This window comes from Haemophilus influenzae (genome assembly GCF_019703545.1).
GTDB classification, from domain to species: Bacteria; Pseudomonadota; Gammaproteobacteria; order Enterobacterales; family Pasteurellaceae; genus Haemophilus; species Haemophilus influenzae_E.
Genome location: NZ_AP018771.1, coordinates 115,344 through 230,686 on the forward strand (window position 1 = coordinate 115,344; position 115,343 = coordinate 230,686).

The 115,343-nt window shown below is 37.5% G+C and carries 121 protein-coding genes, 1 other RNA gene, 4 pseudogenes and 1 riboswitch (2 of these 127 cut by a window edge); of the genes and pseudogenes, 45 read left to right on the forward strand and 81 right to left on the reverse strand.

Features of this window, described 5'->3' with window-relative positions; translation table 11 throughout:
- From purD to K6J66_RS00565, 4 genes are all read right to left on the reverse strand, one after another.
- Window positions 1–805, reverse strand: partial view of a phosphoribosylamine--glycine ligase gene (gene purD, locus K6J66_RS00550; RefSeq protein ID WP_038440141.1) — the 5' portion only. It extends 485 nt beyond the left edge of the window; the window shows 805 of its 1,290 coding nt (coding positions 1–805); it begins with the start codon at window positions 803–805; its stop codon lies beyond the left edge, outside the window.
- Between the two features lie 94 nt (window positions 806–899).
- Window positions 900–2,498 (reverse strand): bifunctional phosphoribosylaminoimidazolecarboxamide formyltransferase/IMP cyclohydrolase, encoded by a 1,599-nt coding sequence (gene purH, locus K6J66_RS00555; protein WP_038440142.1) that lies wholly within the window; start codon window positions 2,496–2,498, stop codon window positions 900–902.
- 187 nt (window positions 2,499–2,685) lie between these two features.
- A complete protein-coding gene (locus tag K6J66_RS00560) occupies window positions 2,686–3,090 on the reverse strand; it encodes a DoxX family protein (protein WP_005655793.1) in 405 nt (134 codons plus the stop codon).
- A gap of 112 nt (window positions 3,091–3,202) precedes the next feature.
- Window positions 3,203–4,942, reverse strand: a complete 1,740-nt coding sequence (locus K6J66_RS00565; RefSeq protein ID WP_038440143.1) for a protein-disulfide reductase DsbD — start codon at window positions 4,940–4,942, stop codon at window positions 3,203–3,205.
- A gap of 191 nt (window positions 4,943–5,133) precedes the next feature.
- Between K6J66_RS00565 and arcA the strand changes: the two genes are divergently transcribed.
- Together arcA and K6J66_RS00575 are read left to right on the forward strand one after the other, a co-directional pair.
- Entirely contained in the window at window positions 5,134–5,844 is a 711-nt protein-coding gene (gene arcA / locus K6J66_RS00570; RefSeq protein ID WP_005659073.1) for a two-component system response regulator ArcA, read from the forward strand.
- 176 nt (window positions 5,845–6,020) lie between these two features.
- A riboswitch (glycine riboswitch) is annotated at window positions 6,021–6,131 on the forward strand.
- 110 nt (window positions 6,132–6,241) lie between these two features.
- Complete coding sequence (locus tag K6J66_RS00575; protein WP_038440144.1) at window positions 6,242–7,612, forward strand: alanine/glycine:cation symporter family protein; 1,371 nt, start codon at window positions 6,242–6,244, stop codon at window positions 7,610–7,612.
- 58 nt (window positions 7,613–7,670) lie between these two features.
- Here K6J66_RS00575 and K6J66_RS00580 read toward each other — a convergent pair whose 3' ends face one another.
- Both K6J66_RS00580 and ispB read right to left on the reverse strand, forming a co-directional pair.
- A complete protein-coding gene (locus K6J66_RS00580; protein ID WP_005655786.1) occupies window positions 7,671–8,408 on the reverse strand; it encodes an epoxyqueuosine reductase QueH in 738 nt (245 codons plus the stop codon).
- Between the two features lie 49 nt (window positions 8,409–8,457).
- The gene (ispB, locus tag K6J66_RS00585) at window positions 8,458–9,447 is read right to left on the reverse strand and encodes an octaprenyl diphosphate synthase (RefSeq protein WP_038440145.1); all 990 of its coding nucleotides are present in this window, start codon (window positions 9,445–9,447) and stop codon (window positions 8,458–8,460) included.
- Between the two features lie 214 nt (window positions 9,448–9,661).
- Here ispB and rplU point away from each other — a divergent pair, with 214 nt between their 5' ends.
- From rplU to cgtA, 4 genes are all read left to right on the forward strand, one after another.
- Window positions 9,662–9,973, forward strand: a complete 312-nt coding sequence (rplU, locus tag K6J66_RS00590) for a 50S ribosomal protein L21 (protein WP_005655781.1) — start codon at window positions 9,662–9,664, stop codon at window positions 9,971–9,973.
- Window positions 9,974–9,993: 20 nt separating this feature from the next.
- A complete protein-coding gene (gene rpmA, locus K6J66_RS00595; RefSeq protein ID WP_005539872.1) occupies window positions 9,994–10,251 on the forward strand; it encodes a 50S ribosomal protein L27 in 258 nt (85 codons plus the stop codon).
- An 80-nt stretch (window positions 10,252–10,331) separates the two neighbouring features.
- Entirely contained in the window at window positions 10,332–11,252 is a 921-nt protein-coding gene (locus tag K6J66_RS00600; protein ID WP_005655779.1) for a DMT family transporter, read from the forward strand.
- 27 nt (window positions 11,253–11,279) lie between these two features.
- A complete protein-coding gene (cgtA, locus tag K6J66_RS00605; protein ID WP_038440146.1) occupies window positions 11,280–12,452 on the forward strand; it encodes an Obg family GTPase CgtA in 1,173 nt (390 codons plus the stop codon).
- 72 nt (window positions 12,453–12,524) lie between these two features.
- On the opposite strand, the gene ndk is transcribed toward cgtA, so the two are convergent.
- Both ndk and pepB read right to left on the reverse strand, forming a co-directional pair.
- A complete protein-coding gene (gene ndk, locus K6J66_RS00610; protein WP_038440148.1) occupies window positions 12,525–12,947 on the reverse strand; it encodes a nucleoside-diphosphate kinase in 423 nt (140 codons plus the stop codon).
- Between the two features lie 9 nt (window positions 12,948–12,956).
- The gene (pepB, locus tag K6J66_RS00615; protein ID WP_038440149.1) at window positions 12,957–14,261 is read right to left on the reverse strand and encodes an aminopeptidase PepB; all 1,305 of its coding nucleotides are present in this window, start codon (window positions 14,259–14,261) and stop codon (window positions 12,957–12,959) included.
- 148 nt (window positions 14,262–14,409) lie between these two features.
- Here pepB and K6J66_RS00620 point away from each other — a divergent pair, with 148 nt between their 5' ends.
- Window positions 14,410–15,636: an O-antigen ligase family protein gene (locus K6J66_RS00620; RefSeq protein WP_038440150.1), complete on the forward strand. Its 1,227-nt coding sequence runs from the start codon at window positions 14,410–14,412 to the stop codon at window positions 15,634–15,636.
- Window positions 15,637–15,671: 35 nt separating this feature from the next.
- Here K6J66_RS00620 and rfbB read toward each other — a convergent pair whose 3' ends face one another.
- From rfbB to glnA, 9 genes and pseudogenes are all read right to left on the reverse strand, one after another.
- Window positions 15,672–16,676: a dTDP-glucose 4,6-dehydratase gene (rfbB, locus tag K6J66_RS00625; protein WP_038440151.1), complete on the reverse strand. Its 1,005-nt coding sequence runs from the start codon at window positions 16,674–16,676 to the stop codon at window positions 15,672–15,674.
- Between the two features lie 71 nt (window positions 16,677–16,747).
- Entirely contained in the window at window positions 16,748–18,163 is a 1,416-nt protein-coding gene (gene wbaP, locus K6J66_RS00630; RefSeq protein WP_038440152.1) for an undecaprenyl-phosphate galactose phosphotransferase WbaP, read from the reverse strand.
- Window positions 18,156–19,070 carry a sialyltransferase SiaA gene (siaA, locus tag K6J66_RS00635; RefSeq protein WP_077643866.1) on the reverse strand — a complete coding sequence of 305 codons (915 nt, stop codon included), beginning with the start codon at window positions 19,068–19,070 and terminating at the stop codon, window positions 18,156–18,158. Before siaA ends, wbaP begins: the two co-directional genes overlap by 8 nt.
- A 105-nt stretch (window positions 19,071–19,175) precedes the next feature.
- A pseudogene (locus K6J66_RS00640) lies at window positions 19,176–20,021 on the reverse strand (EpsG family protein); the annotation flags it as partial.
- Window positions 20,022–20,184: 163 nt separating this feature from the next.
- On the reverse strand, window positions 20,185–21,069 hold the full coding sequence (locus K6J66_RS00645; RefSeq protein WP_005686079.1) for a glycosyltransferase family 2 protein: 885 nt from the start codon (window positions 21,067–21,069) through the stop codon (window positions 20,185–20,187).
- 4 nt (window positions 21,070–21,073) lie between these two features.
- Window positions 21,074–21,826 (reverse strand): glycosyltransferase family 2 protein, encoded by a 753-nt coding sequence (locus tag K6J66_RS00650; protein WP_005663701.1) that lies wholly within the window; start codon window positions 21,824–21,826, stop codon window positions 21,074–21,076.
- Window positions 21,807–22,349, reverse strand: a pseudogene (locus K6J66_RS00655) (MATE family efflux transporter); the annotation flags it as partial. The gene K6J66_RS00650 and the pseudogene K6J66_RS00655, both read right to left, overlap by 20 nt.
- A gap of 123 nt (window positions 22,350–22,472) precedes the next feature.
- Window positions 22,473–23,096 carry an LPS O-antigen chain length determinant protein WzzB gene (locus K6J66_RS00660; protein WP_015701903.1) on the reverse strand — a complete coding sequence of 208 codons (624 nt, stop codon included), beginning with the start codon at window positions 23,094–23,096 and terminating at the stop codon, window positions 22,473–22,475.
- 476 nt (window positions 23,097–23,572) lie between these two features.
- Window positions 23,573–24,985, reverse strand: a complete 1,413-nt coding sequence (gene glnA / locus K6J66_RS00665; protein WP_105894752.1) for a glutamate--ammonia ligase — start codon at window positions 24,983–24,985, stop codon at window positions 23,573–23,575.
- A 160-nt stretch (window positions 24,986–25,145) separates the two neighbouring features.
- On the opposite strand from glnA, the gene K6J66_RS00670 reads away from it, so the two are divergent.
- Together K6J66_RS00670 and typA are read left to right on the forward strand one after the other, a co-directional pair.
- A complete protein-coding gene (locus tag K6J66_RS00670) occupies window positions 25,146–26,075 on the forward strand; it encodes an alpha-2,3-sialyltransferase (protein WP_110442547.1) in 930 nt (309 codons plus the stop codon).
- Window positions 26,076–26,206: 131 nt separating this feature from the next.
- Window positions 26,207–28,057, forward strand: coding sequence for a translational GTPase TypA (gene typA / locus K6J66_RS00675; RefSeq protein ID WP_110442546.1), 1,851 nt, complete (start codon window positions 26,207–26,209; stop codon window positions 28,055–28,057).
- An 87-nt stretch (window positions 28,058–28,144) separates the two neighbouring features.
- Here the strand turns inward: typA and pdxH are convergent, their stop codons facing one another.
- Complete coding sequence (gene pdxH, locus K6J66_RS00680; RefSeq protein WP_110442545.1) at window positions 28,145–28,777, reverse strand: pyridoxamine 5'-phosphate oxidase; 633 nt, start codon at window positions 28,775–28,777, stop codon at window positions 28,145–28,147.
- 192 nt (window positions 28,778–28,969) lie between these two features.
- On the opposite strand from pdxH, the gene K6J66_RS00685 reads away from it, so the two are divergent.
- The 3 genes from K6J66_RS00685 (at window position 28,970) to rlmB (ending at window position 33,013) form a co-directional block, all read left to right on the forward strand.
- The gene (locus tag K6J66_RS00685; protein WP_005651371.1) at window positions 28,970–29,677 is read left to right on the forward strand and encodes a 7-cyano-7-deazaguanine/7-aminomethyl-7-deazaguanine transporter; all 708 of its coding nucleotides are present in this window, start codon (window positions 28,970–28,972) and stop codon (window positions 29,675–29,677) included.
- Window positions 29,678–29,868: 191 nt separating this feature from the next.
- Entirely contained in the window at window positions 29,869–32,217 is a 2,349-nt protein-coding gene (gene rnr, locus K6J66_RS00690; RefSeq protein ID WP_110442544.1) for a ribonuclease R, read from the forward strand.
- 55 nt (window positions 32,218–32,272) lie between these two features.
- The gene (gene rlmB / locus K6J66_RS00695; protein ID WP_110442543.1) at window positions 32,273–33,013 is read left to right on the forward strand and encodes a 23S rRNA (guanosine(2251)-2'-O)-methyltransferase RlmB; all 741 of its coding nucleotides are present in this window, start codon (window positions 32,273–32,275) and stop codon (window positions 33,011–33,013) included.
- Window positions 33,014–33,049: 36 nt separating this feature from the next.
- Here rlmB and clpB read toward each other — a convergent pair whose 3' ends face one another.
- The 4 genes from clpB to K6J66_RS00715 all read right to left on the reverse strand — a co-directional run bounded on the left by clpB (window position 33,050) and on the right by K6J66_RS00715 (window position 36,931).
- Window positions 33,050–35,620, reverse strand: coding sequence for an ATP-dependent chaperone ClpB (gene clpB / locus K6J66_RS00700; protein WP_110442542.1), 2,571 nt, complete (start codon window positions 35,618–35,620; stop codon window positions 33,050–33,052).
- Between the two features lie 127 nt (window positions 35,621–35,747).
- Complete coding sequence (locus K6J66_RS00705) at window positions 35,748–36,311, reverse strand: 5-formyltetrahydrofolate cyclo-ligase (RefSeq protein WP_110442549.1); 564 nt, start codon at window positions 36,309–36,311, stop codon at window positions 35,748–35,750.
- A 12-nt stretch (window positions 36,312–36,323) separates the two neighbouring features.
- A non-coding RNA gene (gene ssrS, locus K6J66_RS00710) (6S RNA) lies at window positions 36,324–36,521 on the reverse strand.
- A 107-nt stretch (window positions 36,522–36,628) separates the two neighbouring features.
- Window positions 36,629–36,931: a cell division protein ZapA gene (locus tag K6J66_RS00715; RefSeq protein WP_005651366.1), complete on the reverse strand. Its 303-nt coding sequence runs from the start codon at window positions 36,929–36,931 to the stop codon at window positions 36,629–36,631.
- A 148-nt stretch (window positions 36,932–37,079) separates the two neighbouring features.
- Here K6J66_RS00715 and polA point away from each other — a divergent pair, with 148 nt between their 5' ends.
- Complete coding sequence (gene polA / locus K6J66_RS00720; protein WP_038440165.1) at window positions 37,080–39,887, forward strand: DNA polymerase I; 2,808 nt, start codon at window positions 37,080–37,082, stop codon at window positions 39,885–39,887.
- A 14-nt stretch (window positions 39,888–39,901) separates the two neighbouring features.
- Window positions 39,902–40,093, forward strand: a pseudogene (locus K6J66_RS00725) (tRNA (uracil-5-)-methyltransferase); the annotation flags it as partial.
- 146 nt (window positions 40,094–40,239) lie between these two features.
- On the opposite strand, the gene K6J66_RS00730 reads toward K6J66_RS00725, so the two are convergent.
- The 10 genes from K6J66_RS00730 to K6J66_RS00780 form a co-directional block, all read right to left on the reverse strand.
- Window positions 40,240–41,001, reverse strand: a complete 762-nt coding sequence (locus tag K6J66_RS00730) for a HugZ family heme oxygenase (RefSeq protein WP_005648282.1) — start codon at window positions 40,999–41,001, stop codon at window positions 40,240–40,242.
- A gap of 175 nt (window positions 41,002–41,176) precedes the next feature.
- Window positions 41,177–42,820 carry an ABC transporter substrate-binding protein gene (locus K6J66_RS00735; protein ID WP_005655693.1) on the reverse strand — a complete coding sequence of 548 codons (1,644 nt, stop codon included), beginning with the start codon at window positions 42,818–42,820 and terminating at the stop codon, window positions 41,177–41,179.
- A 146-nt stretch (window positions 42,821–42,966) separates the two neighbouring features.
- Window positions 42,967–44,355, reverse strand: coding sequence for an MDR family MFS transporter (locus K6J66_RS00740; RefSeq protein WP_005655691.1), 1,389 nt, complete (start codon window positions 44,353–44,355; stop codon window positions 42,967–42,969).
- Window positions 44,352–44,867: a molybdopterin-guanine dinucleotide biosynthesis protein MobB gene (gene mobB / locus K6J66_RS00745; protein WP_005655689.1), complete on the reverse strand. Its 516-nt coding sequence runs from the start codon at window positions 44,865–44,867 to the stop codon at window positions 44,352–44,354. Before mobB ends, K6J66_RS00740 begins: the two co-directional genes overlap by 4 nt.
- Before the next feature lie 424 nt (window positions 44,868–45,291).
- Window positions 45,292–45,726, reverse strand: a complete 435-nt coding sequence (locus tag K6J66_RS00755) for a SoxR reducing system RseC family protein (protein ID WP_038440166.1) — start codon at window positions 45,724–45,726, stop codon at window positions 45,292–45,294.
- Window positions 45,720–46,493, reverse strand: a complete 774-nt coding sequence (locus tag K6J66_RS00760; protein ID WP_038440167.1) for a class I SAM-dependent methyltransferase — start codon at window positions 46,491–46,493, stop codon at window positions 45,720–45,722. Before K6J66_RS00760 ends, K6J66_RS00755 begins: the two co-directional genes overlap by 7 nt.
- Window positions 46,475–47,566, reverse strand: a complete 1,092-nt coding sequence (trmA, locus tag K6J66_RS00765; RefSeq protein WP_038440168.1) for a tRNA (uridine(54)-C5)-methyltransferase TrmA — start codon at window positions 47,564–47,566, stop codon at window positions 46,475–46,477. Before trmA ends, K6J66_RS00760 begins: the two co-directional genes overlap by 19 nt.
- A 143-nt stretch (window positions 47,567–47,709) precedes the next feature.
- Complete coding sequence (locus tag K6J66_RS00770) at window positions 47,710–48,045, reverse strand: MaoP family protein (protein ID WP_005655680.1); 336 nt, start codon at window positions 48,043–48,045, stop codon at window positions 47,710–47,712.
- A gap of 61 nt (window positions 48,046–48,106) precedes the next feature.
- Window positions 48,107–48,724, reverse strand: a complete 618-nt coding sequence (gene dsbA / locus K6J66_RS00775) for a thiol:disulfide interchange protein DsbA (RefSeq protein WP_005655678.1) — start codon at window positions 48,722–48,724, stop codon at window positions 48,107–48,109.
- Window positions 48,725–48,734: 10 nt separating this feature from the next.
- A complete protein-coding gene (locus K6J66_RS00780; RefSeq protein ID WP_005648308.1) occupies window positions 48,735–49,001 on the reverse strand; it encodes a YihD family protein in 267 nt (88 codons plus the stop codon).
- Between the two features lie 69 nt (window positions 49,002–49,070).
- Here K6J66_RS00780 and mobA point away from each other — a divergent pair, with 69 nt between their 5' ends.
- Window positions 49,071–49,649 carry a molybdenum cofactor guanylyltransferase MobA gene (gene mobA / locus K6J66_RS00785; RefSeq protein ID WP_014551048.1) on the forward strand — a complete coding sequence of 193 codons (579 nt, stop codon included), beginning with the start codon at window positions 49,071–49,073 and terminating at the stop codon, window positions 49,647–49,649.
- Between the two features lie 138 nt (window positions 49,650–49,787).
- On the opposite strand, the gene K6J66_RS00790 is transcribed toward mobA, so the two are convergent.
- The 3 genes from K6J66_RS00790 to K6J66_RS00800 all read right to left on the reverse strand — a co-directional run bounded on the left by K6J66_RS00790 (window position 49,788) and on the right by K6J66_RS00800 (window position 52,955).
- The gene (locus K6J66_RS00790) at window positions 49,788–50,780 is read right to left on the reverse strand and encodes an amidohydrolase family protein (protein ID WP_005631292.1); all 993 of its coding nucleotides are present in this window, start codon (window positions 50,778–50,780) and stop codon (window positions 49,788–49,790) included.
- A gap of 197 nt (window positions 50,781–50,977) precedes the next feature.
- Window positions 50,978–52,735: a DUF3413 domain-containing protein gene (locus tag K6J66_RS00795; RefSeq protein WP_038440169.1), complete on the reverse strand. Its 1,758-nt coding sequence runs from the start codon at window positions 52,733–52,735 to the stop codon at window positions 50,978–50,980.
- Between the two features lies 1 nt (window position 52,736).
- Window positions 52,737–52,955, reverse strand: a complete 219-nt coding sequence (locus K6J66_RS00800; RefSeq protein ID WP_005625990.1) for a YejL family protein — start codon at window positions 52,953–52,955, stop codon at window positions 52,737–52,739.
- 125 nt (window positions 52,956–53,080) lie between these two features.
- Here K6J66_RS00800 and yejK point away from each other — a divergent pair, with 125 nt between their 5' ends.
- From yejK to K6J66_RS00815, 3 genes are all read left to right on the forward strand, one after another.
- Window positions 53,081–54,097 (forward strand): nucleoid-associated protein YejK, encoded by a 1,017-nt coding sequence (gene yejK, locus K6J66_RS00805; RefSeq protein WP_103746013.1) that lies wholly within the window; start codon window positions 53,081–53,083, stop codon window positions 54,095–54,097.
- Window positions 54,098–54,162: 65 nt separating this feature from the next.
- Window positions 54,163–54,576, forward strand: coding sequence for an outer membrane protein assembly factor BamE (bamE, locus tag K6J66_RS00810; protein WP_048954684.1), 414 nt, complete (start codon window positions 54,163–54,165; stop codon window positions 54,574–54,576).
- 53 nt (window positions 54,577–54,629) lie between these two features.
- Window positions 54,630–55,313, forward strand: a complete 684-nt coding sequence (locus K6J66_RS00815) for a response regulator (protein WP_048954683.1) — start codon at window positions 54,630–54,632, stop codon at window positions 55,311–55,313.
- 265 nt (window positions 55,314–55,578) lie between these two features.
- On the opposite strand, the gene epmA is transcribed toward K6J66_RS00815, so the two are convergent.
- Complete coding sequence (epmA, locus tag K6J66_RS00820; RefSeq protein ID WP_005648321.1) at window positions 55,579–56,550, reverse strand: elongation factor P--(R)-beta-lysine ligase; 972 nt, start codon at window positions 56,548–56,550, stop codon at window positions 55,579–55,581.
- A 210-nt stretch (window positions 56,551–56,760) separates the two neighbouring features.
- Between epmA and frdA the strand changes: the two genes are divergently transcribed.
- Genes frdA through frdD form a run of 4 tightly spaced genes read left to right on the forward strand, consistent with a single transcriptional unit; the run spans window position 56,761 to window position 60,101 of the window.
- Window positions 56,761–58,560: a fumarate reductase (quinol) flavoprotein subunit gene (gene frdA / locus K6J66_RS00825; RefSeq protein ID WP_005663061.1), complete on the forward strand. Its 1,800-nt coding sequence runs from the start codon at window positions 56,761–56,763 to the stop codon at window positions 58,558–58,560.
- Window positions 58,553–59,323 carry a succinate dehydrogenase/fumarate reductase iron-sulfur subunit gene (locus K6J66_RS00830; protein ID WP_005639269.1) on the forward strand — a complete coding sequence of 257 codons (771 nt, stop codon included), beginning with the start codon at window positions 58,553–58,555 and terminating at the stop codon, window positions 59,321–59,323. Before frdA ends, K6J66_RS00830 begins: the two co-directional genes overlap by 8 nt.
- A gap of 10 nt (window positions 59,324–59,333) precedes the next feature.
- Window positions 59,334–59,744: a fumarate reductase subunit FrdC gene (gene frdC, locus K6J66_RS00835; RefSeq protein WP_021034726.1), complete on the forward strand. Its 411-nt coding sequence runs from the start codon at window positions 59,334–59,336 to the stop codon at window positions 59,742–59,744.
- Between the two features lie 12 nt (window positions 59,745–59,756).
- Window positions 59,757–60,101 (forward strand): fumarate reductase subunit FrdD, encoded by a 345-nt coding sequence (gene frdD, locus K6J66_RS00840; protein ID WP_005690445.1) that lies wholly within the window; start codon window positions 59,757–59,759, stop codon window positions 60,099–60,101.
- Between the two features lie 100 nt (window positions 60,102–60,201).
- Here frdD and mtgA read toward each other — a convergent pair whose 3' ends face one another.
- The 11 genes from mtgA to K6J66_RS00895 form a co-directional block, all read right to left on the reverse strand.
- The gene (gene mtgA / locus K6J66_RS00845; protein WP_038440175.1) at window positions 60,202–60,942 is read right to left on the reverse strand and encodes a monofunctional biosynthetic peptidoglycan transglycosylase; all 741 of its coding nucleotides are present in this window, start codon (window positions 60,940–60,942) and stop codon (window positions 60,202–60,204) included.
- Window positions 60,929–61,234 carry a trp operon repressor gene (gene trpR, locus K6J66_RS00850; protein WP_005629736.1) on the reverse strand — a complete coding sequence of 102 codons (306 nt, stop codon included), beginning with the start codon at window positions 61,232–61,234 and terminating at the stop codon, window positions 60,929–60,931. Before trpR ends, mtgA begins: the two co-directional genes overlap by 14 nt.
- A gap of 37 nt (window positions 61,235–61,271) precedes the next feature.
- Window positions 61,272–63,053, reverse strand: coding sequence for a transglycosylase SLT domain-containing protein (locus tag K6J66_RS00855; RefSeq protein ID WP_038440176.1), 1,782 nt, complete (start codon window positions 63,051–63,053; stop codon window positions 61,272–61,274).
- Window positions 63,054–63,068: 15 nt separating this feature from the next.
- Window positions 63,069–63,365, reverse strand: coding sequence for a YciI family protein (locus tag K6J66_RS00860; RefSeq protein WP_038440177.1), 297 nt, complete (start codon window positions 63,363–63,365; stop codon window positions 63,069–63,071).
- A 16-nt stretch (window positions 63,366–63,381) separates the two neighbouring features.
- Window positions 63,382–63,846, reverse strand: coding sequence for an acyl-CoA thioester hydrolase YciA (gene yciA / locus K6J66_RS00865; RefSeq protein WP_005655643.1), 465 nt, complete (start codon window positions 63,844–63,846; stop codon window positions 63,382–63,384).
- A complete protein-coding gene (locus tag K6J66_RS00870; protein WP_005690438.1) occupies window positions 63,846–64,403 on the reverse strand; it encodes a septation protein A in 558 nt (185 codons plus the stop codon). Before K6J66_RS00870 ends, yciA begins: the two co-directional genes overlap by 1 nt.
- A gap of 5 nt (window positions 64,404–64,408) precedes the next feature.
- Window positions 64,409–65,143 (reverse strand): hypothetical protein, encoded by a 735-nt coding sequence (locus K6J66_RS00875; protein ID WP_005652437.1) that lies wholly within the window; start codon window positions 65,141–65,143, stop codon window positions 64,409–64,411.
- A gap of 145 nt (window positions 65,144–65,288) precedes the next feature.
- The gene (gene mglC, locus K6J66_RS00880) at window positions 65,289–66,299 is read right to left on the reverse strand and encodes a galactose/methyl galactoside ABC transporter permease MglC (protein ID WP_005663072.1); all 1,011 of its coding nucleotides are present in this window, start codon (window positions 66,297–66,299) and stop codon (window positions 65,289–65,291) included.
- A gap of 16 nt (window positions 66,300–66,315) precedes the next feature.
- Window positions 66,316–67,836, reverse strand: coding sequence for a galactose/methyl galactoside ABC transporter ATP-binding protein MglA (mglA, locus tag K6J66_RS00885; protein WP_005652432.1), 1,521 nt, complete (start codon window positions 67,834–67,836; stop codon window positions 66,316–66,318).
- 65 nt (window positions 67,837–67,901) lie between these two features.
- Complete coding sequence (mglB, locus tag K6J66_RS00890) at window positions 67,902–68,897, reverse strand: galactose/glucose ABC transporter substrate-binding protein MglB (RefSeq protein ID WP_038440178.1); 996 nt, start codon at window positions 68,895–68,897, stop codon at window positions 67,902–67,904.
- Between the two features lie 144 nt (window positions 68,898–69,041).
- A complete protein-coding gene (locus tag K6J66_RS00895) occupies window positions 69,042–70,040 on the reverse strand; it encodes a substrate-binding domain-containing protein (RefSeq protein WP_038440179.1) in 999 nt (332 codons plus the stop codon).
- Between the two features lie 206 nt (window positions 70,041–70,246).
- Here K6J66_RS00895 and galT point away from each other — a divergent pair, with 206 nt between their 5' ends.
- From galT to ispC, 14 genes are all read left to right on the forward strand, one after another.
- A complete protein-coding gene (gene galT, locus K6J66_RS00900; protein ID WP_038440180.1) occupies window positions 70,247–71,296 on the forward strand; it encodes a galactose-1-phosphate uridylyltransferase in 1,050 nt (349 codons plus the stop codon).
- Window positions 71,297–71,372: 76 nt separating this feature from the next.
- Window positions 71,373–72,527: a galactokinase gene (gene galK / locus K6J66_RS00905; RefSeq protein WP_038440181.1), complete on the forward strand. Its 1,155-nt coding sequence runs from the start codon at window positions 71,373–71,375 to the stop codon at window positions 72,525–72,527.
- 9 nt (window positions 72,528–72,536) lie between these two features.
- The gene (gene galM, locus K6J66_RS00910) at window positions 72,537–73,559 is read left to right on the forward strand and encodes a galactose-1-epimerase (protein WP_038440182.1); all 1,023 of its coding nucleotides are present in this window, start codon (window positions 72,537–72,539) and stop codon (window positions 73,557–73,559) included.
- A gap of 170 nt (window positions 73,560–73,729) precedes the next feature.
- Complete coding sequence (locus tag K6J66_RS00915) at window positions 73,730–74,278, forward strand: YecA/YgfB family protein (protein ID WP_038440183.1); 549 nt, start codon at window positions 73,730–73,732, stop codon at window positions 74,276–74,278.
- Between the two features lie 11 nt (window positions 74,279–74,289).
- Complete coding sequence (gene pepP, locus K6J66_RS00920; protein WP_110442541.1) at window positions 74,290–75,582, forward strand: Xaa-Pro aminopeptidase; 1,293 nt, start codon at window positions 74,290–74,292, stop codon at window positions 75,580–75,582.
- A 101-nt stretch (window positions 75,583–75,683) separates the two neighbouring features.
- Window positions 75,684–76,109 carry a universal stress protein UspA gene (gene uspA / locus K6J66_RS00925; RefSeq protein WP_048949966.1) on the forward strand — a complete coding sequence of 142 codons (426 nt, stop codon included), beginning with the start codon at window positions 75,684–75,686 and terminating at the stop codon, window positions 76,107–76,109.
- Between the two features lie 186 nt (window positions 76,110–76,295).
- Window positions 76,296–78,920 carry an alanine--tRNA ligase gene (gene alaS / locus K6J66_RS00930; RefSeq protein ID WP_038440186.1) on the forward strand — a complete coding sequence of 875 codons (2,625 nt, stop codon included), beginning with the start codon at window positions 76,296–76,298 and terminating at the stop codon, window positions 78,918–78,920.
- Between the two features lie 77 nt (window positions 78,921–78,997).
- Window positions 78,998–79,189, forward strand: coding sequence for a carbon storage regulator CsrA (csrA, locus tag K6J66_RS00935; RefSeq protein ID WP_005632782.1), 192 nt, complete (start codon window positions 78,998–79,000; stop codon window positions 79,187–79,189).
- A 21-nt stretch (window positions 79,190–79,210) separates the two neighbouring features.
- Window positions 79,211–80,098: a UTP--glucose-1-phosphate uridylyltransferase GalU gene (gene galU, locus K6J66_RS00940; protein WP_005660128.1), complete on the forward strand. Its 888-nt coding sequence runs from the start codon at window positions 79,211–79,213 to the stop codon at window positions 80,096–80,098.
- Between the two features lie 134 nt (window positions 80,099–80,232).
- Entirely contained in the window at window positions 80,233–81,606 is a 1,374-nt protein-coding gene (argH, locus tag K6J66_RS00945; RefSeq protein WP_038440187.1) for an argininosuccinate lyase, read from the forward strand.
- Window positions 81,607–81,749: 143 nt separating this feature from the next.
- On the forward strand, window positions 81,750–82,631 hold the full coding sequence (gene hslO / locus K6J66_RS00950) for an Hsp33 family molecular chaperone HslO (protein ID WP_038440188.1): 882 nt from the start codon (window positions 81,750–81,752) through the stop codon (window positions 82,629–82,631).
- Window positions 82,632–82,803: 172 nt separating this feature from the next.
- Window positions 82,804–84,420: a phosphoenolpyruvate carboxykinase (ATP) gene (pckA, locus tag K6J66_RS00955; protein WP_038440189.1), complete on the forward strand. Its 1,617-nt coding sequence runs from the start codon at window positions 82,804–82,806 to the stop codon at window positions 84,418–84,420.
- A 151-nt stretch (window positions 84,421–84,571) separates the two neighbouring features.
- A complete protein-coding gene (gene frr, locus K6J66_RS00960) occupies window positions 84,572–85,129 on the forward strand; it encodes a ribosome recycling factor (protein WP_005652401.1) in 558 nt (185 codons plus the stop codon).
- A gap of 108 nt (window positions 85,130–85,237) precedes the next feature.
- Entirely contained in the window at window positions 85,238–86,431 is a 1,194-nt protein-coding gene (gene ispC / locus K6J66_RS00965) for a 1-deoxy-D-xylulose-5-phosphate reductoisomerase (protein ID WP_110442540.1), read from the forward strand.
- Window positions 86,432–86,462: 31 nt separating this feature from the next.
- On the opposite strand, the gene K6J66_RS00970 is transcribed toward ispC, so the two are convergent.
- Window positions 86,463–87,272, reverse strand: a complete 810-nt coding sequence (locus tag K6J66_RS00970) for a sulfite exporter TauE/SafE family protein (RefSeq protein WP_005690397.1) — start codon at window positions 87,270–87,272, stop codon at window positions 86,463–86,465.
- Window positions 87,273–87,405: 133 nt separating this feature from the next.
- Between K6J66_RS00970 and K6J66_RS00975 the strand changes: the two genes are divergently transcribed.
- Window positions 87,406–88,488 carry an anaerobic sulfatase maturase gene (locus K6J66_RS00975; RefSeq protein WP_110442539.1) on the forward strand — a complete coding sequence of 361 codons (1,083 nt, stop codon included), beginning with the start codon at window positions 87,406–87,408 and terminating at the stop codon, window positions 88,486–88,488.
- 118 nt (window positions 88,489–88,606) lie between these two features.
- Window positions 88,607–89,203, forward strand: coding sequence for a Crp/Fnr family transcriptional regulator (locus K6J66_RS00980; protein ID WP_038440192.1), 597 nt, complete (start codon window positions 88,607–88,609; stop codon window positions 89,201–89,203).
- A 126-nt stretch (window positions 89,204–89,329) separates the two neighbouring features.
- Here K6J66_RS00980 and rplQ read toward each other — a convergent pair whose 3' ends face one another.
- From rplQ to lsrR, 31 genes and pseudogenes are all read right to left on the reverse strand, one after another.
- Window positions 89,330–89,716, reverse strand: coding sequence for a 50S ribosomal protein L17 (gene rplQ / locus K6J66_RS00985; protein WP_005648400.1), 387 nt, complete (start codon window positions 89,714–89,716; stop codon window positions 89,330–89,332).
- Between the two features lie 40 nt (window positions 89,717–89,756).
- Entirely contained in the window at window positions 89,757–90,743 is a 987-nt protein-coding gene (locus K6J66_RS00990; RefSeq protein ID WP_005648402.1) for a DNA-directed RNA polymerase subunit alpha, read from the reverse strand.
- 31 nt (window positions 90,744–90,774) lie between these two features.
- On the reverse strand, window positions 90,775–91,395 hold the full coding sequence (gene rpsD / locus K6J66_RS00995; protein ID WP_005648404.1) for a 30S ribosomal protein S4: 621 nt from the start codon (window positions 91,393–91,395) through the stop codon (window positions 90,775–90,777).
- A gap of 27 nt (window positions 91,396–91,422) precedes the next feature.
- Window positions 91,423–91,812 (reverse strand): 30S ribosomal protein S11, encoded by a 390-nt coding sequence (gene rpsK, locus K6J66_RS01000; protein ID WP_005543603.1) that lies wholly within the window; start codon window positions 91,810–91,812, stop codon window positions 91,423–91,425.
- A gap of 15 nt (window positions 91,813–91,827) precedes the next feature.
- Window positions 91,828–92,184 (reverse strand): 30S ribosomal protein S13, encoded by a 357-nt coding sequence (gene rpsM / locus K6J66_RS01005; RefSeq protein WP_005648406.1) that lies wholly within the window; start codon window positions 92,182–92,184, stop codon window positions 91,828–91,830.
- Window positions 92,185–92,323: 139 nt separating this feature from the next.
- Window positions 92,324–92,437: a 50S ribosomal protein L36 gene (gene rpmJ, locus K6J66_RS01010; RefSeq protein ID WP_005625868.1), complete on the reverse strand. Its 114-nt coding sequence runs from the start codon at window positions 92,435–92,437 to the stop codon at window positions 92,324–92,326.
- A 28-nt stretch (window positions 92,438–92,465) separates the two neighbouring features.
- The gene (secY, locus tag K6J66_RS01015) at window positions 92,466–93,791 is read right to left on the reverse strand and encodes a preprotein translocase subunit SecY (RefSeq protein WP_005652382.1); all 1,326 of its coding nucleotides are present in this window, start codon (window positions 93,789–93,791) and stop codon (window positions 92,466–92,468) included.
- A 7-nt stretch (window positions 93,792–93,798) separates the two neighbouring features.
- Entirely contained in the window at window positions 93,799–94,233 is a 435-nt protein-coding gene (gene rplO / locus K6J66_RS01020; protein ID WP_038440193.1) for a 50S ribosomal protein L15, read from the reverse strand.
- Between the two features lie 3 nt (window positions 94,234–94,236).
- Window positions 94,237–94,416 carry a 50S ribosomal protein L30 gene (gene rpmD, locus K6J66_RS01025; RefSeq protein ID WP_005543631.1) on the reverse strand — a complete coding sequence of 60 codons (180 nt, stop codon included), beginning with the start codon at window positions 94,414–94,416 and terminating at the stop codon, window positions 94,237–94,239.
- Between the two features lie 6 nt (window positions 94,417–94,422).
- The gene (gene rpsE / locus K6J66_RS01030; protein ID WP_005625871.1) at window positions 94,423–94,923 is read right to left on the reverse strand and encodes a 30S ribosomal protein S5; all 501 of its coding nucleotides are present in this window, start codon (window positions 94,921–94,923) and stop codon (window positions 94,423–94,425) included.
- Window positions 94,924–94,937: 14 nt separating this feature from the next.
- Window positions 94,938–95,291: a 50S ribosomal protein L18 gene (rplR, locus tag K6J66_RS01035; protein WP_005625873.1), complete on the reverse strand. Its 354-nt coding sequence runs from the start codon at window positions 95,289–95,291 to the stop codon at window positions 94,938–94,940.
- Between the two features lie 13 nt (window positions 95,292–95,304).
- On the reverse strand, window positions 95,305–95,838 hold the full coding sequence (rplF, locus tag K6J66_RS01040; RefSeq protein ID WP_005648412.1) for a 50S ribosomal protein L6: 534 nt from the start codon (window positions 95,836–95,838) through the stop codon (window positions 95,305–95,307).
- Window positions 95,839–95,853: 15 nt separating this feature from the next.
- The gene (gene rpsH, locus K6J66_RS01045; protein WP_005625877.1) at window positions 95,854–96,246 is read right to left on the reverse strand and encodes a 30S ribosomal protein S8; all 393 of its coding nucleotides are present in this window, start codon (window positions 96,244–96,246) and stop codon (window positions 95,854–95,856) included.
- A 36-nt stretch (window positions 96,247–96,282) separates the two neighbouring features.
- Window positions 96,283–96,588, reverse strand: coding sequence for a 30S ribosomal protein S14 (rpsN, locus tag K6J66_RS01050; protein ID WP_005625879.1), 306 nt, complete (start codon window positions 96,586–96,588; stop codon window positions 96,283–96,285).
- Between the two features lie 11 nt (window positions 96,589–96,599).
- A complete protein-coding gene (gene rplE / locus K6J66_RS01055) occupies window positions 96,600–97,139 on the reverse strand; it encodes a 50S ribosomal protein L5 (protein ID WP_005625881.1) in 540 nt (179 codons plus the stop codon).
- A 17-nt stretch (window positions 97,140–97,156) separates the two neighbouring features.
- Window positions 97,157–97,468 carry a 50S ribosomal protein L24 gene (rplX, locus tag K6J66_RS01060; protein WP_005635734.1) on the reverse strand — a complete coding sequence of 104 codons (312 nt, stop codon included), beginning with the start codon at window positions 97,466–97,468 and terminating at the stop codon, window positions 97,157–97,159.
- A 10-nt stretch (window positions 97,469–97,478) separates the two neighbouring features.
- Window positions 97,479–97,850 (reverse strand): 50S ribosomal protein L14, encoded by a 372-nt coding sequence (gene rplN / locus K6J66_RS01065; protein ID WP_005548786.1) that lies wholly within the window; start codon window positions 97,848–97,850, stop codon window positions 97,479–97,481.
- A 280-nt stretch (window positions 97,851–98,130) separates the two neighbouring features.
- Window positions 98,131–98,755: pseudogene (locus K6J66_RS01070) on the reverse strand (hypothetical protein).
- Window positions 98,756–99,144: 389 nt separating this feature from the next.
- On the reverse strand, window positions 99,145–99,402 hold the full coding sequence (gene rpsQ / locus K6J66_RS01075) for a 30S ribosomal protein S17 (protein ID WP_005625886.1): 258 nt from the start codon (window positions 99,400–99,402) through the stop codon (window positions 99,145–99,147).
- Window positions 99,402–99,593: a 50S ribosomal protein L29 gene (gene rpmC, locus K6J66_RS01080; protein WP_005625888.1), complete on the reverse strand. Its 192-nt coding sequence runs from the start codon at window positions 99,591–99,593 to the stop codon at window positions 99,402–99,404. The genes rpsQ and rpmC overlap by 1 nt, the downstream gene beginning before the upstream one ends.
- Window positions 99,593–100,003: a 50S ribosomal protein L16 gene (gene rplP / locus K6J66_RS01085; protein WP_005648425.1), complete on the reverse strand. Its 411-nt coding sequence runs from the start codon at window positions 100,001–100,003 to the stop codon at window positions 99,593–99,595. The genes rpmC and rplP overlap by 1 nt, the downstream gene beginning before the upstream one ends.
- Before the next feature lie 13 nt (window positions 100,004–100,016).
- Window positions 100,017–100,724 carry a 30S ribosomal protein S3 gene (gene rpsC, locus K6J66_RS01090; RefSeq protein WP_005625894.1) on the reverse strand — a complete coding sequence of 236 codons (708 nt, stop codon included), beginning with the start codon at window positions 100,722–100,724 and terminating at the stop codon, window positions 100,017–100,019.
- Between the two features lie 17 nt (window positions 100,725–100,741).
- Window positions 100,742–101,074, reverse strand: a complete 333-nt coding sequence (gene rplV, locus K6J66_RS01095) for a 50S ribosomal protein L22 (RefSeq protein WP_005625897.1) — start codon at window positions 101,072–101,074, stop codon at window positions 100,742–100,744.
- An 11-nt stretch (window positions 101,075–101,085) separates the two neighbouring features.
- On the reverse strand, window positions 101,086–101,361 hold the full coding sequence (rpsS, locus tag K6J66_RS01100; RefSeq protein WP_005539416.1) for a 30S ribosomal protein S19: 276 nt from the start codon (window positions 101,359–101,361) through the stop codon (window positions 101,086–101,088).
- A gap of 25 nt (window positions 101,362–101,386) precedes the next feature.
- A complete protein-coding gene (gene rplB / locus K6J66_RS01105) occupies window positions 101,387–102,208 on the reverse strand; it encodes a 50S ribosomal protein L2 (RefSeq protein WP_005652371.1) in 822 nt (273 codons plus the stop codon).
- A 17-nt stretch (window positions 102,209–102,225) separates the two neighbouring features.
- Window positions 102,226–102,525: a 50S ribosomal protein L23 gene (rplW, locus tag K6J66_RS01110; protein ID WP_005632756.1), complete on the reverse strand. Its 300-nt coding sequence runs from the start codon at window positions 102,523–102,525 to the stop codon at window positions 102,226–102,228.
- On the reverse strand, window positions 102,522–103,124 hold the full coding sequence (gene rplD, locus K6J66_RS01115; protein WP_038440194.1) for a 50S ribosomal protein L4: 603 nt from the start codon (window positions 103,122–103,124) through the stop codon (window positions 102,522–102,524). Before rplD ends, rplW begins: the two co-directional genes overlap by 4 nt.
- A gap of 15 nt (window positions 103,125–103,139) precedes the next feature.
- Complete coding sequence (gene rplC / locus K6J66_RS01120; RefSeq protein ID WP_005632753.1) at window positions 103,140–103,766, reverse strand: 50S ribosomal protein L3; 627 nt, start codon at window positions 103,764–103,766, stop codon at window positions 103,140–103,142.
- Between the two features lie 16 nt (window positions 103,767–103,782).
- Window positions 103,783–104,094: a 30S ribosomal protein S10 gene (gene rpsJ / locus K6J66_RS01125; RefSeq protein ID WP_001181005.1), complete on the reverse strand. Its 312-nt coding sequence runs from the start codon at window positions 104,092–104,094 to the stop codon at window positions 103,783–103,785.
- Between the two features lie 273 nt (window positions 104,095–104,367).
- A complete protein-coding gene (lsrK, locus tag K6J66_RS01130; RefSeq protein WP_370684007.1) occupies window positions 104,368–105,918 on the reverse strand; it encodes an autoinducer-2 kinase in 1,551 nt (516 codons plus the stop codon).
- Between the two features lie 69 nt (window positions 105,919–105,987).
- Window positions 105,988–106,953 (reverse strand): transcriptional regulator LsrR, encoded by a 966-nt coding sequence (gene lsrR / locus K6J66_RS01135; RefSeq protein WP_005690379.1) that lies wholly within the window; start codon window positions 106,951–106,953, stop codon window positions 105,988–105,990.
- Between the two features lie 234 nt (window positions 106,954–107,187).
- Here lsrR and lsrA point away from each other — a divergent pair, with 234 nt between their 5' ends.
- The 7 genes from lsrA to K6J66_RS01170 all read left to right on the forward strand — a co-directional run bounded on the left by lsrA (window position 107,188) and on the right by K6J66_RS01170 (window position 113,749).
- Window positions 107,188–108,699, forward strand: a complete 1,512-nt coding sequence (lsrA, locus tag K6J66_RS01140) for an autoinducer 2 ABC transporter ATP-binding protein LsrA (protein ID WP_038440196.1) — start codon at window positions 107,188–107,190, stop codon at window positions 108,697–108,699.
- 10 nt (window positions 108,700–108,709) lie between these two features.
- Window positions 108,710–109,690 carry an autoinducer 2 ABC transporter permease LsrC gene (gene lsrC / locus K6J66_RS01145; protein WP_038440197.1) on the forward strand — a complete coding sequence of 327 codons (981 nt, stop codon included), beginning with the start codon at window positions 108,710–108,712 and terminating at the stop codon, window positions 109,688–109,690.
- A 43-nt stretch (window positions 109,691–109,733) separates the two neighbouring features.
- A complete protein-coding gene (gene lsrD / locus K6J66_RS01150; RefSeq protein ID WP_110442538.1) occupies window positions 109,734–110,738 on the forward strand; it encodes an autoinducer 2 ABC transporter permease LsrD in 1,005 nt (334 codons plus the stop codon).
- 35 nt (window positions 110,739–110,773) lie between these two features.
- Window positions 110,774–111,790, forward strand: coding sequence for an autoinducer 2 ABC transporter substrate-binding protein LsrB (gene lsrB / locus K6J66_RS01155; protein WP_038440199.1), 1,017 nt, complete (start codon window positions 110,774–110,776; stop codon window positions 111,788–111,790).
- Window positions 111,791–111,805: 15 nt separating this feature from the next.
- Window positions 111,806–112,690: a 3-hydroxy-5-phosphonooxypentane-2,4-dione thiolase gene (gene lsrF / locus K6J66_RS01160; RefSeq protein ID WP_038440200.1), complete on the forward strand. Its 885-nt coding sequence runs from the start codon at window positions 111,806–111,808 to the stop codon at window positions 112,688–112,690.
- A 64-nt stretch (window positions 112,691–112,754) separates the two neighbouring features.
- Complete coding sequence (gene lsrG, locus K6J66_RS01165; protein WP_005690367.1) at window positions 112,755–113,060, forward strand: (4S)-4-hydroxy-5-phosphonooxypentane-2,3-dione isomerase; 306 nt, start codon at window positions 112,755–112,757, stop codon at window positions 113,058–113,060.
- Complete coding sequence (locus K6J66_RS01170; protein ID WP_005690365.1) at window positions 113,057–113,749, forward strand: beta/alpha barrel domain-containing protein; 693 nt, start codon at window positions 113,057–113,059, stop codon at window positions 113,747–113,749. Before lsrG ends, K6J66_RS01170 begins: the two co-directional genes overlap by 4 nt.
- Window positions 113,750–113,826: 77 nt before the next feature.
- Here the strand turns inward: K6J66_RS01170 and ftsX are convergent, their stop codons facing one another.
- Together ftsX and ftsE are read right to left on the reverse strand one after the other, a co-directional pair.
- Window positions 113,827–114,759, reverse strand: coding sequence for a permease-like cell division protein FtsX (ftsX, locus tag K6J66_RS01175; RefSeq protein WP_038440201.1), 933 nt, complete (start codon window positions 114,757–114,759; stop codon window positions 113,827–113,829).
- Window positions 114,760–114,768: 9 nt separating this feature from the next.
- Window positions 114,769–115,343, reverse strand: partial view of a cell division ATP-binding protein FtsE gene (gene ftsE, locus K6J66_RS01180; RefSeq protein ID WP_032824366.1) — the 3' portion only. Its footprint extends 82 nt past the window's final position; 575 of the gene's 657 nt are visible here — the last part of the coding sequence; its start codon lies off the right edge, out of view; the stop codon is at window positions 114,769–114,771.

Consider the following 115,343-nt stretch of genomic DNA (forward strand, 5'->3'; position numbering starts at 1 on the left):
AACCCGTGTAAACATTGCCTTCCGCTGCCATGCCATTAACGGTTGGGTAAATCACTTCCTTCATAATGCGACTATGAATTTCGGGTGTTACTACTGGTGCAGGCGAATACGCGCCCATACCGCCTGTATTTAACCCCGTATCATTTTCGCCCACGCGTTTATGATCTTGGCTAGTCGCCATAGGTTCTACGTTTTTACCATCTACCATGACGATAAAACTTGCTTCTTCGCCATCTAGAAATTCTTCAATCACTACTCGGCTGCCCGCTTCGCCAAAGGCATTACCAGAAAGCATATCACGTACTGCATCTTCGGCTTCTTGCAATGTCATCGCAACGATTACGCCTTTACCCGCCGCCAAACCATCCGCTTTAACGACAATTGGTGCGCCTTTCTCACGTAAGTACGCCAATGCTGGTTCGACTTCGGTAAAGTTTTGATATTCCGCTGTTGGAATTTTATGACGAGCAAGGAAATCTTTAGTGAATGCCTTTGAACCTTCCAATTGCGCAGCCGCTTTAGTTGGCCCAAAAATCTTCAATCCAGCTTCACGAAATGCATCAACTACCCCAATCACTAAGGGGGCTTCAGGACCAACAATGGTTAATCCAATTTGTTTATCTTGAGCAAATTTCACTAATGCGGGAATATCTGTCGCAGAAATATTCACGTTTTCTACTTTGTGTTCCAATGCAGTACCAGTGTTACCCGATGCGACAAAAACTTTATCTGCTAATGGAGATTGTGCAGCTTTCCAAGCCAAGGCGTGTTCACGACCGCCGTTTCCGATGATGAGGATGTCCATGTTGTAGTCCTTGCGTATGCCTAATTTAAAAAAAGTGCGGCTATTTTTTACCTGCAATTCCCTCTCTTTTGTAAAGAGGGAATAGTTAGATAAATTAATGTCTAAAATGTCGCATCCCAGTCAATACCATCACCATATTATGTTCATCCGCCGCATCAATGACTTCTTGATCGCGCATTGATCCACCTGGATGGATCACACATTGAATCCCCACTTTCGCCGCTGCATCAATGCCATCACGGAATGGGAAGAAAGCATCAGATGCCATCACACAACCAGCCACTTTTAAACCTTCATCTTGTGCTTTAATACCTGCAATCTTCGCAGAATATACGCGGCTCATTTGACCTGCACCAATGCCAACAGTTTGATTATCTTTAGCGTAAACAATGGCATTAGATTTCACAAATTTTGCCACTTTCCAGCAGAACAATAAGTCTTTTAATTCTTGTTCAGTTGGCTGACGTTTACTCACCACTTTTAAATCATCCAAACCAACCATACCTAAATCAGCATCTTGTACTAATAAACCACCATTTACACGTTTGAAATCTAAACGTTCAGAACGTGAGGTCAATCCTCCACATTCAAGCAAACGGACATTTTTCTTGCGTTGCATTACTTCTTGCGCTTCAGCAGAAACTTTCGGTGCAATAATCACTTCGACGAATTGGCGTTCCACAATTTCATTTGCTGTTTTTTCATCTAATTCACGGTTAAAAGCAAGAATTCCGCCAAATGCAGACGTTGGATCGGTTTGGTAAGCGCGATTATAAGCGTCTAAAATATCTTTACCTAACGCCACACCACATGGATTGGCATGTTTAACGATTACGCAAGCTGGATCGTCAAATTCTTTCACGCATTCAAGTGCTGCATCAGTGTCGGCAATATTATTGTAAGACAAGGCTTTACCTTGCAGTTGATTAGCTGTAGCCACGCTCGCTTCTTTCACATTTAAATCAACATAAAATGCCGCATTTTGATGGGCGTTTTCGCCGTAACGCATAGTCTGTTTACGCACGAAGTTAAGGTTTAAAGTTCGTGGGAATTGACCGCACTTCGCATTCGCCTCTTCTTCCTCTGCAATATGATAAGGTTTTACTAGCTGACCGAAATAGTTGGCAATCATAGAATCATATTGAGCGGTATGTTCAAATGCTTTAATCGCAAGGTCAAAACGAGTTTCAAAAGTTAGGCTGTTTTGGTGTTTATCCATTTCTGTAAGAATGGCGTTAAAATCATTATTATTAACTACGATTGCTACATCTTTATGGTTTTTCGCCGCAGAACGCACCATTGTTGGCCCCCCAATATCGATATTTTCTACCGCATCAGTCAAGGTGCAACCTGGTTTAGCAACGGTAGCTGCAAAGGGATATAAATTCACAACAACCATATCAATGCCTTCAATACTATGTTGTTGCATAATGGCATCATCTGTACCACGACGACCAAGAATCCCGCCATGTACTTTGGGATGTAAGGTTTTCACTCGACCGTCCATCATTTCTGGGAAACCTGTGTAATCAGACACTTCCATTACAGGTAAACCATTTTGTGCTAAAAGTTTTGCCGTTCCACCTGTTGAAAGTAGTTTTACACCACGTTTAACTAAACCTTGAGCAAACTCTACAATACCCGTTTTATCAGACACACTCAGTAAAGCCTGACGAATTGGACGATCTGCCATTGTATTTTCCTTTCATTAAATAGTTAAAAATAAGCGATGAGAATTATAACGCAAACGTTTGCTTAAATATAGAAAAGATTAAATATAATTTCTTAAAGTGCGGTAAAAATACGATAAATTTCAGGCATAAAAAAGCCCACATAAATGTGGGCAAAAATAAGGATAAAATTATGAAACTACAACTAAACTACTTTTTAAAAAACTTATTATCTAAAGCACAAGCACCTGCGCCAGAAAATACAAAATATAGAAAGAGAAGTGAGTAAAGTAATGCAAGTTCGCCGCCATTTGCAATTGGGAAAAATAGATTTCCTTTTCCTGCTACGTGCATAAAGAAATAGGCATATGCCATTTCCCCTGACAAAATAAACGCAGCTTGGCGTGTAAATAAACCTAAGATTAATAAAATGGAACCAACAATTTCAATTACGCCTGCCACTAGTAGCATTGGATCGCCTACTGCACCATTTCCTCCAGTCATAGAAATTGGAAATTCCAAAAATTTTGCCGTGCCGTGTAAAATAAACATATAAGCGACAACGATACGTAAAAATGCCAAGAAATACGGGCGATATTTTTCAAGATTGTTCATTTTGCTTTCCTTTTGTTTAAAGATGAATTAAAACGGCGTCATATTAATCTTTAACGGATAGTCAAACAATAATTAAAATTGAAAAATACTTTTTACCAAAAGTAAAAAATAACTAAAGTAGCTTTTCAATCCAATTAGAAAAAGCATCAGCATCCATAAAGCCCGTTACTCTACTTCCTTTAATTTCATTATTTTGCTGATCAAAAAATAAAATCGTAGGCAATCCCATCACATTAAAGCGTTCCATTAATGCTTTATTTTCTGGGCTATTCTTTGTCATATTCACTTGTAACAATAAGATATTTTGAAATTGCTGTTGCACTTGTGGATCTGAAAACGTCAGCTTTTCAAATTCTTTACAAGCAACACACCAATCCGCGTATAAATCCAACATAGCAATTGAATGCGGATTTTCCGCTAAAGTGCGGTCAAGTTCTTCAGTATTTTTAATTTGCTTAAATTTAACTTGAGAAACAGGCATATTTTCTACCGCACTTTGTGTTGTAGTTTGAGTTTGCCAAATCCAATTTTGCAGGGGTTGTACAGTAACCATAGCCAACGCAAAACTAATAATTTTAATAGCATAGCCAAAACCGTTCTTAGACATCTGCAACGCAAACCAAATAAAAAATACTGTCGCTAACCCAGCCCATAAGCGAGGTTCCCATACTTCAGGCAAAATTCGAGAAAGTAAAAACACAGGTAACGCTAACATCACAAAGCCGAATGTTTGTTTCACTGTGTTCATCCACTCACCTGATTTTGGCAAAATTTTATTACCAAACAATGTGATTAACATTAGCGGCACGCCCATACCAAGAGCGAGCAAATAAAGGGTTGCAGCGCCTGTGAATAAATCGCCACTTTGCGCCACATAAAGTAAAGCACCAGAAAGTGGCGCAGATGTACAAGGCGATGCCACCAGCCCAGCAATCATTCCCATCGCAAAGGAACCGCCAAAAGCACCTGAGGTTTGTTTTTGGCTCCATGTATTCAATTTATTTTGTAAGCTATTTGGCAATTGAATAGTAAATAAGCCAAACATTGAAAGGGCAAGCACAACAAATAAAATAGAAAGCCCGATCATCACATAAGGATGTTGCAAGGCGATTTGAAACGGTAAACCGATGGCTGCCACTGCAAGACCTAACAAAGTGTAAGTCAGAGCCATGCCTTGAACGTAAAGAAAAGCTAAACTAAACGCTCGCATCATATTTGGACGTTGTTGCTGACCGATAACAATAGCAGAAAGCAACGGTAACATTGGCAATACGCAAGGCGTAAAAGCCAGTCCCAATCCTAATAAAAAGAAACCAAAAATTGTCCATTTACTATGGAATAAACCATCAGCTAAACGATCTTGTTCAGATAAAAGTGCGGTATTTTTTTCAACTGTTTTTTCGACAATTTGCTCTTGAGAAACCGCTAAATCCCCAATTCGTAATACTTTAGTTTCAGGCGGATAGCAAAAACCTTCGGTACATCCTTGATAAGTGATTTCAACCTTATCATCAGCATTATTAAATGTGCCCCTAAATATGCCATCAATTGAGTGAGTAAAAACTTTTACTTCGCCAAAATAAGGATCTTGATGTAACTCCGCCGCCTGTTGGGTATATAAAGAGAGAGGATTTGATTTACCGACTAACTCAGCACTAATTTTATCTTGATACAAATAATAGCCATCGGCAATATCCCAATGGGCTTGTAACTGGCTTTTATCTGTAGATAAAGTAGCAGAAAAAGCAAAAGCATCATCTACTTTTAAAAAGGTTTGTTTTTTATCGAATAAACCTGAATTAGCCGCAAAAGCGGTGAAAATCAGCGTAAAAAAAAGAAAGAGTTTTTTCATAGAATTGAGTATAAAAATATAGATTCTCGAAATTCTATCATAAAGAAAGTTGAATACCTAAAACTATGATTTAGATCACAAAAAGGAAAATCAAGTAAAAAATTACCGCACTTTTTTATTGTTACAATAATGTTGCACAGATAGAATGATAGCTTTGATAGCATACGCCAAAATAAGTATAAGGATGGAAAATGACTACTCCAAAAATTCTCGTTGTTGAAGATGAAATTGTCACTCGAAATACGCTTAAAGGGATTTTTGAAGCGGAAGGATATGATGTGTTTGAAGCAGAAAATGGTGTTGAAATGCATCATATATTGGCAAATCATAATATTAATTTGGTTGTGATGGATATTAATTTACCAGGTAAAAACGGCTTATTATTGGCAAGAGAACTCCGTGAAGAATTAAGCTTACCTCTTATTTTTTTAACTGGTCGAGATAATGAAGTGGATAAAATTTTAGGTCTGGAAATTGGTGCCGACGATTATTTAACCAAACCTTTTAACCCTAGAGAACTGACTATCCGCGCACGTAATCTATTGCATCGCACAATGTCGCATCAAGAAAAAGAAAATACATTTGGTCGAGAATTCTATCGTTTTAATGGTTGGAAATTAGACCTAAATAGCCACAGTTTAATTACACCAGAAGGACAAGAATTCAAACTTCCTCGCAGTGAATTTCGTGCAATGTTACATTTCTGTGAAAATCCAGGAAAATTGCAAACGCGCGAAGAATTGCTGAAAAAAATGACGGGACGAGAGTTAAAACCTCAGGATCGTACCGTAGATGTCACAATTCGACGTATCAGAAAACATTTTGAAGATCATCCAAATACTCCAAATATCATTATGACTATACATGGAGAAGGCTATCGTTTTTGCGGAGATATTGAATAAAGTGATTTTTCCACATAAAAATTCCTTTTTGAAATTCATTTCCTATTTTGTTAGAATCCGCACACTTTTCAGTATCTAATGGAAAGTGAGTTCGGATGAAGGTAGCTGGAGAGCGGGGAATTGACCCCACACCGACGATGTAAAATCTTTCAGGTGCGATGGCAGGGACTGTTACTGGACGAACCCTTGGAGAGATCCATTTTAGAAATGGACGCCGAAGGCGCAAAAGAGCGGTTAATTTTTCAATCGTTTTTCAAACGCTCAGGCAAAAGGACAGGGGCAAAAGGCAATCTATCGTAAGTGTGGAAATTATTTATTTTTTACCGCACTTTCTTTTCCATTGTATCTTTTCGTCTTCTTGTCGTGTTTATTTTTGATTTAAACGACGAGGAATCACATGACAATTGAGTCAATTCTTTCAGCTATTGATAGCTTTATTTGGGGCGCACCTCTACTTATATTATTATCTGGTACAGGACTCTATTTAACGTTACGCTTAGGCTTTATTCAAATTCGCTACTTACCACGCGCACTAGGTTATTTGTTCAAAAAAGATAAAGGTGGAAAAGGGGATGTTTCCTCTTTTGCCGCACTTTGTACCGCATTAGCAGCAACAATTGGAACGGGTAATATTGTGGGCGTTGCAACTGCGGTACAAGCAGGTGGGCCAGGGGCTATTTTTTGGATGTGGCTGGTTGCTTTGTTAGGAATGGCAACAAAATATGCCGAATGTTTACTCGCAGTTAAATATCGTGTTCGTGATAAGAATGGCTTTATGGCTGGCGGCCCGATGTATTACATTGAACGCGGACTAGGTATTAAATGGCTGGCAAAATTATTTGCATTATTTGGTGTAATGGTGGCCTTTTTCGGAATAGGTACATTCCCACAAGTGAATGCAATTACTCACGCAATGCAAGACACTTTTAACATTCCCATTTTAGTTACAGCAATTATTGTTGCACTTTTAGTCGGCTTAATCATTCTTGGCGGAGTTAAACGTATCGCAACCACATCATCAGTAATTGTGCCGTTTATGGCGATTTTATACGTCACGACTTCACTGGTTATTATCCTTTTGAATATAGAAAAAGTACCAGATGCGATTTTATTGATTATTGATAGTGCTTTTGATCCGCAAGCTGCATTAGGCGGTGTCGTAGGGCTTACTGTAATGAAAGCGATTCAATCAGGCGTCGCTAGAGGCATTTTCTCCAATGAATCAGGTTTAGGAAGTGCGCCAATTGCAGCCGCAGCGGCACAAACTCGTGAGCCTGTCCGTCAAGGTTTAATTTCTATGACAGGAACATTCTTGGATACCATTATTGTTTGTACGATGACGGGGATTGTATTGGTATTAACTGGAGCTTGGAATAACCCTGAATTAGCGGGTGCAACAGTAACAAACTACGCCTTTGCACAAGGTTTAGGCACATCAATTGGTGCAACGATTGTAACAGTTGGCTTATTATTTTTTGCATTCACGACTATTTTAGGTTGGTGTTACTACGGGGAACGTTGTTTCGTTTATCTTGTGGGTATTCGTGCGATAAAAATATATCGCTTAACCTATATTATATTGGTTGGTTTAGGGGCATTCTTACACTTAAATTTAATATGGATTATCGCCGATATTGTAAATGGTTTGATGGCTTTCCCAAATCTTATCGCGCTTATTGGATTGCGAAAAGTGATCGTTGAAGAAACAAAAGATTATTTTCAACGTTTAAAAATTAATCATTATGATCAAGATGAAGTGATAAAATAGTTAAATAAAAGGTGCTGTTCAGCAAATTCTGTGAAACAGCACCTTTATTTTTCTATTTTTAATCAGCACTATAATATAATTTTCCGATTTCAATTTTTTGACGACCCGTATCTTCTCGCCATTTATTACTATCACGTAAAGAATACACACAACCGCAATATTCTTGTTGATAGAATCGCTCACGCTTACTAATCTCAATCATACGCTGTGAACCACCTTCCTTGCGCCAGTTATAATCCCAATAAACAACATCATCATATTTTTCCGCCGCACGATGCCCACAGCCATTGATTTGATTCATATCTTTCCAGCGAGAAATTCCCAAGCAACTAGTAAATACAGGGAAACCGTGTTTATGTGCATATTCAGCCGTTTTTTCAAAACGCATATCAAAACACATAGTACAACGAATGCCTCTTTCAGGCTCCCACTCCATTCCTTTGGCACGATCAAACCAATTTTGACGATCGTAATCAGCATCAATAAATGGAATACCAAATTTTTTTGCAAAACGGATATTTTCTTCTTTACGAATCAAATATTCTTTGAGTGGATGAATGTTTGGATTATAAAAATAAATTGTAAATTCAATGCCTGATGCAAGAATTGCTTCCATCACTTCGCCAGAGCAAGGCGCACAACAAGAATGCAAAAGGAGCTTATTGTGTCCATCTGGCAACTCAAGTTTTTCACGAATAAAAGGTGCGTTAGGATCCTTACGGATTTTTTGTTTTCGCGGTTTAGCTTGAAAATTGACCGCACTTATTTCTAGTTTAGGTTGAAGTTCTGTATTCATAAAGTTTAATTAAAATTAATGGGTTCAAGTATATAAGCTAAATTATGGACTAATAATTTCTATCCACAGACAAATATGCCAATGAAATCAAGGCTTGTTTGTATTCACTTTCTAGCAAAATTTCGATTGCATCCACTGCTTTTTGAGCCTCTTCTTTTGCACGATTCATCGCATAATCTAAAGACTTATGCTCAGCCATAATAGCTAATACTTCATCAATAGCTTCACGTTTACCGCCTTGCTCAATCGCTTCGCGAATTAAAGCTGCCTGTTGAGCATTACCATGACGCATAGCATGTAGCAGAGGAAGGGTTGGTTTTCCTTCAGCTAAATCATCGCCTACATTTTTACCTAGAGCTTGCGCATTTGCACTATAATCCAATACATCATCCACGAGCTGGAATGCAGTGCCAAGATAACGCCCATAATCTTGTAAAGCCTTTTCTTGAGCTTCAGTCCCACCTGCCACAATTGCCGCAGCCTGACCAGCCACTTCAAACAAACGAGCAGTTTTGCTATAAATTACACGCATATAATTAGTTTCGCTCGTTTCAGGATCATTAACATTCATTAGCTGCTGAACTTCGCCTTCCGCTAAAACGTTAGTCGCATCCGCCATAATACTTAAAATTTTCAATGATTCTAATTGTGCAACTAATTGAAATGCACGCGTATAAATAAAATCGCCTACCAACACACTCGCCGCATTGCCAAATTCAGCATTCGCCGTAGCACGCCCACGACGCATATCAGATTCATCTACTACATCATCGTGTAATAAAGAAGCGGTATGAATAAATTCAACAAAAGTAGCACAAGTAATTGAATTAGATCCTTCGAACCCTAAAGATCGAGCTGCAAGCACTGCGATCAACGGGCGTATCCGCTTACCGCCACCTTGAACAATATAAAAACCTAACTGTCCTATTAGCGGTACATCTGAATTAAGCTGAGCAAGAATATTTTGATTAACTTTTTGCATATCGGGATCTGCAAGTTTTTGGATCTCGTCTATGCTCATAAGATCTTGTTTCTTCATTTTTTCATCAATTATTAGTCAAAAGTGCGGTGCATTTTACCCGAATTTTCAGACTTTCTGAAATCAATCCGCAAATGAAGGGAATTTTTTTATTTTATTGTAAATAAATTCTTGCCATAGGTAGGATTTTTCCGTAGAATTTGCCACCTATTTTATATGAATTTTTAAGTGTGGACTGTTAAAAAGCAGGGAAACACAATTAAGCGGAGTATTTATGTACGCAGTTTTCCAAAGTGGCGGTAAACAACACCGTGTGAGCGAAGGTCAAGTTGTTCGTTTAGAAAAACTTGAACTTGCAACTGGCGAAACAGTTGAGTTCGATTCTGTGTTGATGGTCGTTAATGGTGAAGATGTTAAAATTGGTGCACCAGTAGTTGCTGGCGCAAAAGTAGTGGCTGAAGTTGTTGCACAAGGTCGTGGCGAGAAAGTTAAAATCGTTAAATTCCGTCGTCGTAAACACAGCCGTAAACAACAAGGTCATCGTCAGTGGTTCACAGAAGTGAAAATCACTGGGATTCAAGCATAATTTCAGAGGAGATCAAGTAGATGGCAACTAAAAAAGCTGGTGGTTCAACTCGTAACGGTCGCGATTCTGAAGCTAAACGCCTTGGTGTTAAACGTTTCGGTGGCGAGTCTGTATTAGCAGGTAGTATTATTGTTCGCCAACGTGGTACTAAATTCCACGCAGGTAATAACGTAGGAATGGGAAGAGATCACACCTTATTCGCAACCGCAGATGGTAAAGTGAAATTTGAAGTAAAAGGCGAGAAAAGCCGTAAATACGTAAGTATTGTTACTGAATAATTTAAAATCTATTCCATTGAAACGCCCTACAATTTTGTGGGGCGTTTTGTCTTTCTTAATTTCACATAAGTGAGAACGCAATGAAACAACAACCTTTACTAGGCTTTACCTTTGCACTTATTGCTGCAATGGCTTGGGGGTCATTGCCTATTGCTTTGAAACAAGTTTTGTCTGTAATGAATGCGCAAACTATCGTATGGTATCGTTTCATTATTGCTGCAGTTTCATTATTGGCTTTACTTGCTTATAAAAAACAATTACCTGAATTAATGAAAGTTCGCCAATATGCGTGGATTATGCTTATTGGAGTAATTGGTCTTACCGGCAATTTTCTATTATTTAGTAGCTCGCTGAATTACATTGAACCGTCAGTTGCACAAATTTTTATTCATTTATCCTCTTTTGGAATGCTCATCTGCGGTGTACTGATCTTCAAAGAAAAATTAGGGTTACACCAAAAGCTCGGGCTTTTCTTATTGTTAATTGGTCTAAGTTTATTCTTTAATGATCGTTTTGCTGTATTTTCTGGACTAAATAAGTATTCAACAGGTGTCATTTTAAGTATAGGGGGCGCTCTTATTTGGGTCGCTTATGGAATGGCGCAAAAATTAATGTTACGTAAATTTAATTCACAACAAATCTTGCTAATGATGTATTTAGGTTGTGCCATAGTCTTTATGCCGATGGCTGAATTCTCGCAAGTGCAAGAACTCACACCTTTAGCTCTGATTTGTTTTATTTACTGCTGTTTAAATACCTTAATTGGATACGGCTCTTATGCGGAAGCTCTTAATCGTTGGGATGTATCAAAAGTCAGCGTTGTTATCACTCTTGTACCTCTTTTCACAATCCTATTTTCCCATATTGCCCATTATTTTAGCCCAGTAGATTTTGCAGCCCCAGAATTGAATAATATTAGCTATATTGGCGCATTTGTTGTAGTATGCGGGGCAATTTTATCCGCAATTGGACATAAATTATTACCGCATAGAACTCATTAAAGTGCGGTTTATTTTGGAGAAGTTTTAATGAAATTTATTGATGAATCCCTTATTAGAATTGAGGCTGGGGATGGTGGCAACGGTTGCGTAAGTTTCCGTCGAGAAAAATTTATTCCGAAAGGTGGCCCTGATGGTGGCGACGGTGGCGATGGTGGCGATGTCTATTTACAAGCCGATGAAAACCTCAATACCTTAATTGACTACCGTTTTAATAAACGCTTTGCGGCAGAGCGTGGAGAGAATGGACGGAGTTCAGATTGTACAGGACGTTGCGGTAAAGATATTATTTTACCTGTTCCCGTAGGAACTCGTGCTATTGATAACGACACCAAGGAAACCTTGGGAGATTTAACCCAACACGGTCAAAAAATGTTGGTAGCCAAAGGTGGTTATCACGGTTTAGGGAATACCCGTTTCAAATCATCGGTAAACCGTGCACCGCGTCAAAAAACAATGGGAACACCAGGCGAAAAACGCGATTTATTATTGGAATTAATGCTACTTGCTGATGTAGGAATGCTCGGTTTACCTAATGCGGGCAAATCCACTTTTATTCGTGCCGTTTCAGCAGCCAAACCAAAAGTTGCAGATTATCCATTTACTACCTTAGTACCAAGTCTCGGTGTTGTGAAAGTAGATGACTCACACAGTTTCGTAGTGGCAGATATTCCTGGATTAATTGAGGGCGCAGCAGATGGTGCTGGGCTAGGAATTCGCTTTTTAAAACATTTAGAACGTTGTAGAGTGCTTATTCATTTAGTCGATATTGCGCCAATTGATGGCTCTAATCCAGCAGATAATGTGGCTATTATTGAATCTGAACTTTTCCAATACAGTGAAAAATTATCAGAAAAACCACGCTGGTTAGTATTCAATAAAATTGACACGATAAGCGACGAAGAAGCTGAAGAGCGAGCCAGAGAAATTGCTGAACAATTAGGTTGGGAAGAAGACTATTACCTGATTTCAGCGGCAACAGGGAAAAATGTTCCACCACTTTGTCGTGATATTATGGACTTTATCATAGCGAATCCACGCGAAGCTGAAACACAACAAGTTACACCTGAAGAAGTAAAATTCAAATGGGAAGATTATCATCAGGAACAACTAGCTGAGCATCAATTTGATGATGACGAAGATTGGGATGATGATTGGACCGAAGAAGATGATGAAGGAATTGAGTTCATCTATAAACCTTAAGAAAGTCTAATTTTATAAGCATTAAAAATTTAAAAGCACTTAAACTATTGTTTAGGTGCTTTTTACTATCAATCAATGCTCAAAAATTTCAGAATCAGTAAAGAAATAAGCAATTTCACGATTTGCACTTTCCACACTATCTGAACCATGAACCGAATTCTCACGCTGATTTAATGCAAACTCTTTACGAATTGTCCCTTCTGCTGCAGTTTCTGGATTCGTTGTACCAATCAAAGTGCGGTAATCTTTCACTGCATTTTCTTTTTCAAGAACAGAAACCACTATTGGTGAAGACATCATATATTCAACTAAAGGCGCAAAAAATTCTTTGCCTTGGTGTTCTGCATAAAAGCCTTCAGCCTGCTCACGAGTTAAGCGTACCATTTTAGAAGCGATGATTTCAAAACCATTTTGCTCAAAACAAGTTAAGATCGCCCCAATTAGATTACGCTTTACCGCATCAGGTTTAATAATCGAAAAAGTTCTTTCTGTCATCACATCTCCTTACTTCAATGATCTTGATAACATTAAATTTGCTAAAGTTTGCACACCAATTCCTGTTGCCCCAACAGCCCATAAATCACTACCAGATTTACGATAAGTCGCGGAGCAATCAATATGCAACCAATTTTGTTTATAATTTTTTACAAAATACGATAAAAATGCCGTTGCTGTGCTTGCCCCAGCTCCAACTGGAACCGAACCAATATTAGCAATATCGGCAAAAGATGAATTAATTTGTGAACGATGAAAATCTTCAAATGGTAAACGCCAGAAAGGTTCATTTTCTGCTTGTGCGGATTGGAAAAGATTTTTCACAAGTTCATCATCCATAGATAATACAGAATGATAGTCGTTTCCTACAGCCACTTTTGCTGCGCCAGTTAAAGTCGCGCAATCAATAATAAAATCTGGATTTTGACTATCCGCTTCAATTAATCCATCAGCTAACACCAAACGACCTTCCGCATCAGTATTCAGCACTTCTGCGCTCACGCCATTTTTATAAGTAATAATATCGCCTAGCTTAAAGGCATTATTGCTTACCAAATTCTCTGCACAACATAAATACAATTTAACACGTTGATTTAATCCACGAGCGATAGCGAAACCTAAAGCCCCTGTTAATAATGCTGCCCCGCCCATATCAGTTCGCATTGTACTCATTCCGTCACTTGGTTTAATGCTGTAGCCGCCACTGTCAAAGGTAATCCCCTTGCCAACTAAACAAGCTAACACGGGCGCATTCGGATCTTGTGTTGGATTAAAATCAAGTTGCAACATAGCGGGCAAGTTAGCAGAGCCTTTCCCTACTGTCCAAATTCCGTAATAACCTTGTTGCTCAAGTTCCTCGCCAGAAATAATCTTAAAACTTACCGCACTTTTTTCATTATAAATGTCCGCTTGGTTTAAGATAAATTCAGCCGCACGCTCCGCTAATTTAACTGGCGTTAAACTTTGTGCTGGTTCATTAATAATTCCACGCACAAAATCGCCACATTCAATACGCGCTAACAATTCATCTTGCGGTTCATCATCTAAATGTGGAAACTCAATCGCGTAATCTTGTTTTGCGGTATAAAAACCTTGATAAAACGCCCAGCAAAATTCTAAATCCCATCCTTCACCGACTAATTCCACATCTTTAATCCCCTGCCCACGCAATTTACGAGCAACTTGTTGAACTAAAGTGCGGTCAGTTTTTTCATTATTTTTTAAATGAATCGTAGCTTTATTAGAGTCAAAGCTCAAAATAGCATTTTTTCCCCAAGCGTCATTCGCTAAGCTATTTGAAAGTGTAATTTGCATATTATTCCCCCATATATAAACAAAATAAATTTAGAAACTATACCAGTTTTATGCCTAATTTCACATCATTCCATCATGAATAACAAGCATTTTACAAATATTTAAGGTAGAATCTACTAAATTTAAGTTTACACATGCTTTTATTCGTATGATTCAAGAAAAACATCTAACGTTTATAATTAACCTCTTAGTTTCTCTATTTTTCTTAACCGTTTTAATCATTCCAAAGGGTTATAACTATGCGCCAATAATATTAAGCGCAATTGGATTGATTTATTTCATACCATTAAAGAAAAAACTATCTTTTAGCTCTGAAGATAAAAAACTGATTTTTTCTTTTTTATTTTATTTTTTCACATTCTTATTATCTATCATTATCAATAAAGATGGAATTAGAGAAATAGATAATCCAAGCCGACTTCTTTTATTCATTCCTCTACTACTTTTATTCAAAAATTTTCCAATAAAAAGGAAAACAATTTTATACGCAATTCCTTCTAGTGCATTAATTACAGGATGTGTTGCGTTATTTCAGAAATTTGCATTAGGATATGAAAAACCGTTTCCTGAAACAATGCATATACAAATGGGCAACATTGCGATCTCTTTAGCCACATTCAGCATTGTTATCACTCTTCACTTCTTCATCAAAAAACAATATAAATCTACATTATTTGGGTTTGTAGCCATTATACTTGCTATCATGACTAGTGCATTATCTGGGGCTAGAGGTGGATGGATTGGCTTACCCGTTGTAGTTGGTATAATTTTATTTCTATACAAAGAATTCATTAATAAGAAACTTATTATAACTTTAATCGCCATTATTACCATTGGATTAACCGCACTAATTACCAGTCCTAAATTCGGAATTGAAAAACGATATAACTCAGCAAAATCAGATATTGTTAGCTATTTAGAAAAAAACAATAGAAATACCTCATTAGGTGCCAGATTTGACATGTGGGAAAATGCCTTAATTGCTATAAAGGAAGCGCCTATCTTTGGCCATGGGAGTGATGGATACGATGAGTTTAGACATAAACAAGTAAAATCTAAACAAATGGCTAAAACCACTTTAAATTTTGGAAGTTTACATAATCAATATTTAGAATCTTGGGTGAAACGTGGTTTAGTTGGATTTATAGCATTAATCCTGATTATTCTAACTCCAATATTTTTCTTTATTAAAAATTTAAACACCCATAATTTAGAAACAAAATGTATTTGTATTTTAGGAATTATACATATTGTTTCCCATATATTTTATTTCACAAGCCAGTCATTCTTGGCTCATAACTCAGGCAATATTTTTTACTTCTTCAACTATCTTATATTTTATTGTCTAATAAAAAGAGAAAAAATCACAAGATAGATAAACATTCTTATCTTTTACCCTATTTAAGAAGATTAACTGTTAAACAAATACCATTGTACTGTCTGGCTAAGTCCTCGTTCAAAGGTTATTTTCGGTTGCCAACCTAATTCTGCATGAATTTTGGAACAATCCAATGAATATCGCACATCGTGACCAGGTCGGTCTTTTACAAAAATAATTAAATCATCGTAATACTTAATATTATTAGGCTTATTTGGTGCAAGTTCTTCGAGTAATTGACAAATTGTTTTAACCACTTCAAGGTTTGTTTTTTCACAATTTCCACCGATATTATAGTTTTCCCCGATTCGACCTTTTGTTAAAACTAAATATAAGGCTTGAACATGCTCTTCCACAAATAACCAATCGCGAATCTGCTGCCCATCACCATAAATTGGCAAAGGCTTCCCCATCAGTGCATTTGAAATCACTAAAGGGATGAGTTTTTCCGGATGTTGGTAAGCTCCATAGTTATTGGAACTGTTTGTAATAATCACCGGCAAGCCATAAGTGCGATGCCAAGCATAAACTAAATGATCACTCGCTGCTTTTGATGCTGAATAAGGGCTGCTTGGATGATAAGGAGAATATTCGGTAAAAGCAGGTCCTGAAAGAGATAAATCACCATAAACTTCATCAGTAGAAATATGGTGGAATCGAAAGGTCGTTTTTTTAGCTTCGTCTAAGGTATGCCAATAATTCTTAGCAACCTCTAACAACGTATAAGTACCAACAATATTGGTTTGAATAAAATCAGCTGCTCCAGAAATAGAACGATCGACATGACTTTCTGCCGCCAAATGCATCACTGCATCAGGCTGATATTTCTCGAAAACGCTTTCTATCGCCTTAAGATCACAGATATCAATTTGCTCAAAAGCATAGCGAGGATTATTTTCAACCTCTTTCAAAGCTGATTGATTTGCCGCATAGGTCAGTTTATCAATATTGATAACGGAATCTTGAGTCTGATAAATGATATATCGAATAAGAGCGGAACCGATGAAGCCGGAACCGCCGGTGATTAAAATATTCATCTTGTTGAGTTAATAAATTTAAAGTAATACAAATAGAAGAAATCTCGCTTAAGAAATAATTAAATAAAACATTAATAAGCTCCATCTCGTTTTAAAACTACATTTACAGTTTTGAACAAAATAGCAATATCATTCCAAAGTGACCAATTTTTTACATACCAAGAATCAAAATAAACGCGAGTATTATAATCGACATTATTACGTCCGCTGACTTGCCAAAGCCCTGTCATACCGGGTTTTGCCATTAAGTAATAATCTACGTTTTCTTCATAACGCTCTAGCTCATCAATTACAATTGGGCGAGGCCCAACTAAACTCATTTCACCTTTTAAAACATTAAATAATTGAGGTAATTCATCTAAACTTGTTTTGCGAATAAAAGCACCGATTTTAGTAATTCGAGGATCATTCTTTAATTTAAAATCTTTTTCCCATTCTGCTCTTGCTTGAGGATCTGTTCTTAGCAATTCATCAAGCACCTCTTTGGAATTTACAATCAAGGATCTAAACTTTAAGCAGTTAAATGTCTTCCCATTACGACCAATTCGAGGATGTCCATAAATAGCATTACCACCATCTTTTTTTACTGCAAAATACAGATAAAGCAACACAGGGGAAAATATAATAATAATAGCTAAGGAACCAACAATATCCATGGTTCGTTTCAAAATACGAGAAGATAGTTTAGCCAAATTATTATTCATTCGTAATAACATCATTTCGTGGCTAAACATAAAAGACATGTCCGTACTATATAAAGGTAAGCCTCTCAATGTAGGAATAACAGAAACAGAACGATATCCATTTGTGGAAAAATAACGTAACCAATTATTTCTATCTACCTCTTCATCATCTTCCAATGCAATAATAAATTGATCTGTTTTTTTAGTTACTGATGTCCAAGAGGACATATTATTTAACATAGGAATATTTAATTCCTTTACATTATTACTAATATTAGAAACTGAAATAAAATACGTAACATGAAACCCTAAATAAGGTTCATCTCTTAATGCATTATAAACATCAAAAGCATTATCCCCAGAACCAATCACAATTGTATCTCTAAGAAACCAACCTGATTTTATAAGAAATTTCTTTACTAAAACCCTCGCCAATGGAAAAAGTAGAAAGGTAATCCCCCATATAAGCACCCATAAATAGCGAGAGAAATACAATTTAGAAAATGCAACAATTGCAAGTTCAAAAACCGCAAAGATAAGAAGTGTTCTAAAAATCTCTTTTAACTCAAACCAAAAAGGTTTTCTATAAGTATAATGTCTTAGCCTAATAGCAAACCATCCAACACAAAGAAAACCTAAAAGCGTATGAATGTAATATCTATCATCTATTTCGTAAATAGGTAAATATTGATCATATCCATGATGATAATAGGATATTATTAGTAAAGATAATGAAAAAGAAGCATTAAATGTAATAAAATCTAATAAAGCTAAAATAAATTTAGACAAAAATAACTTATTCATATTCTATTCTTCCAAATTTTGATAATAATTTATGGTGTATTTTTGTACCATAAAAAATAATATTTTCTTTTGGGTATACATATACAGCCGTTGAGAAAATTGTTACCACTTTTTCAAATCTTATGCCTAATACATCTAAAATCTCAGATGGGTAATTTTCACTAAAAACCTCAATATTAGGGAAATAATTTCGATAGTTTGTAGTTTCTCTTGGATGTGTTTTAATTACAAGTTTCTCTTGATCATAATTTCCTATGATAGTTTTATAAAGAGCGATTTTCTCTTCCTCAGTTAAAACATTATCTTCTGAAAGTGGCTGTGTAAATAAAACGATACTTTTATGCTTTAAATTTTCTAATTTATTTTTATCTACACTTAGTAAAAATAAAATCTCATCTTGCTCTTCTTTTGTTTTATTTTTCCAAAGTTGATGAATATTAATTACTTCAACTTTTTCTTTAATACAATCAGGAATATTATCATTCCTTGTTAAATAAATTTTCTTAACATTTTTATGCATTCCAAATTTAGGTAGTGAAAACAATCTATTTTTTAAACTTCTTTTATAATTTTTAGTTTGATAGTTCTCAGTGCCATCTTCAATTAAATAAAAAAGACATTTACTTAAAAAAAATGAAGAGCCTAAAATATGGTCAGCACCATAAACAACAGTTTTTTTAAATTCTATTCTATTTTTATAACAAAAATATATTAATTTAATTTCAGAAATAATTTTTTTAAATAGTAAATCAAAGATAGAATAAGCACTATGAAACTCAAATGCAGATTTAATTTTAGATTCAACTTTATTAGAAAATATAAAAACATCCCCTAATCTCCTTTTATCTATAAGAAGAAATAAAAATAACATCCTCATACTACTGATAATTATTACTCTTTTATTCATTCTCCCTCCTGAAATATGTTAACTGTCTTATAGTTTAATTCATATGGAAAATAATTTAGCTTATTAGTTAACAGATGAATATCATGAATATTCTTAACAAAAATACTAAGTTAGAAAAAACATATATAAAATAATAAGTAATCTATTTCTCTTAAATTTTAAGTTACAAATTAGAACAGAGAAAAATATTGCATAAGATACCAATAAAATTCCTGAAACCCTATTTGCTAACACTCCCACATTAGAGAATATAAAGAAAAGACTAACATATAAGAGCAGTAAGTTAGAATAAGTATAGGGGATTCTTTTATAAAATAGGAATAGTATAAATAACATTATTGCTCGTTGCATGTAAGGTATAGCAGACATTTTTAAATTTGCATCATGCTTATTAAAATAATAGTGAAACACCCATCTAAAAACAGCCACATTAGAGAAATTCTCATTACACCACTTAATAACTATACCTATTAAGTCAAAAGAAGATATAAATAATACAATTACAACCATGTAAAATAGAACAGATACTTTAAATTCTTTTCTTATAAAAAAATAAAGCGGAATAAGTATAATGGCTATCTTATGAAATAGCGAGGCTAAAATAACCAACAAAGTATACCTAAATAATTTATCCTCATGGATCAGTGTGATAGCATAATATATTATGCACATTGCCACACCTTGTCTGTGCACACTAAAAATATATTCTAAAAATATAAAAGAATAGAAAATAAGCAACTGTATATTTCTATATAAACCAGTATTGTTTATTGCCTTATATAGAAAAAGGAACATTGCAAAGACATAAAAAACAAGAAAAACAAGGTGTTCATCAGTAAAGTATTTAATTACTGATTCAAAAAACAAATAACCATACTCAATATCATGAACATTATCCTTAAAATAAGAAATTGATATCTTATTTATTGGTAACACTTGTTTAAATAATTCTTCATATTGAAAATACTCTTCACCTACGCCATATCTAAAAACAGTAAAAAAAAATAGATAATTAAAATATTAAAAATAAAGAGTTAGCTAGATAATTTATTATATTTTAACCCCATCAACGAAGAAAGAGAAATAAATAAAAACAATACCAAGCAAATAATCATTAATAATATAACCTACCATCAACAAATTTAATATATCTAATTGTTTTATCTGATACTACCTTTCTTTTTAAACTAAAAATTTCTGATAATACTTTTACAATATCTAGAATTTCTCCGTTCATTTTTACAAGATAAAAAATAGACCAAACAAAATTAGAAGTTAATCGATATCTCATTGGCATATATCTATTTAAAACAATAAGTTGATTTCTATATCTAAAGAAGTTTTCCTTTTTTCTCATCATTCTTCCATTTGGTGAAACCTTATGATAAATCACAATATCACTTGCATAAAGTATCTGATAGCCTGCTTCTAAAATCCTAAATGACAAATCTCTTTCTTCACCACCATATAGACCAAGATCCTTAGGGTAAAACCCCGCTTTTTGATAGACTTCTTTCCTTATTGCATGCCCAGCACCAATAAAATAATAAGTCAGTAAATTCTGTGAAAAATCTAACTTTTTATTACCATGTGGGATCTCGTGTGATAATGCTTTACGAGTAAAATAGTTTTTAATATTAAAGGCTAACGCTCCTACTTTAGCATTATTTGCCATATAATCAGTCACTTTCTGAATTAAAAGAATAATATCTTCAATTTCAATATCGTCATCAAGTGTAATTAAAATATCTCCTTGAGCTTTTTCAATTAAAAAATTACGTCCTTCAGCAACACCTAGATTCTCACCGGTATGAAAATAGCTAAATAAAATGCTACTATTATTTTCTACAATAGAAGATAGAGCTGTTTCCAACTCTCTTGCTGGATTATTATCAAGGAAAAGTAATTCAATTTTTTTACCATGATATTTATTGACACATGCAAACGTTTCCAATACTTCTTGACAACGCCCGAAGCTAATAATAAGTAATGAAATCATATTTTTATTTCTTGTATTTAATAAATCCATTATAGGCATAGAGGATAAAATAATAAATTGATTTTACTACACCTAGTTTCTCTCTTTTAAAATAGATATTAAATGTCCAGATTGCACTTTTAAATTTATTTGATGAAACGCTGACTTTACCGATTCTTACAAATGAACTTGCCTGATGGCTATATAGTATAGATTGTTTAACTTCTTTTAAACAATCTAAAAAGAAGGCATAATCTTCGTGTTTAATATTAGGAAACCTAAGTAATTTAATAGATTCTCTTTTAACAAGTACGGTCATTATTTTAAATTGGTTACCTTGTAATAAGGTTAAATAATCAATTTTTTTACTAGTCGTAACTAATTTTATCTGATTTCCTTCCAAATCACAGAAAGCATAGTTGCCATGCGTCATTACAAGATGATTTTGCAACATAAAATTAAGTTGTTTTTCTAATTTATCATTTGCAATAAAATCATCACTATCTAAGAATGTAATATAGTCACCTTGTGCTTTTTCTAACCCTATATTTCTTGCCGCTGCAGGCCCTTGATTAGTTGGGGTAAAGAAAAGTTTAACTCGCTTATCTTTATCAATGATGTTATTTATTATTTCAATACTTTTATCTGTTGAACCATCATCAATTAAAATTAATTCAATGTTTTGATAAGATTGATTTAAGCAAGATAAAATACCTTGATTAAGGTAAAATTCTGCATTATAAACAGGCATTATTATACTAATGAGTGGCATATTCATTTTCTTCTACTCTTTTTGTTATTTTATATAATACAGGTAAAATCCCCAATGCCCCCAATACACTAGCATAAGGAATATAAACCACATCCGTAAAAATTAATCCCCCCAATGCTCCCAAGTAAATCATTGTTGATAATACAGAGCAAAACGAAATTTCTTTAGTTTTTCCGTGATAAAACAAATAATTTACTAAGAACAAATAAGGGATGGTTAAACTCGTAGAGAGTAAGAATACTATAATGTAGTATTTTACCCCGATAAAATGTTTGCCTAAGAAGAACAATAGCCATTGTTCCGGAACAATTAAGGTAACAAGTGATGGAATAGGCACGATCAATAATGAAAGTAACGACCATCTATGTAAATCTTTTAACTTAACACTACCTTGTTTTAATTTCTCAAACAGATAGGGAACAAGCGCTTTATTTATCGCTAAAATAAAAACTGATAAGATAAATGCAATTTGCGCTCCCATTGCATATAAACCTAATTCCGCTTCGCTAAAGCGATGAAAAATATGGATTATCCATTGCAGGCAAACATTTTCGGAAAGCATCATAAATTTTGCTAGTACACCAGCTATAACAGGGAGTTAATATTTTAAAGATAATAACCGCTCCCGTACTGATAAAAATAGCCTTTTTCTTCATGACTGCTTTTTATTAGTTTGTATAACCGAACCTAATAAAATAAAGAAAGTGGGTAACAGAATACCGATAATAAACCCGATAGCAAGAATCAACGCCCTCTTAGGATTATCTTTAACCACAGGATAATCAGGAGAGCTTAAATAATAATACGTTTTTACATCCTCAACTAATTCCAATTGTGAAGCTAATTTATTTAATTTAAATAACTGTCTATCTGTAATATAATAATTAGCTGGGTAAACAACAGGTGTGTTTTTAGCAATATCTAGTTGCGCCTGTAAATATTTTTCAGCGAGTATAAATAAATATGTACCATCTGCTAATTTAGAATCAGAGATATTATTTCCTCTTGAAAAATCTTTAATACCCGCTTTTTTAGCAATATCTAACGCATTTGTTAAGTTTTCAACTTGAACCTTTTTTGCTTCTGTTAGATTCTCTTCAATTTGTTCTTTACTAAATCTCAGCTCATCTAAACGGAGGTTAAATCCCTGTTTAAACTCTTGGTTTGTTTGGTTAAGACTATATTGATTTACAAAATTTACATACTCTGTCAATACAGATTGTGCATATTTTGGAGTTTCTGCTGAAAAGGTAATTTTTAAAGCTATTTTATCCAACTCAGTTAAATCTTTTTTCTTCGAATCAATTTCGTGAACAACTAAATACTTAGAGACTACATTTTCAATATAAATATGTCTTTATTCTTCTGTCATCTCCTTAGTATAATTTTCACCCATACAGATTGTTTTAAGAACTGGCGTTTTAAATCTCTAGAAAGAAGGAAGTGCCTAAATTGACCATACAATGAACCTGATAACGCTACAGAAGAAAATTCACTGTCGCCAATAATGTGGCATATTCCACACGTGTAGGCAGTAAGTTACCGAAATCGGTTGAACGAGGCACAACCCAATATCAGTTGAAGTCCACTGCTCTTTTGCCGTACAGGCCTATACGCCAGCTATTGCTATGAATACGCAGAAAAGCTCCATTAAATCAATCTAGTCATTCTTTTGAGAAGAAATCTTAGTCATATTTACTCCTTTAAAAAAATACGGCGAAATTTCACCGCATTGTTCTTGTTTATATATCATTACGCATAATACATTTCAAATTCAACTGGATGTGGTGCCATATTTAAACGTTCTACTTCTTTACGTTTGATACTGATAAACGCATCAATAAAATCTTTAGCAAATACGCCACCTTGAGTTAAAAATTCATAGTCTTTTTCTAATGAATTCAATGCTTCTTCTAAAGAGCTTGCAACCGCTGGAATATCTTTTAATTCTTCTGGTGGAAGATCGTAAAGATTTTTATCCATCGCATCGCCTGGGTGGATTTTGTTTACCACGCCATCAAGACCTGCCATTAATAATGCAGCAAATGCTAAATATGGGTTTGCCAATGGATCTGGGAAACGTGCTTCTATGCGAATCGCTTTTGGATTGGTTACAGCAGGGATACGAATTGAGGCAGAACGATTACTTGCAGAATAAGCCAACAATACAGGTGCTTCATAACCCGGCACTAAACGTTTATATGAATTAGTGCTTGAATTAGTGAACGCATTTAAGGCTTTAGCGTGCTTAATGATACCGCCGATGTAGTAAAGCGCGGTTTCTGAAAGGCCAGCATATTTATCGCCTTGGAAAATGTTTTTTCCGTCTTTGTTTAACGACATATTACAGTGCATGCCTGAACCATTATCTCCAGTAATTGGTTTTGGCATAAAACACGCTGTTTTACCGTGCTCTAACGCCACATTTTGCACAACATATTTATAGATTTGGGTTTCATCCGCTTTTAAAGTCAGTGTATTGAACTTAGTCGCAATTTCATTCTGCCCTGCAGTCGCCACTTCATGATGATGGGCTTCGATGACTAATCCCATTTCTTCTAAAATCAAGCACATTTCAGAACGAATATCGTGCGCACTATCAATTGGTGCAACGGCACAATATCCGCCTTTTTTCAATGGGCGATAAGCATTATTGCCTTCTTCATATTTTTTATTCGTGTTCCAAGCAGCTTCTATATCATCAATAGAAAAAGACGCTTTGTTCATTGATACATTAAAACGTACATCATCAAATAAGAAGAATTCAGGCTCTGGGCCGAAAAAAGCTTGATCCGCGATACCTGTTGAACGCATATAATTTTCTGCACGAATTGCAATAGAGCGCGGATCGCGATCATAGCTTTGCATTGTCGTTGGTTCATAAACACTACAACGAATAGAAAGCGTTGGAATTTGCGCGAATGGATCGACAACTGCGGTTTCAGCCATTGGCATAAGCAACATATCGGCTTTATTAATTGTCTTCCATCCTTCTACAGAGGAACCATCAAACATCTTGCCGTCTTCAAACATATCTTCATCAACAAGGCTAACTGGGATAGAAACACCATGTTCTTTACCTTTAATGTCAGTAAATCGAAGCAATACAAACCTAATATCATTCTCTTCGATCAATTTAAACACGGAAGCAATGGCATCTGACATAGTAGATCCTCTTTCTATATAAAAAATTAAGTAAGCATTATAGTCTAATCAAATCTGACTTTCATTAGATTTGTTGTGGCGTTATAGTAAAAAGCACGGAAAGCCTGTATAATAGCTGCTATTAAAAATAAGTTATATTTTATTCAATGAACGGTACAATATGCCTAATCAATCAATCAATCAATCAATCAATCAATCAATCAATCAATCAAAGTCTGTCATTATTGCAGGTAATGGAACAAGTTTAAAATCAATTGACTATAGTTTATTACCTAAAGATTATGATGTTTTCCGTTGCAATCAATTTTATTTTGAAGATCATTATTTTCTTGGTAAGAAAATAAAAAAAGTATTTTTTAATTATTCTGTAATATTTGAACAATACTATACGTTTCTGCAATTAATTAAAAATAATGAATATGAATATGCTGATATTATTTTGTCATCTTTTCTGAATTTAGGGCATTCAGAATTAAAGAAAATCCAGAGTTTACTACCACAAATTGATCTTGGTCATAACTATTTAAAAAAACTACGAGCTTTTGATACTCATTTACAGTATCACGAGTTATATGAGGATAAGAGGATTACATCAGGCGTTTATATGTGTGCAGTGGCAACTGCAATGGGGTATAAAGATCTTTATTTGACAGGCATTGATTTTTATCAAGAAAAAGGGAATCCTTACGCATTTCATCATCAAAAAGAAAATATTATTAAATTATTACCTTCTTTTTCAAAAAATAAAAGTCAAAGTGATATCCATTCTATGGAATATGATTTAAATGCACTTTATTTCTTACAAAAACATTATGGTGTAAATATTTACTGTATTTCGCCAGAAAGTCCTCTATGTAATTATTTTCCTTTATCACCACTGAATAACCCATTTACTTTTATTCCCGAAGAAAAGAAAAATTACACACAAGATATTTTAATTCCGCCAAAGTCAGTGTATAAAAAAATTGGTAAATATTCCAAACCAAGAATTTACCAAAATCTGGTTTTTCGGTTGATCTGGGATATATTACGTTTACCTAATGATATAAAAAAAGCTTTGAAAGCAAAGAAAATGAGACTACGCAAATAAACCTGAGGTATAATGCCTCGTTTTCTTCAACATAAGACAACAACCTATATTAGGATTAGGTGCAGTAAATTGCACCTTTTTTATAAAATCATATACCGTGCAAAATTGCACCTTACTCGAAGCATTAGATAATGAAAAACGAAATTGATATTAAAAAACTCCGTAACATCGCAATTATTGCGCACGTAGACCATGGTAAAACCACTCTTGTAGATAAACTTCTGCAACAATCTGGTACTTTTGAATCTGCACGTGGTGATGTAGATGAACGCGTTATGGACTCAAATGATCTTGAAAAAGAACGTGGCATTACAATTCTTGCAAAAAATACCGCGATTAACTGGAATGACTACCGTATTAACATCGTGGATACTCCAGGACACGCCGACTTCGGTGGCGAAGTTGAACGCGTACTTTCTATGGTGGATTCTGTTCTATTAGTTGTTGATGCGTTTGATGGCCCAATGCCACAAACGCGTTTCGTGACTCAAAAAGCATTTGCTCACGGATTAAAACCAATCGTCGTCATTAATAAAGTTGATCGCCCTGGTGCGCGCCCTGACTGGGTTGTAGATCAAGTATTCGACTTATTTGTCAATCTTGGTGCAAGCGATGAACAATTAGACTTCCCAATTATCTATGCATCAGCATTAAATGGTGTTGCAGGTCTTGAACACGAAGATTTAGCGGAAGATATGACGCCATTATTTGAAGCCATTGTGAAATATGTAGAACCGCCCAAAGTAGAACTTGATGCGCCATTCCAAATGCAAATTTCACAATTAGACTACAACAACTATGTAGGCGTTATCGGCATTGGTCGTATTAAGCGTGGTTCAATTAAACCAAACCAACCAGTTACTATCATCAATAGTGAAGGAAAAACTCGTCAAGGTCGTATCGGTCAAGTACTTGGTCATCTTGGTTTACAACGTTATGAAGAAGACGTTGCTTATGCAGGCGATATTGTTGCGATCACGGGTTTAGGAGAATTAAACATTTCAGATACGATTTGTGATATTAACGCAGTTGAAGCACTGCCATCATTAACTGTTGATGAACCAACCGTAACCATGTTCTTCTGTGTAAATACCTCTCCATTTGCAGGGCAAGAAGGTAAATACGTAACATCGCGTCAAATTCTTGAACGTTTAAATAAAGAATTGGTTCACAACGTGGCATTACGTGTAGAAGAAACCCCAAACCCAGATGAATTCCGTGTTTCTGGTCGTGGTGAATTACACCTTTCTGTATTAATTGAAAATATGCGTCGTGAAGGTTATGAACTTGCCGTTTCTCGTCCAAAAGTAATTTATCGTGATATTGACGGTAAAAAACAAGAACCATACGAACAAGTAACTATCGATGTGGAAGAACAGCATCAAGGTTCTGTAATGGAAGCATTGGGTATCCGTAAAGGCGAAGTTCGTGATATGTTGCCAGATGGCAAAGGTCGTGTTCGTTTAGAATACATTATTCCTAGCCGTGGATTAATTGGCTTCCGTGGTGACTTTATGACGATGACTTCTGGCACAGGCTTACTTTACTCAAGTTTTAGCCACTATGATGAAATTAAAGGTGGGGAAATTGGTCAGCGCAAAAATGGTGTGTTGATTTCTAATGCAACAGGTAAAGCACTTGGCTATGCATTATTTGGCTTACAAGAACGTGGTAAGTTAATGATTGATGCAAACGTAGAAGTTTATGAAGGGCAAATTATCGGTATTCATAGTCGCTCAAATGACTTAACCGTAAACTGCTTACAAGGTAAAAAACTAACTAATATGCGAGCGTCAGGTAAAGACGATGCGATTGTGCTAACTACACCTGTAAAATTCAGTCTTGAACAAGCGATTGAATTTATCGATGATGATGAACTAGTGGAAGTAACACCTGAGTCGATTCGTATCCGTAAAAAACTTTTAACGGAAAACGATCGTAAACGTGCAAATCGTACAACAACAAGTACTAGCACGCATTAATAAATAAAGCTAAACGCTAAAATTTAGAAAAAATTCACCGCACTTTCGGGATACAACTAAAGTGCGGTTATTTTCATTCTCAATTTACTAAGGAGAAAGTCTTTCTCTAATCCAATTATCACTTTCTTTACGATAACGAATGCGATCATGTAAACGGCTTGGGCGACCCTGCCAAAATTCCACGGTTTCTGGCACCACTAAATAGCCGCCCCAATAATCTGGTCGAGGCACGTTTAATGGATGTTTAGTGGCAACCAATGCGGCTTTTACTAGCAAAGATTTATAATTAGAAATCACCGCACTTTGCTCACTTGCCCAAGCCCCTATACGACTGGTGTAAGGTCGGGTAGCAAAATATTTATCGGATTGTTCTGCTGGAACTTTAACCGCCTTACCTTCAATCCGCACTTGGCGTTCCAATTCAGGCCAAAAGAAAGTCAGCGCGACATAAGGATTGCGCTCAATACAGCCGCCTTTTCGGCTAAGATAATTGGTAAAAAAGACAAATCCTTGCTCATTGACTTCTTTTAACAAAACCATTCGGCTATTTGGACGACCTTGTTCATCAACAGTCGCAATATTCATTGCGGTTGGCTCATTGACTTGAGCATGAATAGCCTCTTTCTGCCACTGTTCAAATTGCGAAATTGGATTTTCATGGCAATCATGTTGTGAAAGCACGCGTTTAGTATATTCATCACGAATATTGTGTAACTCCATTTTCTCTCCTTTCAAATTTGATGAAAAACGCAAATAGAATAAAGGCTGTAAAATCATTCGTCAATTTTCATAAAATATAAAACTCAAATGCCATCGACTCTTGCAATTATTAGAAATATGCGTATCATCTAACCCCCTATATTCAACCTCGGGTTCCCTAACCCCGATTTATTTAAACTAAAAAGGTACAACATGAAATTAACCTCTCCGATCTTTAATGATCAACAAAAACGTCGTGCAATCATCTGGCTCAGCTTTTTCCACATATTCATCATTGCAGCGAGCAATTACTTTGTACAAATCCCTTTTGAAATCACGCTAAAATTAACCGCACTTGGTGCAGCAAATGATTTTTCTTTCCACAGCACTTGGGGAACGCTCACATTCCCATTTATCTTTTTAGCTACCGATTTAACCGTACGAATTTTCGGTGCGGAAGATGCGAGAAAAATCATCTTCGTGGTGATGTTTCCTGCACTTATTGTAAGTTACGTCATATCTGTTTTATTCTCTGAAAGCAAATTCCAAGGTTTCGAATCATTAACGCATTTTGATCTGTTTGTATTCCGTATTGCTATTGCGAGCTTTGCCGCTTACGTGGTAGGACAATTACTTGATGTGATCGTATTTAACCGCTTACGCCAGTTAAAAACATGGTGGGTGGCGCCAACTAGCTCAATGACATTCGGTTCAATGGCGGATACGTTTGTTTTCTTCAGTATCGCCTTCTACCAAAGTGCAGATCCGTTCATGGCTGAACACTGGGCACAACTCGGCTTTGTAGATTATCTATTTAAATTATTTATAGGAATTATCTTGTTCGTCCCAGCCTATGGCGTAGTATTAAATGTTATTTTACGAAAATTACAAATGCTCGTAACAGAACGCGTTCCTACATAAAATTTTTACCGCACTTTTCATACTTTAAAAATATCTATAAAAAGTCATCACTGTTATAGTGCTGGGGAAAGATCGTTAAGTTCTTCAATTTTAAAATATCCTTAAAATATACAGTGATAATTTTATCCCCGTCTTGCATTATCCCCCTTACAGTGTCAAACTCTCCGCACTTTTTAAAACTGTAAAAAATAATGACAAAAAAACGTAAAAACTTAATCAACCAAGATCCTCATTACAAACGAGAATTGGAAAAATACGGCAATCCAATCCCGAGCCGTGAATTTATTTTAAGCGTTATTCGAGACAATAATGCACCGATGAATCGGGATGAAATTTTGACCGCACTTTCCATTCGAAATGAAGATCAAATAGAGGCGATGCGTCGCCGATTACGCGCGATGGAAAATGATGGGCAATTAGTATTCACTAAACGTAAACGCTATGCCTTACCAGAAAAATTAGATTTATTTAAAGGTACGGTAATTGGTCATCGCGAAGGTTTCGGTTTTTTACAGGTCGATGGCAAAAAAGATGATTTATTCATTCCAAACCATCAAATGCAAAGAGTCATGCATGGAGATTTTGTCTTAGCGCAACCTGCTGGATTAGAGCGTCGTGGTCGCCGTGAAGTGCGAATTGTGCGCGTATTAGAAACTCGTAAAAAACAAATTGTGGGTCGCTTTTTCTTAGAAAACGGTTTCAGCTATGTGGTGCCTGATGACAGCAGAATTGGCAGAGATATTCTCGTGCCAAATGAACATCGTAATGACGCACGAATGGGGCAAGTTGTGGTTGTCGAATTGCAGGAACGTTCTGCCAGTTTTAACCAGCCAATTGGCGTGATCACTGAAATTCTAGGCGATAATATGGCGAAAGGTATGGAAGTGGAAATCGCCTTGCGTAACCACGATATTCCCCATAAGTTTCCAAGTGCGGTGGAAAAATACGTAAAAAAATTCACTGAAGAAGTCCCAGAAGAAGCAAAAAAAGGTCGTGTGGATTTACGCAATTTACCGCTTGTGACCATTGATGGCGAAGATGCGCGGGATTTTGACGATGCCGTTTATTGTGAAAAACACGGCAAAGGCTGGAAACTTTGGGTCGCGATTGCGGATGTCAGTTATTACGTACGTTTACGTTCCGCTTTGGATGTAGAAGCACATAATCGTGGTAACTCGGTCTATTTTCCAAACCGAGTTGTACCCATGCTACCTGAAATTTTATCAAACGGCTTATGCTCCCTTAACCCTCAAGTGGATCGTTTATGTATGGTGTGTGAGATGCAAATTTCAGCTAAAGGTAAGCTCACAGATTATCGCTTTTATGAAGCGGTGATGAATTCTCACGCCCGCCTCACTTATACCAAAGTAGCCAAAATGCTTGAAGGCGATGAAGAATTACGCACTCGTTATCAAGGACTTATTCCACATTTAGAAGAATTGCATCATCTCTATAAAGCATTACTCAATGCCCGAAAACAACGTGGTGCCATCGATTTTGAAACCATTGAAACTAAGTTTATTTTCAATGCAATGGGGCGAATTGAACGCATTGAACCCGTTGTTCGTAACGATGCCCACAAAATCATTGAGGAATGTATGATTCTTGCGAATATCGCAGCAGCCAATTTTATGGAAAAACATAAAGAGCCTGCGTTATATCGTATTCATTCCATCCCGAGCGAAGAAAAATTAACATCGTTCCGCACTTTCTTAAGTGAGTTTGGTTTAACTTTAGAAGGTGGCTTAAAACCAACTACAAAAGACTATGCTGCGCTCTTAGAAAAAGTTAAAGAAAGGCCAGATCATGAACTTATTCAAACAATGTTGCTCCGTTCTTTAAGCCAAGCTGTCTATCATGCTGATAATATTGGGCATTTTGGATTGGCTTTGGAAGAATATGCTCACTTTACTTCGCCAATTCGCCGTTATCCAGACTTAACACTTCATCGAGGTATCAAATATTTGCTTGCTAAAGAACAAGGCACAAAACGTAAAACAACGGATACTGGCGGTTATCATTACTCTTTTGATGAAATGGATTTACTTGGCAATCATTGTTCAATGACGGAACGCCGTGCTGACGACGCCACTCGTGAAGTGGCAGATTGGCTGAAATGCGAATATATGCAAGATCATGTTGGTGGTGAATTTAGCGGTGTTATTTCATCTGTGACTGGATTTGGTTTATTTGTACGCTTAGATGACTTATTCATCGATGGTTTAGTCCATATTTCCACCTTAGAAAACGATTATTACCAATTCGATGCAGCAAAACAGCGTTTAATTGGCGAAAATAGCGGAATGCAATATCGCTTAGGCGATAAAGTTCGCATCAAAGTTGAAGCGGTACATTTAGAAAATAAAATGGTCGATTTCTCGCTGATGGGCAGTGAACGTAAACCTCGTCGAGCTGGAAAAACCGCGAAAGAAAAAGCCAAGAAAGTCTTTAAAGAACTACCGTCTAAAGCCTCCAAAAAACGAAAAAGTGCGGTAAAAAAGAAAGAAGTTTCTAAGAAAACATCTAGAAAACGCAAATAATTCACTCCCTATTGTAAGAATGAATTAAAAATTCAAATAAGAAAAAGAGAAATTTATGTCAGAACAAATCTACGGCATTCATGCTGTTAATAGTATTTTAACCCATTCGCCAGAACGTTTAATTGAAGTCTTCGTACTTAAAGGACGTGAAGATAAACGCCTACAGCCACTCTTAAATGAGCTTTATTCCCTAGGAATTGGTGTGCAATTAGTTAATCGACAAACACTTGATAAAAAAGCCGATGGAGAAGTTCATCAAGGTGTCATTGCTCGAGTACAGGTAGCAAAAGAACTTAATGAAAATGATCTTGATGAAATTCTTGCGAATAAACAAAATCCGCTTTTATTAGTTTTGGATGGTGTGACTGATCCGCACAACTTAGGGGCTTGTTTGCGAACAGCTGATGCAGCGGGCGCAGTGGCAGTGATCGTACCAAAAGATAAATCTGCACAATTAACATCTATCGCGCGTAAAGTTGCTTGCGGTGCAGCAGAAACTGTGCCGTTAATTCGTGTAACCAATCTTTCTCGCACACTACGCGATTTACAGCAAAACCATAATATTTGGGTGGTTGGCACTGCTGGCGAAGCAACTGAAACCATTTATCAAAGCAAACTGACAGGGCCACTAGCACTTGTTATGGGAGCTGAAGGCGAAGGAATGCGTCGTTTAACACGTGAACATTGCGATCAACTGATTAGCATTCCAATGGCTGGTTCAGTTTCATCATTAAATGTATCTGTCGCAACAGGGGTATGTTTATTTGAAATTGTACGTCAGCGTTTAGGTTCATAAAAAAGTGCGGTAAATTTTACCGCACTTTTGTAATGCTTATTGTCTCGCTTGAACTTCTGAATTGACATAATCAATAGTAACAACCTTACTCGGTAACAACGCACCAGATAGAATTTGTTGCGCCAAGCTATTTTCAATTTCTTGTTGAATGGCGCGTTTCAATGGACGTGCGCCATAAATTGGGTCATAGCCAACTTCGCCAATAAAATCTAATAAAGCATCGGTAAATACCAATTCGTAGCCACGAGTTTCCATACGTTTTGCTAAACGTTCTAATTGGATGCTTGCAATCGCACGGATATTCTCTTTACCAAGTGGATGGAATACCACGGTTTCGTCAATACGGTTGATAAATTCTGGGCGGAAATGTTGCCCCACTACAGACATCACTAAGGCTTTCATTTCGCTATAGCTTTCGTCTTTGTTACCTTGGATTAAATCAGAACCTAAGTTAGAGGTCATAATCACAACCGTGTTACGAAAATCTACGGTTCTGCCTTGTCCATCAGTCAAACGGCCATCATCTAACACTTGCAACAAAATATTGAACACATCCGTATGGGCTTTTTCAACTTCATCTAACAAGATCACTGAATACGGACGACGACGAACAGCTTCAGTTAAATAACCGCCTTCTTCATAGCCGACATAGCCTGGAGGCGCTCCGACTAAACGAGATACGCTGTGTTTTTCCATAAACTCTGACATATCGATACGCACCATTGCATCTTCACTATCAAAGAGGAATTTAGCTAGAGTTTTACAAAGCTCTGTTTTACCTACACCTGTTGGCCCTAGGAACAAGAAAGAACCAATTGGGCGATTAGGATCGGAAAGACCAGCACGGCTACGACGAATCGCATTTGCGACAGCATCCACCGCTTCTTCTTGACCTATCACACGTTTATGTAGTTCATCTTCCATACGCAAGAGTTTTTCTTTCTCGCCTTCCATCATTTTGGATACAGGAATACCCGTAGCTTTAGAAAGCACTTCAGCGATTTCTTCATCTGTGACGCGATAGCGTAAAAGCATCATTTCTTTTCCTTCGCTGGTTTCAGCTTGCTCGAGTTGCTTTTCAAGAGCAGGAATGCGACCATATTGCAACTCAGACATTTTCGCTAAATCCCCCGCACGACGAGCTTGTTCCAGTTCAGTTTTTGCAGTATCTAATTCTTGTTTAATATGTTGAGAGCCAGAAAGCGTTGCTTTTTCGGATTTCCATACTTCTTCAAGTTCGGCGTATTCACGTTCTTTTTCAACCAATTCTTTCTCTAACATTTCTAAACGTTTGCGACTTGCTTCGTCTTCTTCTTTTTGTAATGCCTGTTGTTCCAATTTTAGTTGGATAATACGACGTTCAAGACGATCAAGCGGTTCAGGTTTAGAATCTATTTCCATACGAATACTAGATGCGGCTTCATCGATCAAGTCGATGGCTTTATCTGGCAATTGACGATCAGAAATATAGCGATGTGAAAGCATTGCTGCTGCGACGATTGCAGGGTCAGTAATATCCACGTGATGATGAATTTCATAACGTTCTTTCAAACCACGTAAAATTGCAATGGTATCTTCTACACTTGGTTCGTCCACAAAAACTTTTTGGAAACGGCGTTCAAGGGCGGCATCTTTTTCAATATATTGACGATATTCATCTAGAGTGGTTGCACCCACGCAATGTAATTCACCGCGCGCTAAACTTGGTTTTAATAAGTTACCCGCATCCATCGCACCATCGGTTTTACCCGCGCCGACCATAGTATGAATTTCATCAATAAAGAGGATCACGCGACCTTCTTCTTTAGAAAGTTCATTAAGCACCGCTTTTAAACGTTCTTCAAATTCTCCGCGATATTTTGCACCAGCAATCAATGCGCCCATATCTAATGAAAGCACACGTTTATTTTTCAAACCTTCTGGCACTTCGCCATTTACAATGCGTTGTGCCAAGCCTTCGACAATCGCCGTTTTCCCTACACCTGGTTCACCAATTAACACAGGGTTGTTTTTGGTACGACGTTGTAATACTTGAATAGCTCGACGAATTTCTTCATCACGCCCAATTACAGGATCAAGTTTGCCACTTTCTGCACGAGCGGTTAAATCAATCGTATATTTTTCAAGAGCTTGTCTGCTTTCTTCTGCATTTTGATCGTTCACGTTTTGTCCCCCTCTAATGTGCTGAATAGCTTGCGAAATTTGTTCTTTTTTCGCACCGCACTTTTTCAAAATATCGCTGATCGTTCCTCGTTCTTCTAAAGCTGCAAGCAAAAACAATTCGCTCGAAATAAATTTATCTTGGTTTTGCTGTGCGAATTTATCGCATAAATTAAGTAGATTAATAAGCTGGCGTGAAAGTTGTACATCTCCACCATTGCCAATCACTTGCGGCAATTTATTTAGTTCTGTCTTTAATTCATTACGCAATAAAGCCACATTTACGCCACTTGCTGTCAAAATTGGCGCAATAGAGCCACCCTGTTGATTTAAAAGTGCGGTCAATAAATGCACAGGTTCAATAAATTGATTGTCTTTTCCGATAGCAAGTGATTGTGCTTCGCTTAACGCTTCTTGGAATTTTGTCGTAAATTTTTCAATGTTCATACACTTTCCTCAATTTGGTTTTGGCTTTCGCCGTTTGCCCAAATTAAGTAAGATCGCTTAAACGGATTTCAAGAGAAAAAATGAAATATTTTGATTTTATCTATCAATAAAAATTTGATGATAGGTTTCAACCTACCAAAATATCGAATAATGGCACATCCCAATGCTCAGTGGGAAGATTTTCTACTTGCTGACATTGGTGCGCTAAACCAACTGGAATAAAAGACTTATTTTGCCAATTCTGCAACGTGCGATCATAAAATCCACCGCCCATACCAAGGCGATTTCCTTTTTTATCAAAAGCCACCAATGGCGTAAATAAAATATCCAGTTCATTTAATGGCAAAACATTTTGAACATTCAGCTTTGGCTCCCAAATGCCAAACTGATTTTGTTTCATTGGTGTATCAGGTAAATAGCGTAAAAACAATAAATGATGTTTAGTAAAAGGATGTAAAACAGGCAAATACACATTTTTATTTTGCATCCACAGGGATTGGATTAAGGCTTTTGTCGAAATTTCACCATCAAAAGAAAAATATAATGCAATATTTTTGGCTTGTCGTTGCTCGATAAGATTTAACGCCTGTTGAGTAACCGATTGTTCAGCTTGGTGCTGTTGAAGTGCGGTTAAATTTGCACGTATTTTTCGGATTTCAGTGCGGATTTGCTGGCGTTTTTGAGTATTCATAGAAATGAAAAGGAAGACCCCAGAGTGCCGCTGTGGGCAGTAGTCCTTGAACCCAACGGTTCAAGGAAATCAGTTGATACCGTTTTCAGGTTTCTTAGCCCAATGAACGAGTCAAAGGTTAAGCCTACACACCAACGATAGGAAACCAATTTATAAGATTTAAAGTATCGGCTCAGGGACATAGCCTACTGACGAACACTCCAGGTAATTCTTATGGGTTTATACTAGCCCAAATTCTCAGTATTGACTAGCATTTATTTGTCAAATTTAACGAGTTGCTTATAAAACGACAAAATGACTCTAATTTGATCATTAATTTAATGCGGTTCTTTTGTAACACGAATATTTTCTAATGAGTGATCTAATTGTTGGATACCCGTTCTCAATACCTCTTCAATTTTAGCCGTTTTATTTTTTTCTTGGCTTAATTCAAAACTCAAATTGAGTGCCACAATAGAAAGCACACGATCAAGCTGAATAAGGCCTGTCTTTTCTTTCATTTCGGAAACCAATATATCTAAATTACGCGCAGCTTGGCGCAGTAATTCTTCTTGTTCAATGGGTACATTTAAACGCAAAACCTGACCCAAAACTAAAATTTCGACCAATTTTAACGACATTTGATTTCCTTAAATTAAATATTTGAATGGCTGATATTATGCCATAGCAAAAAATATTCGTCATAAATTTTACATTAAACCCGCCATTCGCTCATCACCATAAATTACGCTATAATGCGGGTATTTTTCAGTTTAAAACGAGATTTTTATGGCCCAAATTGCAACAAATCCGCTTGTGCTAGTGGATGGTTCTTCTTATTTATATCGTGCATTTCATGCCTTTCCACCTTTAACCAATGCCGCAGGTGAGCCAACAGGTGCGATGTACGGCGTGTTAAATATGTTAAAAAGCCTCATCTCACAAGTACAGCCCTCTCATATAGCCGTTGTTTTTGATGCAAAAGGGAAAACATTTCGCAATGAAATGTTTGAACACTATAAATCTCACCGTCCACCAATGCCTGATGATTTACGCAAACAAATTCAGCCTTTGCACGATATGATTCGTGCATTGGGCATTCCGCTTTTAGTGGTGGAAGGGATTGAGGCAGATGATGTAATCGGCACACTCGCACTACAAGCATCTCGTTTGGGTAAAAAAGTGCTCATTAGTACTGGCGATAAAGATATGGCACAGTTAGTTGATAACAATATTATGCTCATCAACACCATGAATAATAGCCTATTGGATCGTGAGGGTGTGATTGAAAAATACGGTATTCCACCTGAACTCATTATTGATTATCTCGCACTTATGGGCGATAGTGCAGATAACATTCCTGGCGTTGCTGGCGTGGGCGAAAAAACCGCACTTGGTTTACTACAAGGCATAGGAAGCATGGCTGAAATTTATGCCAATCTTGAAAAAGTAGCGGAACTGCCAATTCGTGGTGCGAAAAAACTAGGTGAAAAATTATTGGCTGAAAAATCCAATGCCGCTCTTTCTTATACATTAGCAACCATCAAAACGGATGTTGAACTTAACGTGACAACAGATGAATTGTTGCTTGGAGAAAGCCAAAAGGATCAACTCATTGAATATTTTGCTCGCTACGAATTTAAACGCTGGCTTAATGAAGTGATGAATGGCTCAGATTCTATTACTCAAACCACTGAACAGCCAGTGAAAATCAACCAGTATCAGGCGACCTCACCAGCTCAAAGTTCTGTGGGAAATAGTGCGGTGGAAAATACGCCTAAAATTCAAATCGATCGTACTAAATATGAAACCTTGCTCACTCAAGCGGATTTAACCCGCTGGATTGAAAAACTCAATACAGCAAAACTCATTGCGGTCGATACTGAAACAGACAGTCTTGATTATATGTCTGCGAATTTAGTGGGTATCTCTTTTGCTCTTGAAAATGGCGAAGCCACTTATTTACCATTGCAATTGGATTATTTGGATGCGCCAAAAACACTCGAAAAATCGACCGCACTTGCCGCTATCAAACCAATCTTAGAAAATCCTAATATTCACAAAATTGGACAAAACATTAAATTTGATGAAAGTATTTTTGCCCGTCATGGCATTGAATTACAAGGTGTTGAATTTGATACGATGTTGCTTTCCTATACGCTAAATAGTACGGGTCGTCATAATATGGACGATTTAGCTAAACGTTATTTAGGGCATGAGACTATCGCATTTGAAAGCCTTGCAGGAAAAGGGAAAAGTCAGCTTACGTTTAATCAAATTCCCTTAGAACAAGCCACTGAATACGCAGCAGAAGATGCTGATGTGACCATGAAATTACAACAAGCACTGTGGTTGAAACTGCAAGAAGAACCAACGCTTGTTGAATTGTATAAAACAATGGAATTACCATTGCTTCATGTGCTTTCTCGTATGGAACGTACGGGCGTTTTGATTGATAGTGATGCCCTCTTTATACAATCTAACGAAATTGCTACAAGATTAACCGCACTTGAAAAACAAGCTTACGCATTAGCGGGTCAGCCATTCAATTTAGCATCCACCAAACAATTACAAGAAATTTTGTTCGATAAACTTGGGCTACCTGTTTTACAAAAAACGCCAAAAGGTGCGCCATCAACAAATGAAGAAGTATTGGAAGAATTATCCTATAGCCACGAATTACCCAAAATTTTGGTTGAACATCGTGGGTTGAGCAAACTTAAATCCACTTACACGGATAAACTACCTCAAATGGTCAATTCACAAACAGGCCGAGTGCATACCTCTTATCATCAAGCGGTCACGGCGACAGGGCGTTTATCATCTAGCGATCCAAACCTACAAAATATTCCAATTCGGAATGAAGAAGGTCGTCGTATTCGACAAGCATTTATCGCACGTGAAGGTTATTCTATTGTCGCCGCTGACTATTCTCAAATTGAGTTACGCATTATGGCGCATCTTTCTGGCGATCAAGGCTTAATTAACGCCTTCTCGCAAGGCAAGGATATTCATCGCTCCACCGCAGCTGAAATCTTCGGTGTATCATTAGATGAAGTCACCAGCGAGCAACGTCGCAATGCTAAAGCAATTAATTTCGGCTTAATTTATGGAATGTCCGCCTTTGGACTTTCACGCCAACTTGGCATTTCCCGTCCAGATGCACAAAAATACATGGATTTATATTTCCAACGCTATCCTAGCGTACAACAATTTATGACCGATATTCGTGCAAAAGCGAAAGCACAAGGCTATGTGGAAACACTATTTGGTCGCCGTTTATATTTACCTGATATTAATTCTAGCAATGCAATGCGTCGTAAAGGAGCAGAACGCGTAGCGATCAATGCACCGATGCAAGGCACAGCTGCGGATATTATTAAACGAGCGATGATTAAAATTGATGAAGTAATCCGTCACGATCCAGATATTGAAATGATTATGCAAGTACACGATGAATTAGTGTTTGAAGTGCGGTCAGAAAAAGTCGCGTTTTTCCGTGAGCAAATTAAACAACATATGGAAGCCGCTGCTGAATTAGTTGTTCCGTTGATTGTGGAAGTGGGTGTCGGTAAAAATTGGGATGAAGCGCATTAATTGGATAGGTAATAATGAATTTAGAAAGACTTAACGAAATTGAAAAACCATTACTCCACATTGTTAAGCATGATGTTGTGCCAGCCCTAGGCTGTACCGAACCCATTTCTCTTGCGCTCGCATCTGCTACAGCTGCGAAATATTTAGGCAAAACACCTGAACGTATTGAAGCCAAAGTATCTCCTAATCTGATGAAAGACAGGTTATCGAAATTATGGTGAGTAAACCTTGTCCTTAATGAAAATAAAGTGCGGTAAAAAATAAAGAAATTTCAATTTCATTGGAATTTATCGTAAACAAAAGGGTGAGTATAAATTTACACTCAACCCTTTATCTTCATTAAGAGACAATATTATTTATCACTTTCTTTTTCATGTGGATTGCCTTTGACACCAATATGAGAAATTTCCCCATTAGCATCAATCAAATAAGCTTGGCCAAAACCTCTTACAAAACGGCCTGTTCCAAATGTAAGTTCAACTAAATCAAAATCAGTAAATTCACGAATTGTTTTAATTCCGCCTACATCATTCATAGTTTCGGCTAATTTATCTAAGACTTTTTCAACAATTGGATCTTCACGAGGAATAAAACGTGCACTTGCTTTATAACGTAAGCGAGTACGCACAATAATTGACTTCGCTTTGTTTTCATCTTCTAAAAACATCACTTCTACTTGATTTGGATTGCGTTTTAAATTCTCATAATGCTCTGCAATGGCACTGATATAAATATAATATTTTCCATCAAAGAAAATAATTGGTGCATAAGACGCCATCGGTAAGCCATCTTTATCTAAAGTAGAAAGCACACAGCTTTTAAACTCTTGACGAAATTCATCAATTTTAGCCTTGATACGATCGTAATTTGCAACTGGTTTATTTTCTACACAAAGATTGATGATTACTTGTTTAATTGAACCTGCGTCAGCTTGTTGTGGAAATTCCACACGTAATGTTTTGCCACCATTATATTTAAAATCTAAACCAGCAAAATCTACATTAACTAACGTCACATCTGTAATTTCCTTTTCGCCACCAAATTTTTTACAAAGGGCAGCCATATCATCTTGATGATGATCATTCATATGAGTAATAATTCGATTGAAATCCATTTTTGTTCCTTATATTAACAATTAATTTTTATTATTCTACGGAATCATATCCGATAGAAATAATGCTGAGCATTATACTCAAGTTAAAGTTATTTAACATATTTTTTACAGAATAATCCTTGATAAATAAAAAGCCCTTATAAATAAGGGCTTAAAATAAGTAAATCAATATGAATTATTTACCATCAACACTCACACCATAAAAAGCGTCATAGCCAAATGGGCTTTGTACATAACCTTTTACACGAGGACTAAGTGGCGCAAAACCAACAGAGTGGGCAACTGGAATCCAAGGTGCTTGATTATGGACAATAACTTGAGCTTGTTTATAAAGTTTCGCACGTTCTTCCTTATTGGTTAATCCAATAGCCTCATTGAGTAAAGCATCAAATTCTGAATTATTGAAACGTGCCATATTAGAATTACCTATATTTGAGCTACCTAATAATGGGGATAAGAAATTATCAGGATCGCCATTGTCGCCAGACCAACCAAAGATACCCGCAGTTAATTCTCCCTCTTTTGCTCGTTTTCTATAATCAGCCCATTCATAAGTCACTGGGTTAGTTTTTACACCAATTTTCGCCCAATCCGCCATAATTAATTCAGCCATACGTTTTGGATTTGGATTAGAAGCACGAATAATAGGTTGAATCCAGAAATCAGTTTCAAAACCATTTGGATAACCCGCTTCTGCTAAAAGTTGTTTTGCTTTTTCTGGATCGTACGGATAATCTTGAATTTCATCATTATAACTCCAAATTGTTGGAGGAAGTGGGTTTTTAGCTGATGTTCCTGCGCCTTGATAAACCGCTTCAATAATCGCTTTTTTATCCACTGCGTAATTCAACGCTTGGCGCACTTTGACATTATCAAACGGTGCTTTTTCGGTATTGAATGCGATATACGCTACGTTCAAACCTTTTTGTTCCAAAAGTTGTACTTTTGGATCGGTTTTCATTTTGGCTAAATCCGCTACATTTGGGAATAAAATTAAATCGCAAGTACCCGCCTGTAATTTTGCATAACGTGTTGTTGCATCAGGCACAATGCTAATGACTAAACGATCTAAAGGTGTTCTACCTTTCCAATAATTTTCATGCGCAACATATTGTATGGCTTGATCTGTTTTATAATCCACAAAAACAAAAGGGCCTGTCCCCACTGGGCGACTATCAAGCGTTTCTGGTTTACCCGCTTTCAGCATTGAATCAGCATATTCTGCAGAATAAATAGAAATAAAATCCATACCAAGACTAGCCAAGAAAGTCGCATCTGTCTTGTTTAAGGTAATACGAATTGTGTTATCGTCTACTTTCTCCACTGATTTCAACAATTCAGGGAATTTCATTGCTTTAAAATATGGATAAGTCCCCTTAGATACATTGTGATATGGATGATTTGGATCTAACTGACGTTGGAATGAAAATACAACATCATCTGCATTAAAATCACGTGTCGGGGTAAATTCTTTTGTTGTGTGGAATTTAACCCCTTTTCTCAAATGAAAAGTATAACTTAAGCCATCATCGCTAATTTCCCAGCTTTCAGCTAAAGCTGGTTCAATATCCGTTGAGCCTTTTTTAAATTCAACTAAGCGGTTATACACTTGTTGTGAGCTTGCATTATAAGAAGTACCTTCAATTATTAACGCAGGGCTAAATCCCAATGGAGCTTTCGCTGTGCAATAAACGAAAGTATTATTTGACGAGGATTTTGCTTCAGTTTGAGCGGTAGATTTATTTGCCGAGCTAGATTGATCACAAGCTGCCAAAACAAGAGTTGCAGCGGCGAGAGTTAATGTTGCTTTTAGTTTCATAAGCATACCTCAATGTTAGGCAGGGAATGCCCCACCATTTATGGTTAAACGATGGAGCTATCTCCACCAACAAGAAATATCAATAAGATATAAGCAAATTTCCCTTTTTTTAAATAAAAAAATTCTATGGATTATAACAAATTAATCTAAGGCATTTTTCGTAAATGATCGCCATCATTTTTGTGTAATTTCATAAGCGACCAAACTAAGGCGATTGCAAAAAGTGATGAGGTTAAAAAAGTATAGCTAAAAGCCTGTTGTAAACCATCACTTGCGCTAAAAAAATGTCTATAGAGATTTAGAATTATCGATGAAATAGCAATACCAAATCCAATCCCAACTTGCTGTACAATACTTAATACGGTAGAGCCTGTGCCAGACTGTTGTTTTGAAAGATCGCCTACAGCCAGCGTATTAATTGAAGTAAAAATGATCGACATACAAGCCCCATACCACATAAGATTACAAATAATCCAAGTTAGAGAACTTTGTTTATCTAACCAAGCCATTGAAATCACAGAACCTGCCATCAAAAGTGCGGATGAAATTAGCGTTGTTTTATAGCCCCAACGATTTAAAATTCGTCCAATTAATATTTTCAACATCACAGAAATTAACGCAATCGGTGCTAATAGCCAGCCAGACATTTCGGCACTGTAACCGAAAGATAATTGAAACATCAAAGGTAATAAAAAGGGAACGCCAGATGCAGATAATCGGATAAAAATATTGGCAATAATACCTAATCTGAATGTACGAGTTCGGAAAAGGGATAAAGGTAAAATGGCATTTTCATTGTTTTTAGCATAGCCACAATAAGTTACGAGTAACAGAATACCAACAACTAATATGCTATAAGTTACACTTGAATTATGCTGACTTTCTCCGAGTAAATCCAAACCAAGCGTAATACCAACTAACCCCAATGCAAAAAGTAAAAAACCTGTCCAATCTAATTTTTCTGCCTTGCCCTTGATATTGTTCATCACGCTGCCCGATGCCAAAATTCCTAGCACACCAATTGGAATATTAATTAAAAAAATCCAGTGCCAACTGGCGTGAACGACTAACCATCCACCTAAAATAGGCCCTAGAATTGGCCCAATCAAACCTGCAGTTGCCATTAAATTCCAAGCATTCACTAATTGTTGTTTGGGGACAGCTTGAATAATAGCTAAACGCGCAACAGGCATCATAAAGGCACCACCCATTCCCTGAATTACTCTGGCTAAAATTAAACTTTCTAAATTAGGCGCAGCAGCACAAGCGATAGATCCTAAAATAAACGTGAAAACTGCAGCGCGAAAAACGGTTAATGTCCCAAATTTTGCAGCCGCCCAAGCGGTAAGAGGAATAAATAATGCAACGGCTAAAGAATAAGCAATAATCGCCATTTGCATTTCAAAGGCGGGTTTATGTAAATCGGAAGATATCGCGGGTAAAGCTGTATTTAGAATGGTCGCATCGAGGCTTTGCATAAAAAGTGCCATTGCTGCTACCCAAGCTAAACCGCGATAGGCATTGGATTCAGTCATCGTGCTCCGTGAAAATGGTGCAACCAATTTTCAATAAAATCGGCAATTTGCGGAATGCGGTTAATATCCAACAAAGTGCGATCAATTTCAAGGGGATAATTTGTCGCAACCGCCACTACATATTCGTCAATTTCGGGTAAAGGTTTTGTCATTTCTTGACGATGGAGCAAAATCTTTGGAATTGGCTCTTGTTTAAAGCCTTCCACCAACACTAAATCTGTTAAAGTGCGGTCAAATTGTTGCGCTAAATAATCCAATGAAACAGGCTTTGACGTTTCCGTCATAATCGCCCAGCGTTCATCATTCGCTAAAATGACTTGAGAAGAACCCGCCTCTTTCATACGCCAGCTATCTTTTCCTTCTTTATCAACTTGCATATTGTGATGGCTATGTTTAATCACTGAAACGCGAATGTGACGAGCGATCAGTTCTGGGAGAAGTTTTTCTAATAATGTTGTTTTACCACTACCGCTATAACCGGTAATTCCAAGTAAAGGAATCTGATTGTTCATAAAAATAACCTTAAAAATCACCGCACTTTAGATACGGAAAACCCCGAAAGATCGGGGTTAATAAATTAAGAATGTTTTGCTGCATAATTGGCAAAAATAAGTCCACCGATAGCAAGAAGAGCAACAATGCCAAGCCCTATAGTAAGCCACATATTATTTTCCTTCCACTAATTGACGAAATTTACGCCCCATCACAAGGCAAACATAAGCAATAATGAGCAAAAAAACTAATATTTCATCCTTTTAGGAAAAGCGGTTGCTCGCCATAAAGTATAACAGGCATTGCTAGAATAGCAACTTTTGCCACATCATCACTAAGTTTTGACCAAGCCTCTAAAGAGCTTTTTTTCAATGGGTAATTTAAATAACTAGCTTTATAGTTTGCGATCTAAATCGCAGAAATAATAAAAAGCGAATAAAAAACTTAAGATAATATGCGCAATAAAACAGGCTGAAACTCTGTTTGCTGCCCTAATTTTCTGCTATAAGATTTGACAAAAATGAAAGAAAGTGCGGTTAATCCGAAGATTAAAATTGCACGCAGGATTTCATTATCGCTTATGTAATCGGACAACATAGTCACAATCAATAAGGTCAAAAGCGGTACAACATACATCAATAATGCCGACAACAACATCGACTTTTCTTCTAATCCAATTTCAACAATTTGACCTTCGCATAATGGCATTAATGCTTCCACATTAAAAATATGCTCGCCACGTTTACCGTTTAATTCGGAAAGGCTTGATGTTCCACAACTGTTTTTAGCTGCGCATTGGCCACAGGCACTTTGGGATTGGCATTTCACTTTGGCAATGCCATTTTCATAGCTAATAACAACGGCACTTTCTCTTAGCATTGGGATGCTCCCATATAAATATCAAAGCGATGATTTTTCGTTTCACGGCTAAAGTGCGGTTGTTTTTCACCAAGAAATTCCGCATAGTCAGGACGCTTCACGACCACACGTTTTTTAGCTAATTGTAGTGCAGGTAAAAGCAATTCATCAGCATCTAAATCAGCCCCGACTAAATGCTGGAATACGTGCATTTCCTTTTTTACTAGTGCAGATTTTTGTTTATGCGGATACATTGGATCGAGATAAACCACATCGGCATAATCGCTATTAGGATCAAGTTCATTAATATGCTGAACATTCAGCAAGCACAAATTTTGTTGCAACATCTCGCCGATTTCCTCATCTTGATAAGCACGATTTAAACCATCTTTCAGAAGTAAAAAAACAACAGGATGACGTTCAACTAAACGAACTTGGCAGCCAATCGTGGCTAACACAAAGGCATCACGCCCTAGACCAGCTGTGGCATCAATAACCGTTGGCAATGCCGAACCTTTAATTCCTACCGCTTTCGCTATGGCTTCACCACGACCACCACCAAATTTACGACGATGAGCCATTGTACCACCAACAAAATCAACATAAACCGCTCCGAGTTTAGGTTCGTCTAGTTTACGAAGTTCTAAACGTTCATCGGTTTGAACAAGCGCAAGTGGGCTCTTTTCATTATGAATAATCTTGTGTTCAGCACAAAGTGCGGTCAATTCTGCTAATGTTTTTTCTGTCGATTCAGAAATCAGCTGAATTCCTACTTGCGAATGAGCCATACGCCGCTTTCCATGTGGTCAGTGTAAGGGAATTGATCAAATAACGCCGCTTTTTCAATGCGGTGAGTTTTTGAAAGTTCAACAAGATTATCACACAGCGTATGTGGATTACAGGAAATATACAAAATGCAATCGTAATTTTGTACAAGTTTCACTGTATCAGGATCAAGCCCTGCGCGAGGTGGATCGACAAAAATGGTATTACATTCGTAAGATTTTAAATCAATCCCTTTCAAACGATTAAAGGCTCTAACCCCATTCATTGCCTGCGTAAATTCCTCTGCCGACATACGGATAATTTGTAAATTATCCACTTTATTTTCAGCAATATTAAATTGCGCGGCGGCTACGGAAGGTTTGGCGATTTCGGTTGCCAATACCTTACGGAAATTTTGTGCAAGTGCGATAGAAAAATTACCGTTTCCGCAGTAAAGTTCTAATAAATCGCCTTCGCTATTTTGGGTACAATCAATTGCCCATTCAAGCATTTTGCAGTTTACCGTTGCGTTTGGCTGGGTAAAACTATTCTCGACTTGGCGATAAACATAATTTCTGCCATTCACAGGTAAAACTTCATCCACATAATCTTGCTCAACACAGATTTTTTGTTTACTTGCACGCCCGATTATTTGAACATTAAAACCTTGCTTTTCGAGTAAATCTTTTAGATTTTTAGCCGCACTTTCCCATTCTTCAGTGAGTGTTTTATGATAAAGCAAGCTCACAATAATCTTATTACTCAAGGTGCTAAGGTAATCAATTTGGAATAATTTTTTGTGTAGCACTTCTTGTTGTTTTAACAAAGGTAATAAGGTTTGCATCATACGATTAATTAGCATGCTGGCGATTGGAAATTCATCCACGCGATAACGCTGCAACGTCGCTTGATCAAACATAATATGGTAAAAATCATCTTGCTCGTGCCAAATACGAAACTCCGCACGCATGCGATAATGACTTGTTGGAGAGTCAAAAACTTGAATATCGGGTGCATTGAAAGGGCGCAAAAGTGCGGTTAATTTTTCAAGTTTTTTTTGTAGCAGTTCGTTGTATTGAGAAATCGGTAATTGCATAGAAATTAGTATTCGTAGGGCGTATGAAGACGAATCGTTCATACAAAGATAGGAGAATAAAGTTATCAGCCGTGAATTACGCGTGATTTCACAAGCTATTCAAAAACAAAAGGCAGACTTCCGCCTGCCTTATTTAACGTATCTTATTCGCCGGAATAATCTTCACCGCCAGAGGCTGCTTCACTCACATCACCAGATAAGGTGTAAACACGTTTTTTAGTGTTAATACGAGTACGATATTTATTCCAAGTTTTTTCAAAGAAAGTCTCTGCTGCGCGCTCACCACGGCAAAAAGCGACAAAATCTTTTTCTTCTTTAGTCGCTGGCTCACGTTCCCCTAAGTCTAATGCTTTGAACGCTTGACCATATTGCTCAAGCACCTGTGATTCTTTGATTGTGTAATCACCGTGACGGGAAAAACCACGTGGGTAGTTTTTATCGTCAAAGAAACGACGCATTACGCTAAAACTTGCAGCCATAATATTCTCTCTTCTTTCATTAATATTTACAAAATAGGGCAGGCATTAAACCAATTTTTCGTTATTTTTGCAATAAACCTTTTACGGTTTGCACATAATCTTTCACGAAATCATCGTAATTTAACCCTTCAGGGTTTACACGGAATTTTCCATTTACATAAAAATCAGGTACGCCACGCACTTTAAATTGTTCTGCGGCATTTACTTGTTTATTGACTAAACCATTTACTGCAAAACTATTAATGCCACCATCAAATTGCTCCGCGGTTACGCCATTCGATAAGAAGATAGCTCGAATATCATCCATTGATTTCAAGGCATCCTTTTGAGCCGCTTCAAATAATGGTGATTTTACTTTACTTTCTGCACCTAATGCCATTGCTAACGCCCAAGCACGTGTTAAGTTTTCAGATTGATGACCTAAGAAATTCACATGATATTGTTTAAATTTCACATCTTTTGGTAAAGCATCTACGACTTGTTGTGGAATTTTGTATTCCATTTCAAAGGCGTAACAATGCGGGCAATAGAATGAGAAAAACTCAATCACTTCTTTTTGCTGTGAAGCCTGTTGACTCACTTGAACATATTGTTTGCCTTCTTGTAAATCTGCGGCAAAACTATTTACAGACATAAGCGTGCTGACACCTAAACCTAACGCAAGTAATACTTTTTTCATTTCTTTCCTCTTATTTAATGATACCGCGAGCACGGAGCAATGCGGTTTTAAAATCTTCTTCGTAATCTTTTTTGAGACCCGGAATTGGCTCATATTTATCTGTACCATCCATTTTTAACTGATAAATAATCACTTCATCAGTTAATTCATTTAATGGTTTTTGGAAACCTGATTCATTGGCAATTTTTTGCAAAATTTCCATTAAACTCAAATCCGAGTCTTTAGACCAATAAAACTGTAAAAGTTCCAAAACTTCATTTAAACGCTTACATTTCATTGCTATTTCCTTTTTAATCGTAAAAAATAGGCAAAGCAAATGATACTTGAAATAATGATAGATTAAAATATGACAATTACAATAAGCGCGGTAATTTTGGCAGGTGGCAAGGCTCGTAGAATGGGTGGGCAAGATAAAGGATTACAGATTTTAGGTAAACAATCTTTAATTGAACATGTTATTAATCGCTTACAACCACAAATTCATCAGATTTCAATTAACGCTAACCGAAATCAAACAGAATATGCAAAATTTGGCTTTCCTGTTTTCTCCGATGAACTGCCCGATTTTCAAGGACCATTAAGTGGCATGCTAACAGCTCTAGAAAAGACAAAAAGTGACTTTATCCTTTTTACACCTTGTGATACGCCTTTTTTTCCTATGAATCTTTTAGATAAACTCAAAAGTGCGGTTAAAAATGACCGCACTTTAATTGCGTATGCTTGCGATGAAGAACGTGAACATCCCGTTTTTTGTTTAATGTCCGTTCAGCTAAAGGAAAAATTGCGACACTATTTAGCATCGGGTGAACGACGCCTTTTACAATTTATGAAAGAAAATGGCGGGATTTCAGTAAAATTCACGCAAGAAGAAGGCAACTTCGAGAATTTTAATACGCTGGATGATTTAAAGAAAACAGTCATCTAACCGAACACTAACAAAAGTGCGGTTTATTTTTATTATTTACGAGCACCAAATATCGCAATCAATTCTTTCACTTTTACGCGTTTTTCTGGGTTTTAAAATAGTTATGGTAACTAGCTGGCTTAAACCCACCATACGCAACTAAATTGGCTCTAGTCCTAACACTTTACGACCGTTAATACTTGCGATATTGACCATTTCATCTAAGTGAGGGAAACGGCAACCCGCAGCTAATAGGCTTAATTCTTGCCATAAATCGCCTTCACATAGAGGAACCATGTAATCACAAATATTATCTGTGCCTAGGGCAACAGTGATACCTTCGGGGATCATTTCATCTGCTGGCGTGAGCGCATTGTGGAATGGCATAAGATCTTCTTTGCGATTACTGTCAATCCATGCCATCGGACAGGCTATCATCATCATTTTGGCTTTACGCATTTTTTCGTAAAGTTTGTAACGATATTCTTTTGAATGTGAGCCAATGGAAATACCATGGATACCTACAACTCGCCCCTCCATTCCGTGTTCAATGGTTTTGTCGCAAAGTTGCTCGGTTTCTTTTTCACTTGGATTGTTGAATTGGTCTACATGTACATGACACATAATTCCAAGAGATTTAGCCTTATCTAACAAGATATCCATCGCTTCTAGGCCACGTCCATAATCCAATTCATCACGATATGGTAAGCCGCCAATCATATCTACCATTTCTGCACCAATATCAAACCATTTACGCGCAGTGGGTTCGATTACCCCTTTTAAAGTTTGATTGGCAAATTTCAAAATAATGTCATGTTTATACACTTCGCGGGCTTTGTGTGCGGCAATAATTGCACGATCTTCACAAATTGGGTCTATATCGACAAAAGTACCAAATGCGGTTACACCTTGGGATATCATTAATTCAATAGATTGGCAAAAACGTGCGTAATAATCATCAACACTGGAAGTGCGTTTTACTTCATCCACTAAATCCCATTTTTGTTGCAAATTACTACTATGATAAATCCCAATTTTCTCTGGCGTCATCGTAAAAGCGCGGTCAGCATGAGCATGGGCATTTACCCACCCGCCTTTTTTGATAATTTCATCGCGAATATAGGTTTTAAAACTACGAACATGGCTTTTCATACAAACTCCGTAAAAAAGAAAGGATAAAAAGACGAGAATGTATATTAATTGAAAGGTACTGTAAGTACGGCGAGAAGCATTATGATAATGTTATGAAAAACTCACGGATTTTCATTAATAACATTTTTCAGTCTTAAACTGAGGCATGAGTATAAAGACTTAAGGACAAAAAATCCATTCTTTTGTGCACTTATAGATTATTTTTCAAAGAAGAAATTTTGTAATTGGAAGGCTTCTAAGAAGATTCCAAGTGGCGGTCTGTCTGAAGATTGCTCAATATAATCTTTATCGAATTTTTTGTAATTCCCTTTGCGATCAATGTGATATTGTGTTCCATCAGGTTGAATCACCACATTCCAGCGGAAATTCGAGGCAAGTACCCAGTCATCTCCTTTAAGATCAAAGAGATTGCGTCCCTGACTATAATCCATCAACGGGTTTTCTACACGGAATACTGTCTGCATTAATGCAGAGAAAATATCCGCATGATTACTTAATCCATTTTGTTTACCTACTGGTAAATCTTTCCAATATACAAGCAATGGCACTTGAATTTCATCACGCCCAAAGTAGTTTTCTCGCTCTTTTTGATTCATTTCATTAAAGGTTAAACCATACTCTGACGTGATGATGACTAATGTATTTTCAAGCGGTGTACTTTCTAACGCTTTTGCTAAAAGAGAATCAATGTCTTGCAAAGTGCGGTCATAATCTGATGGATTTTTAGCATCCAAGGCTAAATCCAAATAAGCAAACCAAGGTGAGTCAGTTTTTTGTGCTTTAATAAAATCATTGAGATTTTTTACCGCACTTTCATTATTTGGTTTGTTGGTTTTATTCGATGAAAGTTTTATTTCACGAAATAATGCTTGGCGGAAGATGCTATCTTTGAAATTCGTAGCAGAAAATAAACCCAATTGATAATTTTCAGCACGTAATTTTTCGATTAAAACAGATTGGGTATGATTGCTTAAAATGCTATCGGTGTAATTTGCATTTAGCCCGTAAAATAACCCAATCAAGCCTGCGTTATTACTATTGCCTGTGCTGTAATGATTAGTGAATTCCGTTGAGCTTGTTGCAAATTTAGCAAGTTTTGGCATCTTTTCATTAGAAATCGCATCATGGCGTAAACCCGAAACCGTTACGAGCAGAATATTAGGTTTGTGCGTAATTGGTGCGTAAGTGAGTTCTTTTTTCGGATAATCAATTTTTAAGGCATCTAAACGACCTTCTTGTGCCAATTTTTGCGTATATTCTTCCCCATCCAAGAAACCGTGTTTTTCTAAAAAAGAACGAGCTGTCATTGGATAAGATAAAGGGAAATTAGAGCGTTGCATAGTGATCGGACGATACAAATAAGCATCTGCCCAAGCATAAATTAAATGTGTCGCAATGAACGTTGTGGTTAAGAATATACCAGTGCCTTTTAGCCATTTTTGGCGTTCAAGACTACGTAATTTTTCCCAACTCCAGCGAGAAAATAACATTTGTGCCAGTAAAATTATTGGCATTGGTGCAAAGAAAATTTGCCAATCGCGCGACATTTCACCATTTTCTGGATTGACCAGCAAATTCCATACAACAGAGGATAAATGCAGATTAAAACGATTGAAAACAGCGGTATCAAATAATAATAAGGTTGTACAGATCGTGGAAAAAATCACCGTTAATCCGCGAAAAGTGCGGTGATTTTTAACAATGAAACTCAGTGGAAAGACAACGAGTAAGTACAACGCAAAAACGTTGAAACTGAAATGCCCGAGCAAACTCACAAAGAAATAAAGTTTTCCTGCGAGAGTATCTGGCCAGTCAATGATAAAGGCATAACGTGCGCCAATAAGAATAGCAACAATAATATTAAAAAAGGCAAACCAATGGCCCCACGAAATTTTTCGTGAAACGTCATCGCGGTATTGTTTGCCGCTGAAGGTGCCTTTTTTAATCCATTTCATATTAACGTGTTTTTACCGCATTAATTAAGGAATTCGAAAATGCTTGAGCTAATGCCTCACGTTGAGTTTGTGGCACGCTGGTGGTTAATAAATTACTCGCCATGTTACCCAGTGCGATTAAGGAGAGATCTACAGGGGCTTTATGTTTTTCTAATACTGCGATCATATCGTTTACAATCGCACTTAATTGAGCATCAGAATATTTAGAATGTTGAGCCATAATGTTAAAAATAAAAAAAATTTGGCTTATGATACCCGATTATTTGGTAGAACCTAAATAATTTCTTTTTTCTTGCTGAAAAAGTGCGGTTATAATTTGCGGCAAATTTTTCAAAGGTGACAAAAATGAGTATTACCGTTAATCAAATTGTTTTGCATCAGTTAGTCAAAAATGTGGATGGCGACAGTATAAAAATAGAAAGCGTATTACGCGACGAGTTGCTGTCCATTACACCAGAAATAGAACAAATGATGTTGCAATTGCATCAAGGCTATCAAAATAAAGCTAAGGCTTTTGGCGTGTTTCAGGAAAAGTCTATATTTGCACAACATTTAAATCGTTTATTAGAGCAAGAAATTGAGTTTTTGGGTTTTAGTCAATATTCAACAAAATTGCTTGCAGATGAGCTAGGTAAATATAACTTTGCGGAAAGTGGCACCTTGATTTTATGTCAATATAATTTCTTAGCGACAGATTACTTGTTTATTGCATTGCTTGATAGCCGTCATAGTATGTTAGTCGATGAGCATTTAGATATTCGCCGTACAGAATATTTGGATATTACTCAGTTTGATATTGCGGCACGGATAAATTTGACGGATTTGCAAGTAAACGCGAACTCTAATCGTTATTTAACCTTTATAAAAGGCCGTGTTGGTCGCAAAATTAGTGATTTTTTTATGGATTTTTTAGGTGCCGAAGAAGGATTAAATCCACAAGTTCAAAATCAATGTTTATTGCAAGCTGTGAGTGATTACTGCGATCAAGGCGAACTCAACAAAGAGCAAACTCAAGCGGTAAAAAAACAAGTGTTTGAATATTGTAAAGGTCAGCTTTCAAATGGTAACAATATTGAATTAAGGGAACTTTCTGATTCATTACCCACTCTAAACGAACAGCCTTTTGTCGTCTTTACGGAAGAACAGAATTATGGTTTGGAAGAGAGTATTCCACCAATACGTTCAACATTGAAATCGCTAACAAAATTCTCTGGGTCAGGAAAGGGCGTTACCCTAAGTTTTGATGCGGAATTATTGAATACACGTATTCAATGGGATCCTATGACAGATACCCTAACCATCAAAGGTTTACCGCCAAATTTAAAAGATCAATTACAAAAGGCTTTAAAATCAGAGAATTAATTTGGAAATACACCCAATTTTGGATATTATCTGACAGAACTTTTGCACAAATTAAGGTAAAGAAAATGCAAGTTAAAACACTTTTAGGCGCAACCTTTTTAGCATTAAGCCTCGCTTCTTGTTCCACCGTTGAAAAAGTTGTATATCGAATTGATGTACCGCAAGGCAACTATTTAGAGGCGACTACCGTTGCGCAAGTTAAAGAAGGAATGACCGCCCAACAAGTACAATATTTGTTGGGAACGCCAATATTAATCGACCCTTATAATAACTACACTTGGTACTACGTATTCTTACAACAACGTGCCTATGAAACGCCAGTTCAGCATACTTTCACAGTAAAATTTGATCAACGTGGGATTGTGACAGAAACCCATCTTGATAAACCTTTACCACAGGTTTCACAACAAGGCGAAAATAACACCATTATTGAAACAGGTGAGAAACCAAAATCAAGCTGGTGGAAATTCTGGAAATAATCTTTTTATTTTCACCGCACTACAATAAGAATAATTGGTAAAAGGAATCTCCAATGTCAAAACTCTTACTCGTTGATGATGATATTGAATTAACTGAACTACTTTCTACACTTTTAGAACTTGAGGGTTTTGACGTTGAAACTGCAAATAATGGATTAGAAGCATTACAAAAACTCAATGAAAGCTATAAGCTGGTTTTACTTGATGTAATGATGCCAAAGTTAAATGGTATCGAAACATTAAAAGAAATTCGTAAAGTCTCTAACGTGCCAGTGATGATGCTAACAGCAAGAGGCGAAGACATTGATCGCGTATTAGGCTTAGAATTGGGAGCGGATGATTGTTTACCCAAGCCTTTTAACGATCGTGAGCTTATTGCAAGAATTAAGGCGATTTTGCGTCGTAGTGCATCTCCTTCAAATAATATATCAAATGTAGAAATCCTTTCTTTTGACGGAATTACTCTCCACTTTTCTCACGGAATTGCAACCTATAATGAAGAAAATCTAAATTTAACGGATTATGAATTTAAGATTCTTTGTTTATTGCTTAAATCTAAGGGAAATGTGGTAAGTCGAGAAGAATTAAGTTTAGAAGTAATGGAAAAACCACTCACTCCATTTGACCGTGCTCTTGATATGCACATCTCTAATTTAAGACGCAAATTACCAGAACGAAAAAACAAGCCCTCTTGGTTTAAAACTTTACGCGGAAAAGGATACACTTTAGTTACCTAATTTTTATGAAATTAGGTTATTTTTTCAATTTAAATCAACTCACTATCCAAACATTTCTTATGTTTTGGTTTTCTTTTTTTCATAATGATGAGCCTTGTGATCACTGTACCTAATTTCGATCTCAGAATTTATTCCCCCATTAAAAGAAGCGAATATTGTTAATTATCAAAAAGAAATATTAGGCGGGCTATCAATGAATATAAAATTGCCATTATGGATCACCCATTAAATAAAAATGATGACAATTTTTACCGCACTTTTACCTTTAAGCATTGTCCACAGCAAAAGAAATAACGTCATTAATTTTTTCACAATCTAAAGCGATCATCATTAAACGATCTATTCCTAATGCGACACCTGAAGCATCTGGCATACCCGCTTCTAAGGCAGCAAGAAAGCGTTCATCAATTTCTCGAGTAGGCAATTCACATTTTTGTCTTTGTTGATTATCTAATTCAAAGCGATGACGTTGTTCTTGCGCATCGGCAAGTTCGTGAAAACCATTGGCTAATTCTAAACCTTTATAATAGAACTCAAAGCGTTCTGCTACCCGCTGATCTTCTGGGCTTACTTGTGCTAGAGCTGCTTGTGTTGAAGGGAAATGATACACGGCAATAGGTCGTTCTTTTCCAATTTGAGGCTCAACGACTTCACTAAATAAAAACTGTAATAACGTATCGCGATCTTCATTATCTTCAGCCATAAAATTATGTTTACGTGCTGCTTCAATTAATTCTGAACGTTCTGCTGACAAGGGATCTAAGCCTACATATTCTTGGAAAACAAATTGGTAACTTAAACTTTCTGCAGGTGGACAATCTAAAATTTGTTGGAGCAAATCATCTACTTCATTAATTAAACGATGCATATGAAAGTGCGGTCGATACCATTCCAACATAGTGAATTCTGGATTATGGCGATTTCCAGCTTCTTCATTGCGAAACACTTTACTGATTTGGAATATCGGCCCACTGCCTGCAGCAAGCAAGCGTTTCATATGATATTCAGGGCTTGTAGAAAGCCAAAGTGTTTTGGATTGTTCACCGAAAGGCGCAAGAAATTCCGTGCTAAAGGTGGAAAGATGTAAATCAGTGACGCCAAATTCACTTAGAACAGGGGTCTCTACTTCAAGCAAACCGCGTTCTGTAAAAAATTGACGAATTTCAGCAATAATTTTTGCCCGTTTAAGAAGATTTTTTATATCGGCAGAAGGTTGCCAATGATTAAGTGCGGTCATTTTTAATCCTGTTTTAAAAATTTTGCACATTGTAAACGAGAGCTACTCTCAACTCAATCTTAGCTTTTTTGAGGTAGATCACAAAATACGATCTTTTCCATCTTTAGACATAAAAAACGTTATTAATTTGTAACAAAAAATGGCACAATGCCCACACAATATTACCCTTTTAGGGGATTTATTTTTACTTTCTATTGATTGGAGGATATCGTGCAAACAGTTAATGTCGATATTGCGATTGTTGGTGCTGGTGGCGGTGGTTTACGTGCAGCGATTGCCGCAGCAGAAGCAAATCCTAACTTAAAAATTGCATTAGTTTCTAAAGTATACCCGATGCGTAGCCATACTGTAGCAGCAGAAGGTGGTGCAGCGGCAGTTATCAAAGAAGAAGATTCTTACGATAAACACTTCCAAGATACCGTTGCTGGTGGGGACTGGCTTTGTGAGCAAGATGTAGTGGAATATTTCGTGCAACATTCACCAGTGGAAATGACCCAGTTAGAACGTTGGGGATGCCCTTGGAGCCGTAAAGCTGATGGCGATGTAAACGTACGTCGTTTCGGTGGAATGAAAATTGAGCGCACTTGGTTCGCTGCAGATAAAACAGGTTTCCACTTATTACACACGCTTTTCCAAACTTCTATTCAATATCCACAAATCCAACGTTTTGATGAACACTTCGTATTAGATATTCTTGTTGATGATGGCCATGCTCGTGGTATGGTTGCAATGAATATGATGGAAGGATCACTTGTTCAAATTAATGCCAATGCGGTTGTTATTGCAACTGGTGGTGGTTGTCGTGCATTTAAATTTAATACCAATGGCGGCATTGTAACAGGTGACGGCTTATCTATGGCATATCGTCACGGTGTACCACTTCGTGATATGGAGTTTGTTCAATATCATCCAACAGGCTTACCTAATACGGGTATTTTAATGACCGAAGGTTGTCGTGGCGAAGGCGGTATCTTAGTGAATAAAGATGGCTATCGCTATCTTCAAGATTACGGTCTAGGTCCTGAAACACCAATTGGCAAACCGCAAAATAAATATATGGAACTTGGCCCTCGTGATAAAGTTTCTCAAGCATTCTGGCAAGAATGGAAAAAAGGTAATACCTTAAAAACCGCGAAAGGCGTAGATGTGGTGCATTTAGATTTACGTCATCTTGGTGAAAAATATTTACATGAGCGTCTACCATTCATTTGTGAATTAGCAAGTGCTTATGAAGGTGTAAATCCAGTAAATGAACCAATTCCAGTTCGTCCAGTTGTTCACTATACAATGGGCGGCATTGAAGTTGATTTTAACAGCGAAACACGTATCAAAGGTTTATTTGCTGTAGGAGAATGCGCATCTTCAGGTTTACACGGCGCAAACCGTTTAGGATCTAACTCTTTAGCTGAACTTGTTGTGTTAGGTCGCGTTGCTGGGGAATACGCAGCACAACGTGCAGTTGAGGCTCAATCGGTAAATCAAAGTGCAGTTGATGCTCAAGCAAAAGATGTTGTTGCTCGCCTAGAAGCTCTTCACAAACAAGAAGGTAATGAATCTTGGTCTGAAATCCGTGATGAAATGGGTACCGTGATGGAAGAAGGTTGTGGTATTTACCGTGACCAAGCAAGTATGCAAAAAGCAGTAGATAAAATTGCAGAGTTAAAAGAACGTTACAAACGTATTCGCGTATCAGATAATTCAAGCGTGTTCAATACAGATGTACTTTACACCGTTGAGTTGGGTTACATTCTAGATGTTGCGCAATCTATTGCAAATTCAGCGATTGAACGTAAAGAATCTCGTGGTGCTCACCAACGCTTAGATTACACAGAACGTGACGATGTCAATTATTTAAAACACACACTTGCTTTCTACAATGAGAATGGTGCGCCGCGCATTGAATACAGTCCGGTGAAAATTACTAAATCTCAACCTGCAAAACGTGTTTACGGTGCGGAAGCAGAAGCTCAAGAAGCAGCTGCGAAAGCTAAGGAGCAAGCAAATGGCTAATTCACCAGTAATGAATGTTGAAGTATTACGCTACAATCCTGAAATCGATCAAGAGCCACATTTAAGCACCTATCAAGTACCTTATGATAATCAAACTTCATTGCTTGATGCGTTAGGCTATATTAAGGATAAACTTGAACCCTCTCTTTCTTATCGTTGGTCTTGCCGTATGGCGATCTGCGGTTCTTGCGGGATGATGGTAAATAACAAACCAAAATTGGCTTGTAAAACTTTCTTACGTGATTACAGCGGCCATATGCGTATCGAGCCATTAGCAAACTTCCCTATTGAACGCGATTTAGTGGTTGATTTAAGCCACTTTATCGAAAGTTTAGAGGCAATTAAGCCTTATATTATTGGTAACGAAGCACCAGCATTAGATGGTAAACCACATCCATCGAAAGAATTGCAAGTAAGCCGTACTAAACAAACGCCAGCACAGCTTGAGAAATATCGTCAATTCTCAATGTGTATCAACTGTGGTTTATGCTATGCCGCTTGCCCTCAATTTGGTTTAAATCCTGAATTCTTAGGCCCTGCAGCTATTACTATGGCTCATCGTTATAATCTTGATAACCGTGACCATGGTAAAGCAAAACGTATGTCATTATTAAATGGTAAAAATGGGGTTTGGAGTTGTACTTTCGTTGGTTATTGCTCAGAAGTTTGTCCAAAACATGTGGATCCTGCTTCTGCAATTAACCAAGGAAAAGTGGAAAGTGCCAAAGATTATGTTATCTCTATGCTAAAACCAAAAGGCTAAGGGGAAGAATATGTCAGTAACAGTAAGTAAACGTAAAAAATATGTTCGTCCAATGACAGCGACTTGGTGGCAAAAATTAGACTTCTATAAAGCTTATATGCTACGTGAAGCGACTTCAATCTTTGCTGTATGGTTTTGTATTGTATTGCTTTATGGTGTTCTTTGCCTCGCAAGCAATCCAATACCAGGCTTAGGCATTTTGAGCTTTATTGAGTTTTTAAGAAACCCAATTGTGGTTTTCTTAAATATTATTACGCTTATCGCAACGCTTTATCATACGGTGACATATTTCTTAATGACACCAAAAGTGATGAATATCATTGTGAAAAATGAACGCCTACCACATACTGTGGTAAGAAATGCACTTTGGGCGGTAACAGCATTAGTTAGCGTGATTGCTTTAGTTTTAGTTTATATCTAAGGGAGAGAAAAAATGGTTGATCAAAATCCAAAACGCTCCGGCGAACCGCCAGTATGGTTAATGTTCGGTGCAGGCGGCACAGTGAGTGCAATTTTCCTTCCTGTCGTTATTCTAATCATCGGTTTGTTATTACCATTTGGTTTAGTCGATGCGCATAATTTAATTACTTTTGCTTATTCTTGGATTGGTAAATTAGTTATTTTAGTGCTTACTATTTTTCCAATGTGGTGTGGTTTACACCGTATTCATCACGGTATGCACGATCTTAAAGTGCATGTGCCAGCAGGTGGATTTATCTTTTATGGTTTAGCCACAATTTATACTGTTTGGGTGTTATTTGCGGTAATAAACCTGTAATAAAAATGATATAAATAAAAAAACGAGTCTTAGACTCGTTTTTTTATTTTATGTTAAATATTTTTTAGTTTGTTTTACTTTATAAATTTGATTGAATTTTTTATAAATGGCTCAAGTATTCAGTACCTAAATTTCCCATTTGTCTCAAAATCCAAGTTTGTTTTTTACGAACTAATAAGCTTGGCTTATTTACTTTATAAATGATTGGATTAGGCAACACAGCAGCTAAAAGTGCGGCTTCATTTTGAGATAAATTTTTAGCTGATTTTCTAAAGTAATAGCGACTTGCCGCCTCCACACCAAAAATGCCGTTCCCAAATTCTGCAATATTTAAATACACTTCTAAAATACGTTTTTTTGACCAAGTCAGCTCAAGCAACATAGTTGCTGGAACTTCTAAACCTTTTCTTAGCCAATTTTGTCCATGCCAAAGCATTAAGTTTTTAGCGGTTTGCTGGGAAATGGTTGATGCTCCTCTAATTCCTTTTTTAGATTTTTCGTTATACCGAATTGCTCCTTGGATAGCCTCAAAATCAAAGCCTAAATGTTCAGGAAAACGCTGATCTTCTGATGAAATCACAGCTAATTGAATGTTTGGAGAGATATTTTCTAGGCTAACCCAGTCATATTGAATTTGATATCGAAAATCGCCTTGTAAAAGATTAGCGATTTTTTGTTGTACCATATAAGCGGAAAATGGAATAGGTACAAAGCGAAAAATCAGCAACAAAGCAAAAACGGCGAAAAAAAAACAAAAGACAACTCGCTGCCAGTTTTTTTTCCACCATTTAGGACTAAATAAGTGAGAAAGTGCGGTAAAAATTCGCTTAGTTTTTTTCAATGAGATCAAGATGTTGTTTCATCCATTGCATAAAATCAGGATCCATCGTTTTAATCATATTGGAACCTCGAGTGATTGTTGCAGCACTTGTATTAAGATTTTGTTGAATTTCACGCTGAGGCATATTTTTATCAATCAGCTGAGAGACAATCTGCAAGCGCAATCCTACAGCATCTCGTTCGTCTGCTGTTAATAATAAGGTTAGAAACTCCTGTGCTTTGTTTTCTTCAAAGGCGATTTTTAGCATTTGAAGAAATGCATTCCATTGTTCTAAATTACGGCTGATATACATAATTATGCTCCCATTTCACACTATTAAACTAGTGCATTTAGTATAGCCGATTCAATTCTTCTTGGCTAAAGATTTGTGGGTTTTCTTTATTTTGCAAAATTTGATAGTAAAAATCATAAGCGACTACATTTTGCACATAACCACGAGTTTCATAAAAAGGAATAGATGCAACAAATTCATCTAATGCTAATTTTCCATTAGCTCGGCTTAACCATTTTTCTACTCGATTTGCCCCTGCATTATAAGCGGCTGCAATCAATATTCGATTATTAGGATATTTTCCACTGAGTTCATTCAGATGTGCGGTACCTAGCAAAATATTATTCAATGGTTTGAATAAATCTTGTTCGCCTTGATAAGGTAGTTGATTATTCTCTGCAGTCAATTTTGCCGTGCTTGGCAAAAGCTGCATTAAGCCTCGAGCATTTGCTGAAGATTGTGCCATTGGATTCCAAGCACTTTCTTGACGAGCGATTGCCATAGCAAAAGTTTTGCTGATATTCAAATTCTGTAATGCAGCATTGAAGTATTCAGAATAAGCATTTGGCAGACGAAGAGACAGGTAATCCCACGCTTTTGCCACAATAGAAGCATCAACAACTAATTCAAACCATTGCTGATTTTTGGCATATTCAGAAAGTTTTAGCTGAGTTGTGAAATCAACATTATCAAGTAAAATTCGCCAGCGTTGTTTTGCTAAACCATTTCGTCCAAGTTCTCTTAATTCTGTAATCATTGCAAAAACTTGCTTAAAAGGAAGTTGTTCAGCTTGAGTAAAACTTGGTGCAATAGGGACATTCAGTTGATATGCTTGTTTTAATTGTGTAGCCGCTAACATTGGATAAAAGCCACGCTCTTTTGAAAGTGCGGTCAGTTTTTTGGTATTTTTTGATATATCTTGTTTAGCTTCCCAATAACGCCATTCTTGCTTACTTTTTGATTCGGCAGAAAGCAAATTTAGCCAAGAGGTTAATTCAGTTTTTTGCCAAATAGCCATTCGTAAACGGCGTTCGGTTAAATTATCAGTCTGTAATTGTCGGATTTGTTCATCACGCCATTTTTGAAAATCAGCGTTTTCATTATCAAAAAAACGATTTAAAAAGGCTATCTTCCACTGTTTGATTTCATCTTCTGAGAGTTGCCAAGTATTTGCCCATTTTTGATAGGATTCAAAACTTAGGTTATTCATTTGTTCAGGTAGCGTTTTAAGATAACGTGGGAAAGCATCAATTAATACGGTTTTATCTAAAGTGTTAGGATCACTTTTTCTTACAATTTCAGCAAGTTGTTTAGGATTTTCTACTTGATTTTGCTCTTTTTGAACCCTGTTATTTTCTTTAGCATTATCTGAAGTTGCTGATGTTTGTTGTTCGTTTAACGTGGATAGTTTTTGTAATAAGGCTTGAAATGCTAGCGTCACAAAAGGGTAATTTTGTTGCACTAACGCATTGAGTTCATTTATTGCTTGTTGTTTTCCTTGAATATCATCATTCTGCAAAAAGGCGATTTTTGTCTCCCAAAATCGAGCAAGCAGATCATATTGCAAAGGGTAGCCTTGCAATGAGTCTATTAAGGTTTTTGTGATATTTTGAGTCGCTTCAGAAAATTGCTGTTTTTTTACCGCACTTTTTAGCAAACCTTCAACTTGCAAAAAGACTTCACGTTGTTTTAGACGTTTTAAATAATCTTGATGCTGCGCCAGCTCCCAGTTTTGTTTCTCTTGCTCAAGATTGATTGATGCTGTTGCCGTATTAGGCGAATCGGCAAAAGCAGAAAGTGCGGTAAAAATACAGAGAGAAATTAAGGCGACTTTTTTCATATTACGTTATTTAAATTAAAAGACTTTTTTAAACGGCTTTACAATAACATCCGCATATACGCCAGCTTCTACATAAGGATCTTCTGCTGCCCAGTCTTTTGCCGCTTGTAGATTTTCAAATTGAGCAATAACGGTTGAACCTGTAAAACCAGCTTCACTCGGATTTTCATCATCAATTGCAGGATTTGGGCCTGCTGTCAGTAAGCGATTTTCCGCTTGAAGTTGTTTTAAACGAGCCAAGTGTTGCTCGCGTACGGCAAGACGCTTTTCTAACGTATTGGGAATATCTTGGGCAAAAATAACATAGTACATAATGATTTCCTTTCATTTACAAGGGTTGTTCTGAAATTAAGGCTAATGCTTTTTCTAACTCTTGGTTATTTTCACGGGGAATCGTGCGAGAGCGACCATTATTATCAACTGCAACAAAAGTAAATACCGCATCGGTGACACAATAACGTTCGCCAATTGGCTCACTCGCCACTTTTTTTACCCATACTTCTACTTTAATTTTAATGGAAGAACGCCCAACTTTGAGACATTGACCGTAGCAACAAACAACATCGCCCACAGAGATTGGTTTGATAAAATTCATACTTTCAACGGCAACAGTAACCACGCGTCCGTGTGCGATTTCTTTCGCTAAAATCGCGCCGCCCATATCCATTTGAGACATAATCCAGCCACCAAAAATATCTCCGTTAGCATTGGTGTCAGAAGGCATCGCCAAAGTTCGTAGTAAAAGAACTCCTTTTGATTGGCGACCATTTTTATCAGTAAAATTGGCAGACATTATTTCTCTCCGTCTTTTGAATTTGAGCCATCTTTAGGCAAATAACGATAAATATAAACTCCCGAAATAATGGTTGCAATCACTGTCATACCAATAATTCCGAAAGATTTGAAATCAACCCAAGCCTCTTCCGACATATTATGGCTGATATAAATATTTACCAACATACAAATAATAAAGAATATTGCCCAACCAAAATTCAATGTATTCCAAGCCTTTTCGGGCAATTGTAGCTCTTTACCAAGTAACTTTTTGATTAATGGGGTTTTAAATTGAAATTGTGCGACGAGCAAAACAATAGCAAATAAGCCATTGATAATTGTCACTTTCCATTGCAAATAGCGGATTTCATTAAAGTAAGCGGTTAAAAGTCCAAAAAAAACGACCGCACTTGCCATAATTTTTTGTTGTTTTTCAACTATTCCGTATTTCCATTTTAAAATCACGATCTGCAAAATTGTTGCAACCACTAATACGATGGCTGCTTCACGTACACCACCGAGTTTGTAAGTGATAAAAAATAAAATTAAAGGGATAAAGTCAAGGAGTTGTTTCATATTGATTAATCCTTCATAAATAAGCTGTAGAAACGATAAGTCACTACTAGCATGAAAATATTAAGTAATGCGGTGAAAATGCCTATTACCATATCAAATATAGCATTATTGGAAAATGCGCTTAATTGGAAAATAAGAATTGGCACGAAAAAATAAACCAGTAGGGTGTAAATAAACAATACGCCTTTTCGAGTATTTCCTCGCATCCAAATTTTTCGGATAGTTTGCGAAAGTGCCTCTTGAGTAGAAAGATAATGTACTACCGTTAAATTTAAACGGACAAAGAACCAAACGCCAACAAGCATCGCGATAAGTGACATAATAGAGGGCGATTTTTTTGTGAGTAATGCAGCAAAGGCTTCACCAAGACCAAGTAACATTGGTGCAACCATTAATAGATCTAACACAATTACGCCTGCAAAACGGCGCAAGGTAAGTGAGAAGGTTTCACCTAAAGTGCGATAATTTTGTAGGCTAATTTTATGGATTGAGGTTAATCCCCAAGCTGCAATAAAGCTCGTTAAAATTTGAGTGATTGCAACTGAAAATATAAAACTTGTGATATCTGTATTGGCGAGATTTAATACATCATTTTTATTTTCATCATTAACTGAAAAACTTAAAAGTGCACTCGCGCTTTGCACAATAAATAAAATTGCGACAAATTGCAGCATAATTTTTTTCTGATTACGGAAGAAATTCCAACTGTCTTGCAATACTTGTGTAAAGTTAATTAGCATTTTTTTCTCTCTATGAAAATGGTGGCGCAATTATACAGGGTTTGCCGATTATTGCATAAATATCCTTAATTCAGAATTGAATAGATAAAACAAAAGTGGACAAATTTGCCCACTTTTCATTCATTTTATTAAGATTGCGTCAGCTTTATTTTTTCTTCGCATATTTTAACGAGTCAATGGCTACCGCTAGAATGATAATGCTACCTTTAATGATGTATTGCCAGTAAGGGTTTACACCGATGTAAGTTAAACCGTAGTTGATAACAGTAAAGATAATAACCCCAGTGATAACACCAATTACTGTACCTACCCCACCAGCAAAAGATACGCCACCCACTACGCAAGCGGCGATAGCATCTAATTCATACATAAAACCTAAGTTGTTAGTTGCAGAACCGATACGACCCGCTTCAAGCATACCACCAAAGGCATAGAACATACCTGCAATCATATAGATTGCAACTAAGTTACGAGCAACATTCACGCCTGAAACTTTAGCTGCTTCTGGGTTACCCCCAATAGCAAATACGTTTTTACCGAAACGAGTTTTGTTCCACATAATCCATACTAATAATGCTGCAATAGCTGCATAAATCGTGATGTAAGAGAGTTTAAAGCTGCCGACTCGGAAGAATCCTTGAGCAAATGTTGAGAAATTTTCACTAAAACCTGCGATTGGAGAACCACCTACAGCATCATAGTATAGTGAGTTGAAACCATATATGATGATCATTGTACCCATGGTTGCGATGAATGGAGTTACATTTAAGTAAGCGATAACTAAACCATTCACTAAACCAATTACTGCACCGATAGCACAAACTGCGAGAATAACCACTGGAATTGGTATTTGTCCCATTTCAGGGAACACGCGGTTAATATTTTCCATTGATTGCAACATTGTTGCAGAGATAACTGCAGACAAACCAACTTGACGACCTGCAGATAAGTCAGTCCCTTGTGTAATCAATAAACCCGCAACCCCTAAAGCAATAATTAAACGTACAGAAGATTGGGTTAAGATGTTACTGAAATTGACTAAATTTAAAAATGTCGGATCTTGTGCAATGATGATGCCGAGCAAAATCAATAACACAAAATAAATCGCATTTTGTTTTAAGAGATCAAAGGATTTGTTTTTTTCTAAGGCACTCATAATTCATTCCTTATGTTTATAAATATTTTGCCGCGAGTTGCAAAATTTCTTCTTGCGATGTTTTTGCGCTTTCAACGATACCTGCTAATTTACCGTTACTCATTACTAAAATGCGATCAGTCACACCCAGTAATTCTGGCATTTCTGATGAAATCATAATAATGCCTTTATCTTTTTTAGCGAGTTCTTGAATAAGTTGGTAAATTTCAAATTTTGCCCCAATATCGATACCACGAGTCGGCTCATCTAGCATCAAAATTTCAGGTTGAGTTAAAAGCCAACGACCAATAATGACTTTTTGTTGGTTACCACCAGAAAGAGAACCAATTGTAGTTCTGTGTGATGGTGTTTTAACATTCATTGAATCAATTACCCACTGGGTATCACTTTTCATCTTCTTCGTGCTAAGTAATTTCCACGGAGTGAGATAAGATTTCATATTTGAAATCAATGAATTAAACTCAATGCTTAAATTAGAATAAATCCCCGTTGAACGACGCTCTTCAGTAACCAATGCAAAGCCATTATTAATCGCTTCAAGTGCGGTATGATTTTTCACAGTTTTTCCGTGTAACTTAATCGTTCCTTCGATTAATTCACGTACGCCAAAAATAGCTTCAACGATATCGGTACGTTTAGCCCCCACAAGCCCTGCAATACCGAGAATTTCACCTTTGCGTAATTCAAAAGATACGTCTTGAATGGATGGTTGATTTTTAGCGGTAAGATTTTCCACCTGCAAAATAACTTCTTTTGGCACGTTGGTTTTTTCAGGGAAACGCTGTGTTAATTCACGCCCTACCATCATTCCAACAATTTGTTCCATTGTGGATTCTTTCACGTTTACCGTGTTGATCCATTTACCGTCGCGTAAAATAGTAATTTCATCACAGATTTTGAAGATTTCATCCATTTTGTGAGAAATATAAATAATGCCGCAACCGCGTTGTTTTAATTTGTCGATAATTTTAAACAGATGCTCAACTTCTTTTTCAGAAAGCGAGGATGTTGGTTCATCCATGATTACGATTTTAGCGTTATACGAGAACGCCTTCGCAATTTCGATCATCTGCATTTGAGAAACTGAAAGTTTGGCGACTTTTTCTTTCGGATCTACATCAATATCCAATTCATCAAAAATCGCTTTAGTATCACGGTACATTTTGGCGTGATCAACAAAAGGACCTTTAAGTGGATAGCGTCCAAGCCATAAATTATCCATTACGCTAGTTTGGCGCACGAGATTGAGTTCTTGGTGCACCATTGAAATACCATTTTCAAGGGCTTCTTTAGATGTTTTGAAATTGACGGGTTCGCCTAAGAAAAGAATTTCGCCTTCATCTTTGGCATAAATACCGAATAAACATTTTAGTAATGTAGATTTGCCCGCGCCATTCTCACCCATTAAGGCATGAACAGAATGTGATCGAACCGTTAAGTTTGCGTTATCTAAAGCTTTTACGCCTGGAAAGGACTTGCAGACATTGGTCATTGTGAGCAGCACTTGGCTGTCTTGACATTGAGTTTGAGCTGTCATATCCAACCTCTTTAAAAAGGGGAAGATCCACTTCCCCTTAGATTACAACAAAAATTGATGGAAAATTATTTTAAGAAGTCACCTAAGTTATCTTTATCCACACCAACATAAGGAATGCGTACAACACGGTCTTTTAATTCCCATTTTGTGCCTTCAGTTGCAGATTTACCTTGTGCTAAATTGTTAGATAATTGAACAACTGCTTTACCTTGGTTTACACTATCGTTTAATACTGTACCCGCAAGTTCGCCTTTACCAATCAATTGTAATGCTTCTGGTAACGCATCCACACCAAAGATAGGTAATTTTTTACCGTGTGCTTTTGTTGCTTCTAACGCACCTAATGCCATACCATCGTTGTTAGAAATAATGACTTCAATGTCGTTCGCTTTAGAGCTAGATAACCAAGCATCTACTTTATCTTTCGCCATTGCAGCATCCCACATACCAGTATCAATAAATAATTGTTCAGTTTGGATACCTTTCGCATTAAGTTCTTCTACAACATATTTTGTACGCACTTCCGCATCTGGATGACCAGGTTCGCCTTTTAATAATACAAATTGGATTTTGCCATCTTTATTTAAGTCAAGAGCTGGATTCGCTTTCCATTGTTTTGCAATTAAATCCCCTTGAATTAAACCTGATTCTTTTGGATCAGTACCTACATAGTAAGCCTGTTCATAAGAACCGATAGCTTTTGCACCAGGGTCTTTGTTAAAGAATACGACAGGAATATTATCTGATTTTGCCTTGCCAATAATAGTTGGAGCTGCCGCTGGGTCCACCAAGTTAATCGCGAGAGCTTTCACGCCTTTAGAGAGTAAGATATCAACTTGGTCATTTTGAATAGATTGTGCATTTTGAGAGTCATTCATTAAGAGTTTAATGCCACCGACTGCTTTAGCTTCTTTATCGATTTCTTTGCGCATTAAAGACATAAAGTTATCATCATATTTATAAATCGTTACCCCAATACGATTATCTGCAGCAAAACTTGCAGATGCTGAACCTAATGCAATAGCGAAAGCGACGGTACTTAACACGGCTGTTTTTTTCATAATAACACTCCTATTTGGAAGGTTGATGTGGATAGATAAGGTTGTGCACATCATAAATAAATTATCGTAATTAATCTATGAGCAAATTTGCAAAAATGAAAATGATTACATAAAAAATTATGAATTTGTGATCCATGTCACAAATTAGCGCGATTCCACCGAAAAACGGCGTACCAAAGTAGGGTTAAATTGAACTACTGGAGGTGTAATTATTTTCTCGTCAGTTAGACTTAATGCTAATTTAGCCGCATAAGTTGCCATTAAATCAATAGGATAGCGAATTGTGGTTAGTTTTGGGATCAAATAACGGGCAATCGGCATATCATCAAAACCAATAATTGAAAATTGGCTTGGTACGCTGATATTGTTTTCATTGAGAACTGAAATGGCTCCCGCCGCCATTGAATCGTTATAAGCAACGACAGCCGTAAGATTTTTGTTATAACTAAGTAAATCAATCATTGCTTTTTCGCCGCCTTCAAAGTCTGGGCTATTGAGTGTTATCGCCTGTTCAATGATGGGATAATTGTGATCTTTTAATGCGGCAAGATAACCATTTCTTCTTTCAACTTCATCAAAAATGGCGTGATTTGAACCGATATATGCAATATGTTGATGCCCATAACGAATAAGCATTTCCGTGGCTAAATAAGTGCCTTTTTGGTTATCTAAACTGACACAACGATGTTCATAACCTTTAATAACACGGTTAATGATTACCATTCCTGGCACAGTATTTAAATAATGGCTTAATTCATCATCAGATAAGGCTTTAGAATGTACAACAAGAGAACTGCAACGCTTACGTAATAAGGTATTGATCGCCTCTCGCTCTTTTTCTGCGTGATGATAACCAATGCCAATTAAAATCGTTTTTTGATGTGATTCTGCTACTTTGTCCACCGCTTTCACTAAAATCGCAAAAAAGGCATCCGTCACATCGGTCACTACCACTCCAATTGTATCCGTGTTTTGCACAGCAAGGGCTTGAGCATTTGCATTAGGTTGATAAGCTAACTGTGCAATAGCTTGTTCCACCGCAAGGCGTGTATTTTCACTAACAGAAAGAGAGTGATTTAATACTCGGGATACGGTAGCGACAGATACATTGGCTAATTTAGCGACATCTCGAATAGTACTCATAACTTTTCCCTTGTTATAATCTATAAATCTTATATTTTGATCATAAATAATTTACGATAAATTGAAAGCGGTTACTTTCATAAGTATGAACTAAATCATAAAATTTTTTGCTTATTTTCTTATTTTGTGACAAAGATCACGGTTTATTCACAATAATTTAGTATAAATTAATGTAATCGCTTACATTGATAAAAACAGGAGTCAAAATGACCGCACTTTTTGAACCTACAGAACATCCACATCGTCGCTACAATCCGTTAATCGATCAATGGGTTTTAGTTTCGCCACATCGTGCAAAACGCCCGTGGCAAGGACAACAAGAAAAAGTGAATGAAGAACAAAAACCAAGTTATGATCCAACTTGTTATCTTTGCCCAAACAATAAGCGTATTACAGGGGAATTAAATCCAGATTATCGTAAACCTTATGTGTTTAAAAATGATTTTTCCGCGCTTTTAGAAGATACGCCAGCCCCTGAGAAATCCTCAGATCCTCTTTTCCGAAGTTCTCAAGCTCGTGGCGAAAGTCGAGTTATTTGTTTCTCTCCAGATCATAGTAAAACATTGCCATTATTGACCGCACTTGAGATTGAAGATGTGATTAAAGTATGGCAAGAACAACTTCGTGAGCTTGGTGCGAAATACCAATGGGTGCAAATTTTTGAAAATAAAGGGGCGGCAATGGGGTGTTCTAACCCACATCCGCATGGTCAAATTTGGGCGAATAGTTTCTTGCCAAATGAAGTTGCTCGTGAAGATCGTACACAACGTGATTATTTATTAAAACATAGTTCAGTAATGTTAGTTGATTATGTAAAACGAGAACTAGAGTTAAAAGAACGTATTGTGGTTGAAACTGAATATTGGGTAGCTTTAGTGCCTTATTGGGCTGTTTGGCCATTTGAAACATTGCTTTTGCCAAAAACTCACGTAAAACGTTTAACTGAATTAAGTGACGAACAATCAAAAGATCTTGCGGTTATTTTGAAAAAATTGACGACCAAATACGATAATCTCTTTGAAACCTCTTTCCCATATTCAATGGGATTTCATGCGGCACCATTTAATGGCGAAGATAACGAACATTGGCAGTTACATGCTCATTTTTACCCTCCTCTTTTACGCTCAGCAACTGTGCGTAAATTTATGGTGGGATATGAAATGTTAGGCGAAAACCAACGCGATTTAACGGCGGAACAGGCTGCAGATCGATTACGAGCCTTGAGTGAAGTTCATTATAAAGAAAGAACTAAATAATATAGTCAGTTCCCCTCTTTAGCTTTAGCAAAGAGTGGTGCAGATCGAGTATAGATTTAATATAAAGGATAGAAATATGACCCCAATCCAACATGCTCAACAAATTTTCAATAGACAGCATAAAAATTTGCCAGAAATTACCGTCTATGCGCCAGGCCGAGTAAATATCATCGGCGAACATACAGACTACAACGACGGATTTGTTATGCCTTGTGCGATTAATTTTGGTACGGCCGTTTCTGGTACAAAACGAGATGATCATATTTGGAATGTTTATGCGGCGGATCTTGATGAAACTGATGAATTTTCTCTCAATGTTGAAATTCCTAAGAGTGAACACAAATGGGCTAATTATGTGCGTGGGGTGGTAAAATTTATCCAAGAACGTTACCCGCACTTTCAACAAGGTGCAAATTTAGTGATTTCTGGAAATGTACCTCTTTCTTCAGGATTAAGTTCTTCTGCTGCGTTAGAGGTTGCGGTGGGTAAATTCTGCCAACAACTTGGCGATTTACCGCTTTCTCACACGGATATTGCATTGAATGGGCAAAAGGCTGAAAACCTATTTGTTGGGGCAAATTGTGGCAATATGGATCAGTTAATTTCCGCACTTGGGCAGGAAAATCACTTGCTGATGATTGATTGTCGTAGTCTTGAAACCACTCCAACACCCGTGCCACAAGATGTCGCCGTTATTATTGTGAACTCAAATGTACCACACGATTTAGTAACAGGCGAATACAATACTCGCCGTCATCAATGTGAAGAGGCGGCAAAATTTTTTGGAGTAAAAGCATTACGTGATGTTTCAGTTGAACAATTCCGAAAAAGAGAAGCGGAATTGACCGCACTTTCTCCGTTAGTGGTAAAACGCGCTCGTCATGTCGTAACAGAAAACCAGCGAGTACTTGATGCTGTAGAAGCATTGAAGAACAATGATTTGACTCTTTTAGGTAAACTAATGGAAGCATCTCACAACTCAATGCGTGATGATTTTGAAATCACCGTGCCACAAATTGATTATTTAGTTGAATTGGCTCAACTTGTTATTGGCAAAAGTGGCGGTGCACGTATGACGGGCGGCGGTTTTGGTGGCTGTATTGTCGCACTTGCGCCGCATGATAAAGTCGATGCAATTCGTAAAATTATTGCGGATAATTACGAGAAAACGACTGGTTTAAAAGAAACTTTTTATGTGTGTACCGCATCACAAGGTGTTCGAGTGATTTAAGAGAAAATGATGTTAGAACAAACCACTTTTAATGCGCCTGATGGTGCACCTTATCAGCTTATAACCCTGCAAAATGAAAATAGAATGCGTGTTCAATTTATGGATTGGGGTGCAACTTGGCTTTCTTGTAAAGTGCCAGTAAATGGCACATTACGCGAGATTTTATTGGGATGTAAAGTGGAAGATTATCCCACTCATCAAAGCTATTTAGGCGCAAGCGTAGGGCGTTATGCAAACCGAATTGCAGATGCTCAATTTGAATTGAATGGCGAACTTATTAAATTAAGTAATAATCAAGGTAAACACCAGCTTCATGGTGGAGAGGGCTTTGATAAACGCCGTTGGAAAATTCAAGAGTGCGGTAAGAATTTTGTGTGTTTTTCATTACATTCAGTGGATGGCGATCAGGGTTTTCCTGGTAATGTGGATGTGTCTGTAACCTATACGCTAACAAATGATAATAGCGTAAAAATTGAATATGCTGGGATCTGTGATAAGGATACTGCATTGAACTTAACGAATCATGCCTATTTCAATTTAGAAAATGCAGCACAAGGCAGTGACGTGCGTGAACATACATTACGTTTAAATGCTGATTTTTATCTACCTGTAGATAATGAGGGGATTCCTAATTCTCCATTAAAGCATGTAGTGAATACAAGTTTTGACTTCCGTATTGCTAAACCCATCAAACAAAATTTTTTACAAGGGGATCAGCAAGCAACAAAAGGTTACGACCATTCTTTTATTGTCAATAAAGCTTGGCAAAAGCCTTGTGTGTTACTGACTTCTCCAGCTGGCGATTTAAGTTTAGAAGTAAGAACCTCGCAAGCTGCATTGCAGGTTTATACGGGTAATTATCTTGCAGGTACACCAACGAGAAATGGCGAATTATATGCCGATTTTTCTGGCATAGCATTAGAAACCCAATGCTTACCCGACACACCAAATCATCCTGAATGGCAAAATTACGGCGGAATTCAAAAAGAAAGCGAGCAATATTATCATTGGACGGAGTTTAAATTTAAATAAGCCATTATCTATAATAAAAATGTCATTACAAAATCTATAAATTAGGTTCATTTCTAGCGTTAAAAGCGGTAATACACCACCAGCCCCTTAATCTAATTTAATTGGTCAAGCAATGGCTTTTTTATTTACAAAGGTTTACACTAATTTCAAATTTACTCAGGAAATCTATTATGCTTATTTCTTATTCCGACCTTAACCAACAACTTAAATCTGCTGGAATCGGCTTTAATGCAACAGAACTACACGGTTTTTTAAGTGGTTTACTTTGCGGTGGCTTAAAAGATCAAAGTTGGCTACCGCTCTTATATCAATTCAGCAATGATAATCACGCTTACCCAACCGCATTAGTTCAACCCGTTACAGAACTTTATGAAAAAATTAGTCAAACCTTATCAGATGTTGAAGGATTTACCTTTGAACTTGGTTTAACCGAAGATGAAAATGTCTTTGCACAAGCAGATAGCTTATCCGATTGGGCAAACCAATTCTTACTTGGTCTTGGCTTAGCACAACCTGAATTATCAAAAGAAAAAGGCGAAATTGGCGAAGCGGTAGATGATTTACAAGATATTTGCCAACTTGGTTACGATGAAGACGATAACGAAGAAGAACTCGCGGAAGCACTAGAGGAAATCATTGAATATGTTCGCACCATTGCAATGTTGTTCTATTCTCATTTCAACGAAGGAGAAATTGAGAGCAAACCTGTATTACATTAAGGAGATCTAGGATGAAATTGGCTTATATGGCTGAATTGCCTAAAGAAGAATTCTGGGAACGTCGCACACGAGTATTCACTCAAATGCAACCTAATTCGGCATTATTGCTTTTTTCTGAAATCGAAAAACGCCGTAATAATGATTGTACCTATCCTTTCCGTCAAGATAGCTATTTTTGGTATTTAACAGGCTTTAATGAACCGAATGCAGCACTGTTATTACTGAAAACAGAACAAGTAGAAAAAGCCATTATTTTTCTTCGTCCACGCGATCCGTTACTTGAAACGTGGAATGGTCGCCGATTAGGTGTTGAGCGTGCGCCACAGCAACTTAATGTAAATGAAGCCTATTCTATTGAAGAATTCGCTACCGTACTGCCAAAAATACTGAAAAATTTGACCGCACTTTACCATGTGCCAGAAATTCATACTTGGGGTGATACATTGGTGTCAGAAAGTGCGGTGAATTTTAGCGAGATTTTAGATTGGCGACCAATGCTCAGCGAAATGCGCCTTATAAAATCGCCGAATGAAATCCGCTTAATACAACAAGCGGGACAAATTACGGCACTTGGGCATATTAAAGCGATGCAAACAACACGCCCAAATCGCTTTGAATATGAAATTGAAAGTGAAATTTTGTATGAATTTAATCGCCATTGTGCCAGATTTCCTTCTTACAATTCCATTGTTGCAGGGGGAAGTAACGCCTGTATTTTGCACTACACAGAAAATGATCGCCCACTAAATGATGGGGATTTAGTGCTGATTGACGCTGGCTGTGAATTTGCCATGTATGCAGGCGATATCACCCGCACTTTTCCTGTAAATGGAAAATTTAGTCAGCCTCAACGTGAAATTTACGAGTTAGTTTTAAAAGCACAAAAACGGGCGATTGAGTTACTTATACCGGGCAATTCCATTAAGCAAGCCAATGATGAAGTTATTCGTATTAAAACCCAAGGATTAGTGGATTTAGGTATCTTGAAAGGAGATGTGGATACACTTATTGAACAACAAGCTTATCGACAATTTTATATGCACGGATTAGGGCACTCGCTCGGTTTAGATGTGCATGATGTGGGCAGTTATAGACAAGATAAGCAACGGATACTCGAAATCGGTATGGTAATTACCGTTGAGCCAGGTATTTATATTTCAGAAGATGCTGATGTGCCAGAGCAATACAAAGGCATTGGTGTGCGCATTGAGGACAATTTACTCATGACTGAATACGGTAATAAAATCCTAACTGCAGCGGCCCCTAAAGAAATTGCAGATATTGAAAATTTAATGAATTTTTAATAAAAATGTTTAAATTGTGATCTAGTACACAGTTTTTTATTGCTCAAAATGTTAGCATTAGAACCAGTTAAAAACCGAACCAATCAGTTAAGGAGTCGATTATGTACAAACACATTTTAGTGGCAGTAGATCTTTCTGAAGAAAGTCTAGTTTTACTTAAAAAAGCAGTTGGAATTGCCAAACGCCACGACGCAAAACTTTCTATCATCCACGTTGATGTGAACTTCTCGGATCTTTATACTGGATTGATTGATGTAAATATGTCTTCAATGCAAGACAGGATTTCCACAGAAACACAAAAAGCCTTATTAGATTTAGCTGAAAGTGCGGATTATCCAATTTCAGAAAAATTGAGTGGCAGCGGCGATTTAGGACAAGTTTTAAGTGATGCCATCGAACAATATGATGTGGATTTATTAGTGACGGGACATCATCAGGATTTTTGGAGTAAGTTAATGTCTTCAACACGTCAAGTGATGAATACGATAAAAATTGATATGTTGGTTGTTCCGCTTAGAGATGAATAATTAACAAGAAATTGTTTTTTGAATAATCTGAAATAACTTAAATTTTAACCGCACTTCTCAAATAGCGTCGTGAAGTGCGGTTTTATTTTGGCGTTTTGGCAAAAAGCCTTTTTATAAATTTCAAAAATATGCAAAAATAAGGCGATTTAGTTTTTATTTTATTATGGGTAACAAGGATTCTTTTTAATGAAAACAACAGCAGAAATAAGACAATCGTTCCTTGATTTTTTCCATAGCAAAGGTCACCAAGTAGTTGAGAGTAGCTCACTTGTGCCGGAAAATGATCCGACTTTGCTTTTTACGAATGCTGGGATGAACCAATTTAAGGATGTATTCCTTGGAATGGATAAACGCCCTTATTCTAGAGCGACCACAGCGCAACGTTGCGTGCGTGCTGGTGGTAAACATAACGACTTAGAAAATGTTGGTTATACCGCACGTCATCATACTTTCTTTGAAATGCTCGGAAACTTCAGTTTTGGCGATTACTTTAAACAGGATGCGATTAATTTTGCTTGGGAATATTTAACTTCTCCACAATGGCTTGGTTTACCTAAAGAAAAACTCTGGGTAACCGTGTATGAAACCGACGACGAAGCCTATAATATCTGGAATAAAGATGTTGGTGTTCCTGCTGAACGCATTATTCGCATTGGTGACAATAAAGGCGCACCTTACGCATCAGACAACTTCTGGGCAATGGGCGACACTGGTCCTTGCGGTCCTTGTACTGAAATTTTCTACGATCACGGCGATCATATTTGGGGCGGACCTCCAGGCTCACCAGAAGAAGATGGCGACCGTTATATTGAAATCTGGAACGTTGTGTTTATGCAGTTCAACCGTTTAGCCGATGGCACAATGGAAAAATTACCTCGTCCGTCTGTTGATACAGGTATGGGTTTAGAGCGTATTTCTGCTGTGTTGCAACATGTGAACTCAAACTACGAGATTGATATTTTCAAAACATTAATCGCAAAAACGGCGGAAATTGTAGGCGCAACAGATTTAACTAACAAATCACTACGTGTTATTGCTGACCATATTCGTTCTTGTGCATATTTAATTGCCGATGGCGTTATCCCATCAAATGAAGGGCGTGGTTATGTCTTACGTCGTATTATTCGCCGCGCAGTTCGTCACGGTCACCTATTAGGTGCCAAAGAATCCTTTTTCTATAAACTCGTGCCAACTCTAATTGATGTAATGGCTGAAGCTGGAAAAGATGTAAAAGCAAAACAAACAAATGTTGAAAAACTATTACGTCTAGAAGAAGAACAATTTGCTCGCACTCTAGAACGTGGGTTGAGCTTATTAGATGAAGCCCTTTCTCAAGTGAAAGATGGCATTCTTTCAGGTGAAGTTGCATTCAAACTTTATGATACTTATGGTTTCCCATTGGATTTAACGGCTGATGTATGCCGTGAGCGTAACATTACTATTGATGAACAAGCGTTTGACCGTGAAATGGAAGCACAACGTACTCGTGCTCAAGCAGCGAGCCAGTTTGGTGTGGACTACAACAGCGTTATTCGTGTAGATGGCGAAACTAAGTTTGAAGGCTATACTGAAGTAGAATCTCAGGCAAAAATTACCGCACTTTTCTATGATGGTAAATCAGTGGAAAGTATCGAAGCAGGTCAAAGTGCGGTCGTTATTTTAGAAAATACGCCATTTTATGCAGAATCAGGTGGTCAGATTGGCGATAGCGGATATTTAAGCGCTCAAGGTGTAACCTTTAATGTGAAAGATACCCAAAAATATGGGCAAGTATTTGGACACATTGGGGAATTAACGCAAGGAAGTTTAAAAGTTGGACAATCGGTGAATGCGATTGTGGATGCTAAACGTCGCCACAACACATCACTCAATCACTCAGCGACACACTTATTGCACGCTGCCTTACGTCAAATTCTAGGTTTACACGTTGTGCAAAAAGGTTCGCTTGTTTCAGATAAAGCCTTACGTTTTGACTTTGCGCAACCAGAAGCCATTACCAAAGAGCAATTGAGTGAAATTGAAACATTAGTAAACCAAAAAATCCGCGCTAACTTTCCAGTTCAAACGGATATTATGGATATTGATTCCGCAAAAGCGAAAGGAGCAATGGCTCTCTTTGGCGAAAAATATGGCGATAAGGTTCGTGTATTAACGATGGGCGATTTCTCAATTGAGCTGTGTGGCGGTATTCACGCAAAACGCACAGGCGATATTGGTTTATTTAAAATTATTACTGAAAACGCAGTGGCTGCAGGCATTCGTCGTATTGAAGCTGTAACAGGTCAAAATGCCATTGACTGGTTACATAATCAACAACGCATTCTGACCCAAAGCGCAGACTTATTAAAATCAGACGTAAATACCTTAGTGGAAAAAATCCAACAACTTCAAGACAAAACGAAGAAAGTGGAAAAAGAATTACAAACTCTAAAAGAAAAAGCCGCAATGCAGGCTGGTTCTGATTTTGTAAAAAGTGCGGTCAAAATCAACGGTGTTTCTGTTATTGCACAACAATTAGATGGTATAGAAACAAAATCATTACGCGTAATGGTCGATGATTTAAAAAATCAACTCGGATCAGGCGTAATTGCATTTGCATCAATATTAGATGAAAAAGTTAATCTCGTCGTTGGAGTGACAAATGATTTAACCGCCAAAATAAAAGCTGGAGAACTTGTTAATTTAATGGCTCAACAAGTTGGAGGAAAAGGCGGTGGTCGTCCAGATATGGCAATGGCAGGAGGTTCCCAACCAGAAAATGTGGCACAAGCAATTAAAGTGGCACAAGACTGGTTAAACAAAAATCTGTAGTACAAGCTGGTTGGTGGAATGCCAACCGTTCCTTGATTGATAGGATATCTAATAAATGCAAACTAAGGAGATAAAAGATGTTAATCTTAACTCGTAAAGTTGGCGAAAGTGTACTTATTGGAGATGATATTTCTATCACGGTTTTGAGTGTACGTGGAAACCAAGTTAAACTCGGTGTTGAAGCGCCTAAAGAAGTATCCGTTCACCGAGAAGAAATTTACCAACGAATTAAACAAACGAAAGATGAACCCTATTTAGGTTCCTCTTAGTTAAACAATGGATATGATGATATGAAAGCAATTATTCCTGTCGCCGGTCTTGGCACACGCATGTTGCCCGCCACGAAGGCGATTCCGAAGGAAATGCTCACTTTGGTGGATAAACCGTTAATTCAATATGTGGTAAATGAATGTGTAGCTGCTGGCATAAAAGAAATTGTGCTGGTAACACATTCATCAAAAAATGCTATCGAAAACCATTTTGATACATCTTTTGAATTAGAAACGATGCTGGAAAAACGTGTGAAGCGTCAGCTTCTAGAAGAAGTTCGTTCTATCTGTCCAAAAAATGTAACCATTATGCACGTTCGTCAAGGTAATGCGAAAGGTTTAGGTCACGCCGTGTTATGCGGTCGCCCACTTGTAGGCAATGAGTCATTTGCCGTTGTGTTACCTGACGTATTGTTAGCAGATTTCAGTGCAGATCAGAAAAAAGAAAATCTTGCTGCAATGATTAAACGCTTTAATGAAACTGGTGCAAGCCAAATTATGGTAACCCCAGTTCCGCAAGAAAATGTGAGTAGCTATGGTGTTGCAGATTGTGGTGGCATTGAGCTTAATGGCGGCGAAAGTGCAAAAATTAATAGTATTGTTGAAAAACCTTCTATTGAAGACGCACCATCAAATCTTGCTGTGGTTGGGCGTTATGTTTTTTCAGCAGCAATTTGGGATTTGTTAGAAAAAACACCAATTGGTGTTGGCGATGAAATCCAATTAACCGATGCTATTGATATGCTAATTGAAAAAGAAACCGTTGAAGCATTTCATATGACAGGGGAAACTTTTGATTGTGGCGATAAAATTGGTTATATGGAAGCTTTCGTAGAATACGGTATTCGTCACGAAAAATTAGGTAAAGAATTCAAAACCTTTATCAAAAATTTGGCAAAAACGCTATAAATAGCACTAATACAAATAAAATGGACAAAATGAAAGATTTTGTCCATTTTTGTTTTATTATTAATATAGAATATTGCTTTATGAATAAATATGCACAATAATAGAATAATTAATTAAAACAAAAAGGGAAAATTATGGCACTTTGGGGTGGGCGTTTTACACAAGCCGCAGATAAACGTTTTAAAGATTTTAATGATTCATTACGGTTTGACTATCGTTTGGCAGAACAGGATATTCAAGGCTCAATTGGTTGGTCCAAAGCCTTAGTAAAAGTGAATGTATTAACTGTTGAAGAACAGCATCAACTTGAGCAAGCACTAAATAAATTACTTGTTGAAGTGCGGTCAAATCCGCAAGCAATTTTACAAGATGATGCTGAAGATATTCATAGTTGGGTTGAGAGTAAGCTAATTGATAAAGTAGGCAACCTTGGTAAAAAATTACATACTGGTCGTAGCCGTAACGATCAAGTGGCAGTCGATATAAAACTATGGTGCAAACAACGTGTGGTTGAATTACAAGAATCTGTACGTAATTTACAACGCCACTTAGTTCAAACCGCAGAAAACACACAACAAGCAGTAATGCCGGGCTATACCCATTTACAACGAGCTCAACCAATCACTTTTGCTCATTGGTGTATGGCGTATGTGGAAATGTTCGACCGCGACTATTCACGTTTAACAGATGCGTATAATCGTATGAATACCTGCCCACTTGGTAGTGGTGCCTTGGCTGGTACGGCTTATGCTGTAGATCGTGATTCACTTGCGCACGATCTTGGTTTTGCTTTCGCGACTAGAAATAGCTTAGATAGCGTCTCTGACCGCGATCATATCGTAGAATTACTTTCTATCGCCTCCCTCAGTATGGCGCACCTTTCTCGCTTTGCTGAAGATATGATTATTTTTAACAGCGGAGAGGCAAATTTCGTAGAACTATCCGATCGCGTGACTTCTGGCTCATCATTAATGCCACAAAAGAAAAATCCTGATGCATGTGAGTTAATTCGGGGCAAAGCAGGTAGAGTGATTGGCTCATTAACAGGCATGCTAGTTACCTTAAAAGGCTTGCCACTTGCGTATAATAAAGATATGCAAGAAGACAAAGAGGGTATTTTTGATGCCTTAGATACTTGGCAAAACTGTGTGGATATGGCAACGTTCGTATTAGATGAATTGAAAGTAAATGTTGAACGTACTCGTGAAGCTGCGTTAAAAGGCTATTCAAACGCAACTGAATTAGCGGATTATTTAGTCTCTAAGGGCGTACCTTTCCGAGATTCCCATCATATCGTGGGCGAAACGGTAGTTTATGCAATCGAGAAAGGCAAAGGATTAGAAGATCTTACTATCCCTGAATTCCGCCAATTTAGTGAAGTAGTGGGAGATGATGTTTACGAGATTCTTTCTCTCCAATCTTGCTTAGACAAACGTTGTGCAAAAGGTGGTGTATCGCCATTACGTGTTGCTGAGGCTATTGCAGAAGCCAAAATAAGATTTGCTTAATTGATATTATAATTTAGAGATCAAATTGGCTCCTACAAGCATCTAAATGCCGCCCGTTATAAGCAAAAACACTTAAATAAAATGACAAAGACAAAAAGTGCGGAAAAAACCACCGCACTTTTTATTTCAATTAGGAATAATCAATGACCAATCAACAAGACTATACTCAAGACAATGACAAACTTTACCGTTATCTTTTCCAACATCGTGCGGTTCGTGGAGAATGGGTTCGCTTAAATAAAACATTTACTGATACATTAAATACCCATCAGTATCCTAAAGCAGTACAGGATTTATTGGGAGAAATGATGGTAGCGACTAATTTACTCGCTGCCACACTAAAATTTGACGGCAATATTACCGTACAAATTCAAGGCGATGGCTCATTACGCTTAGCATTAGTAAATGGTAATGATCAACAACAAATCCGCGCCCTTGCTCGAGTGGATGGCAACATCACTGAAAATATGAGTCTGCATAATATGATTGGTAAAGGCGTATTGGTCATTACTATTGCACCAAAAGAAGGCGAACGCTATCAAGGTGTAATTAGCTTGGATAAACCCACGATCACGGAATGCTTAGAAGATTATTTTGTACGCTCAGAACAGCTTCAAACTCAATTAATTATTCGTACTGGAGAATATGAAGGCAAGCCAGTGGCAGCAGGTATGTTATTACAAATTATGCCTGATGGTTCTGGTACACCAGAAGATTTTGAGCATTTAACTACGCTCGCAGCAACAGTAAAAGATGAAGAATTATTTGGTCTCCCTGCAGAAGAGTTACTCTATCGTTTATATCACGAAGAAACCGTCAATCTTTATCCAGCACAAGATGTACAATTTTTCTGTGGCTGCTCTGCTGAGCGTTCTAGTTCTGCATTACTGCTTATCTCTGATGAAGAAATTGACGAAATATTAGCCGAACATAAAGGCAGTATTGATATGCAATGTGAATGTTGTGGCACACACTACTTCTTTAATAAAGAAGCGATTGAAAAATTAAAATCAACAAGACTTTAAAAACAATCCCGACACAATGTCGGGATTTTTGATCTATATTACAACATCACTAAAAAGAGGTAAAATTTTTAAAGAAATGTTCAAAAATGAGATCTACTTAACATTTTTTTATATTGATATCCATTAGAATAAACCACAGTTAAATTTTAATCTTACATATTAGAGGTGACTTATGACAGACTTAAATAAAGTGGTAAAAGAACTTGAAGCTCTTGGCATTTATGACGTAAAAGAAGTTGTTTACAATCCAAGCTACGAGCAATTGTTTGAAGAAGAAACTAAACCAGGTTTAGAAGGCTTTGAAAAAGGTACTTTAACTACGACTGGTGCAGTGGCAGTAGATACAGGTATCTTCACAGGTCGTTCCCCAAAAGATAAATATATCGTGTTAGATGAAAAAACCAAAGATACTGTTTGGTGGACATCTGAAGTAGCAAAAAACGACAACAAGCCAATGAACCAAGCTACTTGGCAAAGCTTAAAAGACTTGGTAACCAACCAACTTTCTCGTAAACGCTTATTTGTAGTTGATGGTTTCTGTGGTGCGAGTGAACATGACCGTATTGCAGTGCGTATTGTCACTGAGGTAGCGTGGCAAGCACATTTTGTAAAAAATATGTTTATTCGCCCAACTGAAGAACAACTCAAAAATTTTGAACCAGATTTCGTTGTAATGAACGGTTCTAAAGTCACTAATCCAAACTGGAAAGAACAGGGTTTAAATTCAGAAAACTTTGTTGCATTCAACTTAACTGAGCGTATCCAATTAATCGGCGGTACTTGGTACGGCGGCGAAATGAAAAAAGGTATGTTCTCAATCATGAACTACTTCCTACCACTTAAAGGTGTTGGTGCAATGCACTGCTCAGCTAACGTTGGTAAAGATGGCGATGTAGCAATCTTCTTCGGCTTATCTGGCACAGGTAAAACAACCCTTTCAACGGATCCAAAACGTGAATTAATCGGAGATGATGAACACGGTTGGGATGATGTTGGCATCTTTAACTTTGAAGGTGGTTGCTATGCGAAAACCATTCACCTTTCAGAAGAAAATGAACCAGATATTTACCGCGCTATCCGTCGCGACGCATTATTAGAAAACGTGGTTGTTCGTTCAGATGGTTCTGTTGATTTCGATGATGGTTCAAAAACAGAAAATACTCGCGTGTCTTACCCAATTTATCACATTGATAACATTGTAAAACCAGTTTCTCGTGCAGGTCACGCAACTAAAGTTATTTTCTTAACAGCAGATGCATTTGGCGTATTACCACCAGTATCTAAATTGACACCAGAACAAACTAAATACTACTTCTTATCTGGTTTCACAGCAAAATTAGCAGGGACTGAACGTGGTATTACTGAACCAACTCCAACTTTCTCAGCATGTTTCGGTGCTGCGTTCTTAACCCTTCACCCAACTCAATATGCTGAAGTGTTAGTAAAACGTATGCAAGCAGTGGGTGCTGAAGCTTACTTAGTAAATACTGGTTGGAATGGTACAGGCAAACGTATCTCAATCAAAGATACTCGCGGAATCATTGATGCAATCTTAGATGGCTCAATTGAAAAAGCTGAAATGGGCGAATTACCAATCTTCAACTTAGCCATTCCTAAAGCATTACCAGGTGTAGATTCTGCAATCTTAGATCCTCGCGATACTTACGCAGATAAAGCACAATGGCAATCAAAAGCTGAAGACTTAGCAGGTCGTTTTGTGAAAAACTTTGTTAAATATGCAACTAACGAAGAAGGCAAAGCCTTAATTGCAGCTGGTCCTAAAGCTTAATTAAAAATACTAAAAATATTAACCGCACTTTGGGTAACTGAAGTGCGGTCATTTTTTATCTGTTTTCAAGCTGATAAATGTATTCAAAAATTTAAAAAAATCCAGTAAAATCACGGCGTTCTAACTTTCATCAATTAAAAAGGACAATGCAATGCTTAACCAAATTAAAAAAGATGCTCAAGATCGTATGGAAAAAAGCCTTGAAGCATTAAAAGGTCATATTTCAAAAATTCGTACTGGTCGTGCGCAACCGAGTTTACTTGATGCAATTCAAGTTGAATATTACGGTGCAGCAACGCCACTTCGCCAATTAGCAAACGTAGTGGCAGAAGATGCGCGTACATTAGCTGTAACTGTTTTTGATCGTTCTTTAATCTCTGCGGTAGAAAAAGCCATTTTAACCTCAGATTTAGGTTTAAACCCATCTTCAGCGGGTACTACAATCCGTGTTCCGCTTCCGCCATTAACAGAAGAACGTCGTCGCGATTTAATCAAGATCGTAAAAGGCGAAGGTGAACAAGGTAAAGTTGCGATTCGCAACGTACGTCGTGATGCGAATGATAAAATCAAAGCATTATTAAAAGACAAAGAAATCAGCGAAAACGAACAACATAAAGCAGAAGAAGAAATCCAAAAAATCACAGATATTTACATTAAAAAAGTAGATGAAGTATTAGCGGATAAAGAAAAAGAATTAATGGATTTCTAATCATAAAAAATGCGAAAGGCAGACAGTTTTGTCTGCCTTTATTTTATTAGGTATGCAAATTTAGACGTACCAATGAAAATATAATCAACAAAGTGCGGTAAAGATTCTATGCAAAAACAAAACATTGTCATTCTTGGTTCAACAGGATCAATCGGTAAGAGTACCCTTTCTGTTATTGAAAATAATCCTGAAAAATATCATGCATTTGCACTCGTCGGCGGAAAAAATGTAGAAACAATGTTTGAACAATGTATCAAATTCCGACCGCACTTTGCGGCTCTTGATGATGTAAATGCGGCTAAAATTTTACGTGAAAAATTAATTGCGCATCATATTCCAACGAAAGTATTAGCAGGACGACGAGCTATTTGCGAACTCGCAGCACACCCAGATGCCGATCAGATAATGGCGTCGATTGTTGGTGCAGCAGGATTGTTACCGACTCTTTCAGCGGTTAAAGCAGGTAAACGGGTATTACTGGCAAATAAAGAATCACTGGTAACCTGCGGACAGCTTTTTATTGATGCTGTAAAAAACTATAGCGCGAAGCTTTTACCAGTAGATAGTGAACATAATGCTATTTTTCAATCGTTACCGCCAGAAGCACAAGAAAAAATTGGTTTTTGCCCACTTTCTGAATTAGGTGTAAGTAAAATTATACTCACTGGTTCTGGCGGACCATTCCGTTACACGCCACTTGAACAATTCACCAACATAACACCAGAACAAGCAGTTGCGCACCCTAATTGGTCTATGGGTAAAAAAATTTCTGTCGATTCAGCTACAATGATGAATAAGGGCTTGGAATACATTGAGGCTCGCTGGCTTTTCAACGCAAGTGCGGAAGAAATGGAAGTCATTATTCATCCACAATCGATTATTCATTCTATGGTGCGTTATGTTGATGGCTCAGTCATAGCTCAAATGGGAAATCCAGATATGCGTACACCAATTGCAGAAACTATGGCATATCCTCACCGCACTTTTGCTGGAGTAGAACCACTCGATTTCTTTAAAATCAAAGAACTGACATTTATTGAACCTGATTTTAATCGCTATCCAAATTTAAAACTGGCTATTGATGCCTTTGCTGCGGGTCAATATGCGACAACAGCAATGAATGCAGCTAATGAAATTGCCGTACAAGCATTTTTAGATCGTCAAATTAGTTTTATGGATATTGCAAAAATTAATTTGAAAACAATTGAGAAAATTTCGCCTTATACCATTCAAAATATTGATGATGTACTCGAAATTGATGCACAAGCAAGAGAGATTGCGAAAACACTAATTGGTGAATAGGCCTAGAATAACTAGGTCTAGTTTATTCGATTTAATGGAATACAAATTCCAAAATGCACATATAGGCTGCAATACAAAATAAAATAATCGCCAATAATTTTCTTGTTAAAACTGGATTCATTAATCCACGCAATTTCATTGAGAAGAAACTCATTCCAAATGAACCCAAGGTAACGACACCAACTACAAGAAAATTTACATACCCTAATTGACCACTTAGGCTGATATCATAGGGAAAAGCTCTAGTGAGATAGCCGTATAGATTACCAATACCGCCAATAATCATCATATAGTTCGTATAAACGGCAATTTGTTGCGTTTTTACCCCCTTTAGTTGCCCGACAAGGGGCGCAAGAATAGAACCGCCTCCAATACCTGTAATACCCGCAATTAAGCCTCCTCCACAAAAACTAATACTACCTTTAGCTCGTTCTATAGGAGACATATTAAACACTTCTATTTGTATTCTCGATCTGTTCAAAAATGTTTTAATTGCTAGTGCACTCAAACTAACCGTAAAAATTAAACTAATTATCGCTGTAGAAAAATAAAAACTTAATTCAAAACCAATTTGCACCCCAATTACCATAGCAATAGACCATAAAATCATATTGATATAATCAATTTTAATTTTTTGCTTATGGAAAAATAATAAATTAATCAATGCGGTACACATCACAATGGTGAGTGACGTAGCTGAAATAACTTGAATCGGCAATTCGGGAAATAACGTACGTAAAATTGGCACCATCAATACCCCACCGCCAATACCAAAAATAGCAGAAACCATATTGGTACAAATACCGCAAATCAGTAAGATAAAAATTGTACTAAACGCCATCTTAGATCCTATTTAAAAATTCATTTAATCATACTTCATTTTGACGTAAGAGCATATGCGCAACTTATGATCGCTATCATATACAGTTAAAATTATTCTGCTATGATAAAAAGAATAAGGAGGATACATAGATATGAATTCATTTCAATTAATGGCAAAACCTACTAGTTCAATTTGTAATTTAGATTGTCAATATTGCTTTTACTTGGAAAAACCTCACTTAAATCAACGGGCTATGACTAATGAAGTATTAGAAGCCTATATCAAATCCTATATTGAAACAACGCCTCAACAACAAGTTACTTTCCTATGGCAAGGCGGCGAGCCAACCATAGCAGGTCTTGATTTCTACAAAAGAGCGGTCAATTTTCAGCATAAATATGCTAATGGCAAACAAATTGAGAATTCTCTACAAACGAATGGGGTATTACTTAATGCCGATTGGTGCCGTTTTCTTCACGATCATCACTTCCTTGTAGGACTTTCTATAGATGGGCCTAAGCACTTACACGATACCTATCGTTTAACTAAAAATGGCAAAGGCTCATTTCAACAAGTAATGAATGCTCTCGATTTACTCTATAATTACCAAGTTTCTTTTAATACGCTAACTGTAGTACATAATCTTAATGTTCAATATGCTAAAGAAATCTACCATTTCTTGAAAAGAATAGGTTCATCTTATATGCAATTTATTCCACTAATGGGCGATTACAAACAACAAGCTACAGCAAAAGACTACGGTCAATTTTTAATTAATATTTTTGATGAATGGTATGCCAATGATGTCGGCAAAATTGGTATTCAATTTATTGAACAATGGTTTATGGCCTATCTTGGATTACAACCTGATTTATGTATTTTTCGTGAAACCTGCGGTGATCAATTGGTTATTGAACAAAATGGCGATATTTATAGTTGCGATCATTATGTTTATCCTGAATATAAACTCGGAAATCTTATTGAAACCCCTCTAATACAGCTCCTTAATAATAATACTAAACAAAAGAATTTTGGCGCAGCGAAATCTTTTCTTTCCGAACAGTGTAAAATCTGTAAGTTTCGCTTTGCATGTCACGGAGGATGTCCAAAACATCGTACAATTCAAGGATTTGGTAAAGCACATAATCAACTTTGTGAGGCATATTATTCTGCACTTTCTCATATGGATCCATATTTAAAGTCATTTGCAAAATCATTTGGCAAAATAAAATAATATTTATCTAGCTCAAAATTTTGTTAAACACTTCACATTTTTATAATTTGCTTATAGCAGAAAAATATAGAAATTTGTATAGTAATCTAAAGTTATTTATATATTAAAAGACGCCTTTATGTTTACATTGCCCTATTATCTACCACAAAACTTAAATAAATGTATTATTTCTGAGAGTAAAACTCTAGAAAAAAACAGCTTAATTTATGCACAAGGCGAGAAGCCTAAAGAATTTTATTTTTTAAAACAAGGGCTAGTTGGTCTGTATCATAGTCTGGAAAATGGCAAAGAAACATTGACTCGACTTTATCACGCTAATGAATATTTTGGTTTTCGTACTATTTTTAGTGAAACATCTTATCATTGCAGTGCAAAAGTATTAATGGAAGCCGATATAGTTAGAATATTTCCTGGTAATCACGCAAATTTTATTGCAAATAACCCTGATTTTTCTTGTTATCTTATGAAACAACTTTCTAATGAATTATATGATGCAGAACACCGAATAAGTAATACAGCTTATAAGCGTAGTTACGAACGTATTATTGATGCCATTGAAAATTTAACTGACAGTTATCCCGATTATCCTTGGACCTACCGAGAAGTAGCGGAATTTTGTGGATGTGAAACTGAAACCGCAATTCGTATTAGTAGAGAGCTTAAAAAACAAGGAATTTTAGATAAAAATACACGACATCTACGAATATGCTCTTAAAATTTACCACTGCTCGCTGATTGTAAATAATATATCTAAGTAATGATTAAATCAGATAAAGATTTTTGTAATTTATAAAATAAAAAAGCCCACTATATAAAGTGAGCTTCTTTTTAGAATTAATTTTTATTCCTCAGTTGTTGCCTCAGCAACTTCTGGACGATCAACTAACTCAATGTATGCCATTGGTGCATTATCGCCTGCACGGAAACCACATTTCAAAATGCGAGTGTAACCACCTGCACGTTGAGCAAAACGTGGACCTAATTCATTAAATAATTTTGCAACAGTTTCAACGTTGCGAGTACGAGCGAATGCTAAACGACGGTTAGCAACGCTATCTACTTTTGCTAATGTAATTAACGGTTCAACTACACGGCGTAATTCTTTAGCTTTAGGCAAAGTAGTCTTAATGATTTCATGACTAACTAAAGCACTTGCTAAGTTACGGAACATCGCTTGACGATGACTACTATTACGGTTTAGTTGACGACCACTCTTACGATGGCGCATGATCTTATCCTTCTCAGAAAAATCTTAACCTATGACCAAACTAGTCTTCAGCAATACTTGCTGGCGGCCAATTTTCAAGGCGCATACCAAGTGACAAGCCACGAGAAGCAAGAACATCCTTAATTTCAGTAAGAGATTTCTTACCAAGATTAGGGGTTTTTAATAATTCTACTTCAGTACGTTGCACTAAATCACCGATATAATGAATTGTTTCTGCTTTCAAACAGTTAGCAGAACGAACTGTCAGCTCTAAATCATCTACAGGACGTAATAAAATCGGATCAAATTCCGGTTTTTCTTCCTTAATCTCAGGCTGACGAACATCACGTAAATCAACGAATGCATCAAGTTGCTCCGCCAAGATTGTTGCTGCACGACGAATTGCTTCTTCTGGCTCAAGTGCACCATTAGTTTCTAACTCAATAACGAGCTTATCCAAATCTGTACGCTGCTCAACACGAGCTGCCTCTACATTATACGCAATTCGTTCAACCGGACTATAACAAGCATCAACAAGCAAACGACCAATTGGACGTTCTTCTTGCGTATGTGTACGAGATGAAGCAGGAACATATCCTCTACCACGCTGAACACGTATACGCATACTAATTGAAGCGTTTTCATCAGTTAAATGACAAATCACATGATCTGGATTTACAATTTCAACATCACCATCATGGGTAATGTCCGCTGCAACAACAGGGCCAATTCCAGATTTATTTAATGTCAGAATAACGTCATCTTTATTCTGTACTTTAACCGCTAGACCTTTAAGGTTCAAAAGTACTTCAAGAATATCTTCTTGAACACCTTCCTTACTACTATATTCATGCAATACGCCATCAATTTCTACTTCAGTTACAGCACAACCTGGCATTGAAGACAGAAGGATACGACGCAATGCATTACCTAGAGTATGACCAAAACCACGCTCTAACGGTTCTAAGATCACTTTAGCATGTGTTGAACTAATTTGTTCAATATCTACTAAACGTGGTTTTAAAAATTCTGTAACAGAACCCTGCATTTTATCCTCTCTTTGGTTTTAAGCTTAACTATTATTTAGAGTAAAGCTCAACGATCAGATGTTCGTTAATGTCTGCTGATAAATCAGAACGTTCAGGAACACGTTTGAATACACCTTCCATTTTTGCAGAATCAACTTCTAACCATGTTGGTTTTTCTCTTTGCTCTGCTAATTCTAATGATGCTTTAATACGAGCTTGTTTTTTCGATTTTTCACGAATAGCAACTACATCATTTACAGAAACTTGGAAAGATGGAATATTAACAACACGACCATTCACAACAATTGCTTTATGACTCACTAATTGACGAGCCTCTGCGCGAGTTGCAGCAAATCCCATGCGATAAACAACGTTATCCAATCTACCTTCTAATAACACTAATAAATTTTCACCAGTGTTACCTTTCAAACGGTTTGCTTCTTTATAGTAGTTACGGAATTGACGTTCTAAAATACCATAGATACGACGAACTTTTTGTTTTTCACGTAACTGACTACCATAGTCAGACAAACGCGGTTTACGAGCACCGTGCTGACCCGGTGCTGTATCAATTTTACATTTTGAATCAATCGCACGCACGCCTGATTTAAGGAATAAATCAGTGCCTTCACGACGGCTGAGCTTGAGTTTAGGACCCAAATATCTTGCCATTTTCTTTCTCCAACTATCCTATACGTCTTAAACACGACGTTTTTTCGGTGGACGACAACCGTTATGAGGAATCGGAGTCACATCAGTAATATTCGTGATACGGAAACCCGCTGCGTTTAACGCGCGAATTGTAGATTCACGACCTGGACCCGGACCTTTAACCATAACTTCCAAGTTCTTTAAGCCAAATTCTTTAACGATTTCAGCACAACGCTCTGCCGCAACTTGCGCTGCGAACGGAGTTGATTTACGAGAACCACGGAAACCTGAACCACCTGCAGTTGCCCAAGCTAGAGCATTACCTTGACGGTCAGTAATAGTAACGATTGTATTATTGAAAGATGCGTGAATATGTGCTACGCCATCTACAACTTGTTTTTTTACACGTTTACGTGCACGAACTGGTGTTTTAGCCATTCTTATTTACCCCGACTATTTTTTGATCGGCTTACGTGGACCCTTACGGGTACGCGCATTAGTTTTAGTACGTTGACCACGTACTGGTAAACTACGACGATGACGTAAACCACGATAGCATCCTAAGTCTAAAAGACGTTTGATGTTTAGTGTTACTTCACGACGTAAGTCACCTTCAACGGTAAATTTACCAACTTCGTCACGCAGTTTGTCAATCTGCTCTTCAGACAATTCTCTGATCTTAACATCTTCAGCAATACCCGCTGCTGCACAAATAGCTTGTGAACGAGTTTTACCAATACCGTAAATGGCAGTTAAAGCGATTACAGCGTGTTTATGATCAGGAATGTTAATGCCTGCAATACGGGCCACTATGCACTCCTATATTTTAATTAATTTGATATTCTGATCTTGAAAAGCCCGTTTTCAGGATACTCAAACAGAATATCAAGGACATAAATGAGTTGAGCAGTATAACTACTCAACTGGTTCTTGGCAAGAAAAATGTTAATTAACCTTGACGTTGTTTGTGTTTAGGGTCGCTACACAATACGCGTACAACACCCTCACGTTTAACAATCTTACAGTTACGACACATTTTCTTTACGGAAGCACGAACTTTCATTGCTTATCCTTTTACTTTAAATGAACAATTATTGTCCAAAACCCTTAAGGTTTGCTTTTTTCAACGCAGATTCATATTGAGAAGACATTAAATGACTTTGAACCTGAACGATGAAATCCATAATTACAACGACTACAATTAAAAGAGATGTTCCACCGAAGTAAAATTTAACATCCCAAGCCGATGTCATAATATAAGGAACTAAACATACAAACGTTACATAGAGACCGCCAATTAATGTAAGACGAGTCATCACTTTATCAATATAACGTGATGTTTGTTCACCGGGTCTAATTCCTGGAATAAATGCACCAGATTTTTTTAGATTATCTGCTGTATCACGAGGATTATATTGCATTGCTGTATAGAAAAAACTGAAGAAAATAATTGCAACAGCATAAACAAGCAAATAAAGTGGTTGACCAGGATTCAATAACATTGATAAATTATTTAACCATTCAAATTTATCATTTTGCCCAAACCATTGTGTTAATGTAGCTGGGAATAAAATAATACTTGAAGCAAAAATTGCTGGCATTACATTTGCCATATTCACTTTCAATGGTAAATGTGTTGAATGACCACCTAAAATTTGACGACCTTGCTGACGCTTCGCATATTCAACGCGAATTCTACGTTGTCCTCTTTCAACAAAAACAACAAAATAAGTTACTGCAAATACAATAGCTGCGATCAGAAGAAGAACTAATGGATGCATCTGTCCTTGACGAGCCTGCTCAATAGTTTGAAGAATAGCCGATGGTAAACCAGCTACAATACCGCCAAAAACAAGAATTGAAATACCGTTACCAATACCTCTTTCAGTTATTTGCTCACCCAACCACATAAGGAACATTGTCCCAGTGACTAAACTAACAACTGAAGTGAAGTAAAAACTAAATCCAACATTTGGCACTAAGCCAGACAACATATTTGGTAAGCCTGTTGAAATAGCTACTGCCTGAATCGTTGCAAAAACAACTGTCGCATAACGAGTATATTTAGAAATTTTACGCTGACCAGCAGCACCTTCTTTCTTTAATTCTGCTAAAGCAGGAGAAACCGTTGCAAGCAATTGAATTACAATAGATGCCGATATATATGGCATGATTCCTAATGCTAAAATGGATGCACGGCTTAGAGCACCACCAGAGAACATGTTAAACATGTCAATGATAGTGCCTTTTTGTTGTTCAACTAATTGAGCTAGAACAGCCGCATCAATACCAGGAACCGGAATGAATGAACCAATTCGATAAACGATAAGTGCACCTAAAACGAAAAGCAATCGGCTTTTTAATTCACCTTTACCGCTATTAGTACTTCTTGCTTGATAACCTGGTTGTTTAGCCATTTGCTAATTATTCCTCAATTGAACCGCCAGCAGCTTCAATTGCTGCTTTTGCACCTTTAGTTACACGTAAACCGCGTACCGTTACTGCAGATTTCACTTCTCCTGCTAAAATTACTTTAGCGAATTGGATATCTTTAGTTAAGATATTTGCTGCTTTTAATGTTTCTAAAGTTACTACATTACCTTCAACTTTGGTTAATTCATTTAAACGAACTTCTGCAGTCACTGCAGATTTCATTGAAGTAAAACCAAATTTTGGTAAACGACGGTATAACGGCATTTGACCACCTTCGAAACCGCGACGAACACCGCCACTAGTACGAGATTTTTGACCTTTATGACCGCGGCCACCAGTCTTGCCTAAACCTGAACCAATACCACGACCGAGGCGTTTAGCACTATGCTTTGCACCTTCAGCCGGAGATAGAGTATTTAAACGCATCTCTTACTCCTCCACTTTAACCATGTATGAAACTTGGTTAATCATACCACGTACTGCAGGCGTATCAATTAACTCAACAGTGTGGTGCATATGGCGAAGACCAAGACCACGCAAGGTAGCTTTATGCTTCGGTAAACGAGCAATTGAGCTACGAACTTGTGTTACTTTAATAGTTTTAGCCATTATTCATTACCCCAAGATTTCATCAACAGTTTTACCGCGTTTTGCAGCAACCATTTCTGGTGATTTCATATTTGCTAATGCATCAATAGTTGCACGAACAACGTTAATTGGGTTGGTAGAACCATACGCTTTAGAAAGAACGTTACGTACACCTGCAACTTCCAATACCGCACGCATTGCACCACCAGCGATGATACCTGTACCTTCACTTGCTGGCTGCATAAATACACGTGAACCAGTATGAACACCTTTAACTGGATGTTGTAATGTACCTTCATTTAAAGCGACATTAATCATATTGCGACGTGCTTTTTCCATCGCTTTTTGGATCGCTGCTGGAACTTCGCGAGCTTTACCATAACCAAAACCTACTCGGCCATTACCATCGCCCACCACAGTTAATGCAGTGAAACTCATAATACGACCACCTTTTACAGTTTTTGATACACGGTTTACTGCGATTAGCTTCTCTTGCAGTTCACCAACTTGTTTTTCGATGTTTGACATCTCAATTTACCTCATTAGAACTGTAGACCAGCTTCACGTGCAGCGTCCGCTAAAGTTTGGACACGTCCATGATATTTAAAACCGGAACGATCAAAAGCAACAGCTTGAACGCCTTTTGCTAATGCGCGTTCTGCAACAGCTTTACCTACTGCTGCTGCAGCATCTTTATTACCGGTGTATTTTACTTGCTCACGAATTGCTTTCTCAACAGTTGAAGCAGCGGCAAGCACTTCTGAACCGTTTGGTGCAATAACTTGTGCATAAATATGACGTGGAGTGCGGTGAATAACTAAACGAGTTACACCTTGCTCTCTCATCATATGACGTGCACGAGCTGCACGACGGATACGAGCTGATTTCTTATCCATAGTGTTACCTTAATTATTTCTTCTTAGCCTCTTTGATACGTACCACTTCATCAGCGTAACGTACCCCTTTACCTTTATAAGGCTCAGGACGGCGATAAGCACGAATATCTGCTGCAACTTGACCGATCAACTGTTTGTCTGCACCTTTCAACACGATTTCGGTTTGAGATGGACATTCTGCAGTAATACCTACCGGCAAAGTGTGCTCTACTGGGTGAGAATAGCCTAAACTTAATGCAATTGCGTTACCTTTAAGTTGAGCTCTGTAACCTACACCCACCAATACTAATTTTTTAATGAAACCTTCAGTAACACCGATAACCATTGCATTAACTAATGCACGTGCAGTACCCGATTGAGCATTTGCTTCAACAAAACCTTCACGTGGAGTGAACGTAAATTGTCCGTTATCTTGTTTTACTTCAACTGATTCATGAATTTTGCGAGATAACTCGCCATTTTTACCTTTTACTGTTAATAGCTGACCGTCGAGTTTAACTTCAACGCCGGCAGGAATATTAACAGGTGCCTTTGCAACACGAGACATTTTCCTACCTCTCTATTAAGCTACATAACAGATGATCTCACCGCCTAAACCTGCTTGACGAGCAGCACGGTCAGTCATAACACCTTTAGATGTAGAAATAACTGCAACACCTAAACCGCCCATAACTTTTGGTAATTCATCTTTACGTTTGTAAATACGAAGACCAGGACGACTTACACGTTGGATGCTTTCTACAACTGGTTTGCCTTGGAAATATTTTAAAGTAATTTCCAATTCAGGTTTAGCACCTTCTAAAACTTTTACGCTTTCGATATAACCTTCAGCAGCTAATACGTTGGCAATTGCCACTTTTAGCTTGGAAGAAGGCATATTGATTGCAACTTTGTTCGCAGCTTGACCGTTACGAATACGGGTCAGCATATCTGCGATTGGATCTTGCATACTCATTGTACTTTTTCTCCGATTCCAAAATAAAGTGGTATATTACCAGCTCGCTTTTTTAAGGCCTGGGATTTCACCGCGCATTGCAGCTTCACGAACCTTAATTCGGCTTAAACCAAACTTACGTAAAACGCCATGAGGACGTCCAGTTTGGCGGCAACGGTTACGTTGACGAGATGGGCTAGAATCACGTGGTAAAGTTTGTAACTTTAACACTGCATCCCAACGATCTTCATCAGAGGCATTGACATCAGAAATGATTTTCTTTAATTCAACACGTTTTGCGTAGAATTTTTCAGCCAATTTAACGCGTTTTACATCGCGTGCTTTCATTGATTGTTTAGCCATTATAACCTGCCTTATTTACGGAATGGGAAATTAAAGGCAGCAAGTAGTGCTTGACCTTCTTCATCATTCTTAGCAGTAGTTGTGATAGTGATATCTAAACCACGTACACGATCTACTTTATCGTAATCGATTTCAGGGAAGATGATTTGTTCACGCACACCCATGCTATAGTTACCACGACCATCGAATGATTTCGCACTTAAACCGCGGAAGTCACGAATACGTGGAACAGCAATTGTAATTAAACGTTCAAAGAACTCCCACATACGCTCACCGCGTAGTGTTACTTTACAACCGATTGGATATCCCTGACGGATTTTAAAGCCAGCAACAGATTTACGAGCTTTAGTTACTAAAGGTTTTTGACCGCTGATTGCTGCTAAGTCCGCTACTGCGTTGTCTAGCAATTTTTTGTCGGTCAATGCTTCACCCACACCCATATTCAGGGTAATCTTTTCGATTCGTGGGACTTGCATGACAGATTTGTAGCCGAATTTATTTTTTAATTCGCTTACTACTTGATCTCTGTAGTAATCATGCAGTTTCGCCATCGCATTACTCCAGTTTGTTAGATAATTTCATTGTTAGATTTGAAGAAACGTACTTTTTTGCCGTCTTCGAATCTAAAACCTACACGGTCAGCTTTATTTGTTTTAGGATTGAAAATCGCAACATTTGAAGCGTCAATTGCAGCTTCTTTTTTCACCAAACCACCAGCCTTTCCTAATGCAGGAACTGGTTTTTCATGTTTAGTAATGATGTTGATACCTTCAACAAACACTTTACCGTTTGGTAACACTTTAGTTACCTTGCCACGCTTGCCCTTATCTTTACCAGTAAGAACAATTACTTCATCATTTTGACGGATTTTAGCAGCCATTACATTCCCCTTACAGTACTTCTGGAGCTAAAGAAATGATCTTCATGAATTTCTCAGAACGAAGTTCACGAGTCACTGGTCCAAAAATACGAGTACCGATTGGTTGCTCAGTGTTATTATTTAAAATTACACAAGCGTTACCATCGAAACGAATAACTGAGCCATCTGGGCGACGAACACCCTTCTTGGTGCGCACAACAACTGCTTTTAATACATCACCTTTTTTTACTTTACCGCGTGGAATTGCTTCTTTTACAGTAATTTTGATGATGTCACCAATCGCAGCATAACGACGGTGCGATCCACCTAGAACCTTGATACACATTACGCTGCGAGCGCCTGAATTATCAGCAACATCCAGCATAGTCTGTTCTTGGATCATATTAGTGCTCCGTTAAGATTAAAAAAACACCCTTTCGGGACGAACCCATCCACACTATTCAGATAGAATGGCGGATAGGCGGCGGATTTTATCAAAAGAAAAAGAGAAAGGCAATGATAATTTACCTTCCTCTTATTGATCTATTTACTAAATAATCCAGTTAAAATTTACCGCACTTTTGGAATTATAAAAATATCCTCATCCTCTCAAAAATTTATCGAATGAAAAATAAACTGCAGAAAAAATGAAACGCTCTCTTCTCTTACCTTAGATAAATTCATCAGTTTTTAGATTTTGGGAAAATTTCCTTGCCTAAAAGCCAAAGATACAGATCGAGCTCTTTTAAGTTAAATCTTTCTAATTTATAAAATCTTTGAAAATCTATCAAAATCTCTTTAAATTTTCTGTAATTTTTTAAATCTTTCCTTTTAAAGGCTGAAAATTTATCTACTTTATTAAAATAGAGGAGATCTTGCTCCACATAGCTATCATAAATTGGGAAAGCAATTGGATTATGATGACTACAATATTTAGTTGCAAAAGAGTAAAAATACTTCTCCTTACCACCAATTGTTACTTCTCCTAATTCACGAACTAATTCAATATCACCAGATTTTAAACGTTTATCTAGATCTTTAATACCCAAAATATGCTTTGCAACATGATGAATAGCAAATATATTTGTACTATAAACATTGTTAGGAATATTTATATTATCAAGCACTGGCTCTATAAAAAGTATCATCTAACAAATATAATCCTGTTACATATTCTCCTAATAAGATTCCAAAAGTCTCTCGATCATATATATCTGCTTCTGTATCCAAATCATTTTCATCATAAAACTCTGTGATGCCAATCTCCTCTTCTTGATAAGGAAGATCATGTATTAATATATACTTCATTGTATCAGATAAATGGCACCACCAATCCCAATCTTCATTAGAAATATTCCCAGTAGTATCTGTATCATTGATAAGTTCTTCTGGGAATTTATCCTCTGCTAATTTTATCGTTTCTTTACGGGTATCAACGCCGTTGATGAAATTAATTAATCTATGACCAAAATAACGAGTATTCCACTCATCAGAATATTCAAAACCAAGATCTTCAGAAATTTCTCTTAAGTACCATTATTAAAAATATTTTTTTCAGTATTTGTTTAGGTGTTATGTCAATAACACCTAAAAGAAAAAGTGCGGTTAAAATTCATTGAATTTTAACCGCACTTTAAAAACAAAAAAGCCAATAGATTTACACTATTGGCTTTTATTTTATTACTCTTTGTTATTAATTAAGCAATAACTGCTTTTTCAACAACACGAACTAAAGTCCAAGATTTGGTTTTTGATAGAGGGCGACATTCGCGAATCTCTACGGTATCACCAACTTTGGCTTCATTGTTCTCATCGTGTACGTGTAATTTAGTTGTACGACGGATAAATTTACCATATAAAGGGTGTTTTACCTTACGTTCAATAGCAACAACGAAAGATTTTTCCATTTTGTCGCTAACAACTTTACCTTGTACGCTACGAATTTTATCAGTCATTACTCACCCGCCTTTTCGGTTAATACAGTTTTTACACGTGCAATATCACGACGCACTTGCTTAGCCTGATGGGTTTGTTGAAGCTGACCGGTGGCTGTCTGCATACGCAACTTGAATTGTTCACCTAAAAGGTTTACTAATTCAGCATTCAGCTCTTCAACACTTTTTGTACGTAAATCTTGAGCTTTCATTACATCACCGTCTTAGTTACGAAAGTGGTCTTAACTGGCAATTTAGCAGCTGCTAATGCAAATGCGTTTCTTGCTACTTCTTCAGACACACCATCCATTTCATAAAGCACTTTACCCGGTTGGATTAAGGCTACCCAGTACTCAACGTTACCTTTACCTTTACCCATACGGACTTCTAATGGTTTTTCAGTAATTGGTTTATCTGGGAATACACGAATCCAGATTTTACCTTGACGTTTTACTGCACGTGACATTGCACGACGTGCCGCTTCGATTTGACGAGCGGTTAAACGACAACGACCAACTGCTTTTAAACCGTAAGTACCGAAACTAACTTCAGTACCGCTCGCGATACCACGGTTGCGGCCTTTGTGAACTTTACGGAATTTTGTACGTTTTGGTTGCAACATTTAGCGTTTCTCCTTACTTACGACCTTTACCGCGAGGAGCCTTTTTAGGCTTATCGGCAGGTTGTTGTTCTGATTGCGCAACGGCAGCCATTCCACCAAGAATTTCACCTTTGAAGATCCACACTTTAACGCCGATTACGCCGTAAGTTGTGTGAGCTTCTGCAGTGTTATAATCGATGTCCGCACGAAGAGTATGTAGAGGTACGCGACCTTCACGATACCATTCTGAACGTGCGATTTCTGCACCACCTAAACGACCGCTAACCTCAACTTTGATACCTTTAGCACCTAAACGCATAGCGCTTTGTACCGCACGTTTCATTGCACGACGGAACATTACACGACGTTCTAATTGAGAAGCGATGCTATCTGCAACTAATTTCGCATCTAATTCAGGTTTTTTCACTTCAGCAATGTTGATTTGAGCAGGAACGCCAGCGATTTTAGACACTGCGTTACGTAATTTTTCAACATCTTCGCCTTTTTTACCGATTACGATACCAGGACGAGCTGTGTGAATAGTTACACGAATACTTTTAGCTGGACGCTCAATAGTAATACGTGAAACTGAAGCATTTGCTAATTCTTTATTTAAGAATTTGCGTACTTTGAAATCGCCTTCAAGATTGTCAGCGAAGTCTTGTGTATTCGCGAACCAAGTAGAGCTCCAAGGTTTAACAATACCTAGGCGAATACCATGTGGATGTACTTTTTGACCCATTGCTATTCCTCTACTTATTAACGATCTGACACAACCACAGTAATGTGGCTAGTACGTTTTAAAATACGATCTGCACGACCTTTAGCACGTGGCATAACACGTTTCATGCTAGGACCTTCATCAACGAAGATTTTAGCAACTTTAAGATCATCGATATCTGCACCGTCATTGTGCTCTGCGTTTGCAATAGCTGATTCTAAAACTTTCTTCACTAAAGCTGCTGCTTTTTTGTTAGTGAAAGTTAAAATTTCTAATGCTTGCGCAACTTTTTTACCACGAATTAAATCGGCAACTAAGCGAGCTTTTTGGGCAGAAGTGCGAGCGTAACGATGTTTTGCGATAGTTTCCATCTCTTTACCTCTTATTTCTTAGCTTTCTTATCTGCCGCGTGACCGCGGTATGTACGAGTCGGTGCAAATTCACCAAGCTTATGACCGATCATTTCATCAGATACATAAACAGGAACGTGCTGACGACCATTATGGACTGCGATGGTCAATCCGATCATTGATGGAATGATCATTGAACGACGGGACCAAGTTTTAATTGGTTTTTTATCCCCGCTTTCCACCGCCTTCTCTACCTTCTTCAACAAGTGTAGGTCAAGGAAAGGACCCTTCTTGAGAGAACGTGGCATGGCTAATCCTCTTTAATTTAATCTATTATTTGCCACGACGACGTACGATATATTTATCAGTACGTTTGTTGTGACGAGTTTTCTTACCTTTAGTTTGAACGCCCCAAGGAGTTACTGGGTGTTTACCAAAGTTACGACCTTCACCACCACCATGTGGGTGATCTACTGGGTTCATTGCAGTACCACGAACTGTAGGGCGAATACCTCTCCAGCGGTTAGCACCAGCTTTACCCAATACGCGAAGCATATGTTCTGAGTTACCAACTTCACCGATTGTTGCAACACATTCAGCTAATACTTTACGCATCTCGCCAGAACGTAAACGTAAAGTTACATAGTTGCCTTCACGTGCGATGATTTGTACATAAGCACCAGCAGAACGAGCGATTTGACCGCCTTTACCTGGTTTTAATTCAACGTTATGTACTGTTGAACCAACTGGGATATTACGCATTGGTAATGAATTACCCACTTTAATTGGTGAGTTTATGCCAGCTTGGATTTGATCGCCTACTGACAAACCTTTAGGTGCTAAGATATAACGGCGTTCACCATCTTTATAAAGCACTAAAGCAATGTTAGCAGAACGGTTTGGATCATATTCCAAACGCTCAACAACCGCTGGGATGTCTAACTTGTTACGTTTGAAATCGATTAAACGGTAGTGTTGTTTGTGACCGCCACCAATGTGACGAGTAGTAATACGACCATAGTTGTTACGACCACCAGTTTTAGATTTAGTATCTAGAAGAGGTGCGTAAGGTTTCCCCTTGTGTAATTCAGGGTTCACGATTTTAACAACGTGACGACGACCAGCGGAGGTCGGCTTACATTTAACGATAGCCATTCTCTAATTTCCTCCGATTACTCTGCACTGTCCACGAAGTCCAAATTTTGGCCTTCGGCTAAAGTTACATAAGCTTTTTTCCAGTCGCTGCGACGACCCATTTTGTTACCACGGCGTTTAGTTTTACCTTTAACAACCACAGTACGAACAGAGTCAACTTTTACTTCAAATAATTGAGCAACAGCAGCAGCAATTTCAGCTTTGTTCGCATCTAAAGCAACTTTAAGTACAACAGTGTTAGATTTTTCAGCATTGTTCGTTGCTTTTTCAGAGATGTGCGGTGCACGTAGCACGCTTAGCAAACGTTCTTGACTCATGCTAGGATCTCCTCAATTTGTTTCACAGCATCAATAGTAACAATCACTTTATCGAAAGCAATTAAGCTAACTGGATCGATACCTTGAACATCACGTACATCAACTTTATATAAGTTACGTGCTGCTAAGAATAGATTTTCATCTAAACTTGCTGTGATAATTAACGCATCTTCAACGGCTAAATCTTTTAATTTTTGTACTAAAACTTTAGTTTTTGGTGCATCTAATTCAAATTTTTCAATAACAACCAAACGGTCTTGACGAACTAATTCAGAAAGAATGCTTTTGATAGCACCACGGTACATTTTCTTGTTCACTTTTTGGCTGTGATCTTGTGGTTTAGCCGCGAAGGTTGTACCACCAGAACGCCAGATTGGTGATTTAATATCACCAGCACGAGCACGACCTGTACCTTTTTGACGCCAAGGTTTTTTACCTGAACCAGACACTTCAGCACGAGTTTTTTGCGCACGAGTACCTTGACGCGCACCTGCTGCATAAGCAACAACAACTTGGTGGATCAACGCTTCGTTAAACTCACGTCCGAAGGTAGTTTCAGAAACAGTTAGTGCGCTTGCACCTACAACTTGTAATTCCATCTCTATCTCCTAGACTTATGCTTTAACTGCTGGCTTAACGATAACATCGCCATTAATAGCACCAGGCACAGAACCTTTTACTAATAGCAATTTACGCTCAGCATCTACACGAACAACTTCAAGTGATTGAACAGTTACACGTTCAGCACCTAAATGTCCTGCCATTTTTTTACCTTTAAACACACGACCCGGAGTTTGGTTTTGACCAATAGAACCAAGTACACGATGTGATAAAGAGTTACCGTGTGTAGCATCTTGAGTACGGAAATTCCAACGTTTAACACCGCCTTGGAAACCTTTACCTTTAGAAGTACCAGTAACATCTACTTTTTTAACATCTGCAAAGATGTCTACATTGATTTCTTGACCTAAAGTGAATTCTTCACCTTCAGTACGAAATTCCCATAAACCGCGACCAGCTTCAACACCTGCTTTCACGAAATGGCCTGCTTCAGGTTTAGTTACACGATTCGCTTTTTTAGAACCAGTAGTAACTTGAACTGCAGTATAGCCATCGTTTTCAAGAGTTTTAACTTGAGTTACGCGGTTGGCTTCGATTTCGATAACGGTAACTGGTACAGAAACACCGTCTTCATTGAAGATACGGGTCATACCAACTTTACGACCGACTAAACCAATCATTGTAATAACCTCTTAATTAACCTAGGCTGATCTGCACGTCCACGCCGGCAGCCAAATCTAAACGCATTAATGCATCAACAGTTTTTTCTGTTGGCTCTACGATATCTACTAAACGTTTGTGAGTACGAATTTCGTATTGGTCACGTGCGTCTTTGTTTACGTGTGGAGAAATCAACACGGTGAAACGCTCTTTACGAGTTGGTAAAGGAATTGGACCACGAACTTGTGCACCAGTACGTTTAGCTGTTTCTACGATCTCCGCAGTAGATTGATCGATCAAACGGTGATCGAAAGCTTTTAAGCGGATACGGATTCTTTGGTTCTGCATTAGACCAGAGCTCCAATAAAATTTAGCTAATAAAAAAACTAACACCAATCACAATTCTAACTTCAAAATAGAAAAGGAGGTGCAAGTTACCTGTTATATAGTCTCCAAATCGGAAACATTGTTCAGCGTGACATATCGTCATGCTCGTTTAATAAATGATTACATTAAACGGCTTTCATATCGAAAGCCTGCAAATACTACATAAAACCGAAACGGATTGCAAGATATTTATTCAAAAATATACAAAGAGTGCGGTTATTTTCTCATATATTTTTATAAACCCGGAGCTTTCCATAATGACGTTGTTAATCCGTTATCGACTAATTGCAATTGTTTCTTATAGATATCCTGCCAACGAGATTTATGGGTTTGATATAACCTGTGATTGTCGGCATTCGGTTGATGTTGACGTTCAAATTTCACCAATTTTTTACTGGCTTCAGATAAGGAAGCATAGATACCTACCCCCACACCTGCTGCAATTGCACAACCTAATGCAGTTGCCTCTTTCACAACCGGAATATTAACCGTCAAACCTGTTACATCGGATAAAATTTGGCTCCATAATTTTCCTTTTGCTCCTCCACCAGCAAACACAATAGAGGTTAATCTTACACCGGAAAATTTTTGCACTTGTTCCAAGTTACATGAAGACACTATCGCGGCATTTTCCTCTAATGCACGGAATAAAACCGCTTTATTACATTTATCAGGATCAATAGAAAGATTAATAAAAGAAGGCGCGGCGTGATACCAAGATTTGAAATGCATCGCATCAGAAAAGATAGGAATTACATCATAAGATCCAACCGGTACTTTTTCAGCCATTTGTTCTAAAAGTGCATATGCATCCGTCCCCAATCGTTCAGCCAGCCGCTTTTCTTCATCGCAAAAAGCATCTCGGAACCAACGCATAGTTAATCCGGTAAAAAAACTAATTGATTCGGCTTGAACTAAAGGTGAAATAACATGGGGATTAATACGAACATTCATTTCAGGATCCGTTACAGGATGTGGTAAATTCACCACCTGTTGCCAAAACGTCCCCCCGATAACTGCCGCCTGCTCTGGCTCAGTCACACCTAAACCGATACAACCCAGTTGAACATCCCCTCCACCGACAATAACAGGCGTCCCCTGCATTAATCCTGTTTTACGGGCTATTTCTGTCGTTACACTACCTAGCAATGTCCCGGTTTCTTTTACCGGTGTTAATATATCTGATACAAGTCCTGCCATATCCAGTAACTCTGCCGACCACTGACGAGTTTTTAAATCCAACATCCCTGTCGTACCAGCATTGGAAGGTTCAACTGCCAACTCCCCACTCAGCATAAATGCCAACCAATCACTAATCATTGAAATCGCTTTCGTTTTACGATAAATATCAGGTCGATGGTGAGCGAGCCATAATAAACGAGGCACAGCACTTAATGCCAAAGTTTGACCAGAAATAGAATATAAATATGATTCAAATGTATTGTTATAAAGCGTCTTTAACTCTTTGACTTCTTCTACCGCACGCGCATCTACATTGCCACATGCCCAAATTGGTTGTTTTTGTTCATCATAAAGCACGATACCTTCACGCATTGAACAAGTAGAAATCGCCGTAATCTGTCCAGCTTGAATTTGCGATTGTTGCAAAGCCTGACGAATACATTCACAAGTTAATTGCCAGTTATTTTTTAAATCAAATTCCATAGAGCCAGGAATATTAGGATCCGACAAATGCGTCCATTCTCGTTGAGCGGCGGCAATCTGATTACCTTCTATATCAAAAATAACCGCTCTTACACTCCCCGTTCCGGCATCTAATGCCATTAAATAAATTGCTTGCTGTGTATTCATCATTTTCTCCTTTCAATTAAGAAGAAAATAAGCCCTTTATCGCTAAACCAACTGCGCTAACATCATTCGAGCCGTGTTTTCTTCTGTGACTAATGAATTAATATAATTTCCCTGCAATGCGCTTAAAATCGCCTCCACCTTATCTTCTCCGCCCGCAACACCAACGACATTAGAAATTTTCTTTAAATTTTCAAGCGGTACACTAATCAGTTCTTCATGTAATGGCATATCAGGCTGCAAACTTCCGTCTCTACGCATAAAATAGCCCAAAATATCCCCTACTGCGCCCTGGTTACGAATAATTTGCTGTTTTTCCTCCGTGATATAACCCGAACGGAGCAATGTCGCTTGCCCCTTTTGGCGCGTTGCTCCTATACCAACAATTGCCGTATTGGCACTGCACGCGGCAAGCATCATGTCACGAACACAGGCTTCACGTTTAAATAACCTTGCCGCCTCAATGGAAGATGCACGTAAAGGTGCAGGAATAATGCTTACAGAGCAGGAACCATCCAATTGCCCGATCCCTTTCATATAAGGCCCCACCCCACCTGATAAGGTGATCAATTTAATGTTATTGTGGGTAATAAACTCACTTGCATACTTTAATGTCTTCATAATCGTATCGCCGAAACCAATTGCTAAAACTTGATTTGGTTTCATTAATGACATCAACATCTGAGCGGCTCCAACACCTAAACGCTCATTAATTTCATGCTGTTCTAATGCCGGTAAAATACGAATATACTTTAATTGAAAATGTTGTTGTAAGGCTTCTTCTAGCTCAAAACAACCGGTAAAACGAGAGTTAATCTGTACCTTAATGATTCCTAATTGCCGGGCTTTTTCTAATAATCGGGAAACTTTTAAGCGAGGTAGCTTTAATTTTTCCCCAATCTCACTCTGCGTTAAATTATCGTGATAATAAAACCACGCCATTCTGGCAAGCAGCTCTTCTTCCGTCATGTTTTGGGAAAATTCACCGTTATCGTCTATTCGTTCATTCATATTTCATTCCTTCTTTATCTGACATTATTCATTTGTTTAAAAATTTTATCAATTGTTCTTTTCTTAATTTTTATAAAAACGTGAACAAGCTCACATTTCTTGAATAAAAACCATAAAAGATCAAAAAATATTCAATTATGTGAGATTGATCACTGTTTTTTCTCATCTTTTCAGATAGAGTTATAAACAAATGATTAATTTAAATTACATTTGTTAATTCAGCATGGTGAGATTATGTGTGATAAAACTCAAAAATGTCTTCTTTCAGCCCATAACATTGGCAAATCATTTTCCGGTGTTGAAGTCTTGAAAGAGATTAATTTTTCCCTTTTTGAAGGTGAAGTTCATGCGTTATTAGGAGGGAATGGCGCAGGAAAATCGACATTAATGAAAATTATCGCCGGCATTCACCCACAGGACTGCGGTGAGCTCATTATTCATGGTTCGCAACAAAACCGACTTTCACCTCATAAAGCGCATCAACTCGGTATTTATTTAGTTCCCCAAGAACCTCTTTTATTTCCTAATTTAACGGTGAAAGAAAACATTTTATTTGGTTTATCCCGGGATACAAAAACAACTGAAAAACTGACCGCACTTTTACAAGAACTAAACTCACACCTCAAACTTGATATGCAGGCAGGTTCTCTTGAAGTTGCCGATCAACAATTAGTAGAAATTATGCGAGGGCTTATGCGCGATGCCTCTATTCTTATTTTGGATGAGCCAACCGCGTCCCTCACGCCAATTGAAACCGATAATTTATTTAAAAAAATTAATTCCTTACTAACAAAAGGCGTGGGGATCATTTTTATTTCCCACAAGTTACCGGAAGTCTGGCAAATATCGCATAGAATCAGTGTTATGCGTGACGGCTATATTGCACTTAATGGAAAAATTGATGAAATCAATAAAGATGACGTTATCAAAGCAATTACACCAAAAGCCAAAAACTCACCACTTAGCGAAACTCAAAAATTATGGCTTGAGCTCCCAGGGCACCAACGAGTAAAAACAACAGATCGCCCACTTCTACAAGTTCATCATTTGACCGGAGAAGGGTTTAAAAACATTTCCTTTGATATTTATCCCGGTGAAATTCTAGGTCTTGCCGGTGTAGTAGGTGCAGGAAGAACAGAATTAGCAGAAACCTTATATGGTTTACGTCAATCAAAGTGCGGTCAAATTCTGTTTGAAAATCAAGAAATCAATCCTCTCTCCATCAAAGAACGGCTCCATAAAGGGATTGTATATCTTCCCGAAGATCGCCAAGCCTCGGGGTTATACCTTGATTCATCACTCACCTGGAATGTGTGTGCGCTAACCTACAACGATACAGGTTTTTGGCTAAATACCTCAAAAGAAAGTGCAATCTTAGAACGTTATCATCGCGCAATCGGAATTAAATTTTCCGATGAACAACAAGCAGTCAAAACACTTTCCGGCGGAAACCAACAAAAAGTACTTATCGCAAAATGTTTAGAGGCGAATCCTTCATTATTGATTGTTGATGAACCGACACGTGGGGTAGATGTTAGCGCTAGAGCGGATATTTATCAATTAATCAAAAATATTGCAAAACAAAATGTTGCCGTTTTATTTATTTCCTCAGATTTAGAGGAAATAGAACAAATGTCTGATCGCGTATTGGTTATGCATGACGGACAAATCAGCGAATCATTATGCGGAGAACAAATTAACACTAACAACATTATGCAAATGGCATTTGGTAGCAATGGGCATTAAGGAGAAAAATATGTGGAAACTCATTCAAGATAATCGCGAATTGACCATTTTAATTGCTATCGGTTTACTGTTTACCCTATTAGGATTTGTTGGTTCCGGATTTCATTTGCAAACACTCACGATGATTTTTAATTCAGCTCAAATCGTGATTTTACTGGCAATTGGCGCAACCTTTGTCATTTTAACGCGAAATATTGATGTATCAGTCGGTTCCACAATGGGATTAAGTGCAGTTATTGTCGGGAGTCTGCTCAATGCCGGATTCGGACTTGCAAGTGCCTTTACCCTCACTTTACTTTGCGGTTTAACCGCCGGATTACTGAATGGCGTATTAGTTACGCTCTTACGAATCCCTGCTATTGTAGCAACCTTGGGAACATTAGGTTTATATAAAGGAATGATGTTATTGATCACAGGTGGGAAATGGATTGAAGGTTTACCGCAAGACCTAAAAACCTTAGCGGCCCCGATTTTTCTAAATATCTCCGTTATTGGCTGGATATTAATTCTCATCATTCTAGCCACTTACTATTTCTTAACAAAATGCTCAACCGGACGGTATTTTTATGCTGTGGGAGACAATTTACAAGGTGCAATGCAACTTGGTGTACCGATTAATCGGGTCAGAATTATTGCCTTTGCGATAAATGGCTTAATGGCTGCCATCGCCGGTATTGTGTTCACGTCTCAAATCGGGTTCGTGCCAAACTCAACCGGAAATGGGCTAGAGATGAAAGCGATAGCCGCTTGCGTATTGGGCGGAATTAGTTTGTTAGGTGGTGCAGGTAACTTAATCGGTGCGGTGCTTGGTGCCTATTTCCTCATTCAAATTGATTCTATATTGGTTCTTCTTAAAGTACCGGCTTACTGGAATAACTTCGTTGCGGGTATCGTGCTTTTAGCCGTCTTGGTCTTTGACGGTCGGATCCGAGTCATGATTGCTCACAATCTCAAATTACAACGCTATGCACGATTTTTAAAAGACGACTAGCCCCATTTGTTTATCAAAGTGCGGTCATTAAAGGAGAAAGATGATGTTGACGATAAAAAAACATGCTTGGGAATTGACATTGCTACTACTATTAATACTTGAAATTCTTGGATTCGGTCTATTCAATCCCCTAATGCTTGATCTCAACGTACTCTTATATAGTACAAGTGATTTCATCTATATTGGTATGCTGGCACTTCCGTTAACAATGATTATTATCAGTGGGGGAATGGACATTTCTTTCGGTTCAACGGTTGGCTTATGCGCCATAACATTAGGCGTGTTATTTAAATTGGATATTCCGCTTAGCCTTGCTATCCCTGCAACCTTTGTTGTGGGACTACTGTGTGGGTTCATTAATGCAGGACTTATTCTTTATACAAAAGTTAATCCCTTGGTGATCACGCTAGGCACCATGTATCTTTTTGGCGGTGGTGCATTGCTCCTATCCGGTTTCGCCGGAGCAACCGGTTATGAAGGTATCGGTGGATTCCCTGAATCACTGTTAGAATTTGCCAATCAAACCTTAATAGGAATTCCCACTCCTATTCTTTACTTCATATTAATGACGTTTATTTTCTGGCTACTTATGCACAAAACCAAAATTGGAAGAAGCATTTTTCTAATTGGTCAGAGTGAACGAACTTCTCGTTACAGTGCTGTTCCGATTCAAAAAACACTTTTTCTCATTTACGCATTTATCGGACTTGTTGCCGCTTTTGTCGCAGTGCTATTAGTGTCCTATTTTGGTTCCGCCCGTTCAGATTTAGGCAGCTCATTATTAATGCCAGTGCTGACCGCCGTTGTATTGGGTGGCGCCAATATTTATGGTGGCTCAGGCTCAATTATCGGTACCGCTATCGCTGCCCTATTAATTGGTTATTTACAACAAGGTTTACAAATGATCGGTATTCCAAATGAGATTTCAAGCGCCTTATCTGGTGCCTTACTGATTATCGTATTAATCGGCAAATCCGTTAGCTTGCACTACGATGCAATGATGCAATGGATACGCCGAAAAGCCAAACATCAAGTAGTCGTAGATTAGTCGTTAAACACTCAACCTTAAGAGGAGAACTTGTTATGAAAACTCGTATAAAAATGACCGCACTTTCCATATTGCTCGGTTTATCTGTGACGACTGCCGCACAAGCAGCAGATCACATCGCCTTTATCCCCAAATTAGTCGGCGTCGGCTTCTTCACTAGCGGTGGGCAAGGTGCAACTGAAATGGGAAAAACCCTTGGGGTGGATGTTACCTATGACGGTCCTACGGAACCGAGTGTTTCCAATCAAGTACAATTAATTAATAACTTCGTCAATCAAGGCTATAAAGCCATTGTAGTTTCGGCGGTTTCACCTGATGGCTTATGCTCTACATTACAACGAGCGATGAAACGAGGTGTAAAAGTATTAACTTGGGATTCAGACACTAAACCGGAATGCCGTAGCCACTACATTAACCAAGGAACACCGGAACAATTAGGTTCTATGCTTGTTGAGATGGCATCAAGCCAAATAACCAAACCTAACGCCAAAGTTGCCTTCTTTTATTCCAGTCCAACGGTCACTGATCAAAATCAATGGGTAAAAGAAGCGAAAGCAAAAATCGCTAAAAATCATCCGGAATGGGAAATTGTCACCACTCAATTCGGTTACAACGATGCGATTAAATCACTTCAAACCGCAGAGGGTATTTTAAAAGCTTATCCGGACTTAGATGTCATTATTGCACCGGATGCCAACGCATTACCGGCCGCCGCACAAGCTGCTGAAAACCTCAAAGTAAATCATGTTGCTATCGTTGGTTTTAGTACCCCTAACGTGATGCGGCCTTATGTAAAACGAGGCACGGTTAAACAGTTTGGTCTTTGGGATGTCGTACAACAAGGCAGAATTTCCATTGCCGTAGCAAATGATTTGCTGAAAGGCAAGCCGCTTAATGTCGGTGATAAAGTAGAAGTTGAAGGTATTGGCACAATTGAAGTATCACCAAACAAAGTTCAGGGTTACGAATACGAAGCAAAAGGTAACGGCATTGTGCTATTACCACAACGTGTTGTCTTCACTAAAGACAATATTGATCAGTACAATTTCTAATTAAGGAGCATAACAATGGCAGATTTAGATGATATTCGAGACGGTAAAGATTTTGGTTTGGACAAACCACAAACTCATCAAGCGTTTTATTTAAAAGGCTCAGGCGCGCTGGATTGGGGAATGCAATCCCGTTTAGCCAATATTTTTAATCCCAAAACAGGCAAAACAATTATGTTAGCCTTTGACCATGGCTATTTCCAAGGCCCTACAACCGGGCTTGAACGCATTGATTTAAACATTGCGCCTTTATTTGAATATACCGATGTATTAATGTGTACACGAGGTATTTTACGCAGTGTTGTGTCCCCTAGTATTCGTAAACCTGTTGCGTTGCGGGCTTCCGGTGCAAATTCAATTTTAACGGAACTCTCCAATGAGGCCGTTGCCGTATCCGTTGAAGATGCGCTTAGATTAAACGTTTCCGCTATGGCTGCACAAGTTTATATTGGCTCTCAATATGAACACCAATCTATTAAAAACATTATTCAGTTGGTGGATCAAGGCACCCGCTACGGAATGCCTATTATGGCAGTAACCGGTGTAGGTAAAGATATGGCGCGTGATCAACGTTATTTCTCACTCGCAACCCGTATCGCAGCAGAAATGGGCGCGCATATTATTAAAACTTACTATGTTGATAAAGGGTTTGAGCGTGTTACCGCTGGTTGTCCGGTGCCAATTGTGATTGCCGGTGGCAAAAAACTCCCAGAAAATGAAGCCTTAGACATGTGCTATAAAGCGATTGATCAAGGCGCAGCCGGTGTAGATATGGGACGCAATATTTTCCAATCAGATGCACCAATCGCGATGTTAAAAGCCGTTAATGCGATTGTTCATGGTGGCGAAAATGCTGAACAGGCATACCAATTATATCTACACGAAAAAAACCATCACTGTTAATCACTCAACATTCCTCCCTTGCTACAACGGAGGAATGTTATTCCACTGAAACTAAGGAGAAATTATGTTTGCTATGCTCGTTGAAATTAATATAAAAGAAGGTAAAGAACAAGAATTTCTTGATGTATTTGAACGCAACCATCTCGGAACACGCCAAGAAACAGGTAACTTACGCTTTGATGTCTTACGTGACCCAGAAATTCGAACCCGCTTCTATGCTTATGAAGTTTATGAAAATGAACAAGCATTGGCAGAACACAGAAAAACGGAACATTACCAACGTTGTGTGAAAGAACTAGAGCCCTTAATGACGACACATCGAAGCAAAAAAATCTTTGAATGGGTTTTTCCTGAGGAAATTGAAGCATGAACGCAGAAAAAGTGCGGTTGATTTCAGCGTTAAAATCACAGCCAATCAGTGTAGGAATATTGGCGTCCGATTGGCTTAAATTTTCAAAAACACTCAACGTATTAAGCCAAAGCCAACTCCACCTCCTGCATTTTGATATTGCTGACGGGCAATTTTCCCCTTTTTTCACTGTGGGAAGTATGGCGATACAGCAGTTTCCTAACACATTTATAAAAGATGTGCATTTAATGGTAAAAGATCAATTTAACGTTGCTAAAAAATGTGTCGCCGCCGGTGCAGATATTATGACCCTACAAGTTGAAAATACCGTTGATCTGGACAACACATTACAATGGTTAAAAACGCAAAAAACGATATTATGTGGCTTGGCTATTTGTCCTAATACACCTTTAGAATTACTTTATCCCTATTTACCGGATATTGATTTAATCCAAATCTTAACATTGGATCCAAGAACAGGGGAAAAAGCTAATCTTGATCAAATAACCGAACGATTAATCCAATTACTTAACCAACTTCATGATTCAGGGCAGGAAAAACTCATCTCTATTGATGGCTCAATGACATTTGAATTGGCTTCACATTTGAAAAAATATGAGATCGATTGGGTTGTATCGGGTAGTGCTTTGTTTTCATCGGATTCCTTTGAAAAGACCTTGATAGAATGGAAAAAAATGCTGTCCCATTAATACAAAAATGCGGTTGTTTTCCACATTGTTTCAAAATCAAAACACAATGGGAAACAACCGCACTTTTCAATCAACACCTAAACTCGGTTATCAATCAAGGAAATGTGTCTTTTTGCGGAAATCCACGCCCCAACATATCCCATAATTAAACAGCTCACTAACAAGAATATAAATTCGCCAACGCCTAATCCATTCAAACTGAATTGGACGGCAAAAATATCCGTTACGTATTTCACTGCAGAAGTAAAATAGCTGATAATAAAACTACTAAAAATTGCTGCAACTAATCCGCCTAACAGGGCATAAATCATCCCTGTATAAAGATAAGGACGAAGGATAAATTGATCTGTTGCACCAAGCAATTTCATCACATCAATACTTGATCGGCTACTATACACATCAGAGCGAATACTGTTACCAATAACTAAAAATACCGCTATCGTCATTAATACAGTGCAGAAAATTGCCACATGGGCAATCAACCATGAAAGTGCGGTTAATTTTTCCATCCAATCGTTATCTAAGCGAACTTCTTGCACGCCTTTAATTTTATTTAAATTGGTACGTAATTCGTCACGTTTTTCTGAAACATTAAATTCGCTCGTCGGTTTTACAATAACGACCGCAGGCAATGGATTATCATCTAAAATTTCTAATTCTTCGCCAAAGCCAGACCAGCTTTTAAATTCCTTTAAACTTTCTTGACGAGAAACATAATTCAGCGATTCCACGCCTTTTTGCTGACGGATTTTTTCTACCACTAAATTCGCGTTTTCCTCACTTAAATTTTTATGAAGATAAATAGTCAATTCACTTTCAGGATAAAATTGAGTGGTGGCTAAATGCAAATTTTTCCACATTAAATAGCTCACAGTCGGGATCGTAAGCGAAACGGCAATCACTAAAATCGTGAGCAGCGTGCCAAATTTACGTTGCCATAAATCCGCCCATACTGCACGCAAAGTATAGGCTGTTTGAACAAAAACAGATGCATCCGTTGATCGGCTCATGATTATTCCTTAATAACGTAAATAACCTTGTTCAAGCACAAGACAAGGTTTTGGTTTTTGTTGAATTAAATTAATGTCGTGAGTAGCAATTAACACAGTCATTCCTAGACGATTAAATTCTTCAAACAAATTAAAAATCCCTACGGAAAGTTCATCGTCTAAATTACCCGTTGGTTCATCTGCCAATAAGAGTTGAGGTTTATGCACAATCGCACGCGCAATATCAATGCGTTGCTGTTCTCCGCCAGAAATTTGCGGTGGTAAATAGTGGGCTTTATTACGCAATCCTACACGATCTAAAGATGCCATTGCTCGAGTATTCGCATCTTTTGGATGCATACCTGCAATAATCAACGGCAATGCCACATTTTCCACTACAGTACGATCTGTTAATAAACGATAATCTTGATGAACCATACCAATTTGGCGACGCAGAAATGGAATTTCATATTTTGACAAGCGAGTAATATCATGTCCGTTAAACCAAATTTGACCTGCGTTGGCTTTTTCCATTCCCATAATAAGCTTGAGTAATGTACTTTTCCCTGCGCCTGAATGCCCAACTAAGTAAGTCATACTTCCCA

Excerpts from the sequence above, each read along its gene's own strand:
- frdC (WP_021034726.1), top strand. The coding sequence starts at position 59,334 with ATGTCAGTAACAGTAAGTAAACGTAAAAAATATGTTCGTCCAATGACA.
- K6J66_RS00575 (WP_038440144.1), top strand. The coding sequence starts at position 6,242 with ATGACAATTGAGTCAATTCTTTCAGCTATTGATAGCTTTATTTGGGGC.
- dsbA (WP_005655678.1), bottom strand. The coding sequence starts at position 48,724 with ATGAAAAAAGTATTACTTGCGTTAGGTTTAGGTGTCAGCACGCTTATG.
- K6J66_RS00600 (WP_005655779.1), top strand. The coding sequence starts at position 10,332 with ATGAAACAACAACCTTTACTAGGCTTTACCTTTGCACTTATTGCTGCA.
- K6J66_RS00875 (WP_005652437.1), bottom strand. The coding sequence starts at position 65,143 with ATGCTAATTAACTTTACACAAGTATTGCAAGACAGTTGGAATTTCTTC.
- mglC (WP_005663072.1), bottom strand. The coding sequence starts at position 66,299 with ATGAGTGCCTTAGAAAAAAACAAATCCTTTGATCTCTTAAAACAAAAT.
- rplN (WP_005548786.1), bottom strand. The coding sequence starts at position 97,850 with ATGATCCAAGAACAGACTATGCTGGATGTTGCTGATAATTCAGGCGCT.
- rpsS (WP_005539416.1), bottom strand. The coding sequence starts at position 101,361 with ATGCCACGTTCTCTCAAGAAGGGTCCTTTCCTTGACCTACACTTGTTG.
- wbaP (WP_038440152.1), bottom strand. The coding sequence starts at position 18,163 with ATGAATAAGTTATTTTTGTCTAAATTTATTTTAGCTTTATTAGATTTT.
- rplE (WP_005625881.1), bottom strand. The coding sequence starts at position 97,139 with ATGGCGAAACTGCATGATTACTACAGAGATCAAGTAGTAAGCGAATTA.
- lsrC (WP_038440197.1), top strand. The coding sequence starts at position 108,710 with ATGTGGAAACTCATTCAAGATAATCGCGAATTGACCATTTTAATTGCT.
- K6J66_RS00970 (WP_005690397.1), bottom strand. The coding sequence starts at position 87,272 with ATGGCGTTTAGTACAATTTTTATCTTACTGATTTGCGGTATTTGTACC.
- yciA (WP_005655643.1), bottom strand. The coding sequence starts at position 63,846 with ATGTCTGCCAATTTTACTGATAAAAATGGTCGCCAATCAAAAGGAGTT.
- K6J66_RS00735 (WP_005655693.1), bottom strand. The coding sequence starts at position 42,820 with ATGAAACTAAAAGCAACATTAACTCTCGCCGCTGCAACTCTTGTTTTG.
- csrA (WP_005632782.1), top strand. The coding sequence starts at position 78,998 with ATGTTAATCTTAACTCGTAAAGTTGGCGAAAGTGTACTTATTGGAGAT.
- hslO (WP_038440188.1), top strand. The coding sequence starts at position 81,750 with ATGACCAATCAACAAGACTATACTCAAGACAATGACAAACTTTACCGT.
- mglB (WP_038440178.1), bottom strand. The coding sequence starts at position 68,897 with ATGAAAAAAACAGCCGTGTTAAGTACCGTCGCTTTCGCTATTGCATTA.
- frdD (WP_005690445.1), top strand. The coding sequence starts at position 59,757 with ATGGTTGATCAAAATCCAAAACGCTCCGGCGAACCGCCAGTATGGTTA.
- rplO (WP_038440193.1), bottom strand. The coding sequence starts at position 94,233 with ATGCGTTTAAATACTCTATCTCCGGCTGAAGGTGCAAAGCATAGTGCT.
- rfbB (WP_038440151.1), bottom strand. The coding sequence starts at position 16,676 with ATGAATATTTTAATCACCGGCGGTTCCGGCTTCATCGGTTCCGCTCTT.
- K6J66_RS00650 (WP_005663701.1), bottom strand. The coding sequence starts at position 21,826 with ATGAATATGCCACTCATTAGTATAATAATGCCTGTTTATAATGCAGAA.
- pckA (WP_038440189.1), top strand. The coding sequence starts at position 82,804 with ATGACAGACTTAAATAAAGTGGTAAAAGAACTTGAAGCTCTTGGCATT.
- rplC (WP_005632753.1), bottom strand. The coding sequence starts at position 103,766 with ATGATTGGTTTAGTCGGTCGTAAAGTTGGTATGACCCGTATCTTCAAT.
- trmA (WP_038440168.1), bottom strand. The coding sequence starts at position 47,566 with ATGCAATTACCGATTTCTCAATACAACGAACTGCTACAAAAAAAACTT.
- rpsQ (WP_005625886.1), bottom strand. The coding sequence starts at position 99,402 with ATGACTGATAAAATTCGTAGCGTACAAGGTAAAGTTGTTAGCGACAAA.
- K6J66_RS00830 (WP_005639269.1), top strand. The coding sequence starts at position 58,553 with ATGGCTAATTCACCAGTAATGAATGTTGAAGTATTACGCTACAATCCT.
- pdxH (WP_110442545.1), bottom strand. The coding sequence starts at position 28,777 with ATGGAGTTACACAATATTCGTGATGAATATACTAAACGCGTGCTTTCA.
- K6J66_RS00565 (WP_038440143.1), bottom strand. The coding sequence starts at position 4,942 with ATGAAAAAACTCTTTCTTTTTTTTACGCTGATTTTCACCGCTTTTGCG.
- typA (WP_110442546.1), top strand. The coding sequence starts at position 26,207 with ATGAAAAACGAAATTGATATTAAAAAACTCCGTAACATCGCAATTATT.
- K6J66_RS00740 (WP_005655691.1), bottom strand. The coding sequence starts at position 44,355 with ATGACTGAATCCAATGCCTATCGCGGTTTAGCTTGGGTAGCAGCAATG.
- alaS (WP_038440186.1), top strand. The coding sequence starts at position 76,296 with ATGAAAACAACAGCAGAAATAAGACAATCGTTCCTTGATTTTTTCCAT.
- pepP (WP_110442541.1), top strand. The coding sequence starts at position 74,290 with ATGAAATTGGCTTATATGGCTGAATTGCCTAAAGAAGAATTCTGGGAA.
- K6J66_RS00770 (WP_005655680.1), bottom strand. The coding sequence starts at position 48,045 with ATGGCTGCAAGTTTTAGCGTAATGCGTCGTTTCTTTGACGATAAAAAC.
- polA (WP_038440165.1), top strand. The coding sequence starts at position 37,080 with ATGGCCCAAATTGCAACAAATCCGCTTGTGCTAGTGGATGGTTCTTCT.
- trpR (WP_005629736.1), bottom strand. The coding sequence starts at position 61,234 with ATGTATATCAGCCGTAATTTAGAACAATGGAATGCATTTCTTCAAATG.
- arcA (WP_005659073.1), top strand. The coding sequence starts at position 5,134 with ATGACTACTCCAAAAATTCTCGTTGTTGAAGATGAAATTGTCACTCGA.
- rplW (WP_005632756.1), bottom strand. The coding sequence starts at position 102,525 with ATGAGTCAAGAACGTTTGCTAAGCGTGCTACGTGCACCGCACATCTCT.
- rpmA (WP_005539872.1), top strand. The coding sequence starts at position 9,994 with ATGGCAACTAAAAAAGCTGGTGGTTCAACTCGTAACGGTCGCGATTCT.
- K6J66_RS00755 (WP_038440166.1), bottom strand. The coding sequence starts at position 45,726 with ATGCTAAGAGAAAGTGCCGTTGTTATTAGCTATGAAAATGGCATTGCC.
- K6J66_RS00790 (WP_005631292.1), bottom strand. The coding sequence starts at position 50,780 with ATGAAAAGCCATGTTCGTAGTTTTAAAACCTATATTCGCGATGAAATT.
- lsrA (WP_038440196.1), top strand. The coding sequence starts at position 107,188 with ATGTGTGATAAAACTCAAAAATGTCTTCTTTCAGCCCATAACATTGGC.
- rplB (WP_005652371.1), bottom strand. The coding sequence starts at position 102,208 with ATGGCTATCGTTAAATGTAAGCCGACCTCCGCTGGTCGTCGTCACGTT.
- ispB (WP_038440145.1), bottom strand. The coding sequence starts at position 9,447 with ATGAAGAAACAAGATCTTATGAGCATAGACGAGATCCAAAAACTTGCA.
- galM (WP_038440182.1), top strand. The coding sequence starts at position 72,537 with ATGTTAGAACAAACCACTTTTAATGCGCCTGATGGTGCACCTTATCAG.
- rpmC (WP_005625888.1), bottom strand. The coding sequence starts at position 99,593 with ATGAAAGCTCAAGATTTACGTACAAAAAGTGTTGAAGAGCTGAATGCT.
- K6J66_RS00980 (WP_038440192.1), top strand. The coding sequence starts at position 88,607 with ATGTTTACATTGCCCTATTATCTACCACAAAACTTAAATAAATGTATT.
- rplP (WP_005648425.1), bottom strand. The coding sequence starts at position 100,003 with ATGTTGCAACCAAAACGTACAAAATTCCGTAAAGTTCACAAAGGCCGC.
- lsrK (WP_370684007.1), bottom strand. The coding sequence starts at position 105,918 with ATGGCATTAGATGCCGGAACGGGGAGTGTAAGAGCGGTTATTTTTGAT.
- epmA (WP_005648321.1), bottom strand. The coding sequence starts at position 56,550 with ATGACCGCACTTAATCATTGGCAACCTTCTGCCGATATAAAAAATCTT.
- ndk (WP_038440148.1), bottom strand. The coding sequence starts at position 12,947 with ATGACAGAAAGAACTTTTTCGATTATTAAACCTGATGCGGTAAAGCGT.
- K6J66_RS00990 (WP_005648402.1), bottom strand. The coding sequence starts at position 90,743 with ATGCAGGGTTCTGTTACAGAATTTTTAAAACCACGTTTAGTAGATATT.
- rpmD (WP_005543631.1), bottom strand. The coding sequence starts at position 94,416 with ATGGCTAAAACTATTAAAGTAACACAAGTTCGTAGCTCAATTGCTCGT.
- rpsE (WP_005625871.1), bottom strand. The coding sequence starts at position 94,923 with ATGTCAAACATCGAAAAACAAGTTGGTGAACTGCAAGAGAAGCTAATC.
- rplF (WP_005648412.1), bottom strand. The coding sequence starts at position 95,838 with ATGTCTCGTGTTGCAAAGGCACCTGTTAATATTCCTGCCGGCGTTGAA.
- K6J66_RS00780 (WP_005648308.1), bottom strand. The coding sequence starts at position 49,001 with ATGAAATGTAAGCGTTTAAATGAAGTTTTGGAACTTTTACAGTTTTAT.
- clpB (WP_110442542.1), bottom strand. The coding sequence starts at position 35,620 with ATGAACATTGAAAAATTTACGACAAAATTCCAAGAAGCGTTAAGCGAA.
- rplU (WP_005655781.1), top strand. The coding sequence starts at position 9,662 with ATGTACGCAGTTTTCCAAAGTGGCGGTAAACAACACCGTGTGAGCGAA.
- rpsD (WP_005648404.1), bottom strand. The coding sequence starts at position 91,395 with ATGGCAAGATATTTGGGTCCTAAACTCAAGCTCAGCCGTCGTGAAGGC.
- lsrG (WP_005690367.1), top strand. The coding sequence starts at position 112,755 with ATGTTTGCTATGCTCGTTGAAATTAATATAAAAGAAGGTAAAGAACAA.
- purH (WP_038440142.1), bottom strand. The coding sequence starts at position 2,498 with ATGGCAGATCGTCCAATTCGTCAGGCTTTACTGAGTGTGTCTGATAAA.
- K6J66_RS00975 (WP_110442539.1), top strand. The coding sequence starts at position 87,406 with ATGAATTCATTTCAATTAATGGCAAAACCTACTAGTTCAATTTGTAAT.
- frr (WP_005652401.1), top strand. The coding sequence starts at position 84,572 with ATGCTTAACCAAATTAAAAAAGATGCTCAAGATCGTATGGAAAAAAGC.
- mobB (WP_005655689.1), bottom strand. The coding sequence starts at position 44,867 with ATGAACAATCAGATTCCTTTACTTGGAATTACCGGTTATAGCGGTAGT.
- K6J66_RS00795 (WP_038440169.1), bottom strand. The coding sequence starts at position 52,735 with ATGAAATGGATTAAAAAAGGCACCTTCAGCGGCAAACAATACCGCGAT.
- rpmJ (WP_005625868.1), bottom strand. The coding sequence starts at position 92,437 with ATGAAAGTTCGTGCTTCCGTAAAGAAAATGTGTCGTAACTGTAAGATT.
- rpsJ (WP_001181005.1), bottom strand. The coding sequence starts at position 104,094 with ATGCAGAACCAAAGAATCCGTATCCGCTTAAAAGCTTTCGATCACCGT.
- K6J66_RS00560 (WP_005655793.1), bottom strand. The coding sequence starts at position 3,090 with ATGAACAATCTTGAAAAATATCGCCCGTATTTCTTGGCATTTTTACGT.
- K6J66_RS00915 (WP_038440183.1), top strand. The coding sequence starts at position 73,730 with ATGCTTATTTCTTATTCCGACCTTAACCAACAACTTAAATCTGCTGGA.
- K6J66_RS00645 (WP_005686079.1), bottom strand. The coding sequence starts at position 21,069 with ATGATTTCATTACTTATTATTAGCTTCGGGCGTTGTCAAGAAGTATTG.
- K6J66_RS00705 (WP_110442549.1), bottom strand. The coding sequence starts at position 36,311 with ATGAATACTCAAAAACGCCAGCAAATCCGCACTGAAATCCGAAAAATA.
- K6J66_RS00815 (WP_048954683.1), top strand. The coding sequence starts at position 54,630 with ATGTCAAAACTCTTACTCGTTGATGATGATATTGAATTAACTGAACTA.
- rpsK (WP_005543603.1), bottom strand. The coding sequence starts at position 91,812 with ATGGCTAAAACACCAGTTCGTGCACGTAAACGTGTAAAAAAACAAGTT.
- K6J66_RS00855 (WP_038440176.1), bottom strand. The coding sequence starts at position 63,053 with ATGAAAAAAGTCGCCTTAATTTCTCTCTGTATTTTTACCGCACTTTCT.
- K6J66_RS00760 (WP_038440167.1), bottom strand. The coding sequence starts at position 46,493 with ATGGCTCATTCGCAAGTAGGAATTCAGCTGATTTCTGAATCGACAGAA.
- lsrR (WP_005690379.1), bottom strand. The coding sequence starts at position 106,953 with ATGAATGAACGAATAGACGATAACGGTGAATTTTCCCAAAACATGACG.
- mobA (WP_014551048.1), top strand. The coding sequence starts at position 49,071 with ATGACAATTACAATAAGCGCGGTAATTTTGGCAGGTGGCAAGGCTCGT.
- rpsH (WP_005625877.1), bottom strand. The coding sequence starts at position 96,246 with ATGAGTATGCAAGATCCAATCGCAGATATGCTGACCCGTATTCGTAAC.
- lsrD (WP_110442538.1), top strand. The coding sequence starts at position 109,734 with ATGTTGACGATAAAAAAACATGCTTGGGAATTGACATTGCTACTACTA.
- rplD (WP_038440194.1), bottom strand. The coding sequence starts at position 103,124 with ATGGAATTACAAGTTGTAGGTGCAAGCGCACTAACTGTTTCTGAAACT.
- yejK (WP_103746013.1), top strand. The coding sequence starts at position 53,081 with ATGAGTATTACCGTTAATCAAATTGTTTTGCATCAGTTAGTCAAAAAT.
- mglA (WP_005652432.1), bottom strand. The coding sequence starts at position 67,836 with ATGACAGCTCAAACTCAATGTCAAGACAGCCAAGTGCTGCTCACAATG.
- K6J66_RS00800 (WP_005625990.1), bottom strand. The coding sequence starts at position 52,955 with ATGGCTCAACATTCTAAATATTCTGATGCTCAATTAAGTGCGATTGTA.
- lsrB (WP_038440199.1), top strand. The coding sequence starts at position 110,774 with ATGAAAACTCGTATAAAAATGACCGCACTTTCCATATTGCTCGGTTTA.
- galU (WP_005660128.1), top strand. The coding sequence starts at position 79,211 with ATGAAAGCAATTATTCCTGTCGCCGGTCTTGGCACACGCATGTTGCCC.
- K6J66_RS00685 (WP_005651371.1), top strand. The coding sequence starts at position 28,970 with ATGAAATTAACCTCTCCGATCTTTAATGATCAACAAAAACGTCGTGCA.
- galK (WP_038440181.1), top strand. The coding sequence starts at position 71,373 with ATGACCCCAATCCAACATGCTCAACAAATTTTCAATAGACAGCATAAA.
- rlmB (WP_110442543.1), top strand. The coding sequence starts at position 32,273 with ATGTCAGAACAAATCTACGGCATTCATGCTGTTAATAGTATTTTAACC.
- K6J66_RS00895 (WP_038440179.1), bottom strand. The coding sequence starts at position 70,040 with ATGAGTACTATTCGAGATGTCGCTAAATTAGCCAATGTATCTGTCGCT.
- glnA (WP_105894752.1), bottom strand. The coding sequence starts at position 24,985 with ATGTCAGATGCCATTGCTTCCGTGTTTAAATTGATCGAAGAGAATGAT.
- rnr (WP_110442544.1), top strand. The coding sequence starts at position 29,869 with ATGACAAAAAAACGTAAAAACTTAATCAACCAAGATCCTCATTACAAA.
- rplQ (WP_005648400.1), bottom strand. The coding sequence starts at position 89,716 with ATGCGCCATCGTAAGAGTGGTCGTCAACTAAACCGTAATAGTAGTCAT.
- rpsN (WP_005625879.1), bottom strand. The coding sequence starts at position 96,588 with ATGGCTAAACAATCAATGAAAGCACGCGATGTAAAACGCGTTAAATTG.
- K6J66_RS00860 (WP_038440177.1), bottom strand. The coding sequence starts at position 63,365 with ATGTACTATGTTATTTTTGCCCAAGATATTCCCAATACGTTAGAAAAG.
- K6J66_RS00670 (WP_110442547.1), top strand. The coding sequence starts at position 25,146 with ATGCCTAATCAATCAATCAATCAATCAATCAATCAATCAATCAATCAA.
- lsrF (WP_038440200.1), top strand. The coding sequence starts at position 111,806 with ATGGCAGATTTAGATGATATTCGAGACGGTAAAGATTTTGGTTTGGAC.
- pepB (WP_038440149.1), bottom strand. The coding sequence starts at position 14,261 with ATGCAAATTACACTTTCAAATAGCTTAGCGAATGACGCTTGGGGAAAA.
- bamE (WP_048954684.1), top strand. The coding sequence starts at position 54,163 with ATGCAAGTTAAAACACTTTTAGGCGCAACCTTTTTAGCATTAAGCCTC.
- ftsX (WP_038440201.1), bottom strand. The coding sequence starts at position 114,759 with ATGAGCCGATCAACGGATGCATCTGTTTTTGTTCAAACAGCCTATACT.
- siaA (WP_077643866.1), bottom strand. The coding sequence starts at position 19,070 with ATGAATAAAAGAGTAATAATTATCAGTAGTATGAGGATGTTATTTTTA.
- K6J66_RS01170 (WP_005690365.1), top strand. The coding sequence starts at position 113,057 with ATGAACGCAGAAAAAGTGCGGTTGATTTCAGCGTTAAAATCACAGCCA.
- ispC (WP_110442540.1), top strand. The coding sequence starts at position 85,238 with ATGCAAAAACAAAACATTGTCATTCTTGGTTCAACAGGATCAATCGGT.
- argH (WP_038440187.1), top strand. The coding sequence starts at position 80,233 with ATGGCACTTTGGGGTGGGCGTTTTACACAAGCCGCAGATAAACGTTTT.
- K6J66_RS00715 (WP_005651366.1), bottom strand. The coding sequence starts at position 36,931 with ATGTCGTTAAAATTGGTCGAAATTTTAGTTTTGGGTCAGGTTTTGCGT.
- K6J66_RS00620 (WP_038440150.1), top strand. The coding sequence starts at position 14,410 with ATGATTCAAGAAAAACATCTAACGTTTATAATTAACCTCTTAGTTTCT.
- uspA (WP_048949966.1), top strand. The coding sequence starts at position 75,684 with ATGTACAAACACATTTTAGTGGCAGTAGATCTTTCTGAAGAAAGTCTA.
- K6J66_RS00580 (WP_005655786.1), bottom strand. The coding sequence starts at position 8,408 with ATGAATACAGAACTTCAACCTAAACTAGAAATAAGTGCGGTCAATTTT.
- rpsC (WP_005625894.1), bottom strand. The coding sequence starts at position 100,724 with ATGGGTCAAAAAGTACATCCACATGGTATTCGCCTAGGTATTGTTAAA.
- cgtA (WP_038440146.1), top strand. The coding sequence starts at position 11,280 with ATGAAATTTATTGATGAATCCCTTATTAGAATTGAGGCTGGGGATGGT.
- secY (WP_005652382.1), bottom strand. The coding sequence starts at position 93,791 with ATGGCTAAACAACCAGGTTATCAAGCAAGAAGTACTAATAGCGGTAAA.
- galT (WP_038440180.1), top strand. The coding sequence starts at position 70,247 with ATGACCGCACTTTTTGAACCTACAGAACATCCACATCGTCGCTACAAT.
- K6J66_RS00730 (WP_005648282.1), bottom strand. The coding sequence starts at position 41,001 with ATGGATTTCAATCGAATTATTACTCATATGAATGATCATCATCAAGAT.
- rplR (WP_005625873.1), bottom strand. The coding sequence starts at position 95,291 with ATGGATAAGAAATCAGCTCGTATCCGTCGTGCAGCTCGTGCACGTCAT.
- rplV (WP_005625897.1), bottom strand. The coding sequence starts at position 101,074 with ATGGAAACTATCGCAAAACATCGTTACGCTCGCACTTCTGCCCAAAAA.
- rplX (WP_005635734.1), bottom strand. The coding sequence starts at position 97,468 with ATGGCTGCTAAAATCCGTCAAAATGATGAAGTAATTGTTCTTACTGGT.
- K6J66_RS00870 (WP_005690438.1), bottom strand. The coding sequence starts at position 64,403 with ATGAAACAACTCCTTGACTTTATCCCTTTAATTTTATTTTTTATCACT.